The organism is Pseudomaricurvus sp. HS19, assembly GCF_009857815.1.
In the GTDB taxonomy this organism is placed as follows: domain Bacteria; phylum Pseudomonadota; class Gammaproteobacteria; order Pseudomonadales; family Cellvibrionaceae; genus Pseudomaricurvus.
In genome coordinates, this window is record NZ_WVVW01000003.1 from 169,829 (window position 1) to 261,437 (window position 91,609).

At 59.6% G+C, this 91,609-nt stretch carries 81 protein-coding genes (1 of these 81 only partly in view); 44 read left to right on the plus strand and 37 right to left on the minus strand.

Features of this window, described 5'->3' with window-relative positions; genetic code table 11:
* The 12 genes in view from GSF27_RS11410 to GSF27_RS11465 are tightly spaced (at most 15 nt apart) and all read right to left on the minus strand, a layout consistent with a single transcriptional unit that may run on beyond the window.
* Positions 1–553: the 5' portion of an MMPL family transporter gene (locus tag GSF27_RS11410; protein ID WP_160969115.1), read on the minus strand. Its footprint begins 1,826 nt before the window's first position; the window shows 553 of its 2,379 coding nt (coding positions 1–553); the start codon lies at positions 551–553; the stop codon falls past the left edge of the window.
* Complete coding sequence (locus GSF27_RS11415) at positions 550–1,140, minus strand: LolA-related protein (protein WP_160969117.1); 591 nt, start codon at positions 1,138–1,140, stop codon at positions 550–552. The genes GSF27_RS11410 and GSF27_RS11415 overlap by 4 nt, the downstream gene beginning before the upstream one ends.
* Positions 1,137–1,562, minus strand: coding sequence for a thioesterase family protein (locus tag GSF27_RS11420; protein ID WP_160969119.1), 426 nt, complete (start codon positions 1,560–1,562; stop codon positions 1,137–1,139). Before GSF27_RS11420 ends, GSF27_RS11415 begins: the two co-directional genes overlap by 4 nt.
* Positions 1,563–1,577: 15 nt before the next feature.
* On the minus strand, positions 1,578–3,116 hold the full coding sequence (hutH, locus tag GSF27_RS11425; protein WP_160969121.1) for a histidine ammonia-lyase: 1,539 nt from the start codon (positions 3,114–3,116) through the stop codon (positions 1,578–1,580).
* Positions 3,113–4,099, minus strand: a complete 987-nt coding sequence (locus tag GSF27_RS11430; RefSeq protein WP_160969123.1) for a hypothetical protein — start codon at positions 4,097–4,099, stop codon at positions 3,113–3,115. The genes hutH and GSF27_RS11430 overlap by 4 nt, the downstream gene beginning before the upstream one ends.
* A gap of 2 nt (positions 4,100–4,101) precedes the next feature.
* On the minus strand, positions 4,102–4,842 hold the full coding sequence (locus tag GSF27_RS11435) for a glycosyltransferase family 2 protein (protein WP_160969125.1): 741 nt from the start codon (positions 4,840–4,842) through the stop codon (positions 4,102–4,104).
* Positions 4,835–6,655 carry an AMP-binding protein gene (locus GSF27_RS11440; RefSeq protein ID WP_160969127.1) on the minus strand — a complete coding sequence of 607 codons (1,821 nt, stop codon included), beginning with the start codon at positions 6,653–6,655 and terminating at the stop codon, positions 4,835–4,837. Before GSF27_RS11440 ends, GSF27_RS11435 begins: the two co-directional genes overlap by 8 nt.
* A complete protein-coding gene (locus GSF27_RS11445) occupies positions 6,652–7,200 on the minus strand; it encodes a hypothetical protein (RefSeq protein ID WP_160969129.1) in 549 nt (182 codons plus the stop codon). Before GSF27_RS11445 ends, GSF27_RS11440 begins: the two co-directional genes overlap by 4 nt.
* Before the next feature lie 4 nt (positions 7,201–7,204).
* Positions 7,205–7,468, minus strand: coding sequence for an acyl carrier protein (locus GSF27_RS11450; protein WP_160969131.1), 264 nt, complete (start codon positions 7,466–7,468; stop codon positions 7,205–7,207).
* Between the two features lie 12 nt (positions 7,469–7,480).
* Positions 7,481–7,744, minus strand: a complete 264-nt coding sequence (locus tag GSF27_RS11455) for a phosphopantetheine-binding protein (protein ID WP_160969133.1) — start codon at positions 7,742–7,744, stop codon at positions 7,481–7,483.
* Entirely contained in the window at positions 7,741–8,496 is a 756-nt protein-coding gene (locus tag GSF27_RS11460; RefSeq protein WP_160969135.1) for a 1-acyl-sn-glycerol-3-phosphate acyltransferase, read from the minus strand. The genes GSF27_RS11455 and GSF27_RS11460 overlap by 4 nt, the downstream gene beginning before the upstream one ends.
* Before the next feature lie 15 nt (positions 8,497–8,511).
* Positions 8,512–9,273 carry a beta-ketoacyl synthase chain length factor gene (locus GSF27_RS11465; RefSeq protein ID WP_160969137.1) on the minus strand — a complete coding sequence of 254 codons (762 nt, stop codon included), beginning with the start codon at positions 9,271–9,273 and terminating at the stop codon, positions 8,512–8,514.
* Positions 9,274–9,500: 227 nt separating this feature from the next.
* Between GSF27_RS11465 and GSF27_RS11470 the strand changes: the two genes are divergently transcribed.
* Positions 9,501–9,947, plus strand: coding sequence for an excinuclease ATPase subunit (locus GSF27_RS11470; RefSeq protein ID WP_237457519.1), 447 nt, complete (start codon positions 9,501–9,503; stop codon positions 9,945–9,947).
* A gap of 7 nt (positions 9,948–9,954) precedes the next feature.
* Complete coding sequence (locus tag GSF27_RS11475) at positions 9,955–10,650, plus strand: 4'-phosphopantetheinyl transferase superfamily protein (RefSeq protein ID WP_160969139.1); 696 nt, start codon at positions 9,955–9,957, stop codon at positions 10,648–10,650.
* Here GSF27_RS11475 and eutC read toward each other — a convergent pair.
* Together eutC and GSF27_RS11485 are read right to left on the minus strand one after the other, a co-directional pair.
* On the minus strand, positions 10,647–11,456 hold the full coding sequence (eutC, locus tag GSF27_RS11480) for an ethanolamine ammonia-lyase subunit EutC (protein ID WP_160969141.1): 810 nt from the start codon (positions 11,454–11,456) through the stop codon (positions 10,647–10,649). The two genes, GSF27_RS11475 and eutC, sit on opposite strands and share 4 nt — an antisense overlap.
* 2 nt (positions 11,457–11,458) lie before the next feature.
* A complete protein-coding gene (locus GSF27_RS11485; protein WP_160969143.1) occupies positions 11,459–12,871 on the minus strand; it encodes an ethanolamine ammonia-lyase subunit EutB in 1,413 nt (470 codons plus the stop codon).
* A 322-nt stretch (positions 12,872–13,193) separates the two neighbouring features.
* Here GSF27_RS11485 and GSF27_RS11490 point away from each other — a divergent pair, with 322 nt between their 5' ends.
* The gene (locus tag GSF27_RS11490) at positions 13,194–13,544 is read left to right on the plus strand and encodes an EthD domain-containing protein (RefSeq protein ID WP_160969145.1); all 351 of its coding nucleotides are present in this window, start codon (positions 13,194–13,196) and stop codon (positions 13,542–13,544) included.
* 69 nt (positions 13,545–13,613) lie between these two features.
* On the opposite strand, the gene GSF27_RS11495 is transcribed toward GSF27_RS11490, so the two are convergent.
* Together GSF27_RS11495 and GSF27_RS11500 are read right to left on the minus strand one after the other, a co-directional pair.
* Positions 13,614–15,644, minus strand: coding sequence for a molybdopterin-dependent oxidoreductase (locus GSF27_RS11495; protein ID WP_160969147.1), 2,031 nt, complete (start codon positions 15,642–15,644; stop codon positions 13,614–13,616).
* A 239-nt stretch (positions 15,645–15,883) separates the two neighbouring features.
* On the minus strand, positions 15,884–16,432 hold the full coding sequence (locus GSF27_RS11500; protein ID WP_160969149.1) for a TetR/AcrR family transcriptional regulator: 549 nt from the start codon (positions 16,430–16,432) through the stop codon (positions 15,884–15,886).
* A 163-nt stretch (positions 16,433–16,595) separates the two neighbouring features.
* Here GSF27_RS11500 and chrA point away from each other — a divergent pair, with 163 nt between their 5' ends.
* Positions 16,596–17,813, plus strand: coding sequence for a chromate efflux transporter (gene chrA, locus GSF27_RS11505; protein ID WP_160969151.1), 1,218 nt, complete (start codon positions 16,596–16,598; stop codon positions 17,811–17,813).
* 86 nt (positions 17,814–17,899) lie between these two features.
* Here chrA and GSF27_RS11510 read toward each other — a convergent pair whose 3' ends face one another.
* Positions 17,900–18,529 carry a hypothetical protein gene (locus GSF27_RS11510; protein WP_160969153.1) on the minus strand — a complete coding sequence of 210 codons (630 nt, stop codon included), beginning with the start codon at positions 18,527–18,529 and terminating at the stop codon, positions 17,900–17,902.
* Between the two features lie 421 nt (positions 18,530–18,950).
* Here GSF27_RS11510 and tmpT point away from each other — a divergent pair, with 421 nt between their 5' ends.
* Positions 18,951–19,595, plus strand: a complete 645-nt coding sequence (gene tmpT, locus GSF27_RS11515; RefSeq protein WP_160969155.1) for a thiopurine S-methyltransferase — start codon at positions 18,951–18,953, stop codon at positions 19,593–19,595.
* Positions 19,596–19,604: 9 nt separating this feature from the next.
* Here the strand turns inward: tmpT and GSF27_RS11520 are convergent, their stop codons facing one another.
* The 4 genes from GSF27_RS11520 to GSF27_RS11535 all read right to left on the minus strand — a co-directional run bounded on the left by GSF27_RS11520 (position 19,605) and on the right by GSF27_RS11535 (position 23,445).
* Positions 19,605–20,612 (minus strand): hypothetical protein, encoded by a 1,008-nt coding sequence (locus tag GSF27_RS11520; protein ID WP_160969157.1) that lies wholly within the window; start codon positions 20,610–20,612, stop codon positions 19,605–19,607.
* On the minus strand, positions 20,602–21,201 hold the full coding sequence (locus tag GSF27_RS11525) for a hypothetical protein (RefSeq protein ID WP_160969159.1): 600 nt from the start codon (positions 21,199–21,201) through the stop codon (positions 20,602–20,604). Before GSF27_RS11525 ends, GSF27_RS11520 begins: the two co-directional genes overlap by 11 nt.
* Before the next feature lie 90 nt (positions 21,202–21,291).
* Positions 21,292–21,504 (minus strand): hypothetical protein, encoded by a 213-nt coding sequence (locus GSF27_RS11530; protein WP_160969161.1) that lies wholly within the window; start codon positions 21,502–21,504, stop codon positions 21,292–21,294.
* Between the two features lie 105 nt (positions 21,505–21,609).
* Positions 21,610–23,445 carry an SLC13 family permease gene (locus GSF27_RS11535; RefSeq protein WP_160969163.1) on the minus strand — a complete coding sequence of 612 codons (1,836 nt, stop codon included), beginning with the start codon at positions 23,443–23,445 and terminating at the stop codon, positions 21,610–21,612.
* A gap of 250 nt (positions 23,446–23,695) precedes the next feature.
* Between GSF27_RS11535 and GSF27_RS11540 the strand changes: the two genes are divergently transcribed.
* From GSF27_RS11540 to GSF27_RS11560, 5 genes are all read left to right on the plus strand, one after another.
* A complete protein-coding gene (locus GSF27_RS11540) occupies positions 23,696–24,346 on the plus strand; it encodes a TetR/AcrR family transcriptional regulator (protein ID WP_160969165.1) in 651 nt (216 codons plus the stop codon).
* 41 nt (positions 24,347–24,387) lie between these two features.
* Positions 24,388–26,793, plus strand: coding sequence for an arylsulfatase (locus tag GSF27_RS11545; protein WP_160969167.1), 2,406 nt, complete (start codon positions 24,388–24,390; stop codon positions 26,791–26,793).
* Positions 26,786–27,808: an MBL fold metallo-hydrolase gene (locus GSF27_RS11550; RefSeq protein ID WP_160969169.1), complete on the plus strand. Its 1,023-nt coding sequence runs from the start codon at positions 26,786–26,788 to the stop codon at positions 27,806–27,808. The genes GSF27_RS11545 and GSF27_RS11550 overlap by 8 nt, the downstream gene beginning before the upstream one ends.
* Before the next feature lie 320 nt (positions 27,809–28,128).
* Positions 28,129–29,211 (plus strand): MarR family winged helix-turn-helix transcriptional regulator, encoded by a 1,083-nt coding sequence (locus tag GSF27_RS11555; protein ID WP_160969171.1) that lies wholly within the window; start codon positions 28,129–28,131, stop codon positions 29,209–29,211.
* On the plus strand, positions 29,211–30,002 hold the full coding sequence (locus GSF27_RS11560; protein ID WP_160969173.1) for a sterol desaturase family protein: 792 nt from the start codon (positions 29,211–29,213) through the stop codon (positions 30,000–30,002). Before GSF27_RS11555 ends, GSF27_RS11560 begins: the two co-directional genes overlap by 1 nt.
* A 120-nt stretch (positions 30,003–30,122) precedes the next feature.
* Here the strand turns inward: GSF27_RS11560 and GSF27_RS11565 are convergent, their stop codons facing one another.
* Positions 30,123–30,563, minus strand: coding sequence for a GFA family protein (locus GSF27_RS11565; RefSeq protein WP_202410408.1), 441 nt, complete (start codon positions 30,561–30,563; stop codon positions 30,123–30,125).
* A gap of 121 nt (positions 30,564–30,684) precedes the next feature.
* On the opposite strand from GSF27_RS11565, the gene GSF27_RS11570 reads away from it, so the two are divergent.
* The 9 genes from GSF27_RS11570 (at position 30,685) to GSF27_RS11610 (ending at position 43,925) form a co-directional block, all read left to right on the plus strand.
* A complete protein-coding gene (locus GSF27_RS11570) occupies positions 30,685–31,314 on the plus strand; it encodes a hypothetical protein (protein ID WP_160969175.1) in 630 nt (209 codons plus the stop codon).
* Positions 31,307–31,684, plus strand: coding sequence for a transcriptional regulator (locus GSF27_RS11575; protein ID WP_160969177.1), 378 nt, complete (start codon positions 31,307–31,309; stop codon positions 31,682–31,684). The genes GSF27_RS11570 and GSF27_RS11575 overlap by 8 nt, the downstream gene beginning before the upstream one ends.
* A gap of 129 nt (positions 31,685–31,813) precedes the next feature.
* Entirely contained in the window at positions 31,814–33,034 is a 1,221-nt protein-coding gene (locus GSF27_RS11580; RefSeq protein ID WP_160969179.1) for a cytochrome P450, read from the plus strand.
* A gap of 32 nt (positions 33,035–33,066) precedes the next feature.
* Positions 33,067–34,020 carry an SDR family NAD(P)-dependent oxidoreductase gene (locus GSF27_RS11585; RefSeq protein WP_160969181.1) on the plus strand — a complete coding sequence of 318 codons (954 nt, stop codon included), beginning with the start codon at positions 33,067–33,069 and terminating at the stop codon, positions 34,018–34,020.
* A gap of 232 nt (positions 34,021–34,252) precedes the next feature.
* Positions 34,253–36,487 (plus strand): TonB-dependent receptor, encoded by a 2,235-nt coding sequence (locus GSF27_RS11590; RefSeq protein ID WP_160969183.1) that lies wholly within the window; start codon positions 34,253–34,255, stop codon positions 36,485–36,487.
* Positions 36,488–36,748: 261 nt separating this feature from the next.
* Positions 36,749–38,434, plus strand: a complete 1,686-nt coding sequence (locus tag GSF27_RS11595; protein WP_160969185.1) for an FAD-binding protein — start codon at positions 36,749–36,751, stop codon at positions 38,432–38,434.
* A gap of 281 nt (positions 38,435–38,715) precedes the next feature.
* The gene (locus GSF27_RS11600) at positions 38,716–40,335 is read left to right on the plus strand and encodes an arylsulfatase (RefSeq protein WP_160969187.1); all 1,620 of its coding nucleotides are present in this window, start codon (positions 38,716–38,718) and stop codon (positions 40,333–40,335) included.
* A gap of 205 nt (positions 40,336–40,540) precedes the next feature.
* A complete protein-coding gene (locus GSF27_RS11605; protein WP_237457520.1) occupies positions 40,541–41,410 on the plus strand; it encodes an HAD family phosphatase in 870 nt (289 codons plus the stop codon).
* A 169-nt stretch (positions 41,411–41,579) separates the two neighbouring features.
* The gene (locus tag GSF27_RS11610; protein ID WP_202410409.1) at positions 41,580–43,925 is read left to right on the plus strand and encodes a tetratricopeptide repeat protein; all 2,346 of its coding nucleotides are present in this window, start codon (positions 41,580–41,582) and stop codon (positions 43,923–43,925) included.
* Between the two features lie 13 nt (positions 43,926–43,938).
* Here the strand turns inward: GSF27_RS11610 and cofD are convergent, their stop codons facing one another.
* Genes cofD through GSF27_RS11625 form a run of 3 tightly spaced genes read right to left on the minus strand, consistent with a single transcriptional unit; the run spans position 43,939 to position 46,589 of the window.
* Positions 43,939–44,880, minus strand: a complete 942-nt coding sequence (cofD, locus tag GSF27_RS11615; protein ID WP_160969191.1) for a 2-phospho-L-lactate transferase — start codon at positions 44,878–44,880, stop codon at positions 43,939–43,941.
* A gap of 27 nt (positions 44,881–44,907) precedes the next feature.
* The gene (gene cofE, locus GSF27_RS11620) at positions 44,908–45,681 is read right to left on the minus strand and encodes a coenzyme F420-0:L-glutamate ligase (protein WP_160969193.1); all 774 of its coding nucleotides are present in this window, start codon (positions 45,679–45,681) and stop codon (positions 44,908–44,910) included.
* Positions 45,678–46,589 carry a LysR family transcriptional regulator gene (locus tag GSF27_RS11625; RefSeq protein WP_160969195.1) on the minus strand — a complete coding sequence of 304 codons (912 nt, stop codon included), beginning with the start codon at positions 46,587–46,589 and terminating at the stop codon, positions 45,678–45,680. The genes cofE and GSF27_RS11625 overlap by 4 nt, the downstream gene beginning before the upstream one ends.
* A gap of 188 nt (positions 46,590–46,777) precedes the next feature.
* Between GSF27_RS11625 and npdG the strand changes: the two genes are divergently transcribed.
* From npdG to GSF27_RS11665, 8 genes are all read left to right on the plus strand, one after another.
* Entirely contained in the window at positions 46,778–47,443 is a 666-nt protein-coding gene (gene npdG / locus GSF27_RS11630; RefSeq protein ID WP_160969197.1) for an NADPH-dependent F420 reductase, read from the plus strand.
* Between the two features lie 14 nt (positions 47,444–47,457).
* The gene (cofH, locus tag GSF27_RS11635; RefSeq protein ID WP_160969199.1) at positions 47,458–50,424 is read left to right on the plus strand and encodes a 5-amino-6-(D-ribitylamino)uracil--L-tyrosine 4-hydroxyphenyl transferase CofH; all 2,967 of its coding nucleotides are present in this window, start codon (positions 47,458–47,460) and stop codon (positions 50,422–50,424) included.
* Between the two features lie 57 nt (positions 50,425–50,481).
* The gene (locus GSF27_RS11640; protein ID WP_202410410.1) at positions 50,482–51,609 is read left to right on the plus strand and encodes a sulfotransferase; all 1,128 of its coding nucleotides are present in this window, start codon (positions 50,482–50,484) and stop codon (positions 51,607–51,609) included.
* Positions 51,610–51,614: 5 nt separating this feature from the next.
* Entirely contained in the window at positions 51,615–52,649 is a 1,035-nt protein-coding gene (locus GSF27_RS11645) for a hypothetical protein (protein WP_160969201.1), read from the plus strand.
* Positions 52,650–52,668: 19 nt separating this feature from the next.
* Complete coding sequence (locus GSF27_RS11650; RefSeq protein WP_160969203.1) at positions 52,669–53,517, plus strand: SDR family NAD(P)-dependent oxidoreductase; 849 nt, start codon at positions 52,669–52,671, stop codon at positions 53,515–53,517.
* Between the two features lie 63 nt (positions 53,518–53,580).
* The gene (locus GSF27_RS11655; RefSeq protein WP_160969205.1) at positions 53,581–54,489 is read left to right on the plus strand and encodes an LLM class F420-dependent oxidoreductase; all 909 of its coding nucleotides are present in this window, start codon (positions 53,581–53,583) and stop codon (positions 54,487–54,489) included.
* Between the two features lie 50 nt (positions 54,490–54,539).
* Positions 54,540–55,373, plus strand: coding sequence for an SDR family NAD(P)-dependent oxidoreductase (locus GSF27_RS11660; protein WP_160969207.1), 834 nt, complete (start codon positions 54,540–54,542; stop codon positions 55,371–55,373).
* Between the two features lie 105 nt (positions 55,374–55,478).
* Positions 55,479–56,393 (plus strand): SDR family NAD(P)-dependent oxidoreductase, encoded by a 915-nt coding sequence (locus GSF27_RS11665; protein ID WP_160969209.1) that lies wholly within the window; start codon positions 55,479–55,481, stop codon positions 56,391–56,393.
* A gap of 58 nt (positions 56,394–56,451) precedes the next feature.
* On the opposite strand, the gene dbpA is transcribed toward GSF27_RS11665, so the two are convergent.
* Both dbpA and GSF27_RS17895 read right to left on the minus strand, forming a co-directional pair.
* The gene (gene dbpA / locus GSF27_RS11670) at positions 56,452–57,843 is read right to left on the minus strand and encodes an ATP-dependent RNA helicase DbpA (RefSeq protein WP_237457521.1); all 1,392 of its coding nucleotides are present in this window, start codon (positions 57,841–57,843) and stop codon (positions 56,452–56,454) included.
* Positions 57,782–58,276: a thioredoxin family protein gene (locus tag GSF27_RS17895; protein WP_160969213.1), complete on the minus strand. Its 495-nt coding sequence runs from the start codon at positions 58,274–58,276 to the stop codon at positions 57,782–57,784. The genes dbpA and GSF27_RS17895 overlap by 62 nt, the downstream gene beginning before the upstream one ends.
* A 119-nt stretch (positions 58,277–58,395) precedes the next feature.
* On the opposite strand from GSF27_RS17895, the gene GSF27_RS11680 reads away from it, so the two are divergent.
* Together GSF27_RS11680 and GSF27_RS11685 are read left to right on the plus strand one after the other, a co-directional pair.
* Positions 58,396–58,686 carry a Dabb family protein gene (locus GSF27_RS11680; protein ID WP_237457535.1) on the plus strand — a complete coding sequence of 97 codons (291 nt, stop codon included), beginning with the start codon at positions 58,396–58,398 and terminating at the stop codon, positions 58,684–58,686.
* A gap of 166 nt (positions 58,687–58,852) precedes the next feature.
* Positions 58,853–60,613 (plus strand): mechanosensitive ion channel family protein, encoded by a 1,761-nt coding sequence (locus tag GSF27_RS11685; protein WP_160969217.1) that lies wholly within the window; start codon positions 58,853–58,855, stop codon positions 60,611–60,613.
* Positions 60,614–60,864: 251 nt separating this feature from the next.
* Here the strand turns inward: GSF27_RS11685 and GSF27_RS11690 are convergent, their stop codons facing one another.
* The 4 genes from GSF27_RS11690 to GSF27_RS11705 all read right to left on the minus strand — a co-directional run bounded on the left by GSF27_RS11690 (position 60,865) and on the right by GSF27_RS11705 (position 65,674).
* Entirely contained in the window at positions 60,865–62,337 is a 1,473-nt protein-coding gene (locus GSF27_RS11690) for an aldehyde dehydrogenase family protein (protein ID WP_160969219.1), read from the minus strand.
* 88 nt (positions 62,338–62,425) lie between these two features.
* Positions 62,426–64,081 (minus strand): FAD-dependent oxidoreductase, encoded by a 1,656-nt coding sequence (locus GSF27_RS11695; protein WP_160969221.1) that lies wholly within the window; start codon positions 64,079–64,081, stop codon positions 62,426–62,428.
* Positions 64,082–64,095: 14 nt separating this feature from the next.
* Complete coding sequence (locus tag GSF27_RS11700; RefSeq protein ID WP_160969223.1) at positions 64,096–64,833, minus strand: SDR family oxidoreductase; 738 nt, start codon at positions 64,831–64,833, stop codon at positions 64,096–64,098.
* 73 nt (positions 64,834–64,906) lie between these two features.
* Positions 64,907–65,674 (minus strand): hypothetical protein, encoded by a 768-nt coding sequence (locus GSF27_RS11705; RefSeq protein WP_160969225.1) that lies wholly within the window; start codon positions 65,672–65,674, stop codon positions 64,907–64,909.
* 350 nt (positions 65,675–66,024) lie between these two features.
* Between GSF27_RS11705 and GSF27_RS11710 the strand changes: the two genes are divergently transcribed.
* From GSF27_RS11710 to GSF27_RS11745, 8 genes are all read left to right on the plus strand, one after another.
* The gene (locus tag GSF27_RS11710; protein ID WP_160969227.1) at positions 66,025–66,219 is read left to right on the plus strand and encodes a ferredoxin; all 195 of its coding nucleotides are present in this window, start codon (positions 66,025–66,027) and stop codon (positions 66,217–66,219) included.
* Positions 66,220–66,301: 82 nt separating this feature from the next.
* On the plus strand, positions 66,302–67,111 hold the full coding sequence (locus tag GSF27_RS11715) for a coniferyl-alcohol dehydrogenase (protein WP_202410411.1): 810 nt from the start codon (positions 66,302–66,304) through the stop codon (positions 67,109–67,111).
* 110 nt (positions 67,112–67,221) lie between these two features.
* Positions 67,222–68,475 (plus strand): cytochrome P450, encoded by a 1,254-nt coding sequence (locus GSF27_RS11720; RefSeq protein ID WP_160969231.1) that lies wholly within the window; start codon positions 67,222–67,224, stop codon positions 68,473–68,475.
* Position 68,476: 1 nt separating this feature from the next.
* Positions 68,477–68,875, plus strand: coding sequence for a Zn-ribbon domain-containing OB-fold protein (locus tag GSF27_RS11725; RefSeq protein ID WP_160969233.1), 399 nt, complete (start codon positions 68,477–68,479; stop codon positions 68,873–68,875).
* 12 nt (positions 68,876–68,887) lie between these two features.
* A complete protein-coding gene (locus GSF27_RS11730; protein ID WP_160969235.1) occupies positions 68,888–70,048 on the plus strand; it encodes a thiolase family protein in 1,161 nt (386 codons plus the stop codon).
* A complete protein-coding gene (locus tag GSF27_RS11735) occupies positions 70,048–70,776 on the plus strand; it encodes a DUF2889 domain-containing protein (RefSeq protein WP_160969237.1) in 729 nt (242 codons plus the stop codon). Before GSF27_RS11730 ends, GSF27_RS11735 begins: the two co-directional genes overlap by 1 nt.
* Before the next feature lie 81 nt (positions 70,777–70,857).
* Positions 70,858–72,186, plus strand: a complete 1,329-nt coding sequence (locus GSF27_RS11740) for an amidohydrolase family protein (RefSeq protein ID WP_160969239.1) — start codon at positions 70,858–70,860, stop codon at positions 72,184–72,186.
* Between the two features lie 487 nt (positions 72,187–72,673).
* On the plus strand, positions 72,674–75,055 hold the full coding sequence (locus tag GSF27_RS11745; protein WP_160969241.1) for a TonB-dependent receptor: 2,382 nt from the start codon (positions 72,674–72,676) through the stop codon (positions 75,053–75,055).
* 143 nt (positions 75,056–75,198) lie between these two features.
* On the opposite strand, the gene GSF27_RS11750 is transcribed toward GSF27_RS11745, so the two are convergent.
* A complete protein-coding gene (locus GSF27_RS11750) occupies positions 75,199–76,575 on the minus strand; it encodes an MFS transporter (RefSeq protein WP_160969243.1) in 1,377 nt (458 codons plus the stop codon).
* A gap of 154 nt (positions 76,576–76,729) precedes the next feature.
* Entirely contained in the window at positions 76,730–77,392 is a 663-nt protein-coding gene (locus tag GSF27_RS11755; protein ID WP_160969245.1) for a TetR/AcrR family transcriptional regulator, read from the minus strand.
* 217 nt (positions 77,393–77,609) lie between these two features.
* Between GSF27_RS11755 and GSF27_RS11760 the strand changes: the two genes are divergently transcribed.
* The 3 genes from GSF27_RS11760 to GSF27_RS11770 all read left to right on the plus strand — a co-directional run bounded on the left by GSF27_RS11760 (position 77,610) and on the right by GSF27_RS11770 (position 80,744).
* Complete coding sequence (locus GSF27_RS11760) at positions 77,610–78,869, plus strand: acetyl-CoA C-acetyltransferase (RefSeq protein WP_160969247.1); 1,260 nt, start codon at positions 77,610–77,612, stop codon at positions 78,867–78,869.
* Positions 78,870–79,131: 262 nt separating this feature from the next.
* On the plus strand, positions 79,132–79,782 hold the full coding sequence (locus GSF27_RS11765; RefSeq protein WP_160969249.1) for a TetR/AcrR family transcriptional regulator: 651 nt from the start codon (positions 79,132–79,134) through the stop codon (positions 79,780–79,782).
* A gap of 218 nt (positions 79,783–80,000) precedes the next feature.
* On the plus strand, positions 80,001–80,744 hold the full coding sequence (locus GSF27_RS11770; protein WP_160969251.1) for a 2-oxo acid dehydrogenase subunit E2: 744 nt from the start codon (positions 80,001–80,003) through the stop codon (positions 80,742–80,744).
* 139 nt (positions 80,745–80,883) lie between these two features.
* Here GSF27_RS11770 and GSF27_RS11775 read toward each other — a convergent pair whose 3' ends face one another.
* Positions 80,884–81,774 (minus strand): LysR family transcriptional regulator, encoded by an 891-nt coding sequence (locus GSF27_RS11775; protein ID WP_160969253.1) that lies wholly within the window; start codon positions 81,772–81,774, stop codon positions 80,884–80,886.
* A gap of 139 nt (positions 81,775–81,913) precedes the next feature.
* On the opposite strand from GSF27_RS11775, the gene GSF27_RS11780 reads away from it, so the two are divergent.
* Together GSF27_RS11780 and GSF27_RS11785 are read left to right on the plus strand one after the other, a co-directional pair.
* On the plus strand, positions 81,914–84,334 hold the full coding sequence (locus GSF27_RS11780) for an arylsulfatase (RefSeq protein ID WP_202410412.1): 2,421 nt from the start codon (positions 81,914–81,916) through the stop codon (positions 84,332–84,334).
* A gap of 120 nt (positions 84,335–84,454) precedes the next feature.
* Entirely contained in the window at positions 84,455–84,979 is a 525-nt protein-coding gene (locus GSF27_RS11785; protein ID WP_160969255.1) for a YfaZ family outer membrane protein, read from the plus strand.
* A 126-nt stretch (positions 84,980–85,105) separates the two neighbouring features.
* On the opposite strand, the gene GSF27_RS11790 is transcribed toward GSF27_RS11785, so the two are convergent.
* Complete coding sequence (locus GSF27_RS11790) at positions 85,106–85,855, minus strand: sulfite exporter TauE/SafE family protein (protein WP_160969257.1); 750 nt, start codon at positions 85,853–85,855, stop codon at positions 85,106–85,108.
* A 225-nt stretch (positions 85,856–86,080) separates the two neighbouring features.
* Between GSF27_RS11790 and GSF27_RS11795 the strand changes: the two genes are divergently transcribed.
* Both GSF27_RS11795 and GSF27_RS11800 read left to right on the plus strand, forming a co-directional pair.
* Complete coding sequence (locus tag GSF27_RS11795; RefSeq protein WP_160969259.1) at positions 86,081–88,246, plus strand: molybdopterin-dependent oxidoreductase; 2,166 nt, start codon at positions 86,081–86,083, stop codon at positions 88,244–88,246.
* Between the two features lie 77 nt (positions 88,247–88,323).
* Positions 88,324–89,061: a hypothetical protein gene (locus GSF27_RS11800; protein ID WP_160969261.1), complete on the plus strand. Its 738-nt coding sequence runs from the start codon at positions 88,324–88,326 to the stop codon at positions 89,059–89,061.
* A 22-nt stretch (positions 89,062–89,083) separates the two neighbouring features.
* Here the strand turns inward: GSF27_RS11800 and GSF27_RS11805 are convergent, their stop codons facing one another.
* Together GSF27_RS11805 and GSF27_RS11810 are read right to left on the minus strand one after the other, a co-directional pair.
* Positions 89,084–89,899, minus strand: coding sequence for a putative RNA methyltransferase (locus GSF27_RS11805; protein ID WP_160969263.1), 816 nt, complete (start codon positions 89,897–89,899; stop codon positions 89,084–89,086).
* A 457-nt stretch (positions 89,900–90,356) separates the two neighbouring features.
* The gene (locus GSF27_RS11810; protein ID WP_160969265.1) at positions 90,357–90,965 is read right to left on the minus strand and encodes a glutathione S-transferase family protein; all 609 of its coding nucleotides are present in this window, start codon (positions 90,963–90,965) and stop codon (positions 90,357–90,359) included.
* Positions 90,966–91,609 lie beyond the last annotated feature (644 nt).

A 91,609-nucleotide genomic window follows, 5' to 3' on the forward strand; every position in this document is an offset into this window, starting at 1 on the left:
ATCCGCCCGCCGGTTGCAACTGCTGCAGCCAGCTGCCCAACAGGTTGAAAGGGTCGTCGCTGAAGGGGGCGGCCCGGGGTGGCGCCATAGGGCTGTGCAGCTGTTGCAGGCTGCGCCGGATCAGCGCCTGCTGGTCGCCGTTGTGCAGCAGTTGGCGCAGCTCCGGGGTCAGCAGTTGATAGCGGTAGGGATGGTAGAAGGTCTGCAGCTGTTGTTGCAGCTGGCTGTTGCCGCCGCTGCTGACGGCGGTGAAGTCGCCACTGCTGTTGAGGGCGTCCATAAGGCGCCGGGTGGCTGGCAGCAGTTCATCGTCGTCAGCTTTGGGGGCGCCCACCAGCAACAGGATGTCGTTGGCAAAGTGGTCGGCCATGCGTTCACTGGCCAGGTCCGCCAGCGGGGCCTGCTGGTTGGCGGGCAGCAGGGCGAGAATATTGGTATCGAAATAGTGCCCGGGGTTGGCGTCGCTGAACTTGTAGCCCAGTGCTCCACCGCAGGACAACAGCAGCAGAGCCCATACCCAGGCCTTAACCAAAGCCGGCCAACGTGCACTCATGGGTGTCCGTGCTCCGGTGCGAAAAATTCAATGCGGGTGCGATCGCCGCCGGGTTCCGCCAGTTGCAGGCTCTGCAGTTGTGCCCCGCCCTCCACGTCAATACGGCCGGCCACCCGGCCGATGACGTCATTGAGTGGCAGCAGTTGCAGCTGCCAGTCGTCGGCGCTGCCGCTCACCTGCAGGTCGAAATGCTGTTGCAACAGCGCCCAGTCACCCTGGAACACGGCGAGGAAAATATCGCTGATCACGCGGCTGAGGGGTTGCTCTGCGGCGCTGAGGCGAAACACTTCGCGACCGTCCTCCAGTTGCACAATGGCATCGCGGCTGATCTGCAGTTCGCTGGCAATGGGGCTGGTGACCTGCCACAACAGAGTGTCGTCCGTGAGGGCAAAGTGCCCCTCTGACCGTAACGGGATATCCAGCCCCTGCAGGGTCTTGTTCTGCACAAAGCGCCCATTCACCGGGCCACTCTGGGCCAGGTGGCGCAACTGTTTGGGAACTGTCTTGGACGCTGTCGGGATTTCTTCCGCCCACAGGTTACCGCTCAGTAGCCACAGCGCGATCAGCAAGGCAGCAAAAATCCTCACTGCGCCGACTCCGCAGCAGTGGCCTTGGCTACCTTCTCCAGGAATACATCCGGCGAAACAAAACAGAGCTCGTGACTGCCCGCCTCCACCGCCACCTGGATGGTGTGGCCCTTGGTGAGGCGCGCACCGCTGTCGGCGTCGGTGATGCGGTAGTCGATCTTCATGCGGTTTTCCCACTCGGTGAGGGTGGCCCGCACCTTCAGGCGCTGCTGGAACAGGGCCGGTTTGACGTAGCGGATATGCAGGTCGATCACCGGCCATAAATAGCCGGTCTCGCGCATCACAATGTGGCTGTAGTCGAGCTTGTCGAACAGGGCGCAGCGGGCAATCTCGAAGTACTTGGAGTAGTGGCCGTGCCAGGCAATCTCCATGACATCGATATCGTGGAAGGGCACGGTGACTTCAATTTCAGCACTGATCATGGCGCAACGCTCCTGTTAGTCCTTGTCGCTGTAGAGAGACCAGCTGCCCTGCTGGATCTGCTCAATCAACTGCCGCAGCTCGTTCTCCAGCGCACGGTCTTCTGCCAGCGTGGGACTGGTTTCGCGCACCCAGGCCAGGGTCTCCAGCAGTTCGCTGCCAATCTTTTCCTCTGCCAGGTCACCCTGACGCAGGCGCAGCTCCAGACCCTGGCAGCAGGCCAGCAGTACCGCTGCAGCCACCTGCTCGGTGAGCTGCAGGGCGCGCAGGCAGTCGCGGGCGGCGATGGTGCCCATGCTCACCTTGTCCTGGTTGTGGCACTCGGTGGAGCGGGAGAAGACGCTGGCGGGCATGGTTTGCTTGAGCGCCTCGGCGGTCCAGGCGGAAACGCCGATCTGCACAGCCTTGAAGCCGTGGTTAATAGCGGCACGCTCGCCGGTGGCGCCGGACAAATTGGCCGGCAGGCCGTGGTTGAACTTGGTATCCATCATCTGCGCCATCTGCCGGTCCAGCAGGTCGGCGATATTGGCCACCGCGGTCTTCAGGGAGTCCATGGCGAAGGCGATATGGCCGCCGTAGAAGTGGCCGCCGTGCAGTACGTGCTCACCCTCGGCGTCGATAATGGGGTTGTCGTTGGCGCTGTTGAGTTCGTTTTCGATGAACTGGCGCAGCCACGGCAGGCTGTCCTGCAGCACACCAATCACATGGGGCGCGCAGCGCAGGGAGTAGCGATCCTGCAGGCGGTTGGGGTTGCGTGGCGGCTCACCGGCGTGCAGGTCACGGCGCAGCCAGCTGGCGATCTGCTGCTGGCCGGGGTGGGGTTTGACGGCAAACAACGCCTCGTCGAAGTGGTGGGCATTGCCGTCCAGCACCAGGGTGGCAATCGCCGTGATGCGGGTGGCCAGGCGCGACAGGTAGTCGGCGCGGGCGTAGGCCAGGCAGGCGAGACCGGTCATCACAGCGGTGCCGTTCATGATCGCCAGCCCCTCTTTCGGGCGCAGTCGGTGCGGTTCGATACCCAGCTCGGCAAACACCTCGGCGGTGGGCCGGCGCTGGCCACGCCAGAACACCTCGCGCTCGCCGCAGAGCACGGCGGCCACGTAGGAGAGCGGCGTCAGGTCGCCACTGGCGCCGACAGAGCCCTCTTCCGGAATCACCGGCATGATGTCTTCCTGCAGCAGGCGGGTCAGTTGCTGCAGCAGCTCCACGCTGACACCGGAGTAGCCGCGGGTCAGTGAATTGAGGCGCGCGGTGACCACCGCCCGCGCCTGCAGGGGCGACAGCACATTGCCGAGGCCGCAGCCGTGGAAGGTGTAGAGGTGGCGCGGCAGGTCCGCCACCAGCTGGGGTGGAATGCTGGTGGTGCAGGAGTCGCCGTAGCCGGTGGTGACGCCGTAGATAACGCCGTCCTCTTCCAGCAGGGTCTGCAGGAACTGGCTGCCGCGGGCAATCTGTTGCAGGAAGGCGGGGTCATCGCTCAGGGCGACCGCTGGTTTCTGGCAGGCAATGTGCTGCACATCCTCGATGGTGAGGGGCTTATGGTCAAAAATAATCATGGTTTCGGCGAAGTTGATTCGGCATCCGTGTTTTGCAGATGCCAGAAAGGGTAGAAGTTATACCACTGCAGCGGCGCCAGCCGGCAGAAGTGTGTCAAGGAATCGGCCCATTGCTGCACATAGACACCCAGCTCCTGCTGGCGGCGGGCACGGGGCAGTATGATTTGTTCTGCCAGCAGGTCCATATGCAGATCCCAACGTGGCTTGCGGCTGTTGCTGTCACGCAGGCAGAAGATGGAGAGCATGGGACAGCGCAGGATGCTGGCCAGAATAAAGGGGCCGGAGGGAAAATCACAGGGATGGCCAAGAAAGTTGGCGCGGGTGGTGTTCTTGCCCCCGCTGACGGGAATGCGGTCGCCGGCGATGACGATAAACTCGCCCCGGTCCAGCTTCTCCTGCAGCATGATGGCGGTGGCCGGTCCCATCTCGGTCACCTGAATGATATTCATCTGACTGTTGCTGCCGGCCTTTTTCAGCATGCTGTTGAACTTGGCGGCGTGGGCATTGTGCATCAGCACATTCATGGTGAGGTTGGTGTTGAGTTGTGCCAGCGCCCGGCAGATCTCCAGGTTGCCCAGATGGGAGCCAATCAGCAGGGCACCGCGTCCCTCCTGTGCCAGCCGGTCAACCCACTCGTGGCCGTGGAAGCGGATGGCATTGAGCCCGATGTCACCCTGCCATACCGCCAGCTTGTCCAGCAGGCTCTCCCCGAAACTGAGAAAGTGGCGGAAGCTGTCGTACAGGCGACCGTAGCGCGGCTGGTAACAGCCGGAGGTGCGCAGGTATTGCAGATATTGCAGTGAGGCCTGGCGGGCCGTGCGGCGACCGGCAAAAAAATAGACGATGACCGGGAAGAGCGCGATGCGAAAGGGAATGCGACCGAACCAGCGGTAGACCCAAAACAGGAATTTCATGCCGGCAGTGGCGCCGGCCTCGCCCATCTGAGCCCAGTGCTGTGGTTTGTGCGGTTGCGGAGTGGTCACGGTCAGGCTCCCCGGCGTCCGCGCAGCAGCCACAGCGGCGCGCGCCACAACATGCCGAAGAACAGGCGTGCGTGCATCTTGCTGATCAGCCAGTTGTCGGCCCAGCCGCGGAAGTGGGACACACCATCCTCGGGGTAGTGCACACGAATGGGCAACTGCTCCACCGGCGCACCGCTCCAGAACCAGCGCACAATAAATTCGATATCGAAATCCATACGTTCGCCGATATGTTCACGGGCCGTCAGCCGGCAGGTGTACTCCAGCGGGTAGACACGGAAGCCGCACATGGAGTCAGTGATGGCCAGAGACAGGGTGTTGATCCACACCCACACGTGGGTCAGGTAGCGGCTGTAGTAACGGACTTTGGGAACACTCTCGTCGTAGAGCGGGTAGCCGGCAACCAGCGCATGGGGGTGCTCCCTGGCGAGATCGAGAAAGCGACCGATGGCGCCGGTATCGTGTTGGCCGTCGGCGTCGATCTGCAGGGCGTGGCTGAACCCCAGGTGGCGGGCAAACAGGAAACCGGCTTTCACCGCCCCGCCCTTGCCGCGGTTTTGCGGCAGGCGCTGCAGGTGCACCCGGGGATCGGCGGCTGCCAGTTGCCGCAGCAGGGCGGCACACTGCGGCTCACTGCCGTCGTCAATCAGTACCACCGGCAGGTCGAGGGCGCGCACCTCAGCTACCGTGTTGGCAATCACCGCCGGGTGGTTATAGACCGGGATCAGGACACAGGGGTTAAACACCGGCGCACTCCCCGTCCGCCGGGTCGGTCAGGTTGAACACCAGCCGACCGGAGGAGAACACTTGCTCGTCGTGGAAGTAGCGGAAGCTCAGTTTGCCGCTGTCGCGGTTCCAGTTCAGTTCCAGGGTGGCCTCCCGCTCCGGGCGCATCACCTGCTGGAACTTGATGACCTCAAGACGGGCAAACTGCGCCAGTGGCGTGCCGCAGTGAAGGTGGCCAAAGTGGGCGGCCCATTGCACCTGCACCACCCCGGGCAGGATGGGGGTGCCGGGAAAATGACCATCGAACCAGATCAGCCCGGCGGAGGGCTTCAGGCGGATCTGCCAGCTGCACTCGTTGAGCTGCCGGGTCTCCAGCAGCTCCGGCAGGCGGTTGCGGGTATCCGGTTGATTGCTGTCCATAAACAGGGCCTGTAGCGCGGCCAGTGGCAATTTACCCTGGCTGTTGCGTGGTAACTGGTCAACAAAACGCCAGCGCCGGGGCAGCACCGGGGTTTCAAAGTAGTGCCCCAGCCACTCACGCAGCTGCCGGCACAGACTGGCTTTGCCCAACTGTTGCAGGGCTTCCAGGCCCTCGGTGGTGAGGCGGGCTGCCACCGCAGTAGTGGTGCGGTGGCCGTCCAGAACTAGGACCGCCACCTCCTCCAGCCAGGGGTGTTGTTGCAGCTGCTGCTCCAGCCCGGAGAGCGACACCCGCTTGCCTTCAATCTTGGCAATACGGTCCAGGCGTCCCAGCAGGCGGAAACGACCGTCGGCCACGATCTCGGCGCGGTCACCGGTGGTGTACCAGTCGTCGCTGGCAAACAGCGGCGAGCGCAGCTGCAGCGCGCCTGCCGTCTCATCATTGGTATCGCCACGGACATCAATGCCGGGCAGTGGCTGCCAGAATTCGCTGTCGCCCTGACGGCGCCAGGCGATGCCACCGGTTTCGGAGCTGCCGTAGATTTCCGTGACCGGGCAGCCCAACTGGCGACCGGCCTGCAGGCTGGCCTCCTGCGACAGCGGCGCGGTGGAAGATATCACCAGTCGCCACGGGCTCTGATTTTGTCCATCCGGGCCCTGTGCGGCTGGCCAGTCCAGGCTGGCGGGCAGGCGGGTCAGGTGGGTGGGGGTGGTGACCAGCACCAGCGCCTGCTGCTGCCGGCCCTGTACCAGCAGGTCTTCCGGGTAGTGACAACATTCGCTCAGCAGTGGGCGCTGGCCGGTGAGCGGCCACAGCACCCGCCACAGCAGGCCGTAGATATGCTGGTGGCTGACGGTCCCTGCCACCAGCGCCGTGCCGGCCTGGTGGCCGAACAGCTGCTCGTGCATGGCCAGCTCTCCATCCAGCTGCGCCAGTCGGTAGGGTACGGTTTTGGGCTCACCGGTGGTGCCACTGGTGAGCACCACGACTGCCAGCTGCTCCAGGTCGAGAGCGTTGGAGGCGGTGGCTGGTAACGCAGTCTCGCTGGCAGCGACCGGCTTCGGGATCAGGGGCAGTGAACCGGTGTGTTCGAAGTCCCCCAGTAGCGCTCCGGCTCGTTGGCTTACCAGTTCCACTGTGGCCGGCAGGCGGTCACCGCACAGCAGCGCCACCTTGCCACTGTGCCACAGCGCCAGCAGGGCGGCGGCGAACTCAAGGCTGTCCTGCAGCCACACCGCTACGGTGGTGGCCGGGCAGCTGGTCAGCTGCTGTTGCCACTGGGCCACTCGCTGGCGCAGCTGCAGCCAGCTGACGGTATTACCATTGGCGATGGCCACGGTTTGCGTGTCACTGGCGGGCGCGTACAGCAGCTGGCTCAGAGGAGTGCGGGATCGGTTGCCGGTATCAGTCATACAGCGTTTTTCCGGACGCGCTGGCGCACCAGCCACTCAATGGCAAACAGCAGTCCTATCAACAGATAGGAAATCAGGCCGTTATAGAGGGCCCAGACGGCATCGCTGGCAAAGATGGTAAGCCCGGCAATGGTGCCATTGAGGATAAAAAACAGGCACCAGACCACAGTCACCTTGCGGGTATAGGCGATAGCGTGGGGGGGCAGCTCAGGCTCCTGCAGGCGGGCCATGCGCTCAATCACGGTGGGGGGGGAGATCAGGCTGAAGCCAAACACCAGCAGCATGCTGACATTGATGGCGACCGGGTAAAACTTGATGCCGAGGGTGCTCTGTTGCAGCCAGGACCAGGCGGCCAGGACCAGGCAAATGACCACCCACAGCCAGCCGCTGCGATTGCCCTTGAGGGCCCGCAGCAGGTGGATGACACCTATGGCCACCAGCAGCAGGGGCAGCCATTCGCGGTAGTCGCTCTGCACACCCAGGTAGATGGCCAGCGGATAGAGGGCCACCAGCAGCGCCAGGCCTGCCTTTAACAGCAGTTTCATGGGCTTACTGTTGTTTCAGCAGCAGCTCGACGGCTTCCACCACGTCCTGCACGGTGCGTACGGACTTAAAGGCTTCGGGTTGGATTTTCTTGCCGGTCCACTGCTTCAGCTCCACCACCAGGTCGACGGCGTCGATACTGTCGATGTCCAGGTCCTGATAGAGGTGTGATTCGGGGGTGATGTCGTCGGCATCCAGTTCAAACAGGCGCACCATGGCGTCGACGATGTACTGGTAAATCTCGGCCTGTGTTTGTGGAATCTTGTTCATGCTACCTTCCCCTCACACGGATGCGGCGTGGTTGGCAACGAGCTCGGCGAGGGCATCGATGCTGGCGAAATGGCGTCGGGTCTCTTCGGAGTCCGCTTCCAGCTTGATGCCGTAGCGCTTCTGCAGGGCCAGACCCAGTTCCAGGGCGTCGATAGAGTCCAGACCCAGTCCGTCCACAAACAGCGGCTCAGCGGAGTCAATGTCCTCGGCGCTGATATCTTCCAGATCCAGTGTGTCGATAATCAGTTGTTTTAATTGTTTTTTCAGCTCGGTCATTGCGAGTGTGTTTCCCCAGTAAAATAGTCGGCAATGGTTTGTGTCAGTTGCCGCGAAGCCACCGTTGGCAGGGTATTCAGAAACGGCTCGATTTCAATAGGCTCGTCTACGCGAAAGCTCAGCAAAAACCGGCGTGAAGGCACGGAATACCACTTGCTCCCCTTGGTGAGGGTGGGCGGGTCGCATTTTATAATAACCGGCCTCAATTTGTTAGCCGTGCGGATGGCGATGTTGGCGGCGCCACGCTGCAGGCGGAATGGTTGCCCGGGGACCGAACGGGTGCCTTCAGGGAAGATGATCACACTGTTGCCGCGGGCCAGGGACTTTTCCACAGCGTCGACAATGGCTTCCGGGTCGTCATTGGCGATGTAGTGGCTGGCGAGTACCGCCCCACGGGTGAAGGGATTGCGCAAGAGGGCACTTTTGACGACACAATCCGCCTGCGGAATAAACGAAATCAGGTACACCACGTCGATCAGTGTCGGGTGGTTGGCGATGATCAGCTGGCCGGGCTGGCGCAGCTTGTGGATGTCACTCACCTCAATGGTCAGAACCCGGGTGGTTTCCATCAGCCAAGTGAACAGACGAAAGCAGTTGTGGATGGTGCGCTTCATAAAGCGCTCCTGCTCCAGCTCGCCGCGCACCAGCAGGCGCATCAGCGGTGTCAGCAGCAGGATCAGCAGGCCGCCGAGGCCAAACATGGTAAAACAGAATCCGGTGGCCGCCTGCCGCCACAGTCGTTCCAGCTTCATCCCTGTGCCCCCTGGTCAGACGGTGCCGGACCAGTGCCAACGGCGCTGGTCGGCGCTCACGGTCAGGTCGCGGTGGTCAGGGTTGAGAAGCAGGCGCAAAAAATCGTCATTGACGCTGGTGCTGCCGACATCGCCCGGGTTGCTCTCCAGGCTGAAGCGCAATTGGGTGCCTTGTTGGCCGGCTTTGCGCACCTCCAGTGCCAGCGCCTGCACCGTGGCGCCGGCGTTGGCTTCCTGCGGATACGGGGGCGGCAGGGCGTCGTCGTAGACAACACACAGTACCCGGTCATCGTCTGTGCCGTCCTGCAGCAGGCACCAGGCTTCCAGCAGGGCGTGACAGAGGCTGTCGGGGCCGGCGCTGACGGCGGTGATATTGCCGGTCTCTGCGGCGGCCATGGAGTAGATGCCACCGATGGCATTGTGTACCGACAGGCTGAAGGCGGTAGGGGACAAGGCGGTATCGGTGGCCAGGTCGTCCAGCAGGGTGACGGTGCGACTCACTTCGCCGTGGCGGGAGCAGAAGATGGTAGCCAGTGGTGGCGGGGTCGATTCTGACTCCTGCCCACGCAGCTCAAACAGGGCCCAGAGCGCGGCACGTCCCAGCGGGCTCAGTCGCCGCCGTAGCATGGCGGGCACCTGAGGTAACTGGATGGTCTCGCTGTCGGCGGGTGGCTGTGGCGTTTCGCCGCGTGCCCATGCCTGCCAGCTGGCGACATCGTTCCACTCACTGGCGCGGGCGGCCCATTGGGCAATGGTGAGTTGGTGGAGGGCGCTCATGAAAATTATTCTGCTGCTAACGGGTTACTGGGGCGTGCCACTGCAGCGGCGATTCTACTGGAAGCCTCAGGGCATGGCAAAATGACGGGGCGTTGTAGGCGCCAGCAGGTGACGGTTACACTGGCGACCGTTTTTAGGCTTCCGGCGCCTGCAAGCCGGTTGCCCTGATGGCCTGGTAAGGGCCATCAGGGCTTGTGATTCATTACTGTGTGATAAAGGGGAATTCCATGAATTTACGACAACTGACAGCGATGGCATTGGGTGCGGCATTACTGTTGCCGGCCGGTACAGCCTTCAGTCGTGACACACAGCTTTTTTTGCCCATCGAAGCAGCCATGACAACTCCGGCAGCGCAGGAAAAGCTCGACAGCTCAATCAAGTTCTACTTCGGCGACCAGCCCCATCCGGCCACCGGTAATCGCACTGTGGAAATGATCACCCACAAGAAGACCAACGCCTTTAATAAAACGGATGAGAAAGCCTGTCAGTGGGCGTTTCTGTCGGCCATGATTGCTTTGCAGGAGCGCGCCAGGAGCGAGGGTGCCGACGCGGTGGTGGGTATTACCAGCTACTACAAGCGCAATGAGTACTCCAGTCGTGAAAACTTTGAGTGCCAGGCTGGAGGCCTCATGGCTGGTGTCGAGCTCAAGGGCAAGATCGTCAAATTGAAATAAGTTCTGCGTGTCGCACCTTTTTCTGCTGTCAATGCAGGCTGCCGCGGACGCCGGTCACTGGGCGGGACTGTTGGGTGCATCGGAACAGCTGCGGCTGGCGCGCTACCAGGGGCGTCGGCGGCAGCAGTTCCTTTTAGGTCGTGCACTGTTGCGTACGGCTTTCTCCCAGGTGGTTGATAACGGTCGTTCTCCGGAGACGTGGCAAATCACCGAACAGGAGGATCTGCCCCCTGCCATCGCCGATTCCGGTGACTGGTACTTTTCCCTCTCTCACAGCCGCGATTTAATCGCTGTCGTGCTCAGCGACTCAGGCCCCTGTGGTGTGGATATCGAATTCTGCAAGCCGCGGCAGGATTTTGCAGCACTGGCCGAAGGCTGGTTTCATGCGCAGGAAATTACCGAGCTGCAAACCCGGGTCGCGCACGACCAGTTGCAGATGTTTTACCGGTTGTGGACCCTGAAAGAGGCGTGGCTGAAAACCCGGCGCCAGAGTCTTTTCTCCGGCGGCATGGCCGCTGTCACCTTTGAACAGTCCGCGATGGGTTGCGCCAACCACAGCTGGTTGCGCACGGAAATTGGCGATGATTACAGCGTGGCGGTAATCACTGCCAGCCCCGCAAGCGTGACAACCTGTTGCGGTCTGCCTCCGCAAGCGGCAGCGACCCCGCCACTGTCGTGGCAGAGGTTTGCCGTAAACAACTAATCACTGACGAGGAAGTTGCGCTGTTCTGCAGCGACGGCAGTGCTGTGGTCGTCACTGCGATCCTTCAGTTGCACGCCCGACAACTTCAGGCGCCGCGCTTCGTTAAGCAGGTAGAGCGTGCGCCGGCAGGCGTCGCTGTAACTCAAACCCGCCGGCCGGATGTTGGAAATGCAGTTGCGGCTGGCATCGGTGAGCCCGCGACGGGGTTTCCAGGTGAGATAAAGCCCCGTGCTGTCCGGCGAACTCAGTCCTGGCCGCTCGCCGATCAGCATCAGTACACAATCCGCCTGCAGCAACTCACCCACATGATCACCCACGGCAACGCGACCCTGCTCCACCACGCACAGCGGAGCCAACTGCCAGGGGTCGTCACCGTCCGTCAGTAACGGCAACAGTCGTCGCAGGAAAGGCACAACATTTTCTTCGATGGCCAGAGCCGACAAACCGTCGGCAATCACGATGGCCAGCTCCGGTTTTTTTGTCACACGGCTGTCGTTCAGACGGTCAGCTGATGACTCATCCAGCAATCGGCCGTAATCCGGTCGCTGCAGGTAGAGGGCGCGGTCACTGGCCTGGCTGTGCAGTTGCAATACTTGTCGACCGGGTTGCAGGGACTGCAGCAGCGGCAGTAGTGAATCCACATTCAATGGTGTGTGCACAGCATCGCGGGCCTTGGCGTGGGCGAGCTGAAACTGCAGCAATGGCTGTGTGGGAATACTGATACCGGCGCGACCGAGGCCGATGCGGGCGTCGGTAAAACTGCGCAGGCGCAGCCAGGGGTTGGCGGTGACGGCGTCGTCAGTCATGGTCACGCTCCCAGAAGGCGTTGCAGTGGTTGGTTGAAGGCGTCGGGTACCTGTTGATTGAGCACAAACCGGTCGCTGTTGCGGAAGATCTCCATCTGCTGCAACCACAGGCCAAACTCCGGCGCCGGTTTCAGGCCCAGCACACGGCGGGCATAAAGGGCGTCGTGAAAGGAGGTGGTCTGGTAGTTGAGCATGATGTCATCGGAGCCGGGAATGCCCATGACGAAGGTGCAGCCTGCCACTCCCAACAGTGTCAGCAGATTGTCCATGTCATTCTGGTCGGCATCGGCGTGGTTGGTGTAACAGACATCGCAGCCCATGGGCAGGCCCAGCAGCTTGCCGCAGAAGTGGTCTTCCAGTCCGGCGCGGGTGATCTCCTTGCCATCGTAGAGATATTCCGGACCGATAAAGCCCACCACCGTATTCACTAACAGGGGGCTGAACTTGCGGGCCACAGCGTAGGCGCGCGCCTCACAGGTCTGCTGGTCGACACCGTGATGGGCGTTGGCGGAGAGTGCACTGCCCTGCCCCGTCTCAAAATACATGACGTTGTTGCCGACGCTGCCGCGCTGCAGCGACAGCGCCGCTGCCTGGGCTTCGGCAAGGGTGGCGAGGTTAAAGCCGAAGCTGTCGTTGGTGGCCTGGGTGCCGCCGATGGACTGGAACACCAGGTCCACCGGTGCGCCCTGGTCGATGGCTTCAATGGTGTTGGTGACGTGGGTGAGCACACAGGATTGGGTGGGAATCTGATAGTGCTCGATGACGTCGCTCATCATGTGCAGCAGGCGACAGGTCTGGGCCACATTATCAGTGGCGGGGTTGATGCCAATCACCGCGTCGCCATTGGCGTAGAGCAGGCCGTCGAGAATGCTGGCGGCAATACCGGTCAGATCGTCGGTGGGGTGGTTGGGTTGCAGGCGCGTCGACAGGTGCCCGGGCAGGCCAATGGTGTTGCGAAAGGCGGTGGTCACCTCGCATTTTTTTGCCACCAGAATCAGGTCCTGGTTGCGCATCAGCTTGCTCACTGCGGCGGCCATCTCGGGGGTAACGCCGGCGCGAATTTGGGTGAGTATGGCGGGAGTGGCCAGGTCGCTGAGCAGCCAGTCGCGAAAGCCGCCCACGGTGAGGTGAGCGATAGGGGCAAAGGCCGTTTTGTCATGCTCGTCGATAATCAGGCGGGTGATCTCGTCGGACTCGTAGGGCACCAGCAGGTCCTGCAGGAACTGCTGCAGCGGCACTTCCGCCAATGTCATTTGCGCCACTACCCGCTCCTCGGCGGACTCGGCGGCGACGCCCGCCAGGCGGTCACCGGAGCGGGCGGGAGTGGCCTTGGCCATCAGCTCTTTCAGGTCGCGGAAACCGAAGGTGTGGCTGCCCACGGTGTGGCGAAACTGAAACGGTGAAGCACTATTCATACATCAGGGTCCATAGCTTGGGTATCAGCGCAAATACCATGCAATTCCCGGGCACCTGTGGGTTTTGGTGAGTAATTCCGCACTTATCCCCGGTTTTCGGGGTGGATTTTGACTGCTTCGGTGGTGATGGGTGGGGGATTGCACCAAAAGCAGGCGCCAGTTGCCCCGTTCAGGCCAGGTCCCTTGACTGTAGCACCGATGCCGGACCCCTGGGGGTGAATCCCGGATCGAGTCCCCGAGAAGGTGGCGGTTCTGCTGCTTGTTGTCCGGTGTCCGGGGTTGTTAACCTTTGCCGCCAACCAATAACCATAAAGATCCTGCCATGGCCTGTTACAAGATCCTGCTGTTTATGAAGCGCCGTGCCGACCTGTCGGCAGAGGCCTTTCGCGACTACTACGAAAATCACCATGCGCCGCTGTGCCAGAAGTACTCCCGCGGTGTGGCCCGCTACCTGCGTCGATTTATCGAGCCGCAGGTACATCCGGAGACCGGCGTCTGGGAAGACCCGCCCTTCGATGTGATTACCGAGCTCTGGTTCGATAACGAGGAGGTTTACAAAGGCGCCCTCGCCTACCTCACCAGCAGTGTGATGCCGGATGAGATTATTGCGGATGAGAAGAACCTGTTTGACCGCAGTTCATTCCGCATTGCCACGGTGGTGGAACACGAATAACGCCTGCGGCCCACAGGTAGGGCCAGGTGAGACGGGGAGAGCCAGGCGGGCAGAATCAGGTGGGCCGTATCAGGCGGGCTCGATGGCGACCGGCACCCCGGAGTAGAAGGCCATGCCGCTGATGTTGTCGATCACGGCCTTGCTGGTGAGGCAATTGACGTTGCCCTGCAGGTGGCCGTGGGCGATGGAGGTGACGCCACGTTTCATGCCGGGATCGAGGCGGGCGGTGAGCAGGATGCTGCCGCTGTCATTGCTGACCCTCACGCCCTGGCCGTCCTCAAGGTTGTAAGCCCGGGCATCTTCAGGGTGCAGCAAAATATTGGCTTCCTCGCCGAGAAAATCCAGCTGTGCGTTGAACTTCCGGCGTTGCCGGCGTGATGAAAAGCAGAGTGGCTTGGGTTTACCCAACTGATCCAGATCCTGCGACAGCATCTCCTGCCACTGCTGTACCAGTCGCTCCGGCAACAGCCTCCAGCCTCCCAGCCGTTCAATGTGTTTGTCCACCCAGGGGGCGGGAAATTCCAGCGGCCGCTCCACATAGCGGTTGCTCTTCAGTTCGTCGAAACTGCAGCGTGCGGTTTGCATCAGCTGCTGCAGCATCAGCTCGTCAGCGCCCTCTTCCCTGTCATCCGCCGGCACATGTTCCGCCACCGGCAGCCCGGCGCGGCGCATGACCTCTGCGATCACCCACCAGGCGGAGCGGCGCTCGCCCATGGGCGGCACCAGCGGCGCCGAATACTGCAACGACAGGTTCCAGTTGAGGGTGTCCCAGCGACTGAACTCCACCCGCTCCACCGCGTCCTTGGTGGGCAGCACATGACTGGCAAAGGCCGTGGTCTCGTTGTGGGCAATCTCCAGCATTACATGCAGATCCAGTTGCTGCAGGGTGCGACTGAGCTCATTGGTGTCGGGAAAACTGCGCAACAGGCGGCCACCAAAATTGAACAGGGCGCGAATGTTCCCGGCGTCTATCTCGTCGGGTAGCACGGCACAGGGCCAGTCGCCGATAATGCCGGGCACTTCAGGGCGCACATTGGAGCCGGGCGTCCACGGATCCATCACCGGCAACTCGAAACTGTCGAAGGGGATAAGAAAGCCGGGGTGAAACCAGGTGCCGCCGCGGGCGTTCATGGCGCCGGTAAGGATCATCAGTAGCCAGCCAAACCACTGGGTCAGGTTACAGCCGCTGGACATGGTGATGCCGGTACCGGTCTCCACCACCACCTTGCCACCCTGACGACGAATGGCCGCCAACAGCTCTTCCATTACCATCGGGTCGACACCGGCAATGGAGGCTGCTGTTTGCAGGTCATAGTTCTTTAACAATTCCCGCAACTGCTCCAGACCCTGTACCGGCTGTCGCGGTTGCAGAGGACCGTCGGCCAGAATCTCCCGCACCAGCCAGGCGAGGATGGCGTAGTCCTTACCCGGGTAGGCGGCGATGTGGCGGCTGGAGAATTTGGCGGTCTCGGTAAACAGCGGGTCGATGGTCCACACTTCACCGCGGTCGGCGGCGGCGCGGATCCACCGGGCCGGGTTGTACATGCCGGTGTTGTGGGCGTGGCTCACCATGGGGTTGGTACCCACATAGATCAGCATGGAGACTTCGTCGTAATCGGTTTTCGGGTTGAGGCCGGGGAAGCCGCCCACGGCGCCGGCTACCAGCACTTTGGCGACACCGTCGATAGTGAGGGGAGAAAACTTCGGCCCGTAACCCAGCGCTGCGTGCAGTGCCTCTTCCATGGCGTAGCCAGCGGAATCCAGCCCCAGGCCACTGCCGAAATTCAGTGCCACCGCACGTGGGCCGTGACTGTTGATAGTGTGCCGCAGGCGGGCGGCGATATCGTCCAGCGCCTCATCCCAGCTCACCGGTTGCAGCTCACCGTCCTTGCGCATCAGCGGCTGGGTAATGGCGTCCGGGGTGTGGTGCAGCTTGCCGATGGCGCGACCCTTGGGACAGGTGTAACCGGCGCTCAGGGGGTGGGAATGATCCCCCCGTACCTTGAGAATCTGGTCGCCGGCCACTTCCACTTCCAGGCCGCAGTGCACCATGCAGACCTTGCAGTAGGTGTGTTTGAGTTCGGTGGCTGTGCTGTCCATGGGCGCCCTCCTCTGCAGGATCTCTGATGTGCTGTTTTATAGTAATTATTAAGTGATCAGGTGATCACATGTTGGCACAGGCGGGTGGGGTGGGCAACTGTGGAATCGAAAAAGATCGCCCGCGGGAGCGGGCTCCTACAGCATTATCCAAGTACGTAGGAGCCCGCTCCCGCGGGCGATCTTTTGGGGGTAACACGATGACGGGATATACAAGGGACAGGCCCGGATAAGCCCTGACTTCAACGATTGTCCACAATATCCTGCAGTGCCTGCGCCAGCCACTCCACTGCGGCTGGCGGCGCCTTGTCCCCACTCAGATATTTGGTCTGCAACACAAACCCGTTCATCAGTGTCAGCATGCTGATGGCGCGGGCCTTGGCGTTGGGAGGGCCAATCCACTGCGCCAGCGGATCCATAATGTGCTCGCGGGTGACCTTGCGGGCTATGGCCTTGGATTCGGGATCGGCAATGGCCAGCATGATGGTGGTGGTCAGTTTGGGGTTGGCCTTGCTCACCATCATCTTTGCCATCTGTTTACCGAAGCCTGGTTTATCATCGACAAACAAGGTGTGAGTGTGAATGCCGTGGATCAGGCTCTGTTCAAACAGGTTGGCCTTGCTGCCGAAGTGGCGGGCAATCAGCGAGGATGCCACCTCTGCCCGCGTGGCAATATCCCGGATGCCGGTTTTGGCATAGCCATGTTCACCAAACAGGTCGAAGGCGGCGGCGAGAATACGGGCCTTGGTTTTTTCAGCGTTGCGGGGTTTGATGGCAGGAGTCTGGGTCATGGCGGCCTCGGATAGAGGCGATTACCATAGCATACTGCCCGATTCGGTAAACAGTCCGCAGGCTGTCATCGTCGGCGTGCAGGCTAAGCCGTTTTTACCGCGGGTTGTTTTGGTGTTTGCAACATGTGCAGGCAGCAGGTCACAGGGACAGCAGAGAATTACTATGTACAAAGATGTCACCCCAACGCCGGTCGCTCACAGTCCTCTGGATGTGTTTGTGGTCTTCCTGAAACTGGGCCTCACCTCCTTTGGCGGTCCCATCGCGCACCTCGGTTATTTTCACCGCGAGCTGGTGCAAAAGCGCGGCTGGGTCAGCGAAAGTCAGTACGCCCAGCTGTTGGCCCTGTGCCAGTTCCTGCCCGGGCCGGCCAGCAGCCAGCTGGGGTTTGTGTTGGGTTTGTTACGTGCCGGCTGGCGCGGGGCGTTGGCTGCGTTCGCCGGTTTTACCCTGCCATCGGTCATGCTCATGCTGGGTTTTGCAGCGCTGCTGCCCTACCTGAGTGGTTCCATTGACCTGGCGATCATCCACGGCCTGAAACTGGTGGCCTGCGCGGTGGTGGCGGATGCTGTATTGGGTATGTGGCGAAAGCTGTGCAGTGACTGGATACGCCGATTGCTGGCGGTAGCGGCGACGGTGCTGGTGTTGTGGGGCGGCTCGGCGGTCTGGCAGCTGCTGGCTGTGGCCCTGGCAGCTGTGGTGGGCGGACAGTTTTGCCGTGGCTCCCCCGCTCTGCAGACAGCGGTCGTAGCGCCGGCCTATGGCCGCAAGGCGGGTGGCATTCTGCTGTCGCTGTTTGTAATGCTGTTGGTGGGGCTCTCACTGGTGGCGGCACTGTCTTCTGAGGTCGGTGGTGTTGCTGTGGCAGATGCTTTCTATCGCGCCGGTGCGCTGGTGTTTGGTGGTGGTCATGTGGTGCTGCCGCTGTTGCAGGAGTCGGTGGTGGAGAGTGGCTGGGTGAGCGATGCCGAGTTTCTCGCCGGCTACGGTGCGGCACAGGCACTGCCCGGACCGCTGTTTGCGTTCTCCGCCTATCTTGGCTCTCTGATACCGGCGGGACCGGGAGCCGGAGCTACCGCTGCCATGGCGCTGGTGTTTATGTTCCTGCCCGGCTTTTTACTGGTGGCTGCGGTGTTGCCTTTGTGGCACCAGGTCGCCTCCGGTCAGCGACTCAGTGGTGCCGTGGCTGGCGTCAATGCGGCGGTGGTGGGGTTGCTGGCGGCGGCGCTGTACAACCCTATATTCACTTCGGGGGTGGCGGACTGGAGTGACTTGCTGATTGCGCTGGTGGGTTTTGCCTTACTGGCGGTATGGCGTTTGTCGCCGCTGTGGGTGGTTGGCTGGTGTGTGGCCGCTGCAGTACTGCGGGCAGTGGTCTTCTGAATGGGCGTAGTCTGCCTGACTCCTGTTGGTGAGTCACAGGAGTCAGGCAGGCAGGTGTAACGTAGATGTGTCCGGCGAAATGTTAACTAGAGTTTGGTGACCGAGATCGCCATGGCAGTGGATACCTGTATGACCACTTCCCGTCCAACCTGATCTTCTCGCAGTTCAACATCCTTGCGTACAGGCACTGTCTGCACTTCACCGTCAGGGAACTGCAGGGTGACGGTGTGCTTTTCCAGATCCACGGCGGTGACAACGGCGGTGACTTCAGCGACAGCAGTCATGCTGGACGCCGGTTTACTGCCTTCGGGAGCGTCGATGGCTACTGCTGCAGCGCCGTCGGCAGTGGGAGCGTCAATGGGGTTGAGGTAGATAACGGTCTCCTGCTTATAAGAGATCTCGACATGGTCGCCCACCTCAACCTGTTCGAAATTTACCGCTTCCGGACCGATACTGACGGTTTTCTGGTGGCCCTCCCGGTCCTCAAGAGTCACGGTGCGTTGCTCGTAATCGATGGCAGTTACCGTGGCGGAAAGTTTGGCGGTCATGGTGGTGGAACCACCGGGAACGCCTTCAACCCTGACGCTGGTTTCACTCACGTTCATGGTCAGGGAGCCATCTTCCTTTTCCTCCTGTTTGGCATCGCAGGCGGTAAGCAGCCCCAGAAGTAATGCACAAACAACCGCTTGTAATCCATATTGGTTAACGGGTTTCATCAGTGTGATCCTCATTCTGCAGGTTTCCTTAAGGTGATTGCTGTAGTACCGGAAAAAGAACGTGTGACGTGATTGACAGTCGTTTGGACATGCCGCCACGGTTGCGCAATATCTAAGGTAGCGTCGATCTGTTGAGGGAATAATACAGAGTCGATTGGCAAGGTAAATAATTATTGCGCGGGTGTTTAATTGTGTGCCATTACAGGCGGTGATAGGTTGGGCGGGGCGCTGTCAGAGGTTGATTCGGGTAGTGCATGTCTGCTGCAAAATCCTGCGTACAAAGTAACTTTAATATTCGCTGGTGTCTTTTTCATTGTGTTCATTGTGTTCATTGTGGCCGGGTGTGAATTGCGTGGCTGCTGCGCTGATGTCAGTGAAAGGTGTAGTGTGTTCATTTTTCAAATGCAGGGTTGGAGGTAGTATGGAAGCCGATTTCTGGATGCAAAAGTGGGACAAGGGTGAGCTGGGTTTTCACCAGAGTGTGGTCAATCCGTTTCTGGCCGCGCACCTGCAGGAATTAAATCTTGTTGCAGGTAGTCGAGTCTTTGTTCCTCTGTGCGGCAAATCACTGGATATGGTGTGGCTGCGTGACCAGGGTTTTCAGGTGGTGGGTATTGAACTGGTGCCGTCGGCAGTGGCGCAGTTTTTTGACGCTCTGGATGTTACACCGGAAATTACGGTGTGCGGTGAATTGCAGCGCTTCAGCGGCGCGGGTATCGAAGTGTTTGTCGGTGATTTCTTTGCCCTGACGCCCGCGTTGTTGGGAACTGTTGATCTGGTCTACGATCGCGCGGCGCTGGTGGCATTACCAGCGGAGATACGCCGGCGCTATGCGGAAAAAATGATGCAGTTGTGCCGTGCTGTGCCGCAATTGCTGGTGACGTTTGATTACGAGCAGTCGTTGTTGGCCGGGCCACCCTTCTCCGTGCCGGAAGCCGAGGTGCAGCGACTGTATGGCGCTCAATACGGTTTGATTTGTCTGGACAGTGTTGCGGTCAGCGGTGGTCCAAGGGGAGATGTCGGCGCGCGGGAAATTGCCTGGCAGCTGGTATGGCAAAACGACTAACAGGTTGCGTTACTTGATCGCCTTGCCAAGATGGTCTGCCCAGGCCTTGTTGTGCTCATCCGTCGAGCAGGCCCCGGCGAGCAGCTCCGGGGTTACCAGTCTGCCTCGTTCGCGCAGGAAACCGCGCAGGTACGGATCAGACAGATACACACCGATGGCGTCTATTTGTTCCGCGGCACCGCGGATGGATTGCACGGTGACCTTGCCGCGATTGGCCGGCTCAATAAAGTCTTCGGGGCGTGAGCGCATCGCATTGGCGATGGCGCTCAGTCGTTCACCGCTCAGCGGGTGTGTCTGTCCCGGCGAGCCGGGCACATGGGGGTCGCGGATACTGACTGCGGTAAACCAGATCACCATGCCCAACGGGGGCAGTTGCATACGGCGCAGTACCCGCATGGCAAATTGATCCGCCTGCGCTTCCTGTTGCTGCGCCGTGGCGGCGTCGATCCTGTCGTAGGGTTGGTGGCGGTGGTGCACGTGTCCGAGCTCGTGTAGCAGGATAAACGCCAGCGCCGATTTAAGCGCTTTCTGGGATACGTCATCCACGTAGCTGTCCAGCTCATAGGCGTTGCCCGGGATATTCAGGGCCGGGAGCATGGCGGGCAGGTCGATATCGCTGTAGTCCATGGCTGCCACATAGTCGAATACCGCTTCCTTGTTGCACTGGAAGCGCTCCAGCCAGGCCGTGGCAATTGCCATCTCATCCATAAAACGCACCGACATGGTGGGGATCAGCAGTAAACCGTTACCGGCGTTGGCAGAAAATTCAAAGGGGTCCACGCGCCGGTCCCAGGGTTGCAGCAGTTGCACCCGTTGCAGCGTCGCTAACTCATCGGCGAGCAGGTAGGCCGCCATATCCTCAAACAGCACGGCGCGGATATTGGGCGAGTACACCAGGTTATAGCGCTTCAGGTCGCTGTCGGCATACAGTGTCCGGTAGTCGCGGGCCTGCACAGTGCTGCAGCAGAGTGTGATCAGGCAGGTAAGCAGCAGTGGGATGTGCCAGTCACTTGTCATCGGGACAGCTGCCATGGATGGAGTTGAACACTGAGCGCAGCTCCAATGGTGCGTCATCGGCAGGGCCGGCGTTGCCCAACTGCCACACAGGCCCCCACTCCTGCTCATTCCATACCGACAGCATCAGGCTGCGCTTGGCATCAGTGATGGCCAGTGTCAGCTGGTCGGATAATTCTGCAGCGGCCGCATCTGTACCAACCAGGCGCTGGGCGCAGTTCAGCATCCAGATGCTGTTAAGGGCTTTGCCGCGTTGTTGTGGGGTGATGTTTTCGGGGCGGGTGCCCATGCCGGTGAAACCGTGGAAAACATCACCGCCAGGGGTGCTGGCCTGTTCAATGGTACCGGGAGCACTAACCGACACAGTGGAGGTTAGCGAGTAGTAGAGAATGATGCTGCCGAAGGCCGCAAAGAAAACCCCGGGCCCTACCCGGGAGAGCACCACCTTGACGCCCGGCAATTCGATTTTGCCCTTGCCGTCGTTCTGGAATGGCAGATGAAAGAAGAGCCGGTAACCGAGAAAGATAGCCATGCCGGCAATCAGTACACCGATGATGCGCTCAATCATCCTCAGAACGACGGGATCATCCATGAACACAGTCTCCAGTAAGCCGGGTGGGGAACCCGAGCACTGTCAGCCTGCAGCCGACCGCAGTTGCAGTGATCGGGATGGGGTCAGTGGTCAGCCAAGGCTTTTATCAATGTTGTCGAACAGGGTGTTGAGGTCGTCAACGCCGGAACTGGCGGCGTGGGTGCGCACGCTTTTCACCAGTTTGTGCAGGTGGCTGGCGGTATCGCTATCCAACTGTCCCAGCTCCTTCATACGTTTGGTGAGTACCCCCACCATCATCAGCGACAGGTAGGCAATATGGTCGGTTTGATTTTGTGGTTGCATAGACCCTCCGATAGTCCTTCAAGCAGGTAGCTTTCAGTATAGAGGGTCAATCGCCGTGCGCGAGTCGCCGTTGTGTTTGGGCAACGGCGGCTCGCCGGAGGCGGGTTAAGGCTGGAAAGGGAACAGCAGCGGTGCCACAGCCAAGGTAGTCAGGTACGTCAGGAACAGTAGCGGCAGGCCGGTTTTGACGAAATCGGTAAACACATAGCGGCCGGGTTCCACCACCAGGGTCACCACCGGTGTGGCCACCGGGGTGGAGAAGGAGGAAGAGGCGGCAATCAACACCGCTACCGCAAACGGGAAGGGGGACAGACCCGCCGCCGTGGCTGCGTAGATGGCAATGGGCGACACCAATACCGCCGCTGCGGTATTGGAGAGCACCAGGCCGATACTGGCGGTAAGGAAGAACAGCAGCGTCATCAGCATGTAGGGGCCGGAGCTGGCGGAGAGGTTCATTAGTGCGTCGGCGATGATCTGGGTTCCGCCGGTCTTGTCCAGCGCCTGCGCCAGCGGCAGCATGCCCGCCAGCAGTACCAGGCTGCTCCAGCTGATGGAGCGGTAGGCCTCCTCCATGGTCAGGCAGCGGGTAAAGATGGCTGCCAGCGACGCCAGCATCACCGCCGGGATCAGGGGCACGATGTTGAACATGGTGAGCAGCACCATGGCGCCGAGGATCAGCAGCGAGGTGCCCATGCGATCGTAGGAGGGCACCACATCGGCGTGTTCGCTGGGGAATTCGGTGACCACAAAATCGTGGGGCTTCTGTGTCAGTTGCTGGATCTTTGACCAGGCGCCCACCACAAACATGCTGTCCGCCGGTTGCAGGCTGATATCCTCGAAATTCTCCACGGCCTTGAAGTTGCGGCGCAGGCCCAGCACGTGCACACCGTAGCTGGAGCGGAACTCACACTCGCGCAGGGACTTGCCCAGCAGTTGGGAATCCGGGTGGATCAGTACGGTGGCACCGCTGATGTCCCACAGCCAGCGCTGGCGGTCACTCCAGTTATGGGGCACCTCCACCAGCTGATGATCCTCCTGCAGGCGGTCGATGTCGTGGGGCTTGCCGACCACGATAATGGAGGTGCCGAGACTCAGCTCAAAACTGGAAGCGGGTGAGGTAATGCGCTGTTTGCCGCGGCTGGTCTCCCGCAGCACACCCACTACCCGCACGGTGTATTTGCTCTCCAGCTGGGCGTCGGCCAGGGTCATGTCCAGCAGGGGCGAACCGGGCACCATGCGCAGCTTGCGATAGGTGCTGCCGGGGCTGTGGTCCATCCACAGCTCCTCCACCGAGCGGGCGTCCTTCTTCTGTGTGGCGGCACTGATCTTGTCGCCGAGGATATGGCGGCCCACCAACAGGATGTAGAGGATGCAAACCACCAGCACGGCAAGCCCAACCGGGGTAAAACTGAAGAAGTTGAAACCGTCAAAACCGGCGGACTTGAGGGCCTCGTGCACCACGATATTGGGGGTGGTGGCAATCAGGGTCAGCATGCCGGAGATCAGCGAGGCGTAGGAGAGCGGGATCAGCATACGCTTGGAGTTCAGCCGGGTCTGGGCGGAAATGCGCAGCACCACCGGTATAAACAGTGCCACCACCACCGTGGAACTCATTACCGAACCCAGCAGGGCTGCACAGCCCATCACCAGCGCCAGCAGGCGTGTCTCGCTGCTGCCCCCCTGCTTCATCACCCAGTCACCCACCACGCGGGCTACGCCCGTGCGCGACAGCATCTCCCCCAGCACCAGCAGGCCTGCCACCAGCGCCACCACCGGGCTGCCAAAGCCGGAGATGGCTTCGTTGACGGTGAGAATGCCGCTCAGGCTGAGGGTGATCACCACCAGGATGGCGACAATATCGAAGCGCACACGGTTGCTGGCCATCAGCGCACCGGCCACCACAATCAACGCATAAACAAAAACCGTATCGCCGGTCAGCATGAGGAAAATTCCTGCGGGGGTTACATCGGGGAAGGTAAATCAGGGCGCGCATTGTAGCGTAACAAGGCCCTTCGCGCCACGCGGGCCGGGCCGAAGGCCACGGGTGGCGGGGGTTTTCGGGTTTGGGAGGGGCTCCTGGCCGGGCTTTCTGCACCGGTAACTGCTACGGTAAATTTAAATAAAGCACTTGCGTTATTTAAATGGCGGGCACTACACTGCGAGCCAGCTGCCACTCCGGAATTCACTGCTCATGAGCAAAGCCAATGCCCCGGCGCCGGGCAAATCCCGCACCCGCAATGACCCCCGTAAGGAGGCCACCCGCATCGCCATTATGGAGGCCGCAGAGACCCTCTTTGCCCAATCCGGTATCGAGGGGGTGTCCCTGCGACAGATCGGTGCGGCCATTGGTTCTTCCAATACCAGCGTGGTGGCCTACCACTTCGGCAGCAAGGAGGCGCTGGTGGAAGCCATCTTTCACTACCGCCTGCCGGCCATAGATGCCCGGCGCCGCGAGTTGCTGCAGGAGGCCCTGGGCGCCGGCAACGGCAATGATCCTCTCACCCTGCTGCGGGCCATCTGGTTACCACTGTTTGAGCAGGTCAATGAGACAGGCCAGCACAGCTACGCAGGCTTTATGTCCATGCTGATGTACTCCACCGTTGGCGATATTCGCCTGGCGGTGAGCAGTGATTACCCCACTACCAACGAACTGGGTGAACGCCTGCAGGCGGCCATGCCCGATGCTCTCAAACCCCTGTTCGATACCCGCATGCTGATGAACACCGTCATGGTGACCGGCGCACTGAAGATGATCGATCAGGCGCCCGCTGCCGTGGATGGTGCGCCGCTGTTTGCGGATACCTTGCGGATGGCGGCGGCAGCGCTGCTGGCTCCCCGATAATCAACACCGACAACAATAATATTCACCGGAGAATGTTCACGATGATGAGTAAACCCATGCGCATGGGGCGGCCTGCCGCCCTGCTGGCCTTGCTGTTTGCCGGCACGTTCAGCGCCCAGCAGGCGCTGGCCCTGGACCTGGCGGTCTCTGCCGATGACCTGGCCAAATCCATTCCCGGCACCCGCCCCGAGCGGGTGACCGCCGAGGCCGATGCCCCCAATGTGCTGGTATGGCTGATGGACGATGTGGGCTTCGCCCAGGTCTCCGCCTATGGTGGCCTGGTAGAAACCCCCAATATTGATCGCGTCGCCGCCAATGGCCTGGCCTACTCCAACTTCCGCGCCACCCCGGTCTGTTCTTCCAGTCGCGCCTCACTGCTGACCGGGCGCAACCCGCACACCGTGAACGTGGGTGGCCACGCCATGGGCCCGCGGGGCCTGCCGGGCTACAACACCCTGGTGCCACGGGATGCAGGTACTGCGGCGGAGAACTTCCGCCAGGCCGGCTACCGCACCTTCGCCATCGGCAAATGGGATCACGGCCCGTTGAGTGACCTTAATGCCGCTGGCCCGTTCACCTACTGGCCACAGGGCCAGGGCTTTGATCGTTTTTACGGTTTCCTGACCGCCGACACCGACAACTTCGATCCGGTGCTGTTTGAAAACATCGCCCCGGTGGATATTCCCAAACAGGAGAATTATCACTTCAACAAGGACATGGCCGACAAGGCCATCGACTACATCAACGGTCGCAGCTCCGGCCTGCCCACACCGCCGTTCTACATGTACTGGGCCACTGGCACCGCCCACGCGCCGCACCATGCGCCGGCGGACTGGATCGCCAAATACAAGGGTCGTTTCGACAAGGGCTGGGATGCGGTGCGGGAAGAGATCCTCGCCAAACAGAAAGCCCTGGGCATAGTGCCGGCTGACACCAAACTGCCTCCGCGTCCGGAACACATGCCGGCCTGGGACAGCCTGTCAGCAGATGCCAAACGCCTCTACGCCCGGCAGATGGAAGTGTTCGCGGCATCGCTCTCCTATGCGGACCACGAGTTTGGTCGTGTACTGGATGAGCTGGAGCGGCGCGGTGAGCTGGACAACACCATTGTGGTTATTACGTCCGACAACGGCGCCAGTGCCGAGGGCGGCCCCAACGGTTTGATGAACGAGATCAGCTTCCCCAACTCCCATGTGCCGACGGTGGCAGAGAACCTGGCCTGGATCGACCAGTGGGGCGGCCCCGAGACCTTCCCGCACTATGTGTTTGGCTGGGCGGTGGCGGGTAATACCCCCTACAACTACTACAAGCAGACCGCATGGGAAGGTGGCATTCGCGTACCGCTGGTGATCGCCTGGCCGGAGGGCATTAAAGCCCGCGGCGAGTGGCGCGAGCAGTTTGCCTACATTGCCGATATCACGCCCACCGTGCTGGCCGCGGCGGGTGTAGAGCCGGCGAAGATGGTCAACAACCTGCCGCAGATTCCGTTTGATGGCGAAAACCTGGTGGGCACCTTTGCCAAAACCGCAGAGACTCCGGACCGCGCCCAGTACTTCGAGATGTACGGCAACCGCTCGCTGGTGAAGGGTGACTGGAAAATCGTCGCCTCCGACCGTACCGCTACCTGGGATCTCACCACCTCGGCTTCGGTCGATAACGCCTGGGCGCTCTACAACCTGAAAACCGATCCGGCCGAGACCATCAACCTGGCTGACCAGCACCCGGACAAGGTGGCTGAACTGGACGCCGCTTTCGAGGCCCAGGCTGAGCAGTTCCATGTGAACCCCATCGACGGTGGTGGCGGTACCCGCGTCTATATGCGCCAGATCATCACCGAGGATTTCAAGACACGTCGCGGCCAGTGGGTCTACCCACGCCCGGTGGCACGTACCCTGGAATTCAACGCGCCGCCCATCAAGTTCATGAACCACACCATGACCGCCGATGTGAACCTGCCGCAGGGTAACGAGACCGGTCCCATCTACGCCATGGGCGGTTCGCTGGGCGGTATGGGGCTCTACCTCAAGGACGGCAAGCCCACCTTTATTATTCGCGGCCTGATGGGCGAAGAGGTGAAGGTAACCGGCAAGGCGTTATCGAAAGGCGACAACCAGCTGGAGATGACGCTGGATCTGGGCGGCGGTTCCCAGGCCCATATCGAGCCTCTGGCGGTGCGCAATATCACCGTGACCCTGAGCAGCAACGGCAACGAACTGCTGAACGAGACCGTGCAGTTTGCCATGCCGGCCACCATGTCCTCGTCCGAAACCTTCGATATCGGCCGTGACGATGGCAAGGCGCTGACCGATGACTACACGGCGGAAACCCCCTTCCCCGGCACCATTCGCAATGTGGTGTTCGACTTCATGCCCAAGGGACTGGCGAAGGCGAAGATGATGATGCAGATGCTGGGCAACAAAGCTAAAGAGTTATTAAGTGATGACTGAGTCCTGTATTAAACAATCACGCCGGCGGTGGGTTCTGCCCCTGCTGGCTTCCAGCTTGCTGATGCCTGCGGCGCTGTGCGCCGCGGACGCCAACACTGCAGCCGATGCGGTGGTCATCGCCCTGGGCACCCAGGGCGGCCCGCAGCCTAACCCTTACCGTGCCCAACCGGCCCACGCGCTGCAGGTAAATGGCGTCACCTATCTGGTGGATGCGGGCAATGGCGTGGCCCGTCAGCTGGCGGCGGCGGACATTGCGGTTGAGGGGGTAAAGAAGATCTTTATCTCCCACAATCACGATGACCACAACGCCGATCTCGGCACCCTCATGGGCCTGAGCTGGTCGCTCAACAACCGCGATGACTTTGATGTGTTTGGGCCGGCCGGCACGCAGGAGGTGGTGGACGGCTTCCTGGAGTCCTACTCCGTGAATGCGGCCATCCGCAGTGAAGACTCCCCGCTGCCCCGCTTCGGCTCGTTTGAGGGGGATATCGAAGTACACAATATCGGCGACGCGCCAGCGGCAAAAGTGATCTACAAAGATAAAAACGTGGTGGTGTCGGCAGTGGAAAACTGTCATTACCACCATGACGAGCCGATCAAGCGTGCGCATGGCGAAGAGAAGAGTTACGCCTTCCGCTTCGAGACCGCCACACGCACAGTCGTCTTCAGTGGTGACACCGGTCCCTGCCAGTCGCTGGTAGAGTTCACCAAAGGTGCAGACCTGTTGGTGCACGAAGTGATGAGCAGTGAGTTGATGGCGGACAATATCCGCTCGCACGGCCTGATGGCAGCGTTGCCGGACTTTCTTATGGACAAGCTGATGACCAAGTCAGCGCAGTACCACACCGTGCCGGAAGAGGTGGGCAAGCTGGCCAAAGCCGCGGGTGTGGGCGAAGTGGTGCTGACCCACGTCATGCCGGGGCGCAAGAGCGATCCGGATTCGGCCTATATCGACGGCGTTTCTCTGCACTACACCGGCAAGGTGGTAGTGGCGCAGGATTTGGGGCGCTACTGAGGCCCGATTGTCTGCCGGCAGCCGCAGCCACCTTTCGGATTGCAGCTGCCGGTTTTTTGTCACGTCGGGTTTGGATTACCAGAGTCCTGGTCGCAGTAACCTCGATGTGTGGCAGGCCAAGGCCTATCTCTCTGACGCCTTCTGATTGGCGCGTATTATTCCAAGAGCTTCAAAAATAATTAAAATCCATTAAACACAATGGCTTAAGTCCTCTATTTGTACGTGCCGACGCTTTTGGTGCGTGTGCCAAACCGGCATTGTTGAAACTTTACACTGCTTTAGTAAACCATAATTGACCATCCCGACAATTCTCGTTTACCATGCCCTCCATGATAACGACTACTACAGCGGCTAAAAGCGAACAGAGCGTGGGCATCAGCCACGGCCTGATCGCCCATTTGATGGTAGTCACCCACTTCGTAATGAAGGACACGCTGGACAAGCTGACGGCCAGTAATCGTTACGAAAAGCTCAGCATGACCTACGAGCGCTACATTCCGGTGCTGGTAGAGAAGGATATTTCCCCTGGCGAGCTGGCCGCCCGTGTGGGCAGCAGCAAGCAGGCCTGCAGCAAGGTGATCAAGGAGCTGGAGAAGCTGGGGCTGATTGAGCGGCGCCAGAACCCTGAAGATGGTCGCTCCCAGCTGCTCTCCCTGTCGGGGAAGGGCATGCAGCTGCTGCAGGATGGCACCCGCATTACGGCGGAAGTGCAGCAGTACCTGGCGGAGCAGATCGGCGGCGAGCGTATGGATCAGATGATCCTGTTGCTGGAAAAAGTCTGCCACGGCCTGGGGGTGCAGCTGCGCACCTATCCGAGGCTGCCGGGTGCTGCGGAAAGCGGCAGCCCGATACGATTGAATATGTTGTTGCAGGCCATGACCAATCACCTGCGCGACACCTTGCTGGAGGAGATGAGCAGCAAGGGCTTTAAAGGATTGCGGACCAATTTTGGCCAGATCCTCGGCATGATCAGCAGCGAGCCGCGACGGATCCAGTACATCGCATCCGTTATTGGCATCAGCAAACAGGCGGCGGCGGTGCTGGCCATAGATTTTGAAACCCTGGGGTATGTGATTCGTGAATCCGACCCGGAAGACAAGCGCCAGATCATCCTGCGCCTGTCGCCACAGGGTGAAAGCCTGGTGCGGGAATCCATCGCCAGTGTGCGGGCCCTGGAGCAAAGGGTAGAGGCGCTGCTGGGCGAGAAGGATTACCGGGTGCTGGAGAGTGCCATGGAGGATCTCTACCACGCGGTCGCCTATCAGATGGGCGGCTCGGGGATGACCAACATTGTGCCCGGCAAGATTCAGAAATTGACAGATTACTTACTCGAAGAGCTGGGCGTCGCCGGTGTGCGAACCCTGGCCCAACACTTACTAACCATTACAAGAGGTGATAGCTGATGGAGACATCATTTTTTTCCACGCTGGCTGCAAACTATGAGGGTTGGCTGACCCTTATTATGGCCGTGTGTGTCATGGGTATTCCTGTGCTGCTGAGCAAGGTGCTGACCAAATTCGGTATCTTCAAGGAGATCAGCGGCCTGAACCAGGCGGTTGTGGACCAGAAGTCCCAAAAGCCAAACTGGGTGAAAAACCAGAAGTGGAACCGCAAGTGGGGCGCGATTTTTATCGCGGTTATCTACCTGGGCATTATCCCCTTCATTATCACTGCTGAATCCCAGCCATGGTGGCAGTACTTCACCGATATCTTCGTGATCCTGATGGTGTACGATTTCTTCTACTACATGACTCACCGTTTCCTGTTCCACGACGGTGGCCCTCTGGTGTGGGTACACGCGATTCACCACCAGCAGAAGAACCCCTGCCGCATGGATTCCAGCTACATCCACCCGCTGGAAGTGGCCATGGGCCTGGGTCTGTACGTCGGTACTGTGTTCGGCCTGAGCTTCATCATGGGTGACTTCCACATTGTTACCCTGATCCTGACCTGGATTGCCTTCTCCGAGATCAACTTGCACAACCATGATCGTCAGGAGACTACCGGCAACAACGCTGTGTCCAAATACCTGAAGTACGCTTCTGATATGCACCACAACCACCACGCCCGTTTCATCGGCGGTAACTTTGCAACCATCTCCCTGTTCTACGACTGGTTGTTCGGTACCCTGGATAACGGCGACGGCTGGGGCAAGCACAAGCTGGCCAACCAGGCCCAGAAGCCTGCCAACTGATTGCGTGCAAGGCTGAACGGCAGACGCTGACAGGCAGACGCCAATAAGAAGCCAATAAGAAGCCGCGAACAGAAAGCCCCTCACTCCCGGAGTGAGGGGCTTTTTTTATGGGCTCCTTAATCAGTAGCTGTCGGGCCCGGCGTCCGGGTATTGGGGGAGGTCGTCGTTGAGGTGGAGCCAGGGGGCCTTGCTGGCGCACCAGATGTGGTAGCCGGGCTCCATGGCCGTATTGTCGTCCAGGGAGCAGAGGGTGATGTCGATAAATTGCGGTTCAGTCTGCGCCCTGAAGGCCAGCTGGGTGCCGCAGCGGGGGCAAAACTCCCGCTGGTAGTGTTCGCTGGATGGGTAGGTGGCTACCTTGCCCTCGGTATAGCTGAATCCGGTATAGGGCAGAGTCATCCAGGCCACTGCGGGTGCGCCGCTGGCTCGCTGGCAGAGGGAGCAGTGGCAGAAACCGGCATCAATCGGCTCTGCATCAATGACATAACGGATATTGCCGCACAGGCAGCCACCTTGCTGGTGCATGACTTCTCCCGGGAAGTTGGGAATCGGTGCTCTCATGCTAGGCCGGATGCTGGCATCTGGCGAGGCCTGATACGGGTTATCGGCGCCAGGTTAAAGTTTGGTCAAGTGCATTGACGGCGGTTTGTTGTGCAATATACTCTGCATTACAAAGTTAATAATGTCCGAGGTAGTTGCTGTGAAGGATGTGGACCAGGCGATTTCGCAAATCTCCAGTATCCGTGCGCAATTGGTCGCCAATACCCGATTTCTGGGCCTGTCACCTGAGTTCAACCTGTTTATGGGCGCGCTGGCACTGGCGGTAGCCCTGTTGCAGAGCTTCTGGCTGCCTGCCACCGGCAATCTCGGCTATGTGGGGATCTGGTCGGCGGTGATGATGGCAACCATCTCCATCTCCACCCTGGATGTTGTCTCCCGCGCCCGCAAGGTTCATGGCCGGTTGGCCACCACCATGCTGACCAGCCTGCTGCAGAAGTTCGCCCCGTTCCTGTTAGCCATGGTGCTGCTCACCTGGGTGATCTGTAATTTTTCCGTCGCCAATGTCTGGCTGCTGCCGGGGCTGTGGCAGCTGCTGCTGGCGCTGATGGGCTTCGCCGCCCTGCCGAACCTGCCTCGCGGTATGATCTGGATCTGCGGCTGGTACTTCGTTACCGGAATGGTGGTGTTGGTGGCAGCAGCGCAAACGGAAGTGCTCGCTCCCTGGATGATGGGGGTGCCATTCCTGGTAGGCCAGGTGGCGGTGGGGCTGATATTGGCATTTGATAAAGCAAGTGAGGGACGCGGTGTCTAAACAGAAATCCGAAGCACCTTTCGCCTACAGTGGCCTGGACCGGATCTTCCATGAGAAGGCACGACTGGGCATCGTCAGCTCACTGATCAGCAGTGCGGAAGGGTTGGTATTTTCCGATCTCAAGGAGTTGTGCGGGCTGACTGACGGCAATCTCAGTCGTCACCTGCAGGTACTGGAAGAGGCGGGTTTCGTGGCCATCACCAAGGGATTTGATGGCAAGCGCCCCTGCACCCGCTGTGCCCTGTCGGAACTGGGCCGCGAACGCTTCCTGGATTACCTCGAGGCCCTGGAGCAGGTGCTGAGACATACCGCCGCTGCCCGCAGCAGCGACGATGAGGCGAGTGGCCTGCAGCCCCTCCCTGCCGGCTGAGCTGTTTTTTTATGTGTCAACTTTGCAATACAAAGTTGGTCATCGTTTTAACGGGCTGTGCGCTTTTCGCTTCCGGCAGCACGGCTTGGGACTTCACCCAATAATCATAAGAGACTGAGGAAACTACCCATGCGCAGTGTGCAAGCAACCGAGAGCCTTAAGCCCGATCATGTGCCGGAGGAGTTGTACCGGGATATCGATATCCACCATTACACGGCTGAACTGGACGACCCCTACAAGGCCGGTGAGCGCCTGCTGCAGGGACCGGATATCTTCTGGTCACCCATGGCCGCCAACGGTCACCCGGGCTGGGTGCTGACCCGTTACCAGCACATTATGGAGGCCTATGGTGATCCGGATCATTTTTCCAGTGAGCGTTCGGACCTGGCCGCCATGGGGGTGCAGTGGAAGCTGAACCCGCTGGAGTTTGATCCGCCCCAGCATCACAAATACCGGCGCTTGCTCAATCCCATGTTTTCGCCAAAGTCTGTTGCCGAGATGGAAAAGCCGGTCTGCGATGTGTGCGAAGAGTTGTTGGCTCCGCTGTTGCAGCAGGGTCGCTGTGAATTTATCGGCGACTTTGCGGAGAAGTTCCCCTCCTATATTTTTCTCGACCTGATGGGTATGCCGCGCTCGATGCTGCCGGATTTCCTGGAGTGGGAGCGATTGCTGCTGCGTGCCGAAGACCCGCGTCAACGGGCTGGTGCCCTGCTTTCTGTCATCGGTTTTCTCGACAAGTTTGTCGATGAGCAGATGCAAAATCCCACCACCGAAGTGATGCGCGGTATTGTCACTGCCGAGTACGAAGGTGAGCGGCGCCTGACCAAGGAAGAGATTATGGGTATGGTTACGCTGCTCTATATCGGCGGCCTGGATACCGTCTACAGCACCCTTGGCTGGATCTTCCGTCACCTGGCAGAGAACCCGGAATTGCAAACGGAGTTGTGTGATAACCCGGATAAAATTCCCGCAGCTGTGGAAGAGTTCCTGCGCCTCTATCCGGTGGCCATGCCACACCGCCGATTGAAGGCCGACCTGGAGTTTCACGGTGTAAAAATGAAGAAAGGTGACTACGTCCTGATGGCCACGTTCGCCGCCCATCGCGACCCGGATAGTTGCGACCATCCCCATCAGTTCGATATGAGTCGCAGGCCGCGACACTTCACCTTTGCCGCGGGACCACACCTGTGTCTTGGTGTTCACCTCGCCAAGCGGGAGCTACGCACGGTGATCGCTGAGTTCCTGCAGAACTGCAACAACATCCGCCTGGTGGAAGGCGAGGCGTTTGACTACCACACCGGTGGCACCTGGGGTGTGGACCGGTTGATGCTGGAGTGGGATCCGGCGTAACCACGCGGTGCAGGAATGAACAGGACACGATAATGACAACAATAAATTTTGAAAATCAGGTGGTGATAGTCACCGGTGCCGGCGGCGGTCTCGGTCGCGCCTACGCGCTGGAGCTGGCGCGTCGCGGTGCGGCGGTGGTAGTCAACGATCTTGGTGGCAACGTTGAGGGTGGTAGTGGCTCCTCAGCCATGGCCACCCAGGTGGTGGCTGAGATTCGTCAACAGGGCGGTCGCGCCATTGCCAGTTGCGACAGTGTCTCCACTGAAGCAGGTGCAAAAGCCATTGTGGATACGGCGCTTGAAACCTTTGGCCGACTTGATGCCGTAATCAATAACGCCGGCAATATGCGGCTTTCATCACTGGCGGAAGGGTGTGCCGAAGACCTGCAGTCTCTGCTCGCGGTGCATCTTTTTGGCAGCTATTTTGTCACCCGCGCGGCGTGGCCGGTTATGCAAAGGCAGCAGTACGGTCGCGTGCTGTTTACAGCGTCCAGTGCCGGTTTGTTTGGTAATCAGGGACAGGGTTTCTATGGTACCGCAAAGGCGGCTGTGTTTGGCCTGATGAATACGTTCGCGATCGAGGGTGAGTCACAGGGAATTCTCTGCAATGCCATTTTGCCCTTTGCTTCCAGCCGCATGACGGAGCACGCCATGCAGGGGATGGACGAAGAGTATCTCAAACGCACCATGCCGGTATTTGCCAGCCTGAAGAACTCAACCCAACCGGAGTTTACCGCCGGTTTGGCCACCTATCTGGTGAGCAACGTGTGTCGTTCTACTCACGGACTTTACTCCTCCTGCGGCGGTCGTATGGCACGGGCGTTTGTCGGCGTCACCCGGGGTTGGCAAGGTTCCAGGGAGGTGGCGCCGGACGCTGAAACGATTGCTGAACATTTTGCAGAAATTACTGCGCTGGATACGGAAGGATTCAGTGTCCCGCAAAGCCCGTCTGATGAACTGAAGCAGGTGTTGATGGCGAAGTCATAGTGCGTATCACCAGCGATAGCCGCTGTTAATTTTTGTTTATCGGGCACCAGGAAGGTTGAGCCGGACGCGTGGGACTGAGTACAGTCGTTCGATCAGCTTCGCAATATAACTATAAAACTGCCGTGAGTGTAAAACGATGATCAATTTCCCTACTGCTGTTCCCGGGCATAACGCCCGCTGTTCCCTGCAATCTGAAAAAGCCGGATTTGTTAAAGCCCGGATGCCCCTGACCATGCTCAGCGCGGCACTGTTTGGTGCCGGTTTATCTTCGGCCACGATACCGGGATCCGCCCAGGCCGCCACGATCGAAGAGATCGTCGTCACTGCGCAGCGTCGTGAGGAGAGTTTGCAGGAAGTGCCAATCTCCGTGGCAGCATTTTCGCAGGATATGCTGGAGCGCAGTGGCATCAGCGGTACCCGTGAGCTGCCGGCACTGACGCCGAGCCTGCAACTGGTGTCATCCGGGCCGTCTGCCACGTTCTTTGTTCGTGGTGTGGGCAACACCAGTTCCGGGACTGGCGAAGAGGGCACCAACGCGTTTTACGTCGATGGTGTCTTTATGCCATCGCTGAAGCAGACCTTTATGAAGTTCAACAACATTGAACGGGTCGAGGTGTTGAAAGGACCGCAGGGTACCCTGTTCGGCCGCAACTCCAGTGGCGGCCTGGTGAATGTGATTACCAAAGATCCCGGCGATGAATTTGAAGCCAAAGTCAGTGTCGGTGCGGCCAACTATGACACCACCAAGGGGCAGCTGTATGTGGCGGGCCCCATCACGGAAACCCTCAGCGCGGACCTGGCACTGACGTCTACCAATCAGGGCAAGGGGTGGGGTGAAAACCAGGCCACCGGCAAGGATGTCAATCTGGGCTGGGACTGGGGTGCGCGCACCAAATGGGTATGGACCCCGAACGATGAAGCCAAAATTTCCTTCGCCGCAGAGTATTCAAAATCGTCTGATGACTTTGGTGTTGCCTATCGCCTGGAAGAGGACAGCCTGGGTGTGAACCCGGCGTTGATGCTGGCGCAGGCGGGTACTCCGGAAGCACTGGCAGCGTTTGCCACCATCGATCCCGCTGATTACGGTCCCACCTTGCCATTGAAGGACCCCTACGATACCAACACACCGGAGCAGCAGTTCTCTGATATTGATACCTGGGGCCTGAACCTGACGGCGGAGTTTGACCTGGGCTGGGCCACCCTCACCAGTATCACCGGCAGCCGTAAGGGCACCAACCACAGCTACTTCGACCTGGACATGACTCCTTACGACCTGCTCAACATACGCGTCGAGGATTCGGAGATTTCCTTCCAGGAGGAGCTGCGTCTGGCCTCCAACAGTGACGGGCCGCTGAACTGGCAGGCGGGCTTGTTCTATCTCACCATCGATGCCGACCTCGATCCGCAAACCTTTACCGGCCAGCTGCTGCACGTTGGTGGCGGACCGGGTGACTACGCCGTGGTTTCCAGCCTGGACACCACCTCCTATGCGGTATTTGGTGAAGTCAGCTACGACATTACCGATGCCACCACGCTGACGCTTGGCGGACGTTACACCCGCGATGAGCTGGACTTCAAAGGTGAGATGAACCTGCTGGAACTGGGAGGCTTTACCGCGGTTTCAAACCGGGACAGCACTACGGAAGAGGAGCCAACCTACAGGGTTGCCCTGCGTCACCAGTTGACCGACGACGTCAGCGTCTATGGTTCCTATAACCGCGGGTTTAAATCCGGTTCCTACGCCATGTCCGATCCCACCCGACCACCGGTGAAGCCCCAGACCATTGACGCCTATGAGCTGGGCGTAAAAACGGACCTGCTGGACAACCGGCTGCGCCTCAACGCTTCGGTGTTCCATTATGAAATCAGTGACTACCAGGTGCGCTCTGCCTCCGGCCCGAATCCGACACCGGTTTTGCTGAACGCGGCTGAAGTGGAAGTGGACGGCCTGGAGGTGGAATTTGAAGCGGCAATCACCGATGGACTGCGACTGTTTGGCTCTCTCGCCTGGCTGGACTCCGAATTTTCCGAGTTTACCGATGCACCCTTTACCTCGCTTAACACCTTCGATACCGGAGCACCATTTGGTGTTTTGGGCGGCACGCGGACGGTGAGTGGTGATGCCACCGGCAACGAAACACCGCTGGCTCCGGAGTTCTCCGGTAACATTGGTATTGCTTACAACCTGGCATTGGCAGATGCCGGTGAGGTGGATATGTCGCTGCTCTACAGCTACAACAGCGGCTTTTACTACGAGCCCGATAACCGCCTGGAGCAACCTTCCTACGGTTTGCTTAACGGCTCCCTGCGTTACTCACCCGCACCCAGTTGGAGCGTGGAGCTGTGGGGGCGCAATCTTACCGACGAGACCTACTACAGCCAGAAGCTGACCGTCAGCAGCCTTGGCGATGTGGGCATCACTGCGGCGCCACGTACATTTGGTATCAACCTGGAATACACCTACTAACGCAGGCCTTTGCATCAGGCGCCCTCCGGTGGTTTTAGCTTGCAGGAGAGCGCCTGTGCCAGTACGCAACCTGTCACAACCCCCCCGCCTGTTGTGCAGCAAATACACGCTGTTTTTGCTCTATACTCCAGAAGCCGAACATTAGCGGCGTGGCATATAAAGTGACATAATCATTTTTTCGCCGCATTCCAATTGCTGCTGTGGCAGGGTGTCGTGACCTGCCAACAGTCAATCAACATAACGTCCACCAAGGGGGAGAGAGTGGAGACAGCCAACAACACGTTTGACGAACAGACCGATTTTATCGTGGTAGGCACAGGCGGCGGTGCCCTGTGTGGTGCGCTGACCATGCTGTCGCAAGGTAATCAGGTTATCGTGCTGGAAAAGTCGTCACTGGTGGGTGGTACCACCGCCCGTTCCGGTGGTGTTATGTGGATTCCCAATAATCGCTTTCTGCTGCGCGACGGCCTCGACGAGAGCGAAGAGCGGGCGCGGACTTACCTGGAAGCGCTCTGCGGTGAGCAACAGAACACGCCCGGCTCCACCCCCCTGCGTCGTCAGACGTACATTACCCGCGCTGCGCAAATGCTGGAGTTCCTGTTGCAGCAGGGCATCGACATCGATCGCTACCGTTACTGGCCGGACTACTACGATGAGTTGCCCGGTGGTCTCAGTGTGGGTCGCAGTGTGGGCGCGAAATTGTTTGATATTAACCAGCTGGGCGAATGGAAACAGCGCATGGTGCCGGGCTTTATGCCCTATCCGGCCATGGTGGATGAAGCCATGCAGATGCCCTATTTCAAGCGCAGCCCGAAGGCTTTCTGGCTGTGTGTGAAAATGGTGGGTCGGGCGCTGTACGCCAAACTCACGGGCAAGCATTACGTCTCTGCCGGGGCGGCCCTGCAGGCGCGCCAATTGCACGCGCTGCTGCGAATGGAAGCGGACCTGCGTACCGACTCCCCTGTCAGCAGCCTGATCGAACAGAACAGCCAGATCGTCGGTGTGGTCACTGTCAAAGATGGCAAACCCTGGCGCATCGGCGCCCGCCTCGGCGTACTGGTGGGTGCAGGTGGCTTTGCCCACAACCAGTCCATGCGTGACCAGTACCTGCCCGGTACTTCGGATCTGTGGACCAGCGCCGCACCTACCGATACCGGTGAGATGATTCAGGAGATGGCCCGTCACGGCGCCCAGCTGGCGCAGATGGACGAGATGGTGGGCAATCAGTGCACCCTGCCGCCGGGCAGCAAACGCGGTGATATTCGTGCCACTGCCCAGAGCATTACCGCCAAGCCACACGCCATCCTGGTGGATCAGACCGGCGTTCGCTATATGAATGAAGGTGGCTCGTACATGGCTTTCTGCAAGGGCATGCTGCAACGCAACCAGGCTGAAGCGGCGGTGCCCAGCTGGGGGATCTTCGATAGCCGCTACCTGAAGAAATACATGTTCGCAGGCATCATGCCCGGCGGAAAAATTCCTCAGGAGTGGTTTGATAGCGGCTACCTGAAAAAAGCCGACAGCCTTGCGGAGCTGGCCAGCCTGCTGGATTTGAGCCCGGATACCCTGCAGGCGACTGTTGAGCGTTTCAATGGCTTTGTCGCCAAAAATCATGACGACGATTTCCAGCGTGGTGAACGCGCTTATGACCGCTGGCTCGGTGATCCGCTGCATAAGCCAAACCCGACCCTGGGCACCCTTGAGAAAGGACCGTTTTACGCGTTTCCTGTCGTGCCGGGTGACGTGGGCACCTATGGCGGCGTGGTCACGGATGAGCACGCCCGCGTATTGCGCGCCGATGGTTCTGTTATCGCGGGTCTCTACGCCACCGGGGTCTCCACCGCCTCGGTTATGGGTCGTTACTATCCCGGTGCCGGCTCCAGTGTCGGCCCATCCATGACCTGGGGTTATGTGGCGGCGCGACACGCGGCGGAAAAAGACGCCTGATTCATCCTGGCTTTCTCAGCTGGCGGCGGTGATGCCACCGTCGCCAGCCGGGAGAATGCCCCCTCCCCTATCTTCATCCGTAACACTTCTCTGTCCTGATGGGGACTGCGAAGACAGTCACATCAACGGAACGCGATGTAATCAATGCAACAATTTTCCGTTGTCTGCGCAGTTCTGGGCTACTTTTATTGAGGTTGTTGCATTTCAGCGCTGAACACCTGGTTGGCTTAAACGGCAGGGAGGCGGTGCAGCGCTGTCCATTCTGGTAAAGGAGTTACGCAATGAATGAAACAGGCAAACTTTTGACGAGATGGCTGACGGCGCTGTTGGCCATTGTGATTTTTCCAGGCTGTTCCTACGCGCAGAACGAGCAGGAGAAGCCCAACATTCTGGTGATCTGGGGGGACGATATTGGCACCTGGAACATCAGCCACAATAATCGCGGGATGATGGGTTATCAGACCCCGAATATTGATCGCATCGCCGACGAAGGCGTTGCCTTTACAGACTATTACGGCCAGCAGAGTTGCACGGCAGGCCGGGCTGCCTTTGCCGGTGGCAATGTGCCGGTGCGTACCGGTATGACCAAGGTTGGCCTGCCCGGTGCCAAAGAGGGCTGGCAGAAAACCGATGTCACCATGGCCACCGTGCTCAAGAGCCAGGGCTATGCAACCGGACAGTTCGGTAAAAATCATTTTGGTGACCGCAACGAACACCTGCCGACCATGCATGGTTTTGATGAGTTCATGGGAAATCTCTACCACCTCAATGCGGAAGAGGAGCCGGAGAACGAGGATTATCCAGCCGATATGATGCTGGCCAGCGGCAACAAGTTTATCGACCAGTTTGGTCCCCGTGGTGTGTTGCACTGTTTCGCCACGGCTGAGCGGGACAAAACCGTGAGTCCCCGCTTTGGTGAGATGGGTAACCAGAAATGTGAGGACACCGGCCCCCTGACCAAAAAGCGGATGGAGACTGTCGATGAGGAAACGTCATCACGGGCACTGGCGTTTATTCGTGAGCAGCATGCTGCCGGCAAGCCCTGGTTTGTGTGGTGGAACGGTACCCGCATGCACTTCCGCACCCACGTCAAGGAAGAGAATCGTAACCGCGGAAACGATGAATACACTGATGGCATGCTGGAGCACGACCGCCATGTGGGTCTGTTCCTGAATCTGCTGGATGAACTGAAGATCGCAGACAACACCATTGTCTTTTACTCTACCGACAATGGACCCCACTACAACACCTGGCCGGACGCAGGCACCACGCCGTTCCGCGGCGAGAAAAATTCCAACTGGGAAGGTGCCTATCGTGTACCGGCGTTTGTACGCTGGCCAGGAAAAATACAGGAAGGGGTAACCCTCAACGGTATCGTTTCCCACGAGGATTGGTTGCCGACTTTTGCGGCAGCGGCAGGTGCAGTGGATATCAAGGAGAAACTGCTGAAGGGCGTAAAGCTGAACGGTCGCACTTACAAAAACTATCTCGACGGCTACAACATGCTCCCGTACCTGTCAGGTAAGGAGAAATCGTCCCCGCGCCATGAGTTCTGGTACGTCAACGACGATGGCTCCGTAGTGGCAGCCCGCTACGATGACTGGAAGGTGGTGTTCCTGGAAAACCGCGGCCAGGCGTTTGGTGTATGGATGGAGCCGTTTACCGAGCTGCGGGTACCGCTGGTGTTTAACCTGCGTCGCGATCCGTTTGAGAAGGCGCAACACAACGCCAACATCTATTACGACTGGCTGCTGGATCACGCCTATGTGCTGGTGCCGATACAGGGGTTGGCGGCACAATTCCTGAAAACCATGGAAGAGTACCCGCCCAGCCAGTCACCGGGTGCGTTTAACCTTAGCAAAATTGAAGAACAACTGAAGAGTGCCCATGGCTCTCGTTGATTGTTAGTTCGGCCAATACCGCCAGCAATCGCTGGCGGTGTTTGTTTATGGGGTAATTATTATGTATCACTATGCTGCTGGCGTACCGCGGTGGCCGCGACCGTTGGGTTTTTACAGTCTGACACTGCTGTTGCTGTTTTCTGTCTTCGCCCGCGCGGCGGACGAACCTCTCCCATCCTGGCAGGGCTCTGCCCGGCAAGCTGTAATGGATTTTGTACAGCGCGCCACGACTCAGGGGAGTGCAGACTTTATCTCGCCTGCAGATCGGGTGGCGGTATTCGATAACGATGGCACCCTCTGGTCCGAACAGCCACTCTACTTCCAGGCCTTCTTTGCCCTGGATCGCCTGCAGAAGCTGGCACCGGATCATCCTGAGTGGAAGAACACGGAGCCTTATGCCTCAATGCTGCAGGGCAAGCTCAGTGATGCACTGAAAGCGGACGAGCACGCGGTGCTGCGGGTAGTCGCCGAGATGCACGCTGGCATGACGGCTACGGAATTCAGTGCTGAGGTGGCGCAGTGGCTGGCGACGGCAAAGCACCCGGTTAGCGGGCGCCTCTATACGGAGATGGTGTATCAGCCGATGCTGGAACTGCTGGTCTACCTGCGTCAGAACCACTTCAAGACCTATATTGTCTCCGGTGGCGGTATCGATTTTCTGCGGGTTTTTTCGCAGCAGGTTTATGGCATTCCACCGGAGCAGGTGGTGGGAAGCAGTCTCAAGGCAAAGTACGTGGTGCAGGATGGAGTACCGCAGATTATCAAACTGGCAGAACTGAATTTTGTCGATGACAAGGAGGGCAAACCGGTGGGGATTCACCAGCACATCGGTAAACGCCCGGTGTTTGCCGCCGGCAACTCGGACGGCGATTTCCAGATGCTGGAGTGGACCACCAGTGGTGAAGGACTGCGTTTCGGCTTGCTGGTGCATCACGATGATAAAAAACGCGAGTATGCCTACGACCGCGATTCCTCCATCGGCACGCTGGCGCGGGGCCTGGATGAGGCGCAGCAGCGGGGGTGGAGTGTGGTGAGCATGAAGAAGGAGTGGAAAACCATCTATCCGTCCAATTAATCGGCGCTGGTAGCACAAGCGCCAATATTTCTGCCGGATAAAGGCCCGCATAAGCGGGCCTTTGCTTTTGTACAGACGGTTGCTATGGTTGGCGTCCGTCGTCTCTCGGCGGGCAGAAATTGAAGAATAACAGGGCAGCGCGATACCGCTGCCGGTCGACGGGATGTCTATGATTCGTTCGCTTGTATTGACGGCACTGATGCTTGTGGTTTGTGGCTTGATGGGGTGTGGTGACGAGGCCAACTCGCCGCAGCAGGCCAAAGCCGGAGCTGGTGACGACGTGGTAAAGGCTCAGTCCCTGCAGGCAAAGTCCCGCTTCCCCCTTATTAACCAAAGCAGCAGCCTGACAGTGGACGGCGAAAAGCTGACCTATGTCGGTTCGCAGCAGTGCAGCAGTTGTCACGGGGCGGAAGCGACAGACTGGCAAAACTCCCATCACGACCTCGCCATGCAGGAGGCCACAGCGGAGACGGTGCTGGGGGATTTCAACAACACCAGCTTCGACTATTTCGGTATTGTCAGTCAGTTCTCCCGCCAGGGCGACGACTTCCATGTGAAAACCGATGGCCCTGACGGCCAGCTCACCGACTATAAAATTGCCTACACCTTTGGTGTCTACCCACTGCAGCAGTACCTGATCGAGTTTCCCGGCGGTCGCCTGCAGGCGCTTAATATTGTCTGGGACTCCCGGCCTGCAGAGGAGGGCGGCCAGCGCTGGTATCACCTCTACCCCGATGAAAAAATCAGCAGCGGTGATGAGCTGCACTGGACCGGCATCAACCACAACTGGAACTTCATGTGTGCCGATTGCCACTCCACCAACCTGAAAAAGAATTACGACCTTACGACACAGAGTTACCGCACCAGCTGGTCAGAGGTGGATGTGGGTTGCGAGGCCTGCCATGGCCCGGCGTCCAAACACCTGCAGTGGGCCAACAGCGGTGCCGCTGCCGGGGATGACAGCAAACCCATGAACTACGGCTTCCCGGTCGCCTACACCGAGCGCGAGGGTGCCATGTGGCAACCCGACGCCCGAACCGGCCTGCCGGTACGCCATCCCGCCAAGAGTACCCACACGGAAATCGAAAGTTGCGCCCGCTGTCACTCGCGGCGCTCTTCCACCAGTTCCGAACCCGATCCGGCTGCGCCGCTGTTACAGCACCACCGCCTGTCGCTGCTCACTCCCGGCCTCTATCATCCCGATGGCCAGATTGATGGTGAGGTGTATGTCTACGGTTCGTTTTTGCAGAGCAAGATGTACCACGCCGGTGTCACCTGCTCGGATTGCCATAACCCCCACAGCCTGGAGCTGCGGGCGCCGGACAACGCCCTCTGTGGCCAGTGCCACATCCCCGCCAAATACGATCGCCAGGAGCACCACTTTCACCCTGCCGGAACGGACGGTGCCCAGTGCGTGAACTGCCACATGCCGCAAAAAACCTATATGGGTGTGGACGCCCGCCGCGATCACAGTTTCCGTGTGCCGCGCCCGGACCTGTCCCAACAGCTGGGAACGCCCAACGCCTGCACCAACTGTCACACCGACAAGGATGCCGCCTGGGCGACGCAGGCGCTGCAGCAGCGGGGTAAAACCCTGCACGGCTCCGAGTATGCCATTGCCCTGCAGGCGGGCCGCGAGGGCAGGGCGGATGCGGGAGGGCAGCTGATGGAGCTGGTGGCGGATGACAGCTTGCCGGAGATCGTGCGTGCCACGGCGGTCGCCATGCTGCCCGCCTACGCCTCTCAGCAGACCGCGCCCCTGTTGCAGGCGGTGGCCCAAGGCAATGACACCCTGCTCACCTACGCGCTGTCGCAGGAGCTGGAATCCATTGCTGCCAATTACCGGCCGGTGTTTGCCGTGCCCCTGTTGTACGATCCCAACAGCAGCACCCGCGGCCTGGCAGCCAGGAGTCTGGTGGGCTTGTCGCTGCAGCAGTTTCCGCCGCGGGTGCTGGAGAAAAACAGCGAGGCGCTGATCGAGTATGAAAAAGCGGAGCTGTATAACGCTGACCGGCCGGAGTCGCTGACCAACCTGGGCGATCTTTACAGCGCCCAGGGCCAGACCGGGAAGGCCGCCAGTTACTATCGTCAGGCTATCAAACTGGCTCCCTACTTCACCCCGGCCTACATCAACCTGGCGGACTTCTATTACCGCGGCGGTGATGAGCTGCGGGGCCAGGCGGTGCTGCGTGAGGGCATTGCGACGGTGCGTGATCCGGCTCCCATCCAGCACGCACTGGGCCTGTCACTGGTGCGCAGCAAGCAGCCGCAGCTGGCGCTGGAGCAGTTGCGCCTGGCCGCCGCGGGCGAGCAGGCGCCGGCACGCTACAGCTATGTGTATGGTGTGGCCCTCAACTCCCTCGGGCAGCCGGATCAGGCGGTGGAGTTCCTGCAGCGGGCGCTGCAGCGCTACCCGGGTGACCGCGAAATCGTCTCCGCGCTCTACGCCATGTACCGCGATCAGGGCGACGCTGTGCAGGCCGAGCGCTACCGGGTGCTGCTGCAGGGGAACTGACGGGCCCGGCGAGTCAGCCCTGTTGCAGGCTCTGCAGGGCTTGCAGGCAGGTGTCCGCCAGCGCCCTGCGATCCTCCCGCGTGCGCATGACCGTAGGGGCGACGGCCACACCGCTCACTCCCTCCGCGATGGCGGCATCGGTGGTATCGATCAGGCTCAGGTCCACAAAATCCCCATAGAGGTCGGCGGTGATGGTGGCCCTGGGCTCAACCCCCAGCTCCTGCATGATTTTGGCGGCTGGTCCCTTAAGGGCAACGCCGCCCACAATCGGCGACACGGCGATCACCGGGGCCGGGCTGGACTGCAGAGCCTCGCGGAAGCCGGGAATGGCCAGCATGGGCATGACACTCAGATAGGGGTTGGAAGGGCAGATGATGATGCCTGCCAGCTGCGGATGCTGCAGTGCGGCCGCGACCGCCGGACTCAGGCGAGCCTGCTCCGCGCCGGCATAGGTTAATCCCTTCAGTATGGGTTCTGCCCGGCGGCCGACAAAGTAGCGCTGGAATTCCAGCCGGCCTTCATCGGTATCCACCAGTGTGCGCAGGGGTTGATCGGTGACCGGTGCTACCTGATGCTCTACCCCCAGACTGCGGGCCAGTTGCACCGCCACCTCACTGTGGCTCAGTCCCTCCTCCAGCAGGTGACGACGCAGCAGGTGCAGGGCGACGTCTTTATCCCCCAGCAGAAACCAGTCGGGCGCACCCAGCGCCCGCAGCTCTTCCATGACCCCCCAGCTCTCCCCGGCGCGGCCCCAGCCCAGTTCCGGGTTGGCCTTGCCGGCCAGCGTGTAGAGCACGGTATCCAGGTCCGGCCACACCGGCAGGCCGAGGTGCTCAAAGTCGTCACCCACATTGACGGCGATGGTGAGCTGTTCCGGGGGCAGTAGCTGCGCCAGTCCGTCCGCCAGTTTGGCGCCGCCGACGCCGCCGGAGAGGGCCAGGTAGTGTTTGCTCATATCCGCCCTCCAGGGCGTAAGGTGGGTTCAGGAAAACAGGTCTTCGGCCGCCGGACGCACCAGCTCGGTAGCCGGACGGCTGTTGGTAAGAAAGCGCTCACTTACTCCGCGTATCAGTACGGCCGGGGTGCTTTCGGCGGCCTCGCCGCACACCAGGGTGGCGGTGGCACAGAGCTGGTCGCCCACCGCCAGCTGCGTCACGCCCAGGATTCTGCCTTCACGATCGGTGGCGCCGCGCATATCGAAGAGGGCGCTGAGGCCGGCGCAGCCGATGCAGGTGCCGCAGACACCCATGCGCCAGGGACGGCCAAAACTGTCGGCAATCAGCACTGCCACGCGCTTGCCCAGGTGTTCGCTTATCTGCTGACTGAGGGCGGCCGCCGAGGCGTCCGGGTCTTCCGGCAACAGCAGTACCCGCTCGCCGCCACCGGGCAGGTTGGATTGGTCGATACCGGCGTTGGCGAGGGTAAAGCCGAGCCGGTGGCGCACAATCAATACACCGGCCACCGTGCGCAGCACGGCGCTGGACTCCTGCAGGATCAGCTCTACCAGCCGTGGATCCTTGTGGCAGATGGCGGCCAGCCGTCGGGCCTCAGCGCCCGGGGTGACGCTGGCGAGGTCGACAGCCCGGCCTTCGGCCTTGGAAACGATTTTCTGGGCCAGTACCAGCACGTCGCCATCCTCCAGCTGCAGCTGGCTGCTGAGGAGCCCCGCCTCCAGTAGCGGGAGCAACTGGTCACCAGCGTGCACTTCCGGCAGGCCCTGGATGGGGTGAAAACTGAGGCTGTTGGTGTGTGTCATAGGCGCTGCTGGTCCCGGGATACGGCGCTGATACCGGTCCGGAAATAGTCCTTGATAAAGTCGATGATGGCCTCCGCGGCGGGGGACAGTTTACGGCTTTCGGCGCGGGCCAGACAGATCTCCACCTCCGAGGGGCGTTCAAGATCCTCAACGAGGATGCTGGTGAGGCGGCCGCTGGCCAGTTCCTCCTGCACCATCAGGGGTGACGAGATCCACACCGCATCGGTCTGCAGCACGGTATTTTTCAGCACATCGTAGTTGTCACAGATAAACGAGCCACTGGCGCGTGAGGTGGTGTCGTTGGACATCTCCACGGCGCTGAGAATGGGGTAGCGAAACAGCTGGTCGCGGGTAATGACCGGCAGCCGGGTCAGGGGATGATCACCGCGCACCAGGGTGGCCAGGGGGATGGATCCCATCACTTCATAGACGGCGTCGTGTTTGGCGCGCATCTGGCCGATACCACAAAACAGCATTTCGATGCGGTCGTCCTGCAGGTCATCCAGCAGCGCACGGGCAGATTTGACGGACACCTGGATGTTGAGCCGTTGCTCCCGGCTCATAAACGCCACACTCAGCGCCGGCAGCACGATGCTGGCCACCATGGGGCCGACACCGAAACTCACCTTGCCGGCGTGGCCGCCGCCATAGAGCTGCAGGTTGTTCTCCAGGGTGCGGGCCCGCCCCAGCAATGCCTCGGCGTCCTCGATGGCCAGCTCGCCGGCCGGCGTCAGCACGGCGCCAGCGCGGCCACGGTCAAAAATTTTAATGCCATACTGCTCTTCAACACTGGCCACGCTGCGGCTCAGCGCCGGCTGGGTGAGGTGCAGCTCTTCGGCAGCCCGGGAGAAGCTGCCGAGGCGGGCGACGGTGACCAGGTGCTGGAGCTTGCGCAGGTCAATTTTCATGGCGGCTTGGCACTTGGTTATCCATAAATAAAACTCATGGAATGTTGATTTAATTTGCACTGAAAATTATCACACAATTGGGGCATAGTGTAGACACTATTGGTCAGTACTGTTTAACAGTGTCTCAGGACATGCCCTGGACTGACCCAGCCAAACAGTCATCAAAACAATAAAGTCAGGTGAAAATCATGAAGCAGGTCATTGGTGTTATCGGCGGAACCGGCAAACTGGGCGCAGCCCTGGCGCGACGCTGGCTGCAGGCTGGCCTGCAGGTGCAGATCGGGTCCCGGGATGTCAGCAAAGCCGCCGATGTGGCCGGTAAGCTCAATGCTGAACTGGGTACCAGCGCCGGTTTTGGCAGCAATGCCGAGGTGGCTGACGGCAGTGACCTGATTGTGGTCACCGTACCCTTTGCGGCGCAGGCGGCGACGCTGGAGGATATTCGCCAGCAGGTGCAGGGCAAGATCGTGGTGGATACCACGGTACCGCTGATGCCACCCAAGGTGATGCGGGTACAGCTGCCGCCGGAGGGCAGCGCGGCACTCAAGGCACAGCAGGTGCTGGGTGAGGGGGTGCGGCTGGTGTCCGCCTTCCACAGCGTGGCAGCCCACCGGCTGGCCACCGACGAGCAGATCCGTTGCGACGTGATGGTGTTTGGCGATGACAAGGCGGCCCGGGCCGAGGTGGTAAAACTGGCTGATGCAGCCCGCCTGCGGGGTATTCATGCCGGTGCGCTGGTCAATTCGGTGGCCGCAGAGGCACTCACCTCCATCCTGATCTTCGTCAACAAGACCTACACCGTGGATGGCGCCGGCATTGAGTTTACCGGCGAGCTGACGGCTCCGGCCGAATAAGCAGCGCCATCACTATGAGCCCTGTTAAATCGCCCCGGCCAGTCACGGCACTGGTGCCGGTAAAAGCACGCCATCTGTGCAAGACCCGCCTCGCCGAACACCTTTCGCCGCCGCAGCGCCTGGCGCTGGTGCGCAGTATGCTCAGCCATGTGCTGGGGGTGCTGCAGCAGTCACCGGCCATCGGCCGTATTGTGGTGCTGAGCCCGGAACAGGACCAGTTGCCGGATGACATTGAGCGTTTTGCCGACGCCGGTTTTGATCTCAACAGCAGTTTGCAGGCCGCGCTGCAGCGGCTGCGCCAGGAAGGTGAGCAGAGGGTACTGATCCTGCCGGCGGACCTGGCCTGCGTGCAGCCGGACGATATTGCGCAGCTGACCGATGCCGCCCTCAGCAGCGAAGTCACTATTGCCCCCAGCGCCGATGGTGGCGGTACCAACGCGCTGCTGTTGCCGCTGGACCAGCCCTGGTCGCTGCGGTTTGGGCACGACAGTTTCCAGGCCCACCTGCAAATGCTGCAGCAGGCAGAGCGCAGTTACCGCATGGTGATCAGCAGCGGACTCGGCTTTGATGTGGACAGCGGCGGGGACCTGGTACAACTGCAGCAGGGCGGTGACAGCGCGGTAGCTGTGCCGCTGTCGGACGCAGAATTGACCCGCGACCTGCTGCAGCGTCCGCTGCCGCAGTTACTGGCTGACGCGGAAGCACTGACCCTGCAGCACTTTGGTACGCAGGTTACCTATTCGCGCAAGGTGTTTATTCCGCTCACCCAACTGTGCCGCGACGTGTGCCACTACTGCACCTTCGCCAAGGCGCCCAAAAACCTGCGCGCGCCCTACCTGTCACTGGAGGAGGTGGTGGCCATCGCCCGCGAGGGCAAGGCCGCCGGTTGCACGGAAGCCCTGTTTACCCTCGGTGACCAGCCGGAAGATCGCTACCGCTCGGCGCGCACGGCCCTGCAGGCGATGGGTTACTCATCGACGCTGGATTACCTGCACGCCGCTGCCAAAGCCGTTTATGAAGAGACGGGTTTGTTGCCGCATCTCAACCCGGGCTTGATGAGCCGCGAGGAGATGGCGCGCCTGCGCGACGTGTCAGCCTCCATGGGCATCATGCTGGAGAGCACCGCGCAACACCTGTGTGACAAGGGCGGGCCTCACTACGGTTCACCGGATAAGGAACCGCAGGCGCGACTGCAGACCCTGCGTACCGCAGGCGAGCTGCAGGTGCCGTTTACCACCGGCCTGCTGATCGGTATTGGCGAGAGTCGCGCGGAGCGTATTGAAGCGCTGCTGGCGATCCGCGACCTGCATCGCCAGTACGGCCATATCCAGGAAGTGATTATCCAGAACTTCCGCGCCAAGCCGGACATCCGCATGGCGGAGCATCCGGAACCGGGCCTCGACGAACACCTGTGGACCATTGCGGTGGCGCGACTGATTTTGGGCGGTGGCATCACGGTGCAGGCGCCCCCCAACCTGCAGCCGGGTGTGCTGCAGGAGTTGATTCGTGCCGGCGTCAATGACTGGGGCGGCGTGTCGCCGGTGACCCCTGATCACGTCAATCCGGAGCGCCCATGGCCACACCTGGAAAAACTGGCCCAGGAAACTGCCGCTGCCGGTCGTCAGCTCTGTGCCCGCCTGCCGCTGGGCCCGCAATATGCACTCAACGGTGAGCGCTGGCTGAGCAGCGAAATTGAACCCGGTGTGCTGCGCCACAGTGACGCCAGTGGTCTTGCCCGTGAAGAAAACTGGTACGCCGGTGCCGGTGATCCGGTGCCAGCTGTTGCCGAAAACTGGTTGCAGCCTTCGCTGTTTACAGTGCCGCGTCACCGCCACCTGGCGCAGACCCTGGATCGCGCCCGGCAGGGTATCGAACTGGGTGAACGGGACATTACCGACCTGTTTGCCGTGCGCGGCAACGCCCTGCAGGTGGTGCTGCAGGAAGCCGATCAGCTGCGTCGCGAGATGGTGGGCGACACCGTCACCTACGTGGTGAACCGCAACATCAACTACACCAACATCTGTGGCTACCGCTGCCAGTTTTGCGCCTTTGCCAAGGGGCAGGGTGAGAGTGCGAAACTGTTGCGCGGGCCTGCCTATCGCCTCGACCTGGATGAGATCGGGGCGCGTGCGGTGCAAGCCTGGCAACGCGGCGCCACGGAAGTGTGCCTGCAGGGAGGCATCCATCCGCACTTCACCGGCCAGACCTATCTCGACATTGTGCAGGCCGTGAAGCGTGCCGTACCGGAGATGCATGTACACGCATTCTCTCCATTGGAAGTGTGGCACGGTGCCGAAACCCTGGGCCTGTCGCTGGCAGATTTTCTCTGCCAGTTGCGGGAAGCGGGGCTAAGTACCCTGCCGGGCACCGCGGCGGAAATCCTGCACGACGATGTGCGGCGGATTATCTGCGCCGACAAACTCAATACCGAACAGTGGTTGCAGGTGTTGCGTACGGCACACCAGCAGGGTCTGAAAACCACCTCCACCATCATGTTCGGACATGTGGAGCAGCCACAGCATTGGGCAGCCCACCTTTTGCACCTGCGCCGCCTGCAGCAGGAGACCGGCGGTATCACCGAGTTCGTGCCTCTGCCCTACGTGCACATGGAAGCGCCCATGGCGCGACGCGGCGAGAGTCGCAGTGGTCCCACCTTCCGCGAGGCGGTGTTGATGCATGCCGTGGGACGACTGGTGCTGAACCCGCTGGTTAAAAACGTACAGACCTCGTGGGTGAAAATGGGCGCGGAAGGTGCAGCCTTCTGCCTGCAGGCCGGGGCCAACGATCTCGGCGGCACCCTGATGGATGAATCCATTACCCGCGCCGCCGGCGGTGTTAACGGCCAGGAGTTCAGTCGCGCTGATGTGTTGCGGGTGGCGCAGGCCATTGCCCGACCCTGTCAGCAGCGCAACACACTCTATGGCGCCGCACCTTCGCGCTGCAGTGAGCAACACCCTGCGCTGATCGCCGTGGCGGACTAGTGGCAATACGCAAACGACACAGACATAACGATAAACAGACAAGTCGAGGATACGCTGGTGGAAAACTATCAAACCCTGATGGAAGTGGCCGAACGGCAGTCCGGGCTCAACGATTTCGGTGCTGACACCTTTCGGGAAGGGCTGGAGCTGCTGGTGCGCTCCCTGAATGAGGAGGCCAACCTGAATGCGGTGGGTGAACACATCCTGCGTGAACGCATCATTGGTCACCTCAAGCAGCGCCTGCAGGTAGAGGATTGGTACAAACGTCATCCCGAGATTGATGACGAGCAGATCGTAAAGCCGCTGATTGGTTTGAGTCTGCCCCGCACCGGCTCCACAGCACTTTCGTTTTTGTTGGCCTGTGATCCGGAAGCCCGCTCCCTGCGCCGGGCGGAAGCGGCACAGCCCTGTCCTCCGCCTTGCATGCTGGAAGCGGCCCGCGAACAGCAACAGGATGAGGCGGAGAAAGTGGCTGGCTGGAAGAGTCATACCCCATCCGGTGAGAACGCCCCGGCTGAGTGCCAGGACCTGATGTCACTGGACTTTCGTTCGCAATTGTTTCTCGCCTTTGCGCAGATTCCTTCCTACGCCGAGTGGCTTAATAACGCCGACATGAGCAGTTGCTATGAGTACGAGCGTCGCGCGTTGAAACTGCTGCAGTGGCGGCTTCCGGAAAAGCCCTGGCGTTTGAAGGCGCCGACCCATCTGCTCTACCTGGATGATCTCAACAAGGCGTTTCCCGATGCCCGCTTCGTCATGACCCATCGGGATCCCACCGATGTGATTCTGTCGGTGATCAATGTCTACAGCGACATTATCAGCAAATTTACCGACCAGATGGATATGGGATATGTGGCAGAGCTGAACATCAATATGTGGTCGGAAGGCATGCGTCGTACCCTGGCGTTCCGTGAGCGGGATAACAACGCGGAACGTTTTTTCGATATTCATTTTAAAGCCATGCACGAAGATCCACTGGCAGAAGTGAGTCGCCTGTACCAGTGGCTGGGCGAACCGGTGACGCCGGCCTTTGCCGAAAATATGACGACGTGGTGGGCAGAAAATGCCAACAACCGTGAGCCTTCCGGCACCAAAACCGCAGCAGAGTATGGCGTTGACCTGGAAAAAGTACGGCCGCTGTTCGCCGACTACACCCGTTGTATGCAGCAGTGGACCGGGAGGTAAGTGTCATGAGTGTTGATTTGACCGGTGGTATTGATCAGAGCCGCGAATACGTCATCGCCAGCAAGCCGGAAGACCCGGAAGTGCGCGATGCAGTAAATGTGTGGATTGAATCGGCGGATGGCGCCTTCGGCATGCGCATTGGAATCGAAGCGCTGGCGAAAGAGTGGGATGCCCACGATATCTGGCTCGATATTGCCTTTGCCGATGGCCGGGTAATCAGCTTTCGCGAAAGCCACGCACCTCACAACTCCATCGATGCGGATGGTTTGTCCTCTGTGCGTGGTGCCGGGCCGCTGCGCTTCTGTTGTGTGGAGCCTTTCAAGCGCTGGACGGTTTCCTTTAATGGAGCCGCGCCGGAGACTACGGCAGAGTTGCTGGCACAGGGAGAGCTGAAAAACAGCCCCGAGCCGGTGGCGGTCAGCTTCGATATTGATATGGAAATGGTGGCGCCACCGTGGGTGCCCGGTTCCCTGTCCGCACAGGCCCGCGAGTTGTTGAAGGGCAAGGAGGGCGGCTTTATGAGTCCCCGCTATGAACAACTGTTTCGTGCGCAAGGTGTGTTGAATGTTGGTGATGAGCGTATCGGGCTGTCCGGTAATGGCCTGCGCATTCGCCGCCAGGGTGTACGCCGGCTGGAAGGTTTCTACGGCCACTGCTGGCAGTCGGCGGTGTTCCCCGGCGGCAAGGCGTTTGGCTTTAATACCTACCCGGATCGTGGCGATGGTACGCCGGCTTACAACGAAGGTTTTGTCTTTGATGGCAGCGGCGAACTGCAACCTGCGCGGGTGGTTGAGATTCCCTGGCTGGATCGGCTGCAGGCCCGTGGTGACGATGTGTCGTTCGTGCTGGAAACCGCGGCTGGTAACGTGACAGTGGAAGGGGCCACGTTTATCAACACCCGCTCCGTGAACAAGGGCAGTGCGGTATTGCCCCCGGACTTTCCCATTGTGCAGCAGGCTCACGCCCGCTATCGCTGGGGCGATGAAGAGACGGTGGGCATGATCGAGCGTTCGTCGCCACCCAGCAAAATTACCAGTTAAAGCGATGGCAGGTGTACCCATGGATAGTAATCAAATTGCGTTGACCGATCAGGTGGCAATCGTGACCGGCGGTGGCGGTGGTATTGGTCGTGCCATTGCGCTGGCGTTTGCAGCTGCCGGTGCCGATGTTGTCATTGCCGATGTGGTGCCGGAGCGCTGTGAGGAGACCGCAGCGAGAGTGCGGGAGCTGGGTCGCAAGGCGCTGCCCGTGCCCACGGACATGTGCGAGACCGAACAGGTCTACGCCATGGTGGATCAGGCCAAAGCCGAATTTGGCCGTATCGACATTCTGGTGAATAACGTCGGTGGCGTTGCACCCAAGCCGTTCCTGCAGCAGTCCGAACGCTCCTGGCGCAAACACATCGATCTCAATCTGGTGAGTATGCTGGCGGCCACCTCCGCCGCCGCACCGGTGATGGTCGAGGGTGGCCGCGGCGGTGCCATTATCAATGTCGCCAGTATTGAAGCGTCCCGTGCCGCGCCTTATTACTCGATCTACGCCGCCTGCAAGGCGGGCATGCTCAACTTCACCCGCTCGCTGGCGCTGGAATTGGCGGAGCACAATATTCGTGTCAACGCCATTGCACCGGATTACACCGTAACACCGGGACTGCGGGGCAATATCAAAGGGCCGGTGGACGAGTCCACCTGGTTGCAGCCGACGCCGGAGCAGGAGCAGGCCACGGCCAATCGAATTCCCGCCGGGCGCACCGGTATCGACAGCGAGTGCGGACAGGCGGCGCTGTTCCTGGCGTCCGCCATGAGCAGTTACGTCAACGGTGTGGTGTTACCGGTGGACGGTGGCAGCTGGGCATCCAGTGGCTGGATTCGCAATGCGACCGGCAAGTGGACGCTGACCGGAATCTGATGGTTTGAAATTCAATCGCCGGTGCACAAACAGTCAGCGTGCGCGGGCAAGAAGGAGAGAGTTATGAAGATCAATGTCACCCTGCCATTTGATAATGTGGAAAAGGCCGACGAATTTTGCACCCCCGAAGCGGTCAGGGAAATCGCGCAGCACATCGAAAAATTGGGATTTAACGCCGGCAATGTCACCGATCACCCGTGTCCTACAGCCCGCTGGCGCGACTCCGGTGGTCACGACGCCCAGGACCCGTTTGTAATGTTGAGTCTGGTGGCAGCTCATACCACCACCTTGCGCCTGCAGACTGGTATTCTTGTGGCCACCTATCGCAACCCGTTTATTACCGCGCGGGCCGCCTCCACACTGGATGTGTTTTCCAACGGCAGGCTGACGCTGGGAATGGGCGCCGGTTACCTGAAGGGTGAATACTTTGCCCTGGGCGTGGATTTTGAACAGCGCAATGACCTGTTCGACGAGCATATCAAGGCCATGCGCCTGGCCTGGACCGGTGAGGAGTTTGATTTTGAAGGCACCGGTTACAACGCCCGTGGCAGCCGTATGCGTCCGGCACCGGTGCAGAAGCCGGGCATCCCGATATATATCGGTGGTAACGCCAAGCGTGCTATTCGTCGCGCGGTGGAGCTGGGCGATGGCTGGAATCCGTTCTTTACCGGCAACCTGTCCACCGCGACAACACGCACACAGAGCATGTCCGGTGAGGAAGACCTGGCCAGCGGTATCCAGTACATGAAGGAGCACTGTGAAAAGGTGGGTCGTGAAGAGCCGCCGGTGGTGTTTCTTGCCAGCATTATGCAACCGGGTGAAAAGTGGGATGCGGCGGCGGTGCTGGACCGTATTGGTCAGTATAAAGAGCTGGGCGTGATCGGTGCCTCGGCGCATGTGGAGGGTAACACCCGCGCCGAATGGTGTGACAACGCCTCCCGCTTTGCCGAAGAGGTACTGCAAAAAATCTGATCGCACCCGTAAAGGCAAGGGATCGCCGGTTACAGCTTTCAGGAGGAGTTATGAACAGTAAGCCACTGACAGGAAAAACAGCACTAATCACCGGTGGTGGGCAGGGGATAGGCCTGGCCACCGCCCAACTGCTGCTTGAGGATGGTGCTGTCGTTGTGATCACCGGGCGACGCACGGACGCACTGCAGCAGGCGCGTGGGCAGTTACTGCAACAGGTTCCGGGAGGTATTGTCGAAACCTTCACCGGTGATGCGGCTGACGAGGCGCAGGTGCAGGCAGCGTTGCAGTTTGCCCACGATCTGGATGGCCATCTGGACATACTCGTACCTGCGGTTGGCTTACCGGGTCTCAAGCCCTTGCTGATGTACAACCGCAAAAGTGTACAGCGGGATTTTGACCTGAACTTTATGAGTGCCTTCCTGATGGTGCGCTATGGTGTGCCACTGCTCAGTAATGGTGGCGCCATTGCCTGCATCTCCACCTCCGGCGTGAGCCAGACTTTCTGGGGGCTGTCGGTTTATGCAGCGATGAAAGCGGCGCTGGAGCGTTTTGTCAGGGCGGCAGCGTTTGAGCTGGGCGGGGCGGGTATCCGCATCAATGCGGTACGCCCGGGAATGACATTGTCACCGGAAAGTGCCGCGGACCCGGGCATGCAAAAAATGGTGGAATACAACGCCCGGGCAACACCGCTGGGGCGCATCGGCGAGCCACTGGATATTGCCCGTGTGATTCGTTTTCTGGTGGGGCCGGAATCCGGTTGGGTCACCGGACAGACGATTTCGGTGGATGGCGGTCAGGATCACTCCCAGGGCTTTGACTTTATGGATGAGTTTTTTGGTGAGACGACCATGGAGGCGATACGGGCCGGAAAGCCGCCCTCCTGACCGCCGCAGTTTTGATCAGCGGTCGTTGTGGCCGTTTAACCTCGCTGCCTGGCGGAATCTGGTGGCGGGTAACTGGAATTTGATTTGGCAGTAATGAAAAGGACTATGGAAAATTTATCAGGGAAGACCGCCATTGTTACCGGTGGCGCCTCCGGCATTGGCCTGGGCATCGTCAGGGCGCTCTATCGCGCGGGCATGAATGTGGCCATTGCCGATATACAAGCCGATGCGCTGGAGCGTACTGCGGAGGAGTTTGGTTCCAGCGCGGGCATTCTGACCTGGCAACTGGATGTGACCGACCGTGATGCCTACATGGCATTTGCCGACGCGGTGGAGCAGCAGTTCGGCAACATACATCTGCTGGTCAATAATGCCGGTGTACTGGTGTCCGGCCCGGCAGCGCAAGCCAGCTTCAGTGATTGGGACTGGGTAATCAATGTCAATCTGGTGGGCGCCATCAATGGGGTTGTCATCGTGTTGCCAAAGATTCTGGCGCACGGCGAGGGGGGACATATTGTGAATACCTCCTCCACCTCCGGCATCCTGCCTCATCCTGGCGCCGCTATTTACGTCACTACAAAATCGGCGCTGGTGGGGATGAGTGAGTCCCTGCGCAGTGAACTGGAGCCCAGGGGTGTGGGGGTATCGGTCTTCTGCCCCGGCCCTGTGCAATCCGGCATTGGCATGGCGGTGCGCAATCGCCCGGCCACCTATGCCGGCTCCGGTTACGGCTCAAGCCAGCCGGGCACCCTCAGCGACAGTGCAGCAGCGGTACAGAAGATGTTGATGACCGCCGACGAGGCGGGCGAGATTGTGCGTAAGGGGATCGAGCACAACTGGCTCTATATTTTTACCCACAGCGAATACCGGGAGGGCCTGCGGGAGCGGGCTGCCGCCATCGATGCTGCGGTGCCGGCTTTTGAGGAAAGCCCTTTCCTCAAAAGCCTGCTGGTCAGTGCCGGGGCCAACCCGGCCTATGCCGAAGAGATACAGCGACGGACGGTAAGTCCGGAGGAGTGATCCGCTTTCGTTTCAGGGCTTGCAGGAATTACTGACTTTTCCCCTATAAAGACGACAGTCAGCGCTGGCTGATAATGCGCGCGCGACAACTGCGGCCTTTCAATTTACCTTCGTTCAGGATCTTTAACGCTTTTTTCGCTACTTCACGTTTGACGGCGACATAGGAACGCATGGGGGCCATATTGATTTTGCCCACCTGATCGCCGTCGATGCCGCCTTCCCCGGTGAGTGCGCCGAGAATGTCGCCGGGACGGATTTTCTGCTTTTTACCACCATCAATTTGCAGTGTCGTCATGGCCGCCTGGCGCGGTGGCTTTCTGAGTATGGATTCGTCAGGCAGGGTTTCTCCGGCAATGTCGTGACCGAGGTAGTCCTGCAACAGCATCAGCTTGTAATGCTCCTTGTCGCTGAACAGGGAACAGGCGATGCCGCGACTGCCGCCGCGTCCGGTACGGCCCACCCGATGGACGTGCACTTCGCTGTCGCGTGCCAGATGATAGTTGATCACCAGGTCCACAGCGCTGATGTCCAGACCGCGGGCGGCGACATCGGTGGCCACCAGAATCGATACACTTTTGTTGCCAAACTGAATCAGTGTCTGATCGCGGTCTCTCTGCTCCATGTCACCGTGCAAAGCGGCGGCACTGAAACCGTGCGCGCAGAGGGTGTCGCACAGTTCCTGTACTTCTTTCTTGGTGTTGGCAAACACCATGGCCGATTCCGGAGAGAACTGCAGCAACAACAAGCGAGTGGCCAGTAGGCGCTGGGCTTCGTCATTGATGTTGTAGAAGTGCTGTTCGATGCTGTCGGCATTGTGCTGCTCCTCCACTTCAACCCGCACGGGCTCGCGCAGGATGCGTTGCGCGATAGCTTCGATCTGCGTCGGATAGGTGGCGCTGAACAGCAGCGTCTGACGTTTGGCCGGCGTCTGTTCGACGATGGCATCCAGGGAGGCCTGAAAGCCCATCTCCAGCATCCGGTCCGCCTCGTCCAGGACCAGGGTGTCTACCTGTGCCAGACTCAGGGACGCCTTGCGCAGATGTTCTTCCACCCGTCCGGGGGTGCCGACAATAATGTGTGCCCCATGCTCCAGGGAGCCCAGTTGAGGGCCGAAGGGCTGTCCGCCGCAGAGGGTCAGCACCTTGATGTTGTGGATGCCGCGCGCCAGTTTGCGGATCTCGTTGGCGACCTGATCCGCCAGCTCCCGGGTGGGGCAGAGCACCAGCGACTGCACACAAAAACGTTTGACCTCCAGTTTGGCCAGCAGGCCGAGGCCAAACGCAGCGGTTTTGCCGGATCCGGTTTTGGCCTGCGCGATGATGTCGCGGCCTGCCAGAACCTGCGGCAGGCTTTGGGCCTGAACCGGTGTCATGGTGTGGTAGCCGAGGTCAGACAGGGTGGCCTGCAGTTCCGGAGCGAGGGGGAGTTTGGTAAAGGGAAGTGGAGTCAAGGGAGTTGCCTGCAGGGTGTGCGGGGCGGCGGTATTGCCGCGCGAGACGCCATTGTAGCGGTCGGCGCGCGCTTCTGCGATGGCTGGTGTGTGGGATGCCGGCTTGTAGCAGCAACTGACGCAGCTGGCTGACAGAGGTCGGGCGCACCACACGGGCTGTTTCCACGCCATCGTGCAGGACGATCAGGGTGGGCCACAGCTTGACGCGGAAATGGCGTCCCAGCGCTTTTCCCTTGCCGTCGTAGATCTTGATGTGCGGCATCTGTGGGTGGTCCGCCATGAACTCCCGGACTGCGTTGGCCGCCGCCCCGCAGTGTCCGCACCAGGGGGTGCCAAACTCTACCAGCACCGGGCCCGGCAGGGCCGCCAGCTCCGGGGCGCTGGGGGCTTGTTCGCTGTAATCCGGATTGAAGCCGGTGACAGGATTGATCATGGGTTTGCCCTGAGGAGTATTTGCTCCATGCGAACATGGTTGCGGATTAAGTTTGGCTGTGGTCGTGGCGCTGTTAAAGTACCTGCTGATACCGCCAATACAATAATGGAGTGAGAGTGATGTTGCGACATGTGGTCTTGATCAAATTTAACGACAGTGCCAATGAAGAAATGGTACAGGCACTGGCGGCAAAACTGGATGCCCTGCCGGCGGCAATTCCCGAATTGGTGTCACTGGTGCATGGCAGGGACGCCGGGGTCAGCGGCGGCAAATACAGCTACGGTGTGTTTGCCGACTTCAACTCGGTGGCGGATTACCAGAGTTATCTCCAGCATCCGGCTCACCAGGCTGCCGGCGGCGCCATGATGCCGCTGGTGGCAGATGTGGCGCAATTGCAGCTGGAGTATTGACGTTGTAACGGTTCGTAAAAGCGGCGTGAGCCGCTTTTTTTGTGGCTGCGGCAAGGCGGTGAGGGCGCACCGCAATTGCGGCTGGCGGTGACGCGGTTTCCGCCGCAGTGCTATATTCCCGGTACAGTAATCACAGTAACGGGGAAGTTGTGTGAAGAAGGGAGTCTTGGTCAGATGTCTGCTGCTCGCTGTCCTGTGCAGTGTGGTGGTGTGGAACGGTGCATTGGCAGAAGAGACTGGCGCACCGGCCTTCACCGAGATCATCGCGGATGACCACAAGTCTGCGGGGGATTCCGCCGGCGATACTCCCCGTAAACTGGTAAAGGCAGGTCCGGACGACGAGTTTGACCGGGGTGTGCCTCGCCGTGCGGTGGAGGGATTCTTTCGGGCTGTGCGGGAGGATGACTTTGCACGTGCCGCCAACTACCTGGACCTGCGCAACCTGCCATCCGGGCTGTCGGTTGCTGATGGGCCGGAGTTGGCTCGCCAGTTAAAGGTTGTGCTGGACCGGGCGCTGTGGGTGGAGATGGACCTGCTCAGCACCAGCCCCGAGGGTCACAGTGACGATGGCCTGCCCTCCTATCGCGACCTGGTGGGGGAGGTGGAAGCCAACGGGCGCAAGTACGATATTCTCCTGCAGCATGTACCCCGCAACGATGGCATCTTTGTCTGGGTCTTCTCCTCCAAAACCGTGAGCATTATCCCGCTGCTGTATGAAGCCCGGGGTTATGGGCCGCTGGGTGAAAAGCTGGTGACGGTGCTGCCGGAATGGAAATTCTTTGGCATGGAGTTGTGGCAGTGGGTATTACTGCTGCTGATGATTACACTGGCGGCTGCGATCATGGTGCCTGTGTGTTTCCTGCTGGGCTGGATCATTCGCCGGCGCCACACCGATATGGCGGTTCTGGTGGCCGCGTTTGTACGTGGGCCCCTGTGCCTGCTGCTGATCGTTGGCTCGGTACGGGTCAATTTCGATATTCTGAGGCCGTCTCTGGCCACCCAGGCGTTTGTGAATGGCGGCACGCTCTACTATCTGGTGATCCTGTGGGTGCTTATCCGACTGGTGGGCCTGTTCCGTGAATACTGGAGCAGCAAACTGCTGGCGCGTGGGCGCGAGCAGAGTGTGGTACTGCTGCGACCGCTGCTTACGGCGTTCAATATCCTGCTGGTGTTTGTGGTGCTGGTGGTATGGCTGGACAATATTGGCTTCAGCGTTACCACTGTGTTGGCGGGGCTGGGTATCGGCGGTATTGCCCTGGCACTGGCCACGCAAAAGTCCATCGAGAACTTTATCGGCGCACTGACGCTGTACCTCGCGGCACCTGTGCGGGTGGGGGACTTCTGCAAAATTGGCTCTCGCACCGGTACCGTGGAGGAGATCGGTTTGCGCGCCACCAAAATCCGCACCCTGGAAAACACCCTGGTGATTGTCACCAATGCGGAACTGTCCAACCTGCAGATCGAGAATATTTCCCAGCGCCAGCGCTTTCGTTTCCATCGGCACCTGCCATTGCATTGCCACACTTCCCCTGACCAGATCCGCTGTGTGGTGCGGGAAATTCGCAAGCTGTTGTGCGCTCACGAGATGGTGGAGGCCGCGCCGCTGCGGGTGAACTTTACCGGCTTTGTCGACTACGCCCTGCAGGTGGAGTTGCACTGTTATATCGAGACCACGGATATCAATATCTACAAATCCGTGGTGGAGGATATCCAGCTGAGGGTGCTGGATATCCTCTCCGCGGCGGGTACCGGCTATGCCATCCCGGCGAGAATGGAGTATCAGGCCGGTGCCCCGGACCCGGATACAGAAGCGCGCCAGCGTGCCGAGCAGACAGTGGAGGAGCTGCGCCGCAGTGGCGACACCATGACGGCCCTCAGTGAAGAGGAAATCGCCCGGCTGGAAAATACCCTGAAGTTTCCCCACTGAGGGGCAAATACCCTGAAGTTTTGCCACTAAAGGGCAAATACCCTGAAGTTTCCCCACTGAGGGGCAAATACCCTGAAGTTTTGCCACTAAAGGGCAAATACCCTGAAGTTTCCCCACTGAGGGGCAAATACCCTGAAGTTTTGCCACTAAAGGGCAAATACCCTGAAGTTTCCCCACTGAAGGACCGGACAGGCACAAAAAAGGCGACCCGGAGGTCGCCTTTTTCGTAATGCCCGAAGGGATTACAGAGATCAGGAAGCGCGGATACCGATGGCTTTGATTTCCATAAACTCAACGATACCTTCAACGCCCCACTCGCGGCCCATACCGGACTGCTTGTAGCCACCGAAGGGCAGGTCACCGGTGATGCTCACACCGCCGTTCACAGACAGCGCGCCGGCGCGGATACGCTCGGCAACTTTTACTGCGCGCTCGGTAGAGCCGAAGATGGCGCCACCCAGGCCGTAGACGCTGTCGTTGGCGATGCGTACGGCATCATCATCGTCTTCGAAGGGGATTACGACCAGCACAGGGCCGAAGATCTCTTCACGGGCGATACGCATGTCGTTGGTGGCGTCCACGAAGCAGGTGGGCTCAACGAAGAAACCGCCTTCGAAACCTTCACCCATATCGGTACGCACGTTACCGCCAGCCAGCAGACGAGCTTCTTGCTTGCCGATTTCCAGGTACTCGGACACGCGACCCAGCTGCTTCTTGGAGATCAGTGGACCCATGATGCAGGTAGGCTCGTCGAACTTGCCCCACTTGTCGGCAAAGCCGGCGTAGGCCATCTGCAGAGCGCCAACGGCCTCTTCGTAACGGCTTTTCGGTACCAGCAGGCGGGTTGGGTAGGCACAGCCCTGACCGGCGTGGAATACCACCATGGAACCCATTACTGTCATCGGGAAGTTCTCGGCGTCATCCAGCACGATGAACGCAGACTTGCCACCCAGCTCCAGGAATACGCGCTTGAGGGTGTCGGCACCGTTCTTCATGATGATCTTGCCCACAGCGGTGGAGCCGGTGAAGGAGATCAGGTCAACGCGGGGATCCTTAGTCAGCATCTCACCGGCCATGGCGGGATCGGCAGAGGTGATAACGTTGAAGACACCGGCTGGCAGGCCGGACTCAATGGCCAGCTCACCCATGATGGTGCCCATCAGCGGGGTGTCAGGCGCAGGCTTGAGGACGACAGTACAGCCGGCCAGCAGCGCGGCGATGACTTTGCCCACGTTAACGTACAGGGGTACGTTCCACGGGGTGATGGCACCCACCACACCGGTGGCTTCACGACGTACGATGCGCTTGGTGTCGTAGCCTTCGTTCTTGATGCCCAGGTCTTCAACCAGCTCCACTTTTTCCCAGCACTTCAGCAGGTCCTTGGCACCGTTCAGGGCACCGTCGATCTGGGCGCGGGCGGCAGCACCAATGGCGGAACCGGCTTCCAGGCGAGCGATCTGCATCAGCTTGTCGCGGTTGGCACACAGCACTTCCACGTATTTGGTTACAGCCGCAACACGGGCGTCGTGGTTGGTGGCCCAGTCGGTGTTATCGAAGGCGTCACGGGCACAGGCGATGGCCGCGTCTACGTCGTCGGCGGTGGCATCAGCGGCCTGGCCACAGGGCTTACCGGTCCAGGGGTTGATGTTGTCGTAAAAGGCGCCGTTACCTGCCGGGCGCATTTCGCCGTTGATGTACAGCAGGGCGTCTTGCAGCTTATCCATTGTGATCTCCTCAAATATCACGCGTAACCATGAGACACGATTTGTGTGTGAAGTTGTGTAGTTAATGAGTTTAGTTTAATCGGGCCGTTTAACCGGCCTCTGTGTTGTTCAGTACATGTTGCGCCGCCACATAACCCCAGGTAATGGAAGGGCCGATACTGGCACCGGCGCCGGTACAGCCTTTGCCCATCACCGAAGCGGTGGAGACACCGGTGGCGTAGAGACCCTCAATCACCGAGCCGTCTTCCCGCAGGACACGGGCGTCGCTGTCGGTTACCAGGCCACCGTAGGTGCTTACATCACCCGGGTAGACAGGCACGGCATAGTACGGACCCTGACTCAGCGAGCCCAGGGTTGTCGACTTCTCTGCCAGGGCGTCACCCAGCCAGTTCTGGTAGACGTGGCTGCCGCGGCCGAAATCTTCGTCACGGTTGTTGGCCACAAAGCCGTTAAAGCGGGCCACGGTGGCTTCCAGGTTGGCGCCATCGATATTACAGGCGGCGGCCAGCTCGGACAGGGTTTCGCCCTTTTTGATAAAGCCGGCTTCCACCCACGCCTGCAACTTCTTGCCGCGACCGCCGGCAATGGAGTAACGGCTGGCATACTGGCTGTCCACCACCATCCAGGCCTGCATGGCGGACGCATTGCGGTGGTGTTCCCAGATGCCTTTGGACAGCGTGGCGTAGGAGGCAGCCTCGCACATAAAGCGCTTACCCTCATGGTCCACGGTAATGGAGTGGGGCTTGGCCATGTCGCCCTGCATGAAGGTGGGGTAATCGGGCTTGGCGGGGGTCAGTACTGAGGGGTAGCCGACACGCTGATCCATCTGTGCCAGGGCTGCGCCAATGCGCTGGCCGGCGAGAATCAGGTCGCCGGTGTCCTCGGCGATGGTGCCGGACCACTCCGCTTTGGTGCCCGGGATGTACTGGTCCAGCATGGCCTGGTTTTTGGCAAAACCGCCGGCATTGATCAGTACGCCGCTGCTGGCAATGATTCGGGTCTCCTTGCCGTCGCAATCGGCCACCACGCCGGTGACACGGCCATCTTCCACAATCAGCTCTTTCACGCCGCAATTGACCCGCACCTGCGCGCCGGCTTCCAGTGCCGCGTGCAGCAGCTGGGCTGCCAGTGCCTGACCGGCGGTGGCCAGACGTTGCCCCTTCAGCATTGAGCCGAAAGTGCGGCCAAGGATCTTCCACAGTGCCTGGGTGCTCTGCTTGCGCTTGAATACGTAGGGCAGTTCCATCGCCTCTTCGATATAGGCGGGAATGGGGATAAAGCCCTTGCGCAGCCTGGCCTTCCAGGGGCCCAGCTTTTTCAGGTCAAACAGTTCGGAGATAACGGTGCGCCCGCCCTCCTGTTGCCCGGGGGCGTCCACGTAGTCCGGCCAGTTGGGAATACGGCGGAATTGCAGGCCCTGGGAGATGAGGAATTCCAGCATCTCCGGCGCCTTGTCGATGTAAGTCTCCTGGCGTGCCGGAGTGGCGCCGGGGGCGTCACCGGAGTCGCCCACTACCGCGTTCATGTAGCTGAGTGCCTGCTCGCGGCTGTCGGCCACGCCGGCGGCTTTCATATAGCGGTTGTTGGGAATCCACATAACGCCGCCGGAGGTGGCGGTAGTGCCGCCCACGAGGTCGGCTTTTTCCAGTACCAGTACGGTTTTACCCGCAGCGCGCAGTGCAAGTGCCGCGCAGAGGGCGCCGGGGCCACTGCCCACGGCTACAAAATCAAAGGTTTCGCTCATGGTGAGTCCTGTTTTCAGTCGGCTTTGCGGCCCTGCAGGGCGATGGTGCTGGCGTGTACGTCAGCCGGCAGGTTCAACAGGGCGACAAAGGCCTCAACCACGGAGTCGAACTGGGACAGGGGGCGGGCGCGCAGGTTGAGGCCGCGCTCCATGGCTGCCTTGGCGAAGGCCATCTGGTCTTCCGGGTTGGCGTCCCAGGTTTTGCCGGGCTCGTACATCTGGCCGGCGCGTACGTTGGTAACGCGGATGCCCTGGGGCTCCAGCTCGCTCACCAGGCTTTTGCTCAGGCGCTCGACGCCGGCTTTGGTGGCCTGGTACACCGACAGGTGGGGGAATTCCACCTCGACGGATTCGCTGGTGATGTTGAAAATGTGGCTACCCGCACCCATCAGCGGGGTGGCGGCGCGGCAGGTAAACATGGAGCCCGCCAGGTTGGTCATGACGGCAGAGATAATCTGCTCATCCTTGGCGTTTTCCAGCAAAAAGGGTTCAAACACGGCGGCGTTGTTGATCAGCACGTCCACCTTGCCATGGGCTTCAGCGATGGCGGCGAAGGCTTCACGCACGGAGTCGGCATTGCCCACATCGCACTTGAGCGCCATGGCGTTGTCGCCAATTTCGGCAGCCGCAGCTTCTACCTTGGACAGGGTGCGGCCCAGCAGAACTACTTTATGGCCCTCTTGGGCGAATCGGCGTGCCAGGGCACGTCCCAGACCGACGCCGGCGCCGGTGATCACAATCACTTTGGACATGTTGTACTCACTCCCACTCTGAAATTGCCGGAGCAGTGTACTGCCCCGGTCGGGTTTTTATCAGTTTTTTCGGTCAGTCGTTCTGCTCATAGACGCTCATGTCACCGGCGTAGGCGATGCCGCCCGGCCAGCGCTGCTCGCCGCTACACAGCTTGAAGTAGTGCACTGTGCGGGCAAAGGAGCCGGCCTGCTGGTCGCGGGGCTTCATGGCAACGCCGCTGGGGCTGACGCCGCGGGCACGGGCACTGAAGTCGCGCATGGTGAACATCAGGTCATCACTCTGCTGGGCGCAGAGCACCAGCTGGTCACCGGGGCAGTAGTGTTTGGGCTCCAGCTGCACGTCGCACAGCTCGCCACGCTTCATGGCCACATGGCCGGGGACGTTGATGACTTCAATGCTGTGGGTGTTCTCGTACCAGTCCTGGTATTCGTCGTAGCGGCCGATTACATAGTTGCCAAACAGGATGCTGACACCGGACAGGGGCTGGTCTTTCTGGTGGTTGGGACTGCTTTTCCAGTCGCCGAACAGCTTGTAGGTGTAGAGGCGTTCAGTGGTATCGGTGGCGGTCCAGCCCAGATCGCGCACGTTGGCCAGCAGGGGAGCCAGGGCTGGCAGGTCAATTTCCGGGGTTTCGGTGTCGAAGTCGTAGATGGTCATGTAGCGCCAGGGCTGGGGGATATCCGGCATCATCTGCTCTTTGGTGACTTCAAAGCGCTGCGCCCCGCGAAAGCCCCGCAGGCGTGACAGTTCGGTCTGGTGGTCGCCATCGAACCAGTTGGCGTAGTCCTGTTCGTGTCCGGGATTAACGTTGTGCAAGTGAACGGTGGTGTAGAGTGCCATGTCTTTTATTGTCCTGTGCGTTTTCCGGGACCCTGTCACCGGTTGGTCATCCGGCGGGGCCAGAATTTCCGGGGCAGGGCAGTATCGCGCCGGGTATCCAGGCCCGATTGGCGGCCCCTGTTGGCGTCCCGCGGTGCGGGAGGAGAGGCTGTATTATCTTTGCTATTCTGGGCCTTGTTGATATAAAACTTTGCTGTCTTGCGGCGGCGCTGAGAGTGGTTGTTTATTGAACAGCGCTGCTGGATAGCAAATTGCTATTGAACAGCATTGATGTATAATAACGCGAATAATGGGCCTGTGGCCAGCATCCGGATGTGGCCTGCCTGTAGCAAGAAAGCCGGAGGTCTGCCGTGAAAATCCGAATCGATAAAGACGCCTGTGTAGGTAACGCCCGCTGCGCGGCTATTTCGGAAGTGCTGTTCCAGCTGGACGACGAGGGCTACATCGCCGTGAGCGAGATCGACGTGCCGGAAGGCATGGAAGAGCTGGCGCGCCGCGGTGCCAGATCCTGCCCTGAAAAAATCATCGAGATCATCGAAGAATAACCCGGAGTGGCGCTGCAGCCGCGGTGCCACCCTGAATAATCAGATCTGTTTTATCTAAATCTAACGATATTGAGGAGAGGTGATGGATATCCTGGGATATAAAGGCAAGCGCGTAATCGTCAGCGGCTGTTTTTCCGGTATGGGTGAAGCGACAGCTCGCAAACTGGTTGAGCTGGGTGCTGAAGTCCACGGTTTTGACTTCAAAGAGACTTCACTGGAGCTGGCCTCCTTCAACCTGGTAGACCTGCGCGATCCGGCCACCATTGACGCGGCTGTTGCCAACGTGGGTGGCAAGATCGATGCACTGTTCAACTGTGCCGGCCTGCCCCAGACCGCTCCTGCCATGGACGTGATGCGCGTAAACTTCATCGGTACCCGTCACCTGACTGAAAAAGTACTGGAATTGATGGGTGAGGGCGGTGCCATTGCCAGCATCTCTTCCACTGGCGGTCTGGGCTGGAGCCGTCGTGTACCTGTGCTGATGGAGCTGATCTCCCAGCAGGGTTACCAGGGCGCACTGGACTGGTGTGAAGGCAAGATGGACGAAGTCCGTGATGGCTACAGCACTTCCAAGGAAGCTGTCATTGTCTGGACCATGCTCTCCTGTGCCTCCCTGATCAAGAAGGGCATCCGCATCAACTGCACCCTGCCCAGCCCAACCCAGACCCCAATGATGAAGCACTTCCGCGAAGCCGCGGGCGATGCTGTGGATGTAGCCATGCAGCCAATCGGCCGTTACTCCACCCCTGAGGAGCAGGCCAACGCCCTGATCTTCCTCAACAGCGACATCGCCACCATCGTTAACGGTGTGGTGCTGCCTGCTGACGGCGGCTTCATGGGTGCTGTGACTACCGGTCAGATTGACCTGGCAGCCATGATGGGCAAGAAGTAAGACGACGTTCGATACTCGGTTTAAGCAGTGCAAGCATTCCGCCCCGTTTTCGGGGCGTTTTGCGCTTCGGCTGGTGACTCGGCCGCAATATGCCTGATAAGGAGTTCGTTATGGTTCAGCCAGTACTAAGTCCCCTTGTCGAAAGACCGGCGCACGTACCCGAGGCGCTGGTTTACGATCTGGATTACTACGCCGATCCCGGCGTACTGCAGGATGCGCACGGTCGTGCGTTGCAGGTGGCAAAAGAGGCCCCCGGGGTTTTCTGGACGCCGCGCCAGGGCGGGCACTGGGTGCTCCGGAGCCATAACGCTGTGTTTGAAGCCTCCCGTGATACGGAGCGCTTCAGTAACGCGCCGATCTCCTTTGAGCAGTTGCAGGCGATTATCGAGTCGCTGCCGGAAGGTGCTCCCAAGCCCCTGATCCCGGCGCCAATCACTTTCGATCCGCCCCACCACGCGGTTTACCGTAACCCGTTGCAGAAAGCGTTTTCGCCGAAAGCGATGAATGTCCTCAAGGACAACATTCGGGCACTGGCGGTGGAGCTGATCGAAAAGGTCAAGCCGCAGGGCGGCTGCGCGTTTGTGAAAGATATTTCCGAGCCTATGCCGGTGACCATCTTCCTGCAGATGTTCGGCCTGCCGGTGGATCGTCAGCGTGAATACCGGGATCTGGTGGAGGAGCATTTCGCCCAGACCGATAAGGATCCACAGCTGATCCAGGCGCGCTTGCGCAAGGTGGCGGATGTCATGCGCGATGCCATTCTGGAGCGTAAGGACAATCCGCAGAATGATCTGATCTCGCTGCTGTGGGATTCGGAATTCAATGGCCAGAAAGCCACGCTGCACGACATCGAAAACTACGCGGTAATGCTGTTTACCGCCGGTCTCGATACCGTTGTCAACGGCATGGCCCTGGGTGCTGTTCACCTGGCGAAGAACCCGCAGTTGCAGGCCGAGATGCGCGCTCATCCGGAAAAGACCAGTGACCTGACCGAAGAGATGTTGCGTCGCTACACCTTCACGCTGCCGCCGCGTTTTGTCGCCGAGGATTGCGAGTTCCAGGGTGTACAGATGAAGAAGGGCGAAATGGCGCTGCTGTTTCTGCCGGGTGCCGACCTGGATGCAGCCGAGTATCCAAATCCGGAAGTATTTGATGCGAATCGCGAAGGCAAGCCGCACATCGCTTTCGGTGCCGGTCCGCACCGTTGCCTGGGTTCACACCTGGCGCGCATCGAGCTGAATATTTTGTACGAAGAGATGATGGCGCGACTGCCGGAGTTTCGACTGGATCCCGATAAGCCGCTCACCTATCACGGCGGTCATGTGTGGGGTCCCAATGAAGTTTATCTGAAGTGGGATGTCTGATATGAGCAGAGCTCTGCCACGACTGGATTCGATCAACCGCGATTTCTGGACCGGTGGTGCAGAAGGTGAGTTGCGAATTCATCACTGCAACGACTGTAACCAGTTTTTCCATCCGCCACGCCCCGTATGTCGTCACTGTCTGTCGGAAAACGTGGCTGCCAAAGCCGTCGCCGGCACCGGCGTCGTGGATACCTTTACCCTGAACTACCAGAAGTGGCATCCGAAAATGGAAGTGCCCTTTGCCATCGCCCGTGTAGAGCTGGATGGTGCCCCCGGTGTTTACCTGACCACCAATATCATCAACTGCGATCCGCAGCAGGTGGATATTGGCGATAAGGTGAAGGTCATCTTTGAGCAGCAGGATGATGTTCATATCCCGCTTTTTGAAAAAATCGACTGAGAAAACTCTGCCATGTCTGTGAATGAAGCTTATATCACCGGTATCGGTCAGTCTCAGATCGGTGTCAAACTGGATCGCCACCCACTGCTGCTGACCGTGGATGCGGTTAAGGAAGCGCTGGCGGAGTCAGGTCTGACTATCGGCCAGATTGACGGTGTATCTACCTATCCCGGCCGCGTGCCGCAGATGCTGGGTTTCTCGCCTGTAGGTGCCGATGACCTGATTGATGCCCTGGGCATTAAAGCCAAGTGGTACGCAGGTGGCGGTGAAATCACCTCCCAGCTGGGTGCCATTGTGGCGGCCGCGACTGCGGTAAAAGCCGGCCTGGCCCGTCATGTCATCTGCTTCCGTACCGTGTACGAAGCAGGTGCCACTGCCAAGCCCGACGAATACCCCATGATGCGTCGTGACCGCGTGGATGGTGGTTCCCAGTGGACCGCACCGTTCAATGCTATTTCGGCGGCCAACTGGGTTGCCCAGTACGCCATGCGTCATGTTAAGAAGTACGGCCTCACCCGCGAGCAGCTGGCGCAGATCGCACTGACCGACCGTGCCCATGCGGCGCTCAACCCGCGCGCTCTGGTGCGCGAGCCGCTGACCATGGACGAGTACATGTCTGCCCGTCTGGTCTCCACGCCGCTGTGCCTGTTTGACTGCGACCGCTATTCCGACGCCTCTACCGTGATCATCGTTTCTGCCGGTGATGCAGTGGACGAAGTGAAGTGCACTCCCGTGCGTATCGCCGCCATGGCGGGCAGCGTGGATCGTCACAGCTGGGATCAGGCGGAGTGGATGGCCTCTTACCAGACCGGCCCGGACCTGTGGAAGCAGACCGATTACACAGCCAAAGATGTAGACACTGTGCAGCTCTACGACGGTTTCAGTTTCCTGGCCCTGACCTGGCTGGAAGCGCTGGGCTTCTGTGATATCGGTGAGGGCGGCCAGTTTATCGAGGGCGGCCATCGCATTGCTCTCGATGGTGAGCTGCCGTTCAACACCTTCGGCGGCCAGATCGGCGCCGGTCGTCTGCACGGTTTCGGTTTTGCCCATGAGGCGGTGACGCAATTGCGTGGCCTCGGTGGCGATCGCCAGATCAAGGGCGATCCGAAAGTGGCCATCGCCACGTCCGGTGGTGGTCCGCTGGCTACCGCGCTGCTGCTGGCGCGGGATTGATGTCCGCCGGCGGCGTGACGCTGGATGCGCTGCCGGGTTTCCGGCGCCGTTTTCGCATCACGCCAGCAGTGCACCGCGTGTGCTGTGAAGTGGAAGACGACTTCCATTGTATGGAGGTCACGCTGCACCACGCAGGGGGTGTGGCTACCCGGGTTGAAGCTCTGATGCATCGCGCGCCGTGGACCACCTGCCCGGGCGCGCAGCAAAAAGTGCAGGAGACCTTCACCGGTGTGCGGCTGGATGAGTTTGTCCGGCGCGGAGAGAAAAAGGAAAACTGCACCCACCTCTATGACCTGGCGCTGTTGGCGGCGGGGCATGCACAGGAGGAGAGGGTGCAGCAGTACGACATCCTGGTGTCGGACCCTGATGAGTCAGGCGTCAGTCAGGCCGCTTTGAGGCTTAATGATGTGACCCTGCTGCACTGGATCGTGCAGGGATTTGTGATGGTGGAACCATCGGAGGCTGCCGGTATCAGACTGGACAGGCTCAATGACTGGATTGCCGGCCTGGATGCTCCGTTGCAGGAGCCAGCCAGGCTGTTACGTTGGGCGATTATGATTGCACACGGCCGCTCCATTCCCATGGAAGAGCAGTCGGATGCAACCAGAATGCCGCCCAATTGCTACACATTTCAGCCCCACAGGGCTGTTAATGCTTTACGGGTCGGTTTGATCCGTGATTTTAGTAATGACGAGAGTCAGCCATTAGACAACAACAATTATCACTGAACGCTACTCGGTAGAGTAAAATTACAACCAATAGCCAAGCAGTTTTGGCTACTGAAATACCGCCGATTGAGGAGGATAGCTATGGAAATGAACGATATGGTGATCATCTCTGTTGATGATCACATCACTGAACCACCAGATATGTTTGACAAGCATCTGTCGAAAGAAGATCTGGCTACCGCGCCCAAGTTCGGCACCGACGAAAATGGCAAAAACTACTGGACCTACCAGGGCATGTACATGCCTTCCGTAGGCCTGAACGCCGTTGTGGGTCGTCCGATGGAAGAGTACGGCATGGAGCCGAACTCCCTGGAAGAGATGCGCAAAGGTGTTTACAACGTGGATGCCCGCGTTGACGACATGAACGCCAACGGTATCGCAGCGTCCCTGAACTTCGGTACTGTTGTAGGCTTTGATGGCGGCCGTTTCCACAAAGCTCCAGACAAGGCTATGGCGCTCAAGCACCTGCGTGCTTACAACGACTGGCACATTGATGAGTGGTGTGGTGCTCACCCGGGCCGCTTCATCGCCTGTGGCATCCTGCCCACCTGGGACATGGACGCCACCGTTGCCGAGATCAAGCGTATCGCCGCCAAGGGCTGTACTGCGGTTTCCCTGAACGAAAACCCCACCACTACCGGCCTGCCAAGCATTCACAATGCTTACTGGGAGCCAATGTGGAAAGCCATTACCGACGCTGACATCACCATCTGTCTGCACATCGGTGCCGGTAACCCAGCGCCACACGCATCCCCCGAGACCCCGATTGAGGCCTGGATCACCACCATGCCAATGTCTGTAGCGGTTGGTGCGGCTGACTGGCTGAACCTGTCTGCGCTGGAGCGTTACCCATCCATGAAGATCTGCCTGTCCGAATCCGGTATCGGCTGGATCCCTTACTTCATGGAGCGCGCTGACTTCAGTCACGAGCGTCACAAGGCCTGGACCTACTCCAGCTTCCAGGGCAAGAAGCCCAGCGACATCTTCAAGAAGCACTTCATGAGCTGCTTCATTGATGACGCTTTTGGTCTGGACAACCTCAAGTACCTGAACGAAGACATGGTGGCTTACGAGTGTGACTACCCGCACTCCGACACCCTGTGGCCAGAAGTGCCTGAGTTCCTGTGGAAGACTGTTAAGGGCCTGACCACCGAGCAGATCGAGAAGATCACTCACCGCAACGCCATGAACTTCTACAATTTCGACCTGTTCAAGTTCAACAAGCGTGAAGACCTGACCGTAGGTGCCCTGCGCGCCAAGGCCAAGGCTGACGGTGTGGATACCACTCCGAAATCTTCCGGTGGTGCATCTCCGCTGGCAGAGGGTGAAGCACCTCGTCGTATCGTCTCCGGCGATCTGATGAAGATGTTTGCCCATCACGCCAAAGAAGGCGCCAAGAAGACTGGCTGATTAAGCCGGACTTGCGGTGGTACCGCTGCCTTGAGGGGCAGCGGTACCGCTCGTTTTTCCCTCCCTGTACGTCCCTGTTACTGCCTCCTCTCTCGCTTATTAACCGCGTTTTCTGCGCCTCCGGCCGGCCTTTTGCCTGGCACTCCGGGTGTTGCTGTTGGCAGATTTAATTTGTCCGGACTTTTCCTGAAATTTACGCCTCTTCTATTGCAGTCGGGATTGCTATTGAGTACTCTGGCGCCCGATAACTATATTAGCATTCGAAATAAACGACGACTGACTTGCTATAAATCCTAATAAGCGAGCCCTGTCGCCGGACAAGAGAAATCTCCGAGAAGTCTGGATGGGAACCGGTGTCAGGTGTCACCGGTACAGAAGGCAGCGCAGATTGCAGTCCCTACAGCACAGAACCCTTCAGCCCTTACGGGACGTTGGCGTTGCTTCCCGGAATACAACGCAAAATCTGCACACTGGAGAGAAACTCACCATGAGAAAGATCGTATCTCAGTCCCCTGAGTGGTTGACCCGTACCGCCAATGCCAGCCTGCCAATGGCCAGCCTGGCCATCGCTATCGCTTCCGCCAGCTACCTGCCTGCTGCTTCCGCGCAGGAAGTGCGTTCACTGGAAGAAGTTGTTGTAACCGCGCGTCGTCGTGAAGAGAACCTGCAGGAAGTGCCGGTTGCCGTAACCGCCATGGGCGAAGACTTCCTGCGTACCCAGAACGTCAGCGAAATTACCGACCTGGGCACCAAGGTTCCTTCCCTGCGTATCTCCATGGCCGGTTCCTCCGCCAACGAGCCCCTGGTTTCCCTGCGTGGTCAGCGTCCTGCTGAAACCGCGTTCAACCAGGATCCCGCGGTACCCATGTACTTCAACGAAGTGGTTATGTCCCCGAACCAGGGTGCCAACCTGGGTATGTACGACCTGCAGGGCGTACAGGTACTGAAAGGTCCACAGGGCACCCTGTTTGGCCGTAACTCCACCGGTGGTGCGATCCTGATGACGCCAAAGCGTCCTGGTGACGAGTTTGGCGGCTATGTTGAAGTTGAAGCCGGTAGCTACGACCTGATCGGCACCAAAGCTGCTGTTGACCTGCCGCTGAGCGAAGCTTTCTCCATGCGTATTGCCGCGCACAAGAAGGATCGTGAGGGTTATCAGGAGAACACCGCTGACAACCAACTGCACGGTAAGGATTTCGGTGATGAGCACTCCCAGGGTGTGCGCGTCAGCCTGAATTACGAAGGCGATGCCCTGAGCAACCTGCTGGTTGTTTCCCAGGATGAAAATGACATCACGCCGATGGTCATTAATATGAAAGCTGCGCGCGGTACCGCTGCTGGCCTGAACCCTGGCTTTGCAGATGCTGTACAGGACAGCGTCAAGCAGAACGATCCGTGGAAGGTGCAGACCGACGTTAACGCTGAGGAGTACATCAAGAACACCTTCGCGTCCAACACCACCGAATTTGAGCTGAGCGACAACCTGTCGGTGAAAAACGTCTTTGGCTACCGCAAACTCGGCTTTGAAACCGCAACTGATGCGGATGGTACCGCGGTCTGTTTCGGCGGTATTCCCTGTGTCATTGGTGGTGTAGTTACGGACCCACTACACACCTCCGTTAACTCCGAGTTCTACAGCAACGAGTTGCAGCTGCTGGGTACCGCTTTCGACGAGAGCCTGGAGTGGATCACCGGCGTTTACTGGTCCGAAATGGATGCCACTCACAACTACAACGTGCAGCAGCTGAGTGCCGTGACTCCCTTTGGTACTTTCCCTCGCTATGACACTGGTATCAGTGATGCGGTAAATACCTCCTACGGCCTGTTCTTCGAAGGTACCTACACCTTTACCGACGAGTGGTCCTTGACCGCCGGTGTACGCCAGAGCTGGGACAAGCGCGAGCTGACCCTGCAGAAGTGGGATGATCTGGATCGCACCAACTGTACCCTGACAACTCCGGATGGCAGCGCTGCAGCTCCCGATTGTACCCGCGCCAACGACGAGTCCTACTCTTCACCGACCTGGCGGATCTCTGCCAACTACACCCCGGAAGACGGTGTGTTGATGTACGCCAGTGTTTCTACCGGTTACCGTGCCGGTGGCTTTAACACCCGTGCTGGTCAGGTCCCTGGTGATTTCGAGCCCTTCGATGAAGAAACCGTAACCACCTACGAGCTGGGTCACAAGGCGGACTGGGAATTTGACTGGGCCTCCGTACGTACCAGTGCTGCCCTGTATCATCAGGCCTACGAAGATATTCACCACACTGTGGCCTACGATGCGGGCGGTACTCCGGCAACCCGTACCGAAAACGCAGCGAAAGCCGCCATTACCGGCTTTGAACTGGATGTGACCGTGGTGCCAACCGACAGCCTGACCCTGAACGTGGCTTACTCCTACGTTGATGCCGGCTTCGATGAGCGTGAAGATCCCATTGGCGGTAATCTGGTAGACACGTCCAACAATGACTTTGTCTACATTCCGGAGAACTCCCTGACGACCTCTGCCACCTACACCCTGCCAGTTGATTTCAGCCTGGGTGAAATGTCTGTGATGGTCAGTGCCTACTGGCAGGACACCATGAACAGCATGTCCCGCTACGAGCAGGCTGACCTGTATGCCGTCGACGCTGCAGACCTGAAAGTGATCCAGGACTCCGCAGAAATCGACGACTACACCGTCTGGAACCTGCGTTACGACTGGCGCAACGTGATGGGCTCCGAAGTTGACTTCGCCGCTTACGTGAACAACCTGACCGACGAAGAGTACGTGCTGGGTGGTCTGAACGTGATCGATGCCTTCGGTTACGCCGGCTACTTCTACGGTGCTCCTCGCACTGTGGGTGCATCCGTACGCTACAGCTTCTGAGTTGATGGATTGTCCGGCTGGTTCTGCCGACCGGACAATCCTGATCTCAGAATAAAAAAACGGGAGGCTTCGGCCTCCCGTTTTTTTATGTCTGCCATTTTTATAGTTGCAGTCTCGGCAGCTCCTCACAGCCCGCGGGGCCATCAGCCCTGCTGTTCAAACTCCCGCGCCGCCTCGCGCATGGGCTTCAGCCCCAGCGTCAGTACCAGCGCTGCCAGTGGGCAGCAAATTGCCATGGCGGTTGCCAGTCCGTAGCCCAGGCTGGCCGGTGAGTTGCCAAATACATGCTCCGCAATGGCAGCGATAGCTACCGGCCCGGTGCCGCTGCCAATCAAACCAAACACTGCTGCGAACAGGGCAATGCCAATTCCGCGCAACTCATTGGGCGTGACCAGGTTTAATGCTGCGCCGGAACAGGCGGGCATGGGCGCCAGCAGCGCGGTAAAGAGACCGATGCCCAGCAGGAAAGCGTATTGGTTGTCGGTGATCGCGGCGAACACGCCCACCGGTGCGCCAATCAACAGACAGGCGATGTACCAGCGCAGTTGTGCGTCGCGATAGCCACGACGATACATGCGATCAATAAAGTAGCCGCCGATCAGCTTGCCGCTGATGCCGCCAATCATCAGCGCCACACCCAGGCCCATGCCGATCTCGCTGGGCGTCCAGCCGAACTTGCGGCTCATGTGTGCCGGGTACCAGATGGCGGCGCCGGAGAGCACGATGGTGGAGAGGGAGAAGCCGAGGTAGTGGCAGGTGAAAAACTGCCAACGCGGTTTCATATAGCGGAACAGGCCACCGTAAGAGTTGATTATGTCGCGCCAGAAACCGGTGTGTTGCTGTTCGCTGCGGCGGTCGCGGCGCTCCGGTTCAGGAATGGTAAAGATGATAAAGGCCAGCAGCACGCCCGGCAAACCGATAATAAAGAACACCGTCTGCCAGGCGTAGAGGTCACCGATGAGCGGCAGCGAGACGGTGCCAAAGCCGGCGACCAAATCCACAATCAGTCCGCCGAACAGGTACGCCATACCGGAGCCAAGGGTGGCGCCGATGGTGTACACCGCCATGGCAGTAGTGAGCCGGTCGCGGGGAAAGAGGTCGGTGATCATGGAGGTGGCGCTGGGGTTGAGGCCGGACTCGCCGGAACCGACACCGATACGTGCCACCAGCAATTGCCAGAAGTTCTGCGCCAGTCCGCAGGCGGCAGTGGCCACCGACCAGATGGCAACGCTGAGGCAGATGATCTTGCGGCGGCTGAAGCGGTCCGCCAGTGACCCGGCTATCAAGCCAAACAGGGAGTAGGTGAGGGCAAAGGCGAGGCCGTGCAGAAGCCCGAACTGCACATCCGTGAGTCCCAGGTCCTGTTTAATGGGGCCCACCAGCAGCGAGATAATGAAGCGATCCAGAATCGACAGCCAATAGAGCAGAGCCAGCAAAAAGGTGGCGTACCAGGCAATGCCGGCAGGAGGGTAGGGTGCAGCAGCGGTGGCAGTGACCGGTGCGGGCGCAGCGGAGGACATGTGGGCTACCTGTTGTGATTATTGTTTTTGTGGGGGGCGACCGTACAGGTCGGGCGCATTTGATGGTGCCACGGAACGGCGGCAGTGGCCACGCGGGAGTAGGGGACAGAACGGACGGGTTGTGGGCAATTCCGGCAAGTGCCGGCGAGGTTCATCAGTCGCCGCTGGAGGCGCCGGGTTGGTTGTTACTGTTGATGGCGTCGTTGATCAGCTTGATCACCCAGGTAATGGCGGTGATGGTCTGCTGCAGATCCATGCCCCAGTCGGCGGTCATACTCTCGAAGGGCATCGGGCTCCAGAACTGATCCAGAAGTGCCGCCGCCATGGTCTGGTCGCGGTGGGTCCAGTTGGGGGTGGCGCGCTGCACGGCCTGAAGCAGGGCTTCACGGCGAGCTTCGGCAATGGAGAGCAGGGTGGGGTCTTCTACGGTGGTGCGGGGAACTGCGAAAGTGGCAAAGTTTTCCACCACGTGGGTGGTGATGGCAGCAAAGTTTTGCAGTTCAATCTGCTCGAGGTTGATGCCCGTCTGCTGCATCAGTTCCTGCATGATGGCATCGCGCAGGTGACGCTCGGTGCTGAAGTGGCGGTAGACGGTACGCTCGCTGATGCCGGCTCGTTCGCTGACAGCTTTACAGGTCAGGTTGGTCCAGTCCCAGGTGTCAAAGCTGCGCACCAACTCGGCGCCGGCATGCACAATCTTTTGCCGGGTCTGCTCGGTTTGCTGGCGTCGCAGGGGGCTGTTGTACGCACGGCGTGAGGAGTCGTCCTTGTTGCCGGGCTCTACCGGGGCGGGGCTGGAGGTGGTACGTGACGTCATCTGTTCCGGGACTGGTTGTTTAATGGGGGGTTACTGCAGGATCATAGCACTGTTTTGTATTACGGGTCGCGCCGCCCTGCAGGTGGGTCCGGTGTACTTATGTACAACACTGTCGTATAGTATTCAGGTTATTATTGCCCGATTTTTGCTTCTGTGGCGGGTGTGTCCCGTTGCTGTACCAGAGCGCCCCTGGGCCGATTCAGGAGATAGAAAAACAATGACCGTAGCCTACATTATTGATGCCGTCCGTACCCCGCGAGCCACCTCCAAGCCAGGCAAAGGCGCTTACGTCGGTATGCATCCGCAACACCTGGCCGCCGCTGTGCTGAAAGCCCTGCTGGATCGCAACGGCTTTAACAGCGCCGATGTGGATGATGTGATCTGGGGCACCAGCGCCCAGATGGGTCTGCAGGGCGGCGACATGGGCCGTATGGCGGCGCTGGATGCCGGCTACGACGTCAAGGTCAGCGGCGTTACCCTGGACCGCTTCTGCGGCAGCGGCCTGACTGCAGTGAACTTTGCCGCCGCGCAGATCATGTCCGGTATGGAAGACTTGGTCATCGCCGGTGGTACCGAGATGATGTCCCACGTACAGGAGTACGGTGGCAAGGTGCGTGAGGCGGGCCTGGGGGTTCCCGGAACCGGCCTGGGTACCGGCAACAAGCGCCTGCAGGAGAAGCATCCGCAATCCAACCAGGGTCTGGCGGCAGACGCCATTGCCACCATGGAAGGCATTACCCGCGAAGAGCTGGACGCCTTTGCCCTGGAGAGCCAGCGCCGTGCGGCCGTGGCTATGGAAAATGGTTACTACAATAACTCCCTGATCCCGGTCTATGACGACGAGGGTAACCTCAAGCTGGACCACGAGCAGTACCCGCGCCCCAGCACCACCGCACAAGACCTGGCGGAACTGAAACCAAGCTTTGCCAAGCTGGCCGATATGCCGCTGGATCGTGAAGGCACCACTTTCCGCAAGCTGATCAACCGTCGCTACCCGGATGTGGATATCCAGTGCTTCCACCATGCCGGTAACTCCTCCGGTGTGGTCGATGGCGCTGCCGCCATCCTGCTGGCCTCTGAGGACTACGTGCAGAAGCACGGCCTCAAGCCCCGTGCCCGCGTAGTGGCCATGGCCAATATCGGTGATGACCCCACCCTGATGCTGAACGCGCCGGTACCGGCAGCCAAAAAAGTGCTGGAGAAGGCGGGCCTGACCAAGGACGACATCGACCTGTGGGAAGTGAACGAAGCCTTCGCCGTGGTGGTGGAGAAGTTTATCCGTGACATGGGTATCGATCGCGACACTATTAACGTCAATGGCGGTGCCATCGCCTTGGGTCACCCCATTGGTGCCACCGGCCCGATCATGATTGGTACCGTGCTGGATGAGCTGGAGCGTCGTGGCCTCAAGCGTGGTCTGGTGACCATGTGTGCCGCTGGCGGTATGGCACCGGCGATCATTATCGAGCGCGTCTGATCCTCTCTGCCGGAGGCTCCTGCGCGGGAGCCTCCATCCCTCCCGTTGCTGCTTTCCCCCTTATTTGCTGCTGCTTTGGTGACCTTTTCTGCGCCTTTTGTAGGGGTCGCAATTTAAGAAGTGTTAAGGCATACTGTTCAACACTGATGTATAAAATTGTCGGTAAGCCCCCTGATTTTGAGGTTTTTGGCGACATTACTGATGTGCAGACAGTAGGGCTGGCCAGACAGGTCAGCAACTGCAGACCGGGAGAAGAGCAATAATGGCAGACAGTACCCCCCAACTGACCAGACCGCGCAAGCGTCGGCGCGACCCGGAGCGCACGCGGGAGGCAATCCTTGAGGTGTCCGCCAAGTTGATGGCCAAAGACGGCCCGGAAGCGTTGAGTGTCTCCCAGGTGGCACAGCTGGCCGGCGTTAACCGCGGCACAGCCTACCACCACTTCCAGACCCGTGAACAATTGGTCAAAGCCACTACCGACTGGGTCAGTGAAAAAATGACCGATGCGGTCTTCGGTGACGCTGAGCAGCAGCGCAACCGCCCCGAGGTTGTGCTGGGTAACCTGGCCCACTTCTGTGTGGAGTATCCGGAGTTTGGTCGCGTCTGGCTGGTACGAATCCTGAGCATGGAAGACCGCAACCAGGATCACTTCTGGCGTCAGTTCAAGAGTCAGGTGGATCGGTTTGTGGCGTCCGAGGCTGCGCACGAGGGTATCGACGCCGAGGTACATGCGGTACGGGTGCTCACCAGTGCCATTCTGTGGCCGGTATGGATGCGCTCCCGCAGCGCCACACCGGAAGAGCGTGAGGAGATGGCCAGCCGCTTCACCCGCGAGATGATGCGCCTGCACCTGGATGGGCTGTTCCGCAAGGAGAAGTATTCCGATCTGGAGATGATGCCCACGCACCTGTAATTCCGCATTTAACCCCTGCAGGCCGTGACCGGCGGGGGAAACTCTCTATAATACGCGGGCTGCAATCCCGGCACGATCGGGAACCCACACTACCTGCGCCGCCTGGCCGACGGGCGGTGTCAATAAACCCATAAATCAGCGGTCCTTTCCCACAGCCGGAGCCACTCCGGGTACAGAGCGGGGATTGGCTGTTACCACGCTGTTGGAGATAACGAGTAATGAGTGATCAACTGTCAAACATGATGCCCTGGCCGGCCGAGGATTTTTCCGTATACGGCCCGGTAGAAGCCAAGCCCATGGGCAAGATCCAGGGTTTTGTGGCCAAGGCCATGCACCGCAACTGGGTCTGCATTCCCCATGTAACCCACAACGATGACGTTGATATCACTGGTTTCGAAGCGCGCCGCAAGGCCTGGAACGCCGCCAACCCGGACAAGAAGCGCACCCTGCTGCCAGCCCTGATCCAGGGTTCTGTCGAGCTGCTGAAGCAGTTCCCGCAGTTCAACACCTCCATCAGCCCCGACGGTGCCACCCTGTACCAGAAGGACTACTACAACATCGGTATCGCCGTGGACGTGCCCAGCGGCCTGCTGGTACCCGTGCTGAAGAACTGCGACCAGAAGAACGTGGACGAGATCGCCGGTGAGCTGGTGGCCATCTCCGACAAGGCCAAGACCAAGGGTCTCTCCATGGCCGAGATGAGCGGTGGCTGCTTTACCCTCTCTTCCCTGGGCCACATTGGCGGCACCAGCTTCTCGCCGATCATCAATGCGCCGGAAGTGGCCATCCTGGGTATCACCCGCGCCAAGCAGCGTTTCCTGCCTGACGCTGAAGGCAACCCTGAGCTGCACACCCTGCTGCCACTGTCCCTGAGCTACGACCACCGCATCATCAATGGTGCTGACGCGGCGCGTTTCTGTCAGGCCATGGGCAAGTTTCTGGCGGAGTACGAGTTCGCCTGAGAACGTCCGGTTTACTGACCGGATACCCGCGTCGCAGCAGTGGCGCGGGTCTTCACCTCCCCCCTGCTTTTGATCTCTCCCCCCGCAAGTATCCGGCGTTTCTCTCTATACGCTGGCTATGCGCTGGCTATTCGCCGGCTCAGCTCCCTGATCCGATATCCCGGAAAAAGTCCCGCATATAGCTCGCCACCAGTTCGGCGGCCGGCGACAGGCGACTCTCCTGCAATCTGGCCATATAGACCTCAATTACCTGGGTCTGGGTGCTGCTGTCGGTCAGCTTGAGCTCCCGCAGGGTGCCGGCTGCTATCTCCTCCCGTGCCATCAATGGCGAGCTGACCCAGATGCCGTTGCTGTGCTGGGCGGTGCTGCGCAGGATGTCGTAGTTGTCGCAGATAAAGGTGCCGCGGGAGCTGGGGATGAAGCGCTCCATCTCAACAGCGCAAAGACTGGTGTAGGCCAGCAGGTTCATGCGGGTCACCTGTTTCTGACGCAGCAGCGGGTGATCGGCGCACACCAGGAAGGCCATGGGAATACGGCCAATCAGCTCCAGCTGCAGGTGTTCAGTGACTGGCAGCATGGCCTGGCCACTGAAAATCATCTCGATATCGCCGCGGTCCAGCTCCTCCGCCAGCATGTCCACCGCCTTTACGGCGGCACGGGCCTTGAGCTGGGGATAGGTGTTCACCAGATGGGCACTTAGGCCGGGCAGGGCCAGGCTGCCAATCAGCGGGCCCATGCCAAAAGCGACGCTGCCTGACTGCCCCTGTTGGTAAAGCTGCAGGTTGCGTTGCAGCAGTTTGGAGCGGGCCAGCAGGGATTCCGCTTCCTCCACCGCCAGCTTGCCCAGCTTGGTGAGGGTGACGCCGTTGCGACCGCGGTCGAACACCTGGATACCCAGTTGCGCCTCCAGTGCACTGATGCTGCGGCTCAGGGCTGGTTGGGTGATATGCAACACCTCCGCCGCCTGGGAGACACTACCGATGCGGGCTACTGTCACCAGTTGGCGCATTTTTTTAAGATCAATTTCCATGCTTTCAGGGCATCTATATATGATGAAATATGCAGTTTAGGTTATGGAAATAGTAGGGCATAGTGTGCGCACAATCCATCACCCTCACTGGGGACGGCGTGTCCGTACCGGCGGGGGCTAAGAACGAGAACGATAAGCTATGAGATCGCTTACCCGATTGATGCTGCGTGGCTGCCTGCCCGCTGTTTCCCTGCTGCTGCCGCTGGCGGCAACGGCGGCCGATCCGGCGCCGCTGGATCGCAGTTCACTGCCCATCCTGCCCGCGCCTTATACTGGCACTCTGGGGCCGACTGTCGACGACTCCACCCCCCAGTACCCCAACCCGGTAAGGGCACCTGAAGGTGCTCCTAACGTGCTGCTGGTCATGACCGACGACGTGGGCTTCGCCTCCGCCAGCACATTCGGTGGCCCGGTACCCACCCCGAGCCTGGATAAGCTGGCCGATAACGGTTTGCGCTACAACCAGTTCCATACCACCGGTATCTGTTCACCCACCCGGGCAGCACTGCTGACCGGTCGTAATCACCACGCTGTAGGCACGGCGGCGGTGGTGGAGCTGAACTCCCCGTACCCTGGTTACACCGGTCATGTGCCACGCAGCGCGGCAACCGTGGCCCGCGTCCTGCGTGACAATGGTTACAACACCGCCATGTTCGGTAAGGACCACAACGTACCGGCCGGTGAGCGTTCCCCTTCCGGTCCGTTTGACCAGTGGCCCACTGGTCGCGGTTTCGAGTACTACTACGGCTTCCCCGCCGGTGATACCGACCAGTTCAATCCGGCGTTGTACGAAGGCATCACGCCTATCCATGTGGACAAGCGTCCCGACGACTACATGCTGGACAAGGACCTGGCTGATCGCACCATCAACTGGATTCACAACCAGAAGGCTTCCGATCCCAACAAGCCTTTCTTCGCCTATCTGGCCACCGGCTCTGCCCACGCACCGCACCAGGCTCCCAAAGAGTGGATTGCCAAATTCAAGGGCAAGTTTGATCACGGCTGGGACAAGGAGCGCGAGCTGATCCTCGAGCGCCAGATTGCCCTGGGTGTGGTGCCTGCCGGCACCAAACTGTCAGAGCGTCCCGATGTAGTGCCTGCCTGGGACAGCCTCTCCGACAAGCAGAAGGCCGTCTACGCCCGCTACATGGAAGTCTATGCCGCCATGCTGGCCTACCAGGATGCCCAGTTCGGTCGCGTCATGGACGAGCTGCAGCGCATGGGGATTGCCGACAATACCCTGGTGATCTTTATTGAAGGTGATAACGGTTCCAGTGGTGAAGCCGGTACCGAGGGCACGCTCAACGAAATGGCCCACCTCTCCACCAAAACCTATCACGATCCCGACGTGGACTGGATCTACGACAACCTGGACGAGCTGGGTGGCCCCAATACCTATCAGGGCTATCCGCTGGGCTGGACCTACGCCACCAACACGCCGTTCCCCTGGTTTAAGACCCACGCTTCCCACCTGGGTGGTGTGCGTAACGGCATGGTGCTCTCCTGGCCGGCAAAGATTGCCAATACCGGCGAAGTGCGTCCCCAGTACCACCACGTGATCGATGTTATGCCCACCATTCTGGAGGCGGCGAACATTCCGGCACCCAAGACTGTGGATGGCGTGAAGCAGCAGCCCATCGATGGCAAGAGCATGATCTACAGCTTCAACAATGGCGCTGCCAAATCCGTGCGTGAAACCCAGTACTACGAAGTGATCGGCAACCGTGGCATCTACCACGATGGCTGGATCGCCAATACTGCGCCGCGCAACATGCCGTGGAATATTGCCCGCGACCGTCCCGGCAGTGACGTCACTACCTACGAGTGGGAGCTGTACAACCTCAACAAGGATTTCAGCCAGTCCAACAACGTGGCAGCGGAGTTCCCGCAGAAGCTGGCGGATATGCAGAAGCTGTTTGATGCCGAAGCGCGCAAACACAATGTCTATCCGATCCAGGACACCGGCGGTATGGCCCGCGCCATGCACATGGCGCAGAAGGCTGGTTCCTTCCGCAGCGACTATGTGTTCTGGGGCCGCGATGTCTCTGTACAGCTGATGTCGGCTCCGCCCATCACCATGATGCCATTCAGCCTGGAGGCAGAGATTGTTGTGCCCGAGGGTGGTGCTGAAGGTGTGATGGCAGCGGCCGGCAGCCGCTTTGGTGGCTGGAGCTTCTATCTCAAGGATGGCAAGCCCACGGCTTTTGCCGCCGTCTCCCCGCAGCCGGGTTACTTCACCCGTATTGCGGCTGACAAGGCCCTGACTCCAGGTCGTCACACCGTACGCTACGACTTCACCTACAACCTGATGGACGATGCCGGTACCCTGGTGATCTCCGTGGACGGTGAAGAGGTGGTTGAAGCCCAGGTGCAGAAGCGTCCCGGCATCATCGCCGGTAACGGTGAAACCTTCGATACTGGTCGCGACAGCAACCTGCCGGTAACCACCGACTACGTCGATCAGGGTATCTTTACCGGTGAGATCAATAAGGTCAGCGTCAAGATCAGAATCGACCTGCTTCACATTATGAAACAAAAAGTGAAGGCGATGATGGAGTAAAATCCTTCGCTGCGCTGTCTTCATAGCGTGATGGCAGTAGCAGCGATGGTGAGTCTGTTTTTCAACACCTCTCCGGCGTTACACTACCGCCCGACATGGATCCTTAACTCTGGAGAGGTTATGAGAGTATTAATCGGCGCAGCAACTCTGCTGGCCAGTTCGATGGCTTTGGGCGATGTGGCACTGCGCATCGGTGATGACTCGTTGGCGCTGCACCTGGACGGCGGTATGGGGGCTGAAGCCTCTACTCAGCTGGGGCTGGTGCACAACGACGATACGGACAGCACACTGGTTACCGGCGGCCTGTTCGTAAACGGCAAGCGCGACGGTATCAGCGGTCGTGTCGGTGGCAAGGCTTTCTATGCCGACTGGGATGACAGTGGTTATGGTGTGGCACTGGGCGGTGAACTCGCCGTTCCCTTTAACAGCGACTTCTCCATGGTTGCCGGCCTCTACTACAGCCCGGACATGCTCTCTTTCTCCGATGCCGATGGCTACGAAGAGTGGTTTGTGAAGTTTAACTTCCACATCTTCGAGAACGCCCTGCTCAGTGCCGGCTACTCCTCTGTCGAGATCGACGTGGATGGACGCCGGGATGTGGAGCTGGAGGACGGCCTGTTCCTGGGGATGTCCCTGCGCTTCTGAGTGGTTGTTACCGGTCGTCTCCGGACGCCCGACACTGCCACCGTTTAAAAAGCCCGCAGTGCGGGCTTTTTTCGTTGTGGGAGTTTCGCGCGAGTACAAAAGATCGCCCGGGCGATCCTTTCAATTTCAGCGCAGGAAAAAAATCACCGCTACCGCCAGGCCAACCAGGACAATAAATCCCCTCAGCCAGCGAGCTGGAATATGATAGGCCAGGGCTGCGCCACCATAGCCCCCGGCCACGGCACTCGCCGCCAGCAGCCACAGGTGACTGAAGTCCAGCAGGCCGCCCACGCCATAAATCACCACCGCCACGGTTGTCAGCAACGCTGACATCAGGTTCTTCAGCCCGTTCATGCCATGCAGGTCGTTCTGTCCCAGCAGGTACAGGACTGCCAGCAACACAATCCCCACCCCGCCGTTGAAATAACCTCCATAGACGCACACACCACACAGCAGTAACCAGTGCCAGCGGGGGCGGGATCGGTTGGAGTGGCCTCCCTGCAGGAAGTACGGGGCAAAGGCGAAGAGCCCGCTGGCAAACAGCACCAGCCACGGAATCAGGGCGTTGAACAGTTGCCCGGGACTCAGCAGCAGGGCGACGGCCCCCAGTGCGCCCCCGCCGAGCGTCAGAACCACCAGCGTCAGCCAGGAGATGCCCGCAGGCAGTCGCATGCTGCGGCGGAATTTCCATACGCTGGCCACATAGCCGGGCAGCAGCGCCGCTGTGCCAGTGGCGTTTGCCAGCAGCGGCGGCAGGCCCACCGCGACCAGGGCTGGCAGGGTAATAAAGCTGCCACCCCCGGCCACAGCATTGAGTGCACCGGCCAAAAAGCCGGCGGCGATCATGATGGCGCTTTCAAGTATCCAGTTTTCCATGGCGGGCATTGTGTCGATGGCATGGAGAACTGGCAAGCAGGGGAGCAGAAGCGCCAGGCCGGAGGTGCCAACAGCACCAAGCCGGAGGTGCCCACAGCGCAAGCCGGAGGTGACAGAAGCGCCAAGCGACCCGACATTGAGGCGCCCGCTAGTGAATCCTGCCGTCAGCGGCGGGATACTGGTGGCTGTCTGCGCTATAACCATAAAACCAGCACCGGAGTTGCCATGAGTCATACCGCCAAAACCTTTTGCCGCAACTGCAGCGCCCTCTGCTCCATGCAGCTGACCGTGGAGGAGGGACATATCACCGGTGTGGTGGCGGATGGCACGGCGTCACCCTATGGTGCCTACATGTGCGCCAAGGGGCTGGCGGCGGTGGACTTTCATAATGGTGCCGAGCACCGCCTGCTGGAGAGCCTGAAGCGCAACGATGACGGTGGCTTTGAGGCGATAGCGGCCCCGCAGGCGCTGGATGAGATCGCCGCGCAGCTGCAGCAATTGCTCCGTGAATACGGTCCCCGCTCCGTGGCCCTCTATCACGGTACCGGCGCCTACCGCAGTGTGCTGGGAGCCCAACTGGAAAAATCCTTTCTGTCAGCCGTGGGTACGCCCAACCTGTTTTCCACCATGACCATCGACCAGTCCGCCAAGTGGGTCACCAATGCGCGTTTGGGGGTGATGGCCAGTGGCAAGCCCGCCACCGACGATATCGACCTGGCGGTGTTTGTGGGCAACAACCCGGTGGTTACCCACCAGACCTACCCGTTTACCGCCGGCACCAGCGGTTCGCCGGGGCGTTCCATTGCCGAAGCGAAAAAGCGCGGTTGCAAAGTCATCGTCATCGACCCCCGCAACAGCGAAACCGCCCGCTACGCAGACTTGCTGATCCAGCCCCTGCCGGGACAGGACGCCGCACTGTTTGCCGCCATCGCCCATACCCTGCTGCGCGACGGCACCTTTAATCAGTCGTTCTGCGAACAGTTTTGTATCCAGCTGGATGAGTTGCGGGATGCCGTGGCGCCGTTTACGCCGGAGTTGGCGGCCGCCCGTGCCGATGTGCCGGTGGAGCAAATTGAACAGGCCGCTGCAATGATCGGCGCCGCGCAGCGAGCGTTTGTGGGCAGTGGCACCGGCCCTTCCATGTCCCTGCATTCCAACCTCAACGACCACATGATCGAAGTGGTGAATGCGATGGTGGGTGGTTACAGACGGGCCGGTGACCGGGTGCGCAATCCCGGTGTGCTCAATCCCCGTGTCACCCTGGAGATGGCAGTATCGCCGTCACGCAGTTGGGAGAAGGGGGTGAAGTGCCGCACTGCCGATGTGGGACAGCTGCTGGGTGAATTCCCCACCGCGTTATTGCCACAGGAGATACTCACACCGGGGCCGGACAAGATCCGCGCCTTGATCGTGTTTGGTGGCAATCCCTTGATGGGGCTGGGTGATCCCGCTCGGGCGATTCCTGCCTTTGAGGACCTGGACCTGCTGGTGTGCCTCGATGCACGTATGAATGCCACCTGTGATTACGCCCACTACGTTATCGCCACCTCGCAGCCGTTTGAGCGTCACGACATTACCACCCCCGGTGATGCCCTCTATCCGGAAGCCTTTGCCCAGTATGCACCACCGGTGGTGGAGAAGCCGGCGGGCACGATTCACGACTGGGAGTTTTTCTGGGAAGTGAGCGCGCGCATGAATATGCCGCTGACCCTCAAGTACTGGACCTACGGCAAGGTGTTTGATGCGATTGAAGATGGCCTGCCGCTGAGTGTTACGGATAAGCCGGACCCGGAGGATATGCTGCGGTTTCTCTGCAAAAACAGTCGCGTATCGTTCGATGAGTTAAAAGCCAATCCCTCCGGTGTACGCCCGGAGCTTGAACCCCACTATGTGCAGAAACCACCAAAGGATTTTGGTGGTCGGTTGCAGTTGTGCCCGCCGGATGTGGCGGCGGAGTTGCAGCAGGTTCTGGAAGAGCAGTCGCAACCCGGATTTGGCTTTTACCTTACCTGCCGGCGCGTACTGGAAAATATGAATGGTGCCTATCTGGACAGTGACCGCTCCCGGAAAAAGTATCCGCTCAACTGGGCCTATATGAACCCGGAGGATATGGAAGAGCAGGGCGTAGGGGAGGGAGAGGAGATCCGTATCGCTTCAGCGCATGGTGAAATCGTTGCAGTGGCAAAGGCGGAGCCTCGCTTGCGCCGGGGTGTGGTTTCCATGACTCACATGTTCGGCAAGCTGGTCTCTTCGGCAGGGGATATACATGGTGAAGGCGGCAGTAATGTGGGGCAGCTGACGTCGCTGCAGCAGTATCTGGAACCGATAAATTTTATGCCGAGGTTCTCTGGGGTGCCGGTGAATGTAGTGGTGGCTTCATGCGCGGGCTGATAACTATCAGCAGGGTTTGATATCAATTACTATGTGCTACTACAGATTTTGTGATTGTCGTGTTTTAAGAGGCGAAATTGAAGAGTTTTGTACTGAGGCCGGGAAAGTGTCGAGTAATCTTTTTTGATCTTGAATTTTATGTGCCTGTGGCTGGGCGGGATAAAGAGGGATTTTTATACAATCCTTGGGATAAAAGTTGTAAGTTTTTGGGTGGTTCATTTCTGGTGGCAAATCCGGAAAAAGACTTGAATCTGGATACGGAGATTAACCCGGGAAGGGTGAGTTCGCTGTGGCTCTGGAAAAGTGGGTCGGAGCGTAAACTCCTGGAAGATATATATGATCTTCTGAAGAGCGCTTATGATCTCGTATACAGGGCCCATCAGGGTAAGGTTTCGCCAATCCTTTGTGGGATCGGCATTTCGTCGTCGGATGTTCCAATATTATTTGAGTTATTTAAACGGTATAAAATACTGTCAAATTCCGATGCTTTTTCGTTCCAAAATAAGTTCCGGATTATTGATATCTCTCAGTTGGCGATAACTACCTTTAACAATAAGTCCAGTTTTACATACCCAAAAAGTAAATCATTAATACTCCAGAAGTATTTGCCAGAAAAGAAGTTTGATAGTGGGGTGAGAGTGTGGGACTTATATGATCAAGGTCATACGAGTGCAATAGAGGGGCGAGTAATAGATGAGGTGCTCTGTACCCGACACTGCTATATGAAAATCCTTTCGGATGTGCGTACATTTAAATATTTGGAGAAAAATAAGAAGCGACTGACATCTGTTTACAGTGATTCTTCGTCAATCTGAATTAATTTTAATGCCGCGGGTTTTAGTGCTCGTGGCAGTAGCGTCTCACCACAAACTCCACCGGTGTTTCCAGCTCCTCACACGCCGCCAGCTCTGCCTGTCGCTCGGCGCTGGTATGCCAGTAGTAGGGCGTCATCTGCAGAAGGTCTTCAACAGCACTTCCCACCACTTTAATGTCAGCGCTTACGGTCTGTTCGCTCACCAGTTGTAGCTTCTCCACCCCTTCCACATTCTGGAAATTGCCCTGATGCTCTTTCACCTGATCGTAGATGCGGGCAGCCAGTCCCTGCAGGTGGGAGGGGCCGGGGCCAACAATTAACAGGCTGGCGCCGGGTTTTAAAATGCGCACACACTCTTCACCAAAGGCCGGCGCAAACACGGACAGTGCCAGGTCAAAACTGTTATCGGCAAAGGGCAGGTGGGCGGCACTGGCAACACTGAAATTACTCTGCTGCTGTTGTTTGGCTGCCATGCGTACGCCGGTCTTGGCGATATCAATGCCGAAGGTTTCTGCGGGCAGGTAAGCAGTCAGCGCACGCAGGTAGTAGCCCTCGCCGCAACCGATATCCAGCAGGCTGGTGATGTCCGGCAGCTGGCTGATTTCGTTCGACAGGGCGTCAATCAGCGGCTGGAAGTAACCGGCTTCGAGAAAACGGCGGCGGGCCCGCAGCATCTCGTCGGTATCGCCGGGCGCCTTGCTGCGTTTGCTTTGTGCTGGCAGCAGGTTGACGTAACCCTCCTTGGCCATATCAAAGCAGTGTCCCTGTGGGCAGCGCAGTGTGCGCTCAGCCAGTGTCAGGGATTGTTGGCACAGGGGACAGCGGTAGTGAATGGTCATAGTAGGCCGGCGCTTTGGAAAAGGCGCCAGTGTAGCAAATTCCGGGATGCCAGGAGTTACTGAGTTTGGTTTTGATGACACTGCCTGGTGTTGCAGGAGCGCATTCCCATGCGCGAATAGTTCAATGCTGTCATGGCTGCGCACAAGGTCAATTGCGGCTTGGGTGCAAGAGGGCGCTCTCTGGGGTGGGCGGAAATCCGGACTCTACTGAGGTCTCTGGATCCCCGCCTTCGCGGGGATGACGAAGTCTGAGCGACGACGGCGGTTGGCTGTTATCTGGTACCGGCTTTCATACAATCGCGGTTTTCAACCTGTCACACATAAGCCCCGATCCCGGGAAAACGTCATTTTCTCACACCTCCCTCATTCTCACACACCTCCCTCATTCTCACACACCTTCGTCATTCTCACACGACCTTCGTCATTCCCGCGAAGGCGGGAATCCAGAGCCGGGGATTCAGGGAGCGAACTGCTGAAATACCGGTGTCGCCTCCATTCGAGCCGACAGCGCAGCCAGCGCCGGGGTTTTGAGGTCACTGATGGAGGCCGGCACCGTTGTACGGGCAAAGCCCCCGGCAATGGCAGCTGTGATGGTCGCTTGGGAATATTCACTGGCGACCACTTCAGGCTGGCTGTCGACCAGACGATCCAGTTCACCCAGGCCCGCTTGCAGCTGGGTTTCCAGTCGCTGCAGCCAGGGCAGGTGGCGCACATCGGCGGGACGCAGGCGGGTCTCGTAAACAATCTGCAGACACTTCTCCAGAGCCGCCAGCGCCAGACTCGCTGCACGGTATTCCCTCTGTCGTATTGCGGTGTCAGCGGACCAGAGCGACTTGCCATCAGTCAGCGTGCTCTCGGCGTACTGAATAATCAGCGACGAATCCATGATCTGCTCACCGCTGTCGCACACCAGCGTGGGCACTTTCATCATCGGGTTGATCTGGCTGAGGGCTTCGCTGTGCATAAACGGCGACAGTGTCTGCACTTCGAAAGGGACGCCCAGCAGGGTCAGGGAGATGGCGGTACGACGGTGGTAGGGGGAGTTGTTGACGCCTATGAGCTTCATGCTGGAATCCGGGACTTGTTGTTATGGAAAGCAGCAGCTTAGCGATTGGGGGTGGTTGGGGGCCAGTTAAGTGATGGGGGGATTGTGTCAGATTGGGGAGGATTTGGGGTGGGTTGGTTTTTTTGGGGGGGCTTTGCACGCTGTTCGGAGTGAATTTGGGCTTTGGGTTTCGCCTTGCCGGGCGAGTCACTTTTCTTTGTTTGGGCAAAGAAAAGTAACCAAAAGAAAGCCCAGCCCCACCTCCGCGCCGGAAAGCAAAAACACGCTTTCCGGTTCCCTGCGCTCCTCGCGCTTCCGGGGTCGCCTTGAGGCGCCGTCCCTGGCGCAACAAGGCTAAGCCGGCCGTCCATGGCCGTCTTCCCCCTCCAGCACTGCGGTGCTCGGCGCTACGCAAGGGGCCCCAGGTCCGTGCCACATTTGATTATGAAAGGACAAAACAAACCCCTGCCCTGTCATTGCGAGGCGCGCTTTTTGGCGCCGCGGCAATCCATGTGTGGCACTCTGTAGAGCACTTTTTGGAAGCCATGGATCGCCACGCTGCGCTCGCGATGACGATTTGGACTTTGCCGCAATTCAAACGCGCTTTCCAAGCTTTGTTTTCAGTTCCTATGGCACGGACTCAGAACCCCGTGCGAGCTGCCGAA

Excerpts from the sequence above, each read along its gene's own strand:
- GSF27_RS11725 (WP_160969233.1), top strand. The coding sequence starts at position 68,477 with ATGAGCAGAGCTCTGCCACGACTGGATTCGATCAACCGCGATTTCTGG.
- GSF27_RS11560 (WP_160969173.1), top strand. The coding sequence starts at position 29,211 with ATGGAGACATCATTTTTTTCCACGCTGGCTGCAAACTATGAGGGTTGG.
- GSF27_RS11550 (WP_160969169.1), top strand. The coding sequence starts at position 26,786 with ATGACTGAGTCCTGTATTAAACAATCACGCCGGCGGTGGGTTCTGCCC.
- GSF27_RS11470 (WP_237457519.1), top strand. The coding sequence starts at position 9,501 with ATGAATTTACGACAACTGACAGCGATGGCATTGGGTGCGGCATTACTG.
- GSF27_RS11545 (WP_160969167.1), top strand. The coding sequence starts at position 24,388 with ATGATGAGTAAACCCATGCGCATGGGGCGGCCTGCCGCCCTGCTGGCC.
- GSF27_RS11790 (WP_160969257.1), bottom strand. The coding sequence starts at position 85,855 with ATGGAAAACTGGATACTTGAAAGCGCCATCATGATCGCCGCCGGCTTT.
- GSF27_RS11660 (WP_160969207.1), top strand. The coding sequence starts at position 54,540 with ATGAACAGTAAGCCACTGACAGGAAAAACAGCACTAATCACCGGTGGT.
- GSF27_RS11665 (WP_160969209.1), top strand. The coding sequence starts at position 55,479 with ATGGAAAATTTATCAGGGAAGACCGCCATTGTTACCGGTGGCGCCTCC.
- cofD (WP_160969191.1), bottom strand. The coding sequence starts at position 44,880 with ATGAGCAAACACTACCTGGCCCTCTCCGGCGGCGTCGGCGGCGCCAAA.
- GSF27_RS11690 (WP_160969219.1), bottom strand. The coding sequence starts at position 62,337 with ATGGATAAGCTGCAAGACGCCCTGCTGTACATCAACGGCGAAATGCGC.
- GSF27_RS11645 (WP_160969201.1), top strand. The coding sequence starts at position 51,615 with ATGAGTGTTGATTTGACCGGTGGTATTGATCAGAGCCGCGAATACGTC.
- GSF27_RS11610 (WP_202410409.1), top strand. The coding sequence starts at position 41,580 with ATGATTCGTTCGCTTGTATTGACGGCACTGATGCTTGTGGTTTGTGGC.
- GSF27_RS11530 (WP_160969161.1), bottom strand. The coding sequence starts at position 21,504 with ATGCAACCACAAAATCAAACCGACCATATTGCCTACCTGTCGCTGATG.
- GSF27_RS11460 (WP_160969135.1), bottom strand. The coding sequence starts at position 8,496 with ATGAAGCTGGAACGACTGTGGCGGCAGGCGGCCACCGGATTCTGTTTT.
- GSF27_RS11520 (WP_160969157.1), bottom strand. The coding sequence starts at position 20,612 with ATGACAAGTGACTGGCACATCCCACTGCTGCTTACCTGCCTGATCACA.
- GSF27_RS11570 (WP_160969175.1), top strand. The coding sequence starts at position 30,685 with ATGTCCGAGGTAGTTGCTGTGAAGGATGTGGACCAGGCGATTTCGCAA.
- GSF27_RS17895 (WP_160969213.1), bottom strand. The coding sequence starts at position 58,276 with ATGATCAATCCTGTCACCGGCTTCAATCCGGATTACAGCGAACAAGCC.
- GSF27_RS11765 (WP_160969249.1), top strand. The coding sequence starts at position 79,132 with ATGGCAGACAGTACCCCCCAACTGACCAGACCGCGCAAGCGTCGGCGC.
- GSF27_RS11565 (WP_202410408.1), bottom strand. The coding sequence starts at position 30,563 with ATGAGAGCACCGATTCCCAACTTCCCGGGAGAAGTCATGCACCAGCAA.
- GSF27_RS11650 (WP_160969203.1), top strand. The coding sequence starts at position 52,669 with ATGGATAGTAATCAAATTGCGTTGACCGATCAGGTGGCAATCGTGACC.
- GSF27_RS11700 (WP_160969223.1), bottom strand. The coding sequence starts at position 64,833 with ATGTCCAAAGTGATTGTGATCACCGGCGCCGGCGTCGGTCTGGGACGT.
- GSF27_RS11705 (WP_160969225.1), bottom strand. The coding sequence starts at position 65,674 with ATGGCACTCTACACCACCGTTCACTTGCACAACGTTAATCCCGGACAC.
- GSF27_RS11760 (WP_160969247.1), top strand. The coding sequence starts at position 77,610 with ATGACCGTAGCCTACATTATTGATGCCGTCCGTACCCCGCGAGCCACC.
- GSF27_RS11730 (WP_160969235.1), top strand. The coding sequence starts at position 68,888 with ATGTCTGTGAATGAAGCTTATATCACCGGTATCGGTCAGTCTCAGATC.
- GSF27_RS11445 (WP_160969129.1), bottom strand. The coding sequence starts at position 7,200 with ATGAAACTGCTGTTAAAGGCAGGCCTGGCGCTGCTGGTGGCCCTCTAT.
- GSF27_RS11785 (WP_160969255.1), top strand. The coding sequence starts at position 84,455 with ATGAGAGTATTAATCGGCGCAGCAACTCTGCTGGCCAGTTCGATGGCT.
- GSF27_RS11810 (WP_160969265.1), bottom strand. The coding sequence starts at position 90,965 with ATGAAGCTCATAGGCGTCAACAACTCCCCCTACCACCGTCGTACCGCC.
- GSF27_RS11535 (WP_160969163.1), bottom strand. The coding sequence starts at position 23,445 with ATGCTGACCGGCGATACGGTTTTTGTTTATGCGTTGATTGTGGTGGCC.
- GSF27_RS11680 (WP_237457535.1), top strand. The coding sequence starts at position 58,396 with ATGTTGCGACATGTGGTCTTGATCAAATTTAACGACAGTGCCAATGAA.
- GSF27_RS11490 (WP_160969145.1), top strand. The coding sequence starts at position 13,194 with ATGGCCTGTTACAAGATCCTGCTGTTTATGAAGCGCCGTGCCGACCTG.
- GSF27_RS11590 (WP_160969183.1), top strand. The coding sequence starts at position 34,253 with ATGCTCAGCGCGGCACTGTTTGGTGCCGGTTTATCTTCGGCCACGATA.
- GSF27_RS11440 (WP_160969127.1), bottom strand. The coding sequence starts at position 6,655 with ATGACTGATACCGGCAACCGATCCCGCACTCCTCTGAGCCAGCTGCTG.
- GSF27_RS11420 (WP_160969119.1), bottom strand. The coding sequence starts at position 1,562 with ATGATCAGTGCTGAAATTGAAGTCACCGTGCCCTTCCACGATATCGAT.
- GSF27_RS11795 (WP_160969259.1), top strand. The coding sequence starts at position 86,081 with ATGAGTCATACCGCCAAAACCTTTTGCCGCAACTGCAGCGCCCTCTGC.
- GSF27_RS11775 (WP_160969253.1), bottom strand. The coding sequence starts at position 81,774 with ATGGAAATTGATCTTAAAAAAATGCGCCAACTGGTGACAGTAGCCCGC.
- cofE (WP_160969193.1), bottom strand. The coding sequence starts at position 45,681 with ATGACACACACCAACAGCCTCAGTTTTCACCCCATCCAGGGCCTGCCG.
- GSF27_RS11600 (WP_160969187.1), top strand. The coding sequence starts at position 38,716 with ATGAATGAAACAGGCAAACTTTTGACGAGATGGCTGACGGCGCTGTTG.
- GSF27_RS11745 (WP_160969241.1), top strand. The coding sequence starts at position 72,674 with ATGAGAAAGATCGTATCTCAGTCCCCTGAGTGGTTGACCCGTACCGCC.
- tmpT (WP_160969155.1), top strand. The coding sequence starts at position 18,951 with ATGGAAGCCGATTTCTGGATGCAAAAGTGGGACAAGGGTGAGCTGGGT.
- hutH (WP_160969121.1), bottom strand. The coding sequence starts at position 3,116 with ATGATTATTTTTGACCATAAGCCCCTCACCATCGAGGATGTGCAGCAC.
- GSF27_RS11755 (WP_160969245.1), bottom strand. The coding sequence starts at position 77,392 with ATGACGTCACGTACCACCTCCAGCCCCGCCCCGGTAGAGCCCGGCAAC.
- eutC (WP_160969141.1), bottom strand. The coding sequence starts at position 11,456 with ATGACTGACGACGCCGTCACCGCCAACCCCTGGCTGCGCCTGCGCAGT.
- npdG (WP_160969197.1), top strand. The coding sequence starts at position 46,778 with ATGAAGCAGGTCATTGGTGTTATCGGCGGAACCGGCAAACTGGGCGCA.
- GSF27_RS11525 (WP_160969159.1), bottom strand. The coding sequence starts at position 21,201 with ATGGATGATCCCGTCGTTCTGAGGATGATTGAGCGCATCATCGGTGTA.
- GSF27_RS11495 (WP_160969147.1), bottom strand. The coding sequence starts at position 15,644 with ATGGACAGCACAGCCACCGAACTCAAACACACCTACTGCAAGGTCTGC.
- GSF27_RS11450 (WP_160969131.1), bottom strand. The coding sequence starts at position 7,468 with ATGAACAAGATTCCACAAACACAGGCCGAGATTTACCAGTACATCGTC.
- GSF27_RS11695 (WP_160969221.1), bottom strand. The coding sequence starts at position 64,081 with ATGAGCGAAACCTTTGATTTTGTAGCCGTGGGCAGTGGCCCCGGCGCC.
- GSF27_RS11510 (WP_160969153.1), bottom strand. The coding sequence starts at position 18,529 with ATGAAACCCGTTAACCAATATGGATTACAAGCGGTTGTTTGTGCATTA.
- GSF27_RS11485 (WP_160969143.1), bottom strand. The coding sequence starts at position 12,871 with ATGAATAGTGCTTCACCGTTTCAGTTTCGCCACACCGTGGGCAGCCAC.
- GSF27_RS11500 (WP_160969149.1), bottom strand. The coding sequence starts at position 16,432 with ATGACCCAGACTCCTGCCATCAAACCCCGCAACGCTGAAAAAACCAAG.
- GSF27_RS11740 (WP_160969239.1), top strand. The coding sequence starts at position 70,858 with ATGGAAATGAACGATATGGTGATCATCTCTGTTGATGATCACATCACT.
- GSF27_RS11715 (WP_202410411.1), top strand. The coding sequence starts at position 66,302 with ATGGATATCCTGGGATATAAAGGCAAGCGCGTAATCGTCAGCGGCTGT.
- GSF27_RS11805 (WP_160969263.1), bottom strand. The coding sequence starts at position 89,899 with ATGACCATTCACTACCGCTGTCCCCTGTGCCAACAATCCCTGACACTG.
- GSF27_RS11455 (WP_160969133.1), bottom strand. The coding sequence starts at position 7,744 with ATGACCGAGCTGAAAAAACAATTAAAACAACTGATTATCGACACACTG.
- chrA (WP_160969151.1), top strand. The coding sequence starts at position 16,596 with ATGTACAAAGATGTCACCCCAACGCCGGTCGCTCACAGTCCTCTGGAT.
- GSF27_RS11585 (WP_160969181.1), top strand. The coding sequence starts at position 33,067 with ATGACAACAATAAATTTTGAAAATCAGGTGGTGATAGTCACCGGTGCC.
- GSF27_RS11770 (WP_160969251.1), top strand. The coding sequence starts at position 80,001 with ATGAGTGATCAACTGTCAAACATGATGCCCTGGCCGGCCGAGGATTTT.
- GSF27_RS11605 (WP_237457520.1), top strand. The coding sequence starts at position 40,541 with ATGGATTTTGTACAGCGCGCCACGACTCAGGGGAGTGCAGACTTTATC.
- cofH (WP_160969199.1), top strand. The coding sequence starts at position 47,458 with ATGAGCCCTGTTAAATCGCCCCGGCCAGTCACGGCACTGGTGCCGGTA.
- GSF27_RS11625 (WP_160969195.1), bottom strand. The coding sequence starts at position 46,589 with ATGAAAATTGACCTGCGCAAGCTCCAGCACCTGGTCACCGTCGCCCGC.
- GSF27_RS11540 (WP_160969165.1), top strand. The coding sequence starts at position 23,696 with ATGAGCAAAGCCAATGCCCCGGCGCCGGGCAAATCCCGCACCCGCAAT.
- GSF27_RS11750 (WP_160969243.1), bottom strand. The coding sequence starts at position 76,575 with ATGTCCTCCGCTGCGCCCGCACCGGTCACTGCCACCGCTGCTGCACCC.
- GSF27_RS11580 (WP_160969179.1), top strand. The coding sequence starts at position 31,814 with ATGCGCAGTGTGCAAGCAACCGAGAGCCTTAAGCCCGATCATGTGCCG.
- GSF27_RS11780 (WP_202410412.1), top strand. The coding sequence starts at position 81,914 with ATGAGATCGCTTACCCGATTGATGCTGCGTGGCTGCCTGCCCGCTGTT.
- GSF27_RS11655 (WP_160969205.1), top strand. The coding sequence starts at position 53,581 with ATGAAGATCAATGTCACCCTGCCATTTGATAATGTGGAAAAGGCCGAC.
- GSF27_RS11555 (WP_160969171.1), top strand. The coding sequence starts at position 28,129 with ATGCCCTCCATGATAACGACTACTACAGCGGCTAAAAGCGAACAGAGC.
- GSF27_RS11735 (WP_160969237.1), top strand. The coding sequence starts at position 70,048 with ATGTCCGCCGGCGGCGTGACGCTGGATGCGCTGCCGGGTTTCCGGCGC.
- GSF27_RS11720 (WP_160969231.1), top strand. The coding sequence starts at position 67,222 with ATGGTTCAGCCAGTACTAAGTCCCCTTGTCGAAAGACCGGCGCACGTA.
- GSF27_RS11465 (WP_160969137.1), bottom strand. The coding sequence starts at position 9,273 with ATGAGCGCCCTCCACCAACTCACCATTGCCCAATGGGCCGCCCGCGCC.